The following is a 115,343-nucleotide window of genomic DNA, read 5'->3' as shown; positions in this document are numbered from 1 at the left end:
ACGATATTATCTACTCATTGTCACAACGATTTAGGATTGGCTACAGCTAATTCATTAGCTGGAATAATGAATGGAGCGGAACAAGTAGAGTGTACTATTAATGGAATTGGAGAAAGAGCAGGAAATACTTCACTCGAAGAAATTGTAATGATTATTAAACAAAATTCCCATTTAAATTTATTTACTAACATTAATACAAAATTAATTTCTTCTATAAGTAATTTGGTATCTGAAAGTACAGGAATGAAAATACAAGCGAATAAGGCTATAGTAGGAACTAACGCTTTTTCTCATTCTTCTGGAATCCATCAGGATGGGATTATAAAAAAAAGAGAGACTTATGAAAGTATTAATCCAGAAGATGTTGGTATAAATGAATCTTCAATCATTCTTACAGCTAGAAGTGGAAGAGCAGCTTTAGCTTATCGTTATAAAAAATTAGGCTATTTGCTAAACAAAAATTCTTTAGATTTGGTTTATTCTGTTTTTTTAGAGTATGCAGACAAGAAAAAAGAAATTACCGATACAGAATTAAAAATAATATTAAAACAAGCTAATTTAAATGAAAAAAATAATCAAATGTTGCATACTACTAATACAACGAATAGTATAAGAATAAATGTTGTATAAAAAAATGCAAAAATCATTATTTGATAAAATTTGGGAAGTGCATATTGTTAAAAAATTGGAAAATGAAATATATGTTCTTTATATAGATAGACATTATATACATGAAGTAACAAGTCCTCAAGCTTTTTTAGAGTTAAAAAAAAGAAATCTTCCTGTTTTTAGACCAAATCAAATTATAGCAACTGCAGATCATAATATTCCTACAATTAATCAACATTTACCTATTTCTGATCCTTTATCTAGAAAACAAGTAAGCTTATTAACAGATAATTGTAATCAATTTGGAATTACATTATATGGACTAGGAGATGAAAATAATGGAATAGTTCATGTTATTGGACCTGAATTAGGTTATACCTTACCAGGTATGACAATAGTTTGTGGTGATAGTCACACTTCCACTCATGGAGCTTTTGGTTGTATTGCTTTTGGAATTGGAACTAGTCAAGTTACTATGGTAATGGCTAGTCAATGTTTATTGTTGTCAAAACCGAAACAAATGAGAATCCAATTAAATGGAGAGTTAAGGAAAGGAGTTACTCCAAAAGATGTGATTTTATATATCATATCAAAATTAGGAGTAGATGCTGGAATTGGATATTTTATAGAATATACGGGTTCTGTTATTAAAAAAATGAGCATGGAAGGGAGAATGACTATTTGTAATATGAGCATTGAAATGGGAGCAAAAGGTGGATTAATAGCTCCAGACAAAATTACATTTGATTATGTAAAAAAATGTCAGTATTTCCAAAAATTTAGAAAAAAAGAAAAAAAAGTTATAGAATATTGGGAATCTTTAATAACAGATAAAAATACAATTTTTGATAAAGAACATATATTAAATGCGGAAGATATTGAACCTATGATCACTTATGGAACGAATCCTGGAATGTCAATCAAAATATCTGAAAAAATACCGAAATCAAATGTAGATTCTAAATCTTTAGAGTATATGGGATTTGCATTAAATGAATCTTTGTTAGGAAAAAGGATTAATTATATTTTCATAGGAAGTTGCACAAATTCTAGAATAGAAGATCTAAGATTAGTAGCTTCTGTGATAAAAGGTAAAAAAAAAGCGAATCATGTACAAGCAATGATTGTTCCTGGATCAAATCAGGTTATCAAACAAGTGAAAAAAGAAGGATTGGATAAAATTTTTCAAGAATCTGGATTTGATTTTCGTCAGTCTGGATGTTCTGCTTGTTTAGGAATGAATGAAGATAAGATTCCTTCAGGAGAATATTGTATTTCTACATCTAATAGAAATTTTGAAGGAAGACAAGGACCAGGATCTCGTACTTTACTTGCAAGTCCTTTAACTGCAGCTATTATAGCTATCGAAGGTGAAATTGTAGATATTAATAAATATATTCATGGAAAAATTAACGATGTTTATTAGTCAAGCTGTTCCATTATTTATAGAAGATGTAGATACGGATCAAATTATTCCTGCTCGTTTTTTAAAAGAAATTAAACGTGAAAAATGCGTAAAAAATATTTTTATGGATTGGCGCTATAAAAAAAATGGATCTTTAAATAAGGATTTCATATTAAATAATTCTAATTTTCATGGAAAAATTCTTCTTTCAGGAAGAAATTTTGGATGTGGATCTAGCCGTGAACATGCTGTATGGGCTATTTTTGATTATGGATTTAGGGTTATCATTTCTAGTTTTTTTGCTGATATTTTTAAAGAAAATGCATTAAATAATGGATTATTACCTGTAGAAGTTTCTGAATATTTTTTAAAAAAGTTATTTTATACAGTTGAAAAAAATCCAAAAACTAAGATAAAAATTGATTTAATCAATCAAAAGATTACAATAATAGAAACAGGAGAATTTCATAAATTCTATATACATCCATACAAAAAAAATTGTTTTATAAATGGATATGACGATATAGATTTTTTGATCTCTATTAAAAATGATGTAGAAACTTTCGAAAAAAATAGAAAATTTTTTTAACATGATTAAAAATATTTCTGTAATAGAAGGAGATGGAATTGGTCCAGAAATTATTCAACAAACCATAAAAGTTTTAAATTCCGTAGCTATAAAATATGATCACGATTTTCGTTATCAAAATGTTTTAGCTGGATCTAAAGCTATAGATCAATTAGGAAATCCTATGCCAGAAGAAACTATAAATAATTGTTTAAAATCTGACGCTATTTTGTTTTCTTGTGTAGGAGATCCAAAACATGATCATAACCCGAGAGGGATGAGGCCTGAAGATGGATTATTAAAACTAAGAAAAAAAATGGATTTATATTGTAATATTCGTCCTATAATAGTTTTTCCAAAACTAAATAAATCTCCTATAAAAAAAAAATTACTAAAAAAAGTTGATTTTATTATATACCGTGAATTAACAAGTGGAATTTATTTTGGTAAAAAAGGTCGTTCAGAAAATGGAGAAATAGCTTATGATTATTGTATTTATTCTAAAAAAGAAATTGAGAGGATTGGAGAAATGGCTTTTCAAGCTGCTATGAATCGTAAAAAAAAAGTAACATTGGTGGATAAAGCTAACGTATTAGAAACATCTCGATTATGGAGAGAAATCATTCAAAAAATATCGTTAGATTATCCAAATGTCAATCTAGATTTTTTATATATAGATAATGCAGCTGTCCAAATTATTATGAATCCTGAAAAATTTGATATAATTTTAACGGATAATATGTTTGGAGATATCCTTTCAGACGAATCCTGTGTTTTAACGAGTTCTTTAGGGTTATTGCCTTCTGCCTCTATAGGAAAATATCAAGCAATGTTTGAACCGATACATGGTTCTTATCCTCAAGCAAAGGGGAAAAATATAGCAAATCCTTTAGGATGTATACTTTCAGCATCTATGATGTTAGAATATTTTGGAATGCATAAAGAAAAAAATATTTTAGAAGCGGCTGTTAAAAATTCTATTGAAAACAAAGTATGTACACAAGATATTGTGAATATAGAATCATCTTATACCACTGAAGAGGTAGGTAATTACATAGAAAAATATATTCTAAATCAATAAATTTTTTCTATAATTGGAATATTAGGATTTAAAATGTCATAAATTCTTTGAATCAAAAATGGGAGAATCTTTATTTGATAATCTGCATATGTTATATTTGTATTTTCATTTTGAAAACGAAAAATATTTACAGGAATTTGCAATATATTTCCATTCATTTCAGGAGAAACAATTCCAATGACAGGAGTTTTTTTTTGAGATTCTTTGAATCTAGAAGATTTGAACCATAAATAAACATAAATTAACAATTGCATGGTATTCGTGTAATTTGTATCATAAAAAATATTTTTTATATTTTTTGAAGAAATATTAATCTTTTTAATTTTTGAAAATCCTATTTTATAATCAAGAATACGAGTAATCCCGTCGTATTCGTCTATACGATCAATAATCCCATGTAAGTTTACTTTTTTTGATCCGATTTTTAATATCGCAGATGCTTTTCGTTCTATTTCTTTGATAACGATTTTATGTCCATTTTTAATAAATTTTTCATCCCATGAAATAAAATTTTTTATGTAATTTTTGATAATGTGATAAAAAAACATATTATTTCCTTCAATTTCAAAAATTTCATCTTTTCCTATCATGATTTTTTTTATAATAGATTTATAATTTTTTTTCATATTATAAATACAATCGAGAGTCATCGAATTTTCTTTTACAGGATCATATAAAATTTTTAATATCTGATGAATGATTTTCCCTATTTTTTTTTTGTGAGATGTTTTTTCTGTATCATTCAATTTAAGTATCTTCTTATAATAAAATAAAAGAGGATTGTCATTATATAAATGAATAGAAGAAGGGGATAATCCTTTATTGATTAATTTATCTAAACATTGAATGATAGATTTTGTTTTATTAATAATAATAGGTTGTCTTTTTAAGTTGATAGGAAAGAATGGTTTTTTTATTCTTTCTTCTGAAATTTTTGAATTTATTTCCATTCTATGAATAAAACGACTTTTCTCTCCAGAATTAATTTCATCCTGTTGATTTTTATATATTGCATATATTTTTTTTGAGAATTTCATAATTCTCGTGAAATGATGAAAATAAAAATTTTCATTAAAATTATTATTGATTTGTAATTTTTTACATATACTAAAGGGAATAAAAGAATTCTTATGATTTGGAGGGATGACTCCTTCATTAAAGGAAGTAATGATCACATAATCAAAATTTTTAAAAAAAACGTCTATAAAACCTGTTATGTACAATCCTCTTTTATATTTATTATATATATATCGTATATTTTCTGTATGAGTAAACTCTTCATATATGTTATATATATCATTGATTCCTATAAATAGGTTTTTGTTTTTCCTAACTATTATCCTTAATTTTTTTATATAAATTTCTAGTTTATAAATAAATTTTAATTCTAAAAAGTGTTTTTTTTTATTTGAAAAAAGAAATTTTTTAAATTTTTTAATAAAACTAATGATACTTACAATAATTATTTTTATATCATGAGTTTGAATTTGAAAAATCATCCATAGATCATTTCTGTATAAATATTTTTTTATTACATTTTCGCAAACAAAATCTGAATCATTTTCCTGATTCAATTTTTTTAATATTGAATTTTTTTTTAAGAAAAATTTTTGAATATATCCATTGGACAACACTTTTATCACATCTCTTTTTAAAAATTTTTTAAGTTGATTTTTTTTGATTAATAGTTGAAATATAGAATAAAAAGTGTAATAAATAGGAATATTATTTAATGAATAATTTATATTTAAAGATATGTTAACACCTAATTTTTTTATGGCATCTGCTAATGGAAAAGTCAAATTTTTTTCTCCTGGTATTAGTAATATTTTTTCAGGATTTTTATTTTTTTTGATTAATTTGTCTATAATATTTTTTACAATTCTTATTTGCTCTATTTCTTTTGAAACAGAAACAATTTTGAAACAATTTTTTTGTAAAAATGTTTTTGAATTAAAAATTTGATTCTCATTTAAAGATTTTAAAGATGAAATTGGAATATTTTTTTCATATAAATCATATACTAATCCTTTTTGAATAATTTTTTGAATAAAAATTTTTTCACATTCATTAAATACTACATGATCAATAATAAGTAATATAATTTTAAAATTTATCTTTTTATGTAAAAAGGAATCTAAACGATAGATTGCCGTTTTAAAAAGCATTCCGTAATAAGCAATTTCTTTTTTTAAAAGTTGAGATCGTAAAATATAATAGTATTTATGAATTTTTTCCCAAAAAAAAAATTTTTTTGTTTTAAAAGATCAAGATCCCATTTATTTATTTTTTCTGTAGAAATCATGTAAGAAAAAAAATGTTCAATATCAACTAGATTTAAATCTAAATTTTGAAAATCATTTAATATTCTAGGGCCCCAATTAAAAAAATCATGAAATTTTTTTTCTGTAAAATCATCTTTTTTTAAAATAGAAAAAAAGTAAAGTAATATTGAATGATGATCTATAATTTTTAGTCCAGAAATTTCTTCAATCAATTCTTTGATTGTAAAAAATTTTGTTTCTGAACTAAATTTTGAACTGTATTTATTTTTTATATATTCTATAATAATAGAATCTTTTGATATAAAAAAAATTTTACTTTTAAAATTTTTGAAAATATATTCAGTAATTTTATCGATTCTTTTTTTCACAAGAAAAAAATTTTTTTATGTTTATTTTGTCTATATATATTTGTTTTCTTAGTTCTTGAATAGTGTTAAATTTTTTTTCTTCACGTATTATACTGATCATCAAAATATCTATTTTTTTTCCATATATATTTTCAAAAAAATCGAATATATGCACTTCTATCTTAATTTTTTTATTTTTTTTCTCTATAGTTGGGTTAATTCCTATATTTAACATGCCCAAATATATGTTATTTAAATAATTAATTTTTACAGCATAGACACCCTTTTTTGGAATCAATTTTTTTGAATCCACTTGTAAATTTGCAGTGGGGAAGTTGATCAACTTTCCGATTCCTTTTCCTTGTATGACATTACCGGATAACGTATAAAAATAACCCAAAGCTTGGTTAGCCCATTGCATATTGCCTAATAAAAGAGACTCACGTATGTGAGTCGAACTTACTATTTTTTTTTTAAAATCATAGGGTTTGACTTGATAGACCTTAACTTTATAAATATGAGAAAATTTTTTTAATTCTTCATAAGAATTATCTCTATTTTTTCCTATATGTGAATCATATCCAATAATGATTTGTTCAATTTTACATTTAGGATGTAAAATTTTTCTTAAAAAATCTTTCGTCTTTAATCTTGAAAAATTTTTTGTAAAAGGATGAATAATCAAATGTTCAATTCCTGTTTTTTTTAAATGGGATATTCTTTCAGAAAGAGTATTTAAATACAAGAACTTTTTATCAGTATTTAATATTTCTTGTGGATGTGGATGAAAAGTTAGTAATACTGAACAATATTTTTTTTCTGATTTTAAAATTAAATCTTTAATAATTTTTTGATGACCAATATGAACACCATCAAAAACACCAAATGTAAATACACATGGATATAAAGAAGAAAATTCATCAATCAATGAATAAATTTTCAAAATTTTTATCTTTTTTCTCTTACATTTACAACTGCAAATATAACTGTATAAATATTCAAACAAAAAGGGATTACATAATGCATAAAAAAAAAATCAAGGGAATTATTACTCAAATTGTAGGGGCTGTTATTGATGTTTCTTTTAAAGAAACATCCTATATACCTAAAATATATGATGCTTTAGAAATCAATTTATCTAAAAAAAATAAAATTGTATTGGAAGTTCAACAACATATGGGAGATAACAATGTTCGTTGCATATCTATGGATTCAACTGATGGATTGCAAAGAGGTCAAGAAGTTTATGCATTAGATCAACCTATTTGTGTTCCTATAGGAGAATCTATTAATGGTAGAGTTTTTAATGTTTTAGGAGATTGTATAGATGGATTAGGAGATATAGATAGATCTCAAAAAAAACCTATTCACAATGAACCTCCTGAATTTGTAGATTTATCAACTGATACAGAAATTTTGTATACAGGTATTAAGGTTATAGATTTAATAGAACCTTATCCTAAAGGAGGTAAAATTGGATTATTTGGTGGAGCAGGAGTTGGAAAAACTGTATTGATACAGGAATTAATTAATAATATAGCAAAAGTACATGGAGGACGATCTGTTTTTGCAGGAGTAGGAGAAAGATCTAGAGAAGGAAACGATTTATTGAGAGAAATGTTGGAATCTGGAATTATAAAATATGGAAAGTCTTTTATGGAATCTATGAAAAAAGGATATTGGGATATTTCTAAAGTAGATAGAGAATCTTTGAAGGAATCTAAAGCAGCTTTTATTTTTGGACAAATGAATGAACCTCCTGGTGCTAGAGCTAGAGTCGCTTTATCAGGATTAACTTTAGCTGAATATTATAGGGATCAGTGTTCGAAAGGAAAAGAAGGACAAGATGTATTATTTTTTATAGACAATATATTTCGTTTTACTCAAGCTGGATCAGAAGTTTCAGCATTATTAGGAAGAATTCCTTCATCAGTAGGATATCAACCTACTTTATCTTCTGAAATGGGTTCTATGCAGGAAAGAATAACTTCAACAAAAAAAGGGTCCATCACTTCAGTACAAGCAGTTTATGTTCCTGCAGATGATTTAACAGATCCTGCTCCTGCTATTACATTTTCGCATTTGGATGCAACTACTGTTTTGTCCAGAAAAATAGCATCTTTAGGAATTTATCCTGCAGTAGATCCTTTAGATTCGACTTCACGTATTTTATCTCCAGATATAATAGATGAAGATCATTATAATTGTGCACAAAAAGTCAAAAAAATTCTTCAAAAATATAATTCTTTACAAGATATCATAGCAATATTGGGAATAGAAGAATTAAGTGAAGAAGATCAATTAATAGTATCTCGAGCTAGACGTGTTCAACGTTTTTTATCTCAACCATTTCATGTTGCAAAACAATTTACTGGAATAGAAGGAGAATTTGTAAAAATTGAAGATACTATAAAAGGATTTAATATGATAATAGATGGAAAATTAGATGAAATTCCAGAAGCTGCTTTTAATTTAAAAGGAACTATTGAACAAGTTATAGAGAGTGGAAAGAAAATGACATAAATAAATTTATGAAAATTATAATTATCAGTTATCAGAAAATTTTGTTTCAAGGGAATATAATTTCTATTATAGCTCCTGGTTATTGTGGATATTTTCAGATATTGAAAAATCATGCTCCATTGATTTCTATATTAAAAAATGGTTTTTTAAAATTGGAATTAGAATCAGAAAAAAAGAAGATTAAAATAAAAGGAGGATTTTTACAAGTAAAAAAAAACATGGTTATTATAATTTTATGATAAGTTAGATGAACTTAACTTCATGTATTCTTTTCTATTTTTGAATATTTTTATAGCACGAAAAATAGCTTCTTCGAATGAATTTTCATTCGCAATTCCTTTTTTAGCTATATCATAGGCAACTCCATGATCAGGAGATGTTCGTATGTGAGATAATCCTGCTGTGAAATTTACTCCCTGATTAAAAGTTAAAGTTTTAAAGGGAATCAATCCTTGGTCATGATACATAGCTAAAGTCGCGTCAAAATTTCGATAGCTTTGATTACCAAAAAAACTATCTGAAGGATAAGGTCCAAAAATTAACCATCCTTTTTTTTGAAATAGGCTATCAATAGCCGGTTTGATTTTTGTTTTTTCTTCATTCCCTATTAATCCATTATCACTTGAATGTGGATTACATCCTAGAACTGCAATTTTAGGTTTTTCTATACAAAAATCAATAATCAGAGATTGATGTAAAATCTTAATTGATTTTATTATTTTTTTTGTATTTAATTCTGAACTAATCTTTTTTAAAGGTAAATGATTGGTTACTAAAGCTATTTTTAAAATGTCGTGAATCATAAACATTAAGGATTCTCCTTCTAAAATATTTTGCAAATACTCAGTATGACCTAAAAATGAAAAATTTTTTAGGTTCATAAACTTTTTGTTAACTGGAGCTGTTACAAGTACATCTATTTTTCCTTCTTTTAAGGCTTTTACAGCTTTTTTTAAAGATAAAATTGGATATTTGACTGATTCGGGTTGATTGATTTTGATAGATTCAAATTTAATAATGTCATCTTTGCATATGTTGAATACATTGATTTTATAATCCGAGACGTCTTTGAATTTTTTTACTTCTTGTATATTATGAATTTCCATGTTCAAAATTTTCTTATAATAAAAACATAATTTTGTTGATCCAAACAATACTGGGGTAAAAAAATCTAAAAGTTGTTTCTTATAACATACTTTCAAAAAAATCTCTATTCCTATTCCATTAATATCACCTGTGGTAAATCCAACTTTAATTTTTTTTTTTTTATAATTCATAATAATATAATAGATTAATTTGTATAAAATTACAAATCATTATGTTTACTGGAATTATAGAATGCACTGCAAAAGTACATCGATTAAATCGTAATAGAAATAATCTATATATCACTTTAAATAATCCATTTTTAGATAAAGAAATTAAAATAAATCAAAGTATTTGCCATAATGGAGTATGTTTAAGTGTGATGAATATTAATCAAAAAACTTATACAGTCATAGCTTCTGAAGAAACTTTATTATGTACTAATTTAAATTTTTTAAAAATTAAAGATGAAATCAATTTAGAAAGAGGAATAACCTTGCATGAAAGATTAAATGGACATATAGTACAAGGACATGTAGATACGATAGCTACGATTATAAAAATTGAAAATAAAAGTGGAAGTTGGATATTTTCTTTTAAATCTAAAAAAAAATTGGATGATGTAGTTGTAAAAAAAGGATCTATTGCAATTAATGGAATAAGTCTTACTATAATAACATGTGATCAACACACATTTAACGTGTCTATTCTTTCTTATACTTATGAAAAAACCAACCTTCATGTAATGAAGATTGGTGATATTGTAAATGTAGAATTTGATATTTTAGGAAAGTATATTAATAAAACTATACAAAAAATGTATAATAAATAATATGCTGATTATTCTAAAATAGGTTCTCCTGATGAAATATTTTTGTCTATATATTGTTGATATATACCGAAATGTTTAATAAATTTTTCGGCAAGTATTTTGACTTGATTTTTAAACATTTTTTCATTTTTCCATGAATTTTTTGGATTTAATATGTTAGAAGATACTCCAGGACAATATTTTGGTATTTTAAAATTAAAAATGGGATATTTTTCATAAGGAACTTTTGACAAAAAACCATCCAAAACATTTTTGACAATTTTACGTGTATCATCTAATTTAATACGATATCCAGATGAATATCCTCCCGATATTAATCCAGTATTAATCATCCAAACATTGATTTTAGGATTATCTAATTTTTTCATCAACATTTTTGTATATTGAACAGGATGTAGAGGCATAAATGGAGCTCCAAAACAAGAAGAAAAAGTTGCTTGTGGTTTTTGAATATTTAATTCAGTTCCGGCTACTTTAGATGTATATCCTAATAAAAAATAATAAGAAGACTGTGCTTTATTAAGTTTTGCTATAGGAGGAAACACTCCAAAAGCGTCATATGTTAGGAAAAAAATATTTTTTATATTGGAAGACAATAGTTTTTTTTCAATGTTATTTATAAAATGAATAGGATAACTAATTCTCATATTTTGAGTAATAGTATCATCCAAAAAATCAACTTCCCCAGTTGATTTTTTGAAAATTACATTTTCCAACATAGCTCCTTTTTTTATAGCATGATAAATCATTGGTTCATTTTCTCTAGAAATACCCAATATTTTTGCATAACATCCTCCTTCAAAGTTAAAAATAATGTTATCATAAGTCCATCCATGTTCATCATCTCCAACTAAGTTTCTATTTGTATCATTAGAAATTGTAGTTTTTCCTGTTCCAGATAACCCGAAAAATAAAGCTGTATCTTTTTTATATTTTCCTACATTCGCGGCACAATGCATAGGAAAAACATTTTTATATATAGGAAGGATAAAATTGAGAACAGAAAATATAGATTTTTTAATTTCTCCTGTATATCCTGATCCTCCAATCAAAATCACTTTTTTAGAAAAATTTAATATAGAAAAATTTTTGTTTCTTGTTCCATCTTTGGTTGGATTAGCCTGAAATCCTGGAGCACATAATAATAACCAATCGGGAAAAAATTTATTTAAATTCGAAAATCTTAAGAAAAGATTGTGAATAAATAGATCAGACCATGGATATTCACTGATACAGCGAACATTCAATTGATAACGTTTATCAGAACAAAGATATCCATCTCGGATATATAATGTTTTTCCAGATAAATATTTTGCCATTTTTTTATATAAAAAGTCAAATTTTTCTGAATTAAAGGATTGATTAAATTTTTCATCCCACCAAACTTTTTTTTCTGTAATATTATCTTTCACAATAAATCGATCTTTAGGAGATCTTCCAGTAAAAAAACCTGTATTTATAGCTAAAACACCTGATTTTGTTTCCAATCCCATTTTTTTTTGAATAATAATTTTTTGTAATTCATCAGGAGTCAATTGCCAATTATATAAAGAATTGAAAATTCCATAACTTTCTAGAGAAAAAGAGATCATATATCATATACCATTTATACGTAAAGCAAATTTATATATGATTTATAAAAGTTTACTAATTTTGTATCATAAAAAAAATTCTGAATTTATGTCTGATATCGCATCTAAAGTCAATGCTATAATTGTAGAAAAATTAGGAGTAGAAAAGAGTGAGATTACTTCTACTGCTAGTTTTTCTAATGATTTAGGGGCTGATTCCTTAGATATAGTGGAGCTCATTATGGAGTTTGAGAAAGAGTTTGATATTAGTATTTCTGATGAAAAAGCTGAGAAAATAACAACAGTAGGGGAAGCCATCCAAGCTATAGAAAATCTTTTGATAGAAAAAAAATGATTATAAGGCTTTTTCTTTGAATAAATATGGAGAAATTAAGGAAAGTAGTAATTACTGGTATTGGTTCTATTACTCCTATAGGTAATACCATAGAAGAATATTGGAATTCTCTTATTAACGGTAAAAACGGTTGTGCCCCTATTACTTATTTTGATACTAAAAAATATAAAACTAAATTTGCTTGTGAATTAAAAAATTATGATCCAAGTATTTTTTTTAATAAAAAAGAAATCCGAAAATTGGATCCTTGTGCACAATACGGACTTGTTGCTTCTGAAGAAGCGATAAGAAATAGTGGAATTAATTTTTCGAAAGAAAAAAGAGAAAGAATAGGAGTTATTTGGGCATCTGGAATAGGAGGGCTTTTAAATTTAGAAGAATCTATTTCTGATTATATATATGGAAAAAAATATCCTAGATTTAGTCCATTTTTTATTCCTAAAATGTTAATAGATATAACTGCTGGTGTTATTTCTATAAATTATGGTCTTCATGGTCCGAATTATGCTACAGTATCTTCTTGCGCTTCATCTTCTAATGCAATTGTAGATGCTTATCATTTAATATGTTTAGGTAAAGCTGATATTATGATTACTGGCGGATCTGAAGCTGCTATCACGCAAAGTGGAGTAGGAGGTTTTAATGCTTTACATGCTTTGTCCACTAGAAATGAAGATTATAAAACAGCATCACGTCCTTTTGACGAAAACAGAGATGGATTTGTTTTGGGAGAAGGAGCAGGATGTCTTATTCTTGAAGAATATAAACATGCTAAAGAAAGGGGAGCTAATATATATGCGGAAATAGGAGGAGTAGGAATGTCTGGTGATGCTTATCATATTACGGCGCCTCATCCAGAAGGAAAAGGAATCGTTTTAGCGATGAGATCAGCAATACAAGATGCTGGTATTGAATGTCAAAAAGTTGATCACATTAATTCCCATGGAACATCCACTAAATTAGGAGATATTGCAGAAATCAAAGCAATTCAAAAAGTATTTCATAAAAATATTTCTAACGTAGATATTAATTCTACAAAATCTATGACTGGACATTTATTAGGTGCAGCAGGAGCAATAGAAGCCATTGCTTCTATTCTTCCTTTAACAAAAGGAATTATTCCTCCAACTATAAATTTATTTCATATAGACAAAAATATAGATCCAAAAATAAATTTAACTCCAAATCAAGCGATCAAAAAAGAAGTTCAAATTAGTATATGCAATACTTTTGGTTTTGGAGGACATAATGTTTGTCTTTTATTTAAAAAAATAAATGTTATCTGAAAACGGTACTATTTTTGAAAAATTCGAAAAAAACGATTATTCTATCTTAGTTAGTAGGTTGATTAAAATATTAGGTTTTTGTCCAAAAAATACAAGATTTTTAAAAGAAGTATTTATATATAGTTTTTATAAAAAAAAAGGAAATTTAAATCAAAATTATTTTATTAATTTTCAGAGACTAGAATTTCTGGGAGACGCTATATTGAATTCTATAATATCACATTTTTTGTGTAAAAAATTTCCTGATAAAAAAGAAGGAGAATTAACTATCATACGATCAAAAATCGTATGTAGAAGAAATTTAAATGAAATTTCTAAAAAATTAACGATTGCAGATATTTTTTTAGATAAACCTATAATATCTGATAATATATTGGGGAACACACTCGAAGCGTTAATAGGATTTATTGATTTTGAAATAGGATATCAAGGCTGTGAAGATTTCGTACATAAAAAAATTTTACATACTCATGTGAACATTGAAAAATTGCAAAATGAAATTTTCAGTTATAAAGTATGGATTATAGAATGGTCCCAAAAAAAGAAATTTTTTATAAATTTTAAAACTTTTAGAGAAAATAAAAATCAAAATAAAATTATTTACTTATCTGAATTCACAATATCAGAATGTGGAATTAAAACTAAAGGAAGAGGTTTTTCTAAAAAAAAATCAGAAGAAATGGCGGCTAAAGAAGCTTACTTAATTGTTCAGAGGACAATGCAAAAAAAAAATAAAAAAATCGTATGATTTTATGTTTAAAAAAAGAAAATTTCCTTATATAAAAAAAGGAGAAGGTCATCCTTTAATTTTACTTCATGGATTAATGGGGAGTCTGAGCAATTTCAAAGCTCTCTTAGACTTTTTTCCAAAAAAAGGTTATCAAGTTATTATTCCTTCATTACCTCTTTATAATATGCCATTATTTTTAACTAATATTTCTAATATTTCTAAATATATTATACAATTTATAATTGAAATAGGTGTCAAAAAAGCTACTTTAATAGGAAATTCTCTTGGAGGACATATTGCTTTAATTATAGCGAAAGAGAGAATGGATTTAGTCCACTCTATAGTTTTAACAGGTAGTTCTGGATTATTCGAAAAAGCTTTTGGGGATGCATTTCCTAGAAGAGAAAATTATGAATATATTAGAAAAAAATCACAAGAAGTATTTTATGATCCTAATATAGCTACTAAAGAATTAGTGGATGAAGTTTTTCATATTGTAAATGATAAAAAAAAAGGAATTAAAACTCTATATATTGCAAAAAGTGCTATGAAATATAACATGTCTAAAGATCTATCTGTTATTCAAAAACCTATTTGCTTAATTTGGGGAAGACAAGACCATGTAACTCCTCCAGAAGTCGCAAAAGAATTCCATAGATTATTACCTTATTCGGAATTATATTGGATAGATAAATGTGGTCATGCTCCTATGATGGAGCATCCAAAAATGTTTATAAAAATATTAGAGAAGTGGCTTTCTAAATTTAATTTTAATCATGAAAATTACTTCTGTAAAATTTAAAGTAAGTTTAAAAAATGTTAATCATTTATTTGTTCATCATAGTCCTGAATATGCTTTTATAGGACGTTCTAATGTTGGAAAATCTAGTTTGATAAATAGTATAGTTAAAAAAAAAATAGCAAAGGTTTCTTCTTATCCTGGAAGAACACAATGCATAAATTATTTTTTAATCAACAATAAATGGTATCTGACCGATTTACCAGGTTATGGGTTTTTTTCTATAAAAAAGAGTAAAGAAGAAACACAATCTTTAATAAAAGATTATATTTTTTATAAAAAAAATACGATTTTTTTATTTCTTTTAATAGATTGTAGATTAATTATACAAAAAATAGATTTAGATTTTATACAAAAATTAAATGAAATGAAGATACATTTTGATATTGTTTTCACTAAAATTGATAAATTAAAAAATCATAGATTGATTAATAAAAATATTTCTTTATGTCTTAAAAAGATAAAAGAAAATATGTTTCACATTCCCATATGGTTCAAGGTCTCCGTAAAAAATAAATATGGAATCAAAAATTTGATTCAACATATCAAAAAATTAAATAATTTTTATCAGTCTCAGTCAAGTAAACAAAAACTTATTATTCCTAATTCATAAGATTTTAATCCGAATCCAAAAATAGTTCCTTTACAAACAGGAGAAATAAATGATTTTTTTCTAAAAGATTCTCTAGAATAAATATTCGATATATGAACTTCTACAACGGGTGAATTTATAGATTTAATTGCATCAGCAATTCCTACAGAAGTATGAGTATAAGCTCCTGCGTTTAATATAATTCCATCAGAATTAAATCCGACATCTTGTAGGATATCTATGATTTTACCTTCACTATTATTTTGGTAATATAGAATTTTTATGTTAGAAAATAATTTTTTTTTTTTAATTTTTTAAGATATTCTGAGAATTTTTCATTTCCATATAATTCAGGTTCTCTTATTCCTAAAAGATTTAAATTAGGTCCATTAATAATGATTATTTTTTTCATGTAAAATTTAAAATTAATATTTAGTAATATTTTCTATTTCTCTTTTATTTAAGAAACACCAATTTCCTATTGGAAGATTTTTTTTTGAAAGTCCAGCAAAATTAACTCGATCTAATCGAATAACTTGATAATTTAATTTCTTAAACATTCGTTTGATGACTCTATTCCATCCGATAAATAATCCTATTTCTACTTGATTTTCAGAATTTTTTTTATTAACAAACATGACTTTTACCTTTCCTTCTTTTAAATGAATTTTTTCTGTTCTGATTTTATGTAAATCTTCATTTTTAATTTTCTTATTTAATGATACATGATATATTTTTTTCACATGATATTTAGGATGAGTCAGTTTTTCTGCTATATAACCATCATTTGTGAGAAGCATAATACCTGTAGTAGAATAATCCAATCTTCCTACAGGGAAGATTCTATATTTAGAAAAGGAAGGAATTAAATTCATTACTGTTTTTCTATTAAATTGATCTCGTGTAGAGCTAATAAAACCTTTAGGTTTATTGAGCAATATATAAATTTTATTTTTCAACTTAACTTTTGATCCATGAAATTTAACAACATCATTTAAATGAATAACTGTTCCCAGTTTGCAAACAGGTTTTCCATTTACTTCTATTGCCCCTGACTGAATAAGTTGATCTGCTTTTCTTCTAGAAGAAATACCTGCATTGGATAAGTAATGATTTAATCTAATTTTATGATGCATATTAAAAACGAAAAAGTACTTTCATCGTATATTTATTTAATTCTTTTTTTGATAAATCATAATTATGTGTAAAACCTAAAATAAAACCTCCTCCTCCAGAACCACATAATTTTAAATAATAAATATTATTGGATATTCCATTCTTCCATATTTCAAAAAAATCTTTTAAAATCATAGAACGAAAATGATTTAGAACCAAAATAGATAATAGTTTAACATTTTTTAATAAAATATTAAAATTTTTTTTTAAAAATGCTTCAATACATTTTTCATTATATCTCATAAATTTTGAAAAAATAATTTTAAAACTATCATGTTTTAATTTTTTTAAAAATAATTTTATCATAAAATTAGTTTTACTAGGAATTCCGGAGTTTAATAAAAAAATAGCTCCTTTTCCTGTATTATTTTTTGAAATCTTTATTATAGAAATATCTGTTTTTGATCGAATGAGTAAAGGTTTATTGAAATAACAAATTAAAGGATCTATACCAGAACTTTTTCCATGAAAAAAAGATTCCATATGACTGAATGTTTTTTTTAATGTGATCATATTTTTTTGTAGATGATCTTTTAATTTATTTTTTGCGTACTTATGATAAATAGCAGCAACTAGTGCACCAGAGCTTCCGATTCCATATCCTTGAGGGATATTTGAATGAAAATATATTCCTTTTTGCACATCTTCATGTAATTTATCTAAATTTAATTTTTTTAAAATGCATTTTTTTTTTCTAAAAAATTATGAAATTTTTTAATCTCATAATTAGAATGTAAAATGTTTTTATTAAATTTAGAATCAATTTTTAAGGTTCCTTTATAAATGTTAAGAGGAATAGAAAGTCCACTAGAGTTTTTCAAAATTCCGTATTCTCCAAACAGCAATATTTTTGCAGGGAACAAAGATTTTTTCATCAGTGTTTAAGTTATTGATTTATTTTAATTTAAAATATAATACATAATTTCGTAATTTTTATAATTTATTATGAAAGTAGCCGTATATGGACAAAAATTTTGTGAAAAAAATATACCATATTTGAATCAGTTCATAGGCTATGTATCGAGTCACTCGATAGAAATTTATATTGAAAAATCATTTTTGAATATTTTATCTTCTTTTAAAGAATTCAAAAATTTAGATTTTCCTGTATTTTCTCATCATAAAGAATTAACTAAAGATTTTAGTTTAATGTTTACTTTCGGAGGAGATGGAACTATTTTATCCGCTATAACATTAATCAGAGATTCCGGAATTCCTATAGTGGGAGTTAATACGGGTAATTTAGGTTTTTTAGCTTCTTTTAATAAAGATGTTTTTATTGAAAAAATTGATCAAATTTTCAATAAAAAACTTCATATAATGCCTAGAAGTTTGTTATCATTAAAAACTTCTGTTACAGATCATCATAAATTTTATAATTTTGCATTAAATGAAATCGTTATTCTGAGAAAAGAAACGGTTTCCATGATTACTATAGATGCTTATATAGATAATGAATTTTTGACTTCTTATTGGGCTGATGGATTAATTGTTTCTACGCCTACTGGTTCTACCGGATATTCTCTTAGTTGTGGAGGTCCTATTATCAGTCCTGAGAATAAGAATTTTGTTCTAACACCTATATCTCCACATAATTTATTTTCACGTCCATTAATTATATCAGATCATCAAAAAATTTTGTTAAAAATACATAGTCGTGTAAAATCTTATTCTTTATCTATGGATACAAGATTAACTTATTTGAATCAGGATGATAAATTATACATTCAGAAGGCTCCTTTTTACATATATTTAATTCAAGAAGAAAAAAATACATATTATAAAACATTGAGAGAAAAACTCTTATGGGGAATGGATCAACGAAATTAAATATTATATTTGTAAAATATGTGTTTATAATTTTTTTATGAAAAAATTATTAGAAAAAATAGATTATAATAATATTCCTCATCATGTAGCTATTATTATGGATGGAAATGGACGTTGGGCTGAAAAAAGGGGAGAAATGAGAACATTCGGTCATAAAAAAGCAATACAATCTGTAAGAGATACCATAAATGGATGTAAAGAGTTGGGGATTCCTTATATAACTCTATATGTATTTTCTTCTGAAAATTGGAAAAGACCTAAACAAGAAATAGATAATTTGATGTACTTATTTCATACCAATCTAAAAGTTTATTTGGAAGAAATTCATGAAAAAAATGTCAAAATTATTACTATAGGAGAAATAGAAAGATTTTCTGAAATGATTCAGAGAGAGTTGTCTTTTTTCATGAAAAAAACAAAAAACAATACATCTTGTACTTTGGTTTTAGCATTGAGTTATAGTGCTAGAGAAGAAATTTTAAGAGCAACAAAAAAAATCGCAAAAAAAGTATGCGATGGTTTTTTGTCAATAAAAGACATTGACTACTCTGTTTTTAGAAGTCATTTATACACTGAAAAATTACCAGATGTAGACCTAATTATTAGAACAAGTGGAGAACAACGTATCAGTAATTTTTTACTTTTTCAATCAGCTTATGCAGAGTTATATTTTACGAATATTTTGTGGCCTGATTTTAGAAAAGAAGATTTTTTTGAAGCTATTATAAATTATCAGAAAAGAAAACGTCGTTTTGGAAACGTGGAATAATTCTTTTGCATTTTTATGAAAAAAAATATTTTAACAGGTATCGTTTTTTTATTAGTTGTAACAATCATACAAATCCAACAAGGATATTTATTCTCTTTTGATGTTAAGATGAATAATGAAATTCTAAATAAAAAATTTTCTTTCATTGTAAGAGAAATACATATCATAGGAAAAACTAAATATAATAGTCATTTTATTTCTGAATTATCAGGAATTTATCCTGGAGAATCAATTGATTCTGATGGAATTAAAACGGATAGTATTATAAAAAAATTGTGGAAAAGTAATCTTTTTAAAAATATATCTATTTATAAAAAAAATATATATAACAATGAAATTGATTTATTTTTTAATTTGGAAGATTTAGAGGAAATTCATGAAATAAAAGTAAATGGAATTCAAAAAAATCAGTTCCCTAACATAAAAAAAATAAAAATCGGAGATAAAATTTCTGGTGACTTAATTCAAAATATTAAAAATGATATACAAGAATATTATACAAAAAAAGGATATCATGAAATTCATATAAAAAGTGAAATCAATAAGAGTCATAAGAAAAATATATTATGTTTATATGTCAATAAAGGGAAAAAAATTGAAATAGAAGAAATATTATTTAATGGAAATCAAGCTATTCAAGATAAAGAATTACTGGATTTAATGAATCAAACTAAAAGGCATCTTTATCCTATAATTTCTAAGATTCAAAAACCTCTTTTTGTTCAAGATAACATAAAAGAAGATTTAAAAAATATCAAGAAAAAATATCAATCTATAGGATTTATAGATATTCAAGTACTTTTAGATTCTGTATGGAAAAAAAAATCTGGTAATTATGGAATAAAAATCAAAATTATAGAAGGAAAAAAATATTATTTAGGAAATGTAAATATTTTAGGAAATAAAAGCTTAAAAAAAAATTTTTTAAATCAAATTTTTTTTTATAAGAAAGGAGATGTCTATAACAAAATTGGGATTAATAGAAATATTTCAAATATTTCATATCCTAACAGTATTTTATATACTTATTTAAACTTAGGTTATTTATTTGTTAACGTTTCTTTTATAGAAAAAAAAATTTTGAATAATCAAATAGATATAGAAATTCAAATAAGAGAAAATGAACCTGTATATATAAATAAAGTTATTATATTAGGAAACTCAATAACTAAAGATCACGTTATTAGAAGAGAATTGGAAACTTATCCGGGGGATCTTTTTTCTATTGCAAAAATTCAACAGAGTTTACTACATTTAGAAAATTTAAATCTATTTGAAAAAGTTTATCATAAAATTAAACCAAACGAAAAAAATGGATCAATAGATATCGAGTGGCATGTTGTGGAAAAAAATACTAATGAATTGCAATTTTATGGAGGTTTTGGGGGAAAAAATTTTAGAAAAATTATTGGAAATTTTAAATTAAATATCAAAAATTTTTCTTTTATAAATATTTTCAATTGGAAATTATGGAATCCCATTCCTCAAGGTGATGGACAAAAATTAGTTATTTATAGTCAGTTAGGAAAAGACTTTACATCTTATGGATTTTCTTTTACGGAACCTTGGATAGAAAAAGAAAATCCTACTTCTTTGACTTTGAAAAGTCAATACTCCATAAAAAAAGTAAAAAACGAAGATGATTTAGATTTTTTATCTGAAAAATATAAAAATTCTCAAACGTTACATGACAAAAAACAATTTTTAGAAAAAAAAATTATTTCTATTGATTTAAATAAATCTTTGTTTTTTTTGGATCCTTATTCAAAAATTTTGACGTCTATAGATTACGAAAAATTCCTTTACAAGAAAGAAATTTCCTCAGACTCATATCAAGAACGTAAATTTAATAATCTTAGCTATTTAATTTCCTTACAAAGAATTTCAACAGAACCAGATATAATTTTTCCTTTTAAAGGATCTAAAATTCAGTTTAATGGCGTATTTACTCTTCCATATTCAGTATTTTTTAAAAGTTATAAAGATCAAGAATGGATGGAATATTTTAAACTGAAAACAGTTTTATATTGGTATCATGAAATAATAAATAATATGATATTGAAAATAGGAGGAGAATTGGGTTATTTAGGACAATATGATCATTCAAAAGAATTATTTTCATTTCAAAAGTTTTATATGGGAGGAGTTCACAATAGTTTATTAGGATCAAAATCATATGAAAAAGATCATATTCCATTGAGAGGATATTCTTTTAAAAATCAAATATTAAATAATGGAGGAATAATTTATAATAAAATTATTTTTGAAATGCGTTATTTAATTAAAAATTTACCCAATTTAAAAATTTGGTCGAATTGTTTTATAGAAGGAGGTAATATTGGTGATTCTTACAAAAAATTTAATCCATTTGTTATGCATAAATCTTTTGGATTTGGTATTCGTTTTTTTTGGGGTCCAATCGGTTTTTTAGGGATAGATTTCGGATATCCTATAGACAATGATATATTTCATGGTTTCAATAAATCAAAATGGAAAACACACTTGATAATAGGAAAGGATTTGTAACATAATACGAAATAAAAATATCAAAAATCATATGAAAAAAAATACAATTCTTTATTTTTTATTATTTTTATTCTTATTTGAATATTCATATTCTAAGAATCAAGAATGTCATAAAAAAATAGTTTGTCTAAATAGTATGGCATTGATAGAAAAAATTCCTGAATTTTCTACTGCTCAAAAAGAATTGGATAGAATTAGTAAAATTCATGAAAATATATTAGATAAGTTAGCAAAGGAATTTCACAAAAAAGCAGAAAAATTTAAAAAAAATAAAAACCCAATTCTTAAAAAAGAACTAGAAATTTTACAAGCAAGAGCTCACGCTTATCAAAAAATGGCGGCAGATGATTTAACTAAAAATCAAAATAAATTATTGAATCCTATATATAAAAAAATTGAGAATGCTATACATAAAGTAATAAATAAAGATAAAAATATTATGAGAGTAGATGATTGTAGTCCTGGAAAAGGAGTATTAGTTAATAAAGGAGAAGATATAACTGAAGAAGTAAAAAAAGAATTAGGAGTAAAATAAATGTGGTATCTCCCGGAATCGAACCGGGGACACAAGGATTTTCAGTCCTTTGCTCTACCAACTGAGCTAAGATACCTTAAGAACAAAAGTAAATAAAATAATTAGGATAACTAAGAATCAATTTCGTTATTATATTTTTTTATTATTTTTTTTTCTTTTTTCTTGTGTTCAAGTAGACAAAGAATATTTAAAAAAAAATAATGTAAAAAATGAAAAAAAAGCATATAAAAGTATCTTTATTAAAACAAACATTTTTTATAAAGAACAAGGAATATTAAAATTTATAATTTATACTCCCGTAATTTACGAATACCCTTTTTACACTTTATTTCCGAATGGTTTAAATTTATTTATTTATGATAAAAATAAATATACTTATATTAGTGCAAATTGGGTTAAATCAGTTGAAAAGATATTCTATCATATTAAAGGGAATATAAAAATAATGAGTCCTGATGGATATTTTTTAAGAACTGATGAAATTTTTTGGGATAGAAAAAATAAAAAAATATTTAATAAAAAATATACAATTATATCTAATTCATATGGAATTGTGTTGCATGCAAAAAATGGGATTGAAGCTTCTGAAGATTTAAAAAAAATTAGATTAAAAAATATTAGTGGAACTTTGCCTGTTAAATAATATAATTTTTCATTTTAGTATAGTTTTCATCACTATATTCGTATCTGCTTTCTTTTCTGGAATGGAAATGGCTTTTATTTCTTCTAGTTTATTTAAAATAGAATTGGAAAAAGAAAAGAAAAAAGGATCTTTTCATTCTGAACTTCTTTCAAAAAGTATTAGTAATTCTAAAAAATTTATCACAACAATGTTAATTGGTAATACTATATCTTTAGTTATATATGGTATTTATATGGGGAAATTATTTTTTCTCTTTTTTCCGAAAGAATTTTTCAATAACTCTTTATGGATAATTTTTTTAGAAACAGTTTTTTCTGCTACTGTTATTTTAATTATTGGAGAATTTATTCCTAAAATAATATTTAGTATATATTCAAATGAATTGTTAAGTTTATTCATTGTTCCTGTATATGTTGTATATAAGATATTTTCTCCTATTACAAATTCTATTATTTGGATTTCTAATGTCTTTTTAAAAATTTTAGGAGAAAAAGAAAATGATCAAAAAAAAATTTTTGACAAAGAAGATTTAATTTATTTTATATCAGAAAATATAGAAAAAAATATAAAAGAAAAAGAGATTGTCGAATCTGAAATTGAAATTTTTCATAAAGCTTTAGATTTCTCTGAAAAAAAAGCACGAGAATGTATGATTCCTAGAAAAGAAATAGTTTCATCTAATATATCATCTATAGATAGTGTTCGAAATATTTTTACTGAAAGTGGATTATCTAAAATCGTAATTTATAAAAATAATATAGATAATATTATAGGTTATATTCATTATTTAGAATTACTAAAGAAACCAAAAAATCTCGAATCTGTAATTAGATCAGTAGAACTAGTTTATGTAACTACTCCTATTAGAGAAATAATGGATCTTTTAATTAAAAAAAAAAGAAGTATTGCTATAGTTTTGGATGAATATGGAGGAACAGCAGGAATGATAACTATAGAAGATATTTTGGAAGAATTTATTGGAGATATAAAGGATGAACATGATGAAAATTTATTATTAGATAATAAATTAAATGATCATGAATTTTTATTTTCCGCACGATTAGAAATCGATTTTATTAATGCTAAATATAATTTAGATCTACCGAAATCTGATAAATATGAAACTTTAGGAGGTTTAATTGTTAACTATACAGAAAATATTCCAATAAATGGAGATAAAATTGTGATCAACAACAATTTTTATATTGAAATTAAAAAAGTATCTAAAAATAAAATAGAAGAAGTGATTTTAAAAAAAGAAATTGTAAAATGAGTTTTTTAGAAAAAATAAGAAAAAATACATGGTTGATTTTCTTTTTTATAAGTATATCTTTAATATTTTTTATATTGGATCCTAATATTTTACTAAAACTTTTTACTAATAATTCTAATATTATTGGAAAAGTAAATGGAGAGAATATTCTTCTTAAAGAATATCTTGATTGTTTTCAATTCTTAAAACGATTTCGTGAAAATGAACCTGATTTTTATTTAAAAAATGATGCTTGGAAATTATTAGTTTATGAAAAAGTATTGAATCAACAAGCTAAAAAATTAGGAATACAAAGCTCAGAAAAAGATTTTTGGAAAGCAATAGAAAAACAATCAATATATAGTAAAATTATTGATTTTCAAGATCAAAAAGGAAAAATGAATATGAAAAAATTTCAATTTTACTTAAAAAATTTAGAAAAATTACCTTCATATTTAAATCCTCAGATAGAAATAGAAAAAGATATTTGGTATTATGAAAAAAATAATATTCCAAAAAGAATCATTGCAAAAAAATATGTAGAAATGTTAATGTATGGATTGAATACTTCTTTTATAGAAGCTCAACTAAACTATGAAGATAAAAATTTATTTTCTATAATTGATTATATATTTATTCCTTATTCAGAAATAGAAAAAAAATATAGAAAAATAAAAAGTTATGAAATCTATGACTACATAAAAAAAAATAAGTTTCTTTATAAAAAAGAAAATTTAAGAAATCTCAGTTTTGTAATTTTTCGTTCTCATCCATCATTAAATGATGAAAAAAATATGAATATTAAAATCAAAAAATTATTTAATAAATTTAAATTTTCTGATCATAATTTTACAATTGTTTCTAATCAATCTGAAAAACCCTTTGATTCAAATTTCTATTTGAAAAAAAATCTTCCTATTGTTTTACAAAATTTTGTTGAGAAAAATAATCAAATTGGGAGCATGTTCGGTCCTATTAAAGATAACAATATCTATATTATGGCTAAACTAACTGGAAAAAAAATGATATATAATTCTGTTTTATCAAGTCATATATTAATTTCTCATAAGGAAGCTATACGTTTTTCTAATAATAGAACTAAAAAAGAGGCTAAAAAGACAGCGGAAAAAATATATAATTTTATTGTAAAAAATCCTACTAAATTTAATTCTCTAGTTATAGAAAAATCGGATGATGTTATGAATGCAAAAAAAAATAAAGGTAGTTTAGGATGGATCAAATATGAAGAACCAAATGAATCATTTAAAAAATCAAGATCATTTGATTTTTTTTCTGTAAAAAATAAAAAAGGAACAATAGGTTTAATTGAAACTAAATTTGGTTATCATATTATCAGAATTGACGGAATCAAAGATGTAAAAGACACTTATCAACTTGCTATAATAATCAAAACACTGAATCCATCAAAGAAAACTGAAGGGGGTCTTTATCAAGAAGTTATAGATTTTATAAAAAAAAATAAGAATTCAAATGTAAATACATTTATTAATAATGCAAGAAAGAAAAGGTATGAAACTCTTTTTTTAAAAGAAATAAAAGATTATCAATGGAATATTCAAGATTTAAATACGGAATTGGATAAAGAAATTATAAATTGGTCTTATGAAAAAAATAGAAAAGAAGGAGACATCAAGATTTTTTATACTTCAAACAAAGATTATATTGTAGTTTTTTTATCTAAAATTCAGAAAAAAGGATATCCTATTGAAGAAATAAAAAATAATATAATTCCTTTCCTCATTCAGAAAAAAATAAATTATTATTTATCTAATGTGATAAAAGATCTAAGTTTAGAACAAATTGCTTCTCGTTTCTCTAAAGAAATAAATAAATCCCATAAAATCAATTTTCATAAATCTATGGTTGGAAATTATAAAGAACCTAAAGTTATTGGATCCGCTTTTTCTTCAAAATTATATAAAACTTCTAAACCAATATTAGGAGAAAGAGGAATTTTTTTTATAAGACCATTGAAACGTTTTAATACATATAAAAAACTTTCTTATTTTTCTTCTGAAATAGAATCTTTAAATGAAAATTTAAGAAAAAACATTTTAGAAAAAATAGGAGATATGTTAGTTGAAAAATCTAATATTGAAGATTTTAGAAAAAATATATAATTATTTGTTTCGTTTCACAGAATAAGGAGGCATATGTTTATTTTTCCCATTGGGGAATTCCTTTTTTTTATGATCAATATTATTTTGAATAATTTCATTTTTAATTCTTTTTTTAGCATTTTTTAAATATCTAATTCCTTCCCCTAATCCACGCGCAATCTCTGGTATTTTTTTTGGTCCAAAAACGAGTATAGCTATAAAAACAATAAATAAACTTTCTTCTATGCTGATAAATAAAATATTTTTCATTTTTCTATATTTTTTTTACAAAAATCATATACTATAGATGGAGCTATAAATATAGAAGAATAAGTTCCTATACTCATTCCAATAAATAAAGCTAACATAAAATTATGAAGAACTTTTCCTCCAAATAAAAAAATAATTAAAATTACTAATAAAGTAATAAAAGAAGTATTTATAGTTCTAGTGAGAGAATTACAAATTCCTTGATTTATCGTTTTTTTTATCATAAATATTAATGATGTTTTATTTGAAATTTGTCTAATTCTATCATAAACTATTACGGTATCATTAATAGAATAACCTATTATTGTTAACAAGGCTGCTATAAAATTTTGATTTATTTCTAAAATAGAAAATTTGTCATGGAAAAAAGAAAATATTCCAAGTACGATGACTGAATCATGAATTAAAGAGATTATTGCTCCTAATCCAAATTGCCATTTTTTGAATCTTACAAAGATATATATAAAAATTCCTATTAAAGAAATTATTACAGAAATAAAAGCTTTATAAGTCATTTCTCTAGCTACTAAAGGACCAACTTTCTCAATAGATTGAATACCTAATGATTTATGTTTTTTTATATTTTTAAAATCTTCAAAATTAATAGGAAAAAAACCTTTCAAAGCTGTAAACATTTTTTTTAAAATAATCTCATCTAATTGTTTATTTTCTTCCCATATTTTATATTTAGTGACTATTTTAAGTTGATTTTCATCTCCGAATGTTTGGACCCTAGGAAAAGAAGGTTTTCCATTTTCTATAAATATTTTTGATAAAATTTTAGAAATTTCTTCAGGATGTATCTGACGATTAAAAAGAATAACATAAGAACGTCCTCCAACAAAATCTAATCCTAGATTAAATCCTTTTAAAAAAAAAGAAAATACACTAATAATTATGAAAAAACTAGAAATCATATAAATCCATTTTCTTCTTGATAAAAAATCATATTGCATATTTTGAATTTTGTTCAAAATAAAAATTAATTCTTTTCTAGAAAAAAAAATCTTTCTATATTTTTTTAAATGCCATTCTAAAAATAATCTTCCTAAACAAATGGAGGTAAACATAGAAACTATAATACCAATAATTAACGTAGTAGAAAATCCTCGTATAGGTCCTATTCCAAAATAAAATAAAATGACTCCACATAATAAAGTGGTAATTTGTCCATCTATAATAGAAGATAAAGCTCCATATATTGTGTAACTATTATTAATAGATGTCAATATGGAAACTTTATTTCTTATATTTTCTTTAATTTTTTCATAAATAATGATATTAGCATCCATAGACATTGCTAATGTTAATATAATTCCTGCGATACCGGGAAAAGTTAATATTGCATTCATAGAAATGAGAATACCAAAAATAAATATGACATTAAAAAATAAAACAATATTGGCATACAATCCTGGAATTGAATAACAAAAAAACATCCAAATAAATACAAAAAATAAAGCTATTAAAAAAGATATAATTCCTTTTTGAATAGATTTTTTTCCTAAATAAGGGCCCATTATATCAGTTTGAATTACCTTTACAGAGGTAGGCAATTCTCCTGTGCTTAATATGTTTATTAGATCATTAGCTTCCTGTGTTGAAAAATGTCCATATATTTGAGACATTCCATTTGAAATGACGGATTTTACTACAGGAACTGTATATACTAAATTATCAAGTACTATTGCTATGCTTCTCCCCATATTTTTTTCCGTAAAAATTTTCCATTTTTTAGTTCCTTCTTCATTCATTTTAATATTTATAGATATTTCATTTAAAGGACCAAAAGATTTATAAGCATGGGTTAACACATCTCCATTTAAATGATTAGATATTTCTCTATTATTAATTTTTACAGCGAACAACTGAAAAAAATTATTTAAATTTTTATATCCCCATAAAAATTTGACATCATGTAAATGATACGGTAAATAATTTCGAGTTTGATCAGAGTTTAAAAAATCTGAAATGATTTTTTTATGTTTTGCATGAACTAATCCTACGACATTTTTTGATTGAATAAGAGAAAAATTTAAAAGATCTATGAAAGATCTTTTTTTATCATGTTTTTTTTTGTACAACTTATTTATTGTATGAAAATATGAATTAACTTCTTGAGAGTTGTAAGTTTCCAAAAAATGTAATTCTGCTTTTTTCTCTAAAATATTTTTGATTCTATCTATATTTTGTATTCCAGATAATTCTATTAAAATTCGATTAGAATTTTTTATTCTTTGAATATTGGGTTGAATAATTCCGAATCGATCGATTCTGGATCTCAAAATATTTTGAATAGAAATTATAGAAGATTCTATTTTTTTTCTCAGAAATTTTTCTATTTTTAAATCAGAACTATTAGAATTAATTTCAATATTAGATTTATTTCCAAATAAATTTGGAGAAGACAAATTAATATTTAGTTTTCTGTTTTTTATTTCTTGATTAAAAGAATTGATAAAAGATAACAAATAATCTGTATTTGTATTTTCTTTTTTTTTCTGATCCGCATTTTTCAACGCTTTTATAAAAATAGAGTTTTGAGAATTTTTAGAAAATTTTTTGAGTAAATCTTTTTCTGATATATCTAAAACCATGCTAATCCCACCTTTTAAATCCAATCCTAGATTTAGGGTTTTTTTATCATTTTTTTCTGAATATATACTGTATAATATATAATACAGACAAATAGAGGTCAATATTATGGTTACAAATATCGTAAAAAAGTTTCTAACACGCATTTTATTTTATCGAAAAAATTTATATAAAATTATATATGAAATTTATGTGAAATTGTTATTCGATCAATAGATTAAAGAATTTTTATAATTATATTTATTTAAATGAATGCACTTGAAAAAATTTTATCTTATTCAAAACCTTACAAATATCATTATATTATTAACATATCATGTAATTTTTTATATTCTTTATTTTCAGTTATTTCCATTATATCCATTTCACCTGTATTAAGTATTTTATTTGAATCTCCTGAATACAAAAATAAAACAACATTTTTTAATTCTTTTAATGTTTATTTTGATTTGATTATACATAATTACATAAAAATATTATCAGACAGATACGGTAAAATAAACACTTTAGCTGTATTTTGTGTTTTTATTATTTTACTTTTTTTAATTCGGAATATTTTTCGATATTTGTCAGAATATTTTTTAATAGGAATCAAAACTTCTGTAGTCAGAAATATTCGGAATGATTTTCACAAAAAAATACTTTCTTTACCTATAATTTTTTTTTCAAATAAGAGGAATGGAGACTTAATGTCTAGATTATCTAATGATGTTAATGAAATAGAAATATCCATTGTTAGTTCTTTAGCTAATTTGATTAGTTCTCCCATAATGGTTTTTTTTCATCTGTTAACTTTATTTTTCATGAGTTATCAATTAACATTATTCGCTTTTTTGTTACTCCCATTAATGGGTGCTTTCTTATCTATTATAGGAAATAGTTTGAAAAAAGATGCGGTAGGGGCTCAAAATCAGTTAGGAAAATTATTTTCTGTCATAGAAGAAACTTTAAATTCTACTAAAATTATAAATATTTTCAACGCTGAAAATCAAATGCAAAAACGTTTTGAACAAGTATCTGAACGTCAAAAAATACTTTCTGCTCGTGTGAATAGAAAAAAAGAATTAGCTTCTCCTATGATTGAATTTTTGGGGGCTATTACAATGATTTTAATTATTTGGTATGGAGGAAAACTTTTTTTAGAAAAAAAAGAAATGGCTCCAGAAATCCTTTTTCCTTTTATAGGACTATTTTTTCAAATTATTAGTCCTGCGAAAAGTTTAGTCAATTCTATATCTAATATTCAAAAAGGAAGAGCAGCTGCAGAACGTATTGTTGAAATATTGAATACTAAATGTACATCAAAGAATAAAAAAATTAGATATAAATCTATTTTTCATTTTGAAAATGAAATTTTATTTCGTAATGTATCATTTTCTCATACTCATAATAAATCAATTTTAATTCAAAATTTAAATTTTTCTTTAAAAAAAGGAAAAACCATAGTTCTAGTAGGAAGATCTGGAAGTGGAAAATCTACTATTGCCAATTTATTGGTTAATTTCTATAATGTGACATCTGGAGAAATTACTGTAGATGGAACAAATATTAAATATTTAAAAATTAAAGATTATAGAAAACTATTAGGAATTGTGACTCAAGAACCGGTTCTTTTTAACGATTCTGTTTTTAATAATATAGTATTAGGATCAGAAAAAAAAATATCTATCAATTCTGTTATAAAAGCAGCTAAAATAGCTCATGCTCATTGTTTTATAGAAAAGTTACCAAAAGGATATGATACAGTTATTGGTTATAACGGAAATAAATTATCCTTAGGTCAAAAAAAAAGAATTAGTATAGCTAGAGCTGTATTTAAAGATCCTCCTATTATGATTTTAGATGAAGCGACTTCTTCTTTAGATCCAGAATCTGAAATTACAGTTCAAAAAGCCTTGAATAAAATGATGAAAAATAGAACATCTCTTGTGATAGCACATAAATTATCTTCTCCTATTATACAAAATGCAGATCATATTATTGTATTAGAAAAAGGAAAAATTATAGAACAAGGAAAACATAACATTTTAATTTCAAAAAAAGGGATTTATAGTAAGTTAATAGCTCTACAAAGCTTTTCAAATGAATATTGAAAAATATATTACAGAAATTATTCATAATCCTTTTTTATCTATTTCTATAATAGGAAATTTAATTCTAATAGAAAGCATTTTATCTATAGATAATGCAGCTGTGTTAGCTTCTATGATTATAGACCTTAAAAAAAAAGATAGAATAAAAGCTATAAAATATGGAATTATTGGGGCTTATTGTTTCAGAGGATTGTGTCTTTTATTTGCTTCCATATTAATAAAAATATGGTGGTTAAAACCATTAGGTGGATTATATCTAATTTTTTTAGGATTAAATCATTTTTTAAAAAAAAATTATACGCCATACGATTTAAAAAAAAATGATCCAAAAAAAAATTCTTTTTGGAAAATAATTTTTATTATAGAGATGACAGATCTAGCTTTTTCTATTGATAATATTTTTGCTTCTGTTGCTTTATCAAACAATTTGATATTAATTTTTTTAGGCGTATGTATAGGGATTTTTTCAATGAGATTAATTGCACAATTTTTTATAAAATTCATGGAAAAATTTCCAGAATTAAAACATTCTGCTTTTTTCATTATCATCATTCTTGGAATAAAACTTGTTTTTTATTCAAATAAATATATATCTGATTTATTTTTATTTTTTTTTTCTGAAAAGATATTTTCTTTTTTAACTTTTTCAGTCTTTATATTTTCCATTTTTTTATTATGGATAAAAAAGGTTATAAATAAAAATTAAAATAATATAGTGATAGGATCTTCTAAAAAATTTTTAATGGAATGAATATATTCACTTCCTTTGGCTCCATCTATAATTCTATGATCACAAGATAATGTCATTTTCATTACATTTCCTATTTCAATTTTATTATTTTTCACAATTGGACGGACCACAATAGATCCTACAGATAATATAGAAGTATTAGGTGTATTAATAATAGAAGTAAATGATTCAATTCCATACATTCCCAAATTTGAAACTGTGAAAGTGCTATTTTCTATTTCTTCTGGTTGTATCTTTTTTGATTTTGAACGTAATGCTTTATCTTTAATTTCTTTAGAAATTTGTAGTAATGATTTTTTATCTGCATTTTTTATAACTGGAACTATTAATCCATCTTTTATCGCTACAGCTACTCCAATATGAATATTGGGATGTATTATAATTTTTTCATCGTCCCATGATACATTCATGTCAGGATGTTTTATTAAAGATTGAGCCACTGCTTTTATAATAATGTCATTAAACGATATTTTTTCTTCTAAAGAAAGTTTTTCATTTAAATTTTTCCTAAAATTCATTAACTTATCCGCATTTATTTCACTAAATAAATAATAATGTGGAGCTGAAAATTTTGAATAAGTTAAATGTTTTGCTATTTTTTTTCTAATGGAAGAATGAAGAATATTTTTATTTAATTCAGTTTTTTCATAAAATTCTATATCTTTTTTGGTAATTCTTCCATATTCTCCACTTCCCTTAATTTTATCTATAGAAACTCCTATTTTCTTTGCCATTTTTTTTGCTACAGGAGAAATAAATATCTTCTTATTTTTTTCTAAATTTTTTTGATTAAAATTAACTTCATTTTTTTCTTTTTTAGAAGATTGTAATTTTGAAATCATATGACTGATATCTTCTCCTTCTTTCCCTATAATTGCTAGTACGTCATTGACACGTGTAGTTTCACCCTCTTTTACTCCAATAAAAAGTAAAATACCATTTGTATCTATCTCAAAATCTTGAGTCGCTTTGTCAGTTTCTATTTCAGCTAAAATATCACCTTCGGAAACTTGATCTCCTATTTTTTTATTCCATTTAATTACAGTACCCTCTTTCATTGTATCACTTAATTGGGGCATGGATATTATTTCTGCCATTTTTTTATAAAATTTTTATTTTTTTCATGTTTATGAAGGTAAAACTTTATCTAAAAAAGGATAATTTTTTTCATAATAAACAATATTATACATTTCTTCTAAAGAAGGATAATCTGAATTTTCTGCAAATTCAACACAATATTCCACTTTTTTTCTAATTTTATTTTCTATTATATTCAGATTTTCTATTGTTTCCCATTTATTTTGTATAATAATATTTTTCAACTTTAAAATAGGATCTCGTTTTTTATACAAATCAATTTCTTCTTTACTACGATATAACTCAGAATCAGACATAGAATGACCTCTATATCGATATGTTTTCATCTCTAAAAAAGTAGGACCTTTTCCTTTTCTAGCTTTTTCTATAGCTGTATAAGCTGCCTTTGCTATTTTTTCTGGATTCATTCCATCCACAGGATAAGAGGGCATCCCATATGACTCTCCTATTTTATAAATTTCTTCTATATTACTACTTCTTTTTACGGAAGTCCCCATAGCATATTTATTATTTTCACATATAAATACAACAGGAAGTTTCCATATCATAGCCATATTAAATGTTTCATGTAAAGATCCTTGCCTAATAGCTCCATCACCCATCACAGTTATAGTTACAGAATCTTTATTAAAATATTTGTCAGCAAAAGCAATTCCAGCTCCTAAAGGAATTTGCCCCCCTACAATTCCATGTCCACCATAAAAACGATATTTTTTGCTAAATATATGCATAGATCCTCCCATTCCATGAGAAGTACCTGTTTTTTTACCTAATAGTTCCGCCATGACTTTTTTTGGGTCTACTCCCATAGAAATAGGTAAAATATGACATCTGTAAGCAGTTATGATTCTATCTTTGGATAAATTCATAGCGTATGTCAATCCAGCAGGAACCGCTTCTTGTCCATTATATAAATGAAGAAACCCTCTTATTTTTTGTTTTAAGTATAAAGAACGACATTTATCTTCAAACTTTCTCCAAAAAAACATATCTTTAAACCACTTTAAATAGGTTTCTGTGGTAATTTTTTTCATTTGGAAGAATTTTATGAAATCATTGCATATAATACAAATTTAATCTTTAACATTTAATATGCAAAGATTAAATGAAACAAATAAGACTTTCTAATGCAATTTCTCTAGATCCTTTGATAAGGATATAATCCGTTTTTGGAATAGAATATTTTTGAATCCATTCAACAAAACTTTTTTTATTGATAAATTTTATAATCTTGTCAGAGGTTTTCTTAGTATTACAAAAAATATCTCCAATTAAAAAGGCAATATTAATATTGCTTTTTATTATAAAAGAAATAATATTTTCGTGTTCTTGATTAGAAAAGAATCCTAATTCTAACATATCTCCCAATATCACTATTTTATCTCCTTTAATATGATTAAAAAAATCAAGAGATTTTATCATACTAGTTGGATTTGCATTATAACAATCTATAATAATTTTTACATTATTCTTTATCAAAATTTGAGAACGATAATTGTTAGGCACATATTCTTCTATTGCTTCCTTTATTCTTTTTAAAGAAACTTGAAAATATGTTCCAATTGTTATAGCAGAAGCTATGTTAAATAAATTATAGTTCCCTATTAAAGGAGAAACGATTTTTATATTTTTGATATATAAAATTGATTTGATACAATTTTTATCCCATAAATATTTAATATATACATTTACATTAGATTTTTTTCTTTCTGAAAAAATATATCTTTTCATTCCAATACTATTGGATAATTGTATAGGATCATCTCCATTAATAAATACTAACTTTTTATTTTTTTTTAAAAAATTGTATAATTCTAATTTACTGCGTATAATTCCTTTTATATTTTTGAATCCTTCTAAATGAGCTTTTCCGAAATTTGTAATATATCCATAATCTGGATTAATAATATAACACATTTTTTCTATCTCTTTTTCATGGTTTGCTCCAATTTCTATTACAGATATTTGTGTATTTTCAGACATAGAAAGTATGGTTAGTGGAATTCCTATATGATTATTGAAATTATTTATAGTATAATGAACTTTTTTATATTTTTTAGCTAAAATAGCTGCAACAAGCTCTTTTGTTGTAGTTTTTCCATTACTTCCAGTAATGACTATAATAGGAATATGATGTAATCTATATCTGTGATATTTTGCTAATTCATGAAGAAAGTATAATGTATTATATACATAAATAGTTTTTTCTTTACAAACAGCATATTTTTGATCATCGACTATAGCAAGCATTGCTCCATTTGAAATTGCTTCATCTGCAAATTGATTTCCATCAAAATTTTTACCTTTTAAAGCTATAAAAATAGATTTTTTTTTAACTTTTTTACTATTTATCTCTATACCAGAAGAAATAGAATATAATTGATATATATTTTGAATATTCATAAATCAAATCATGTAATACTTTTTTTAAAGCAAATCTTCTTCAAGTTTCATTTTTAAATTATTAATGTTAGTGATCACAGTTCTTTTTTGATCTTTTATATAAGAAATATAACCTGTTTCTTCTGAAATTACAAGACAGATTGCATCTGTTTTTTCAGATAAACCAATAGCAGCTCTATGTCGCAATCCCAAACGGGATGGAATTTCTTTATTGTAAGAAACAGGAAGAATTGCTCTTGTTTTAATTATTTTATTTTCTATAATGACTACAGCTCCGTCATGTAATGGGCTATTTTTATAGAAAATGCTTTCCAAGATAGGAATATTGACTTTGGCATCCATTTTATCTCCATTTTGTATAAATTCTTTTAAATCTTGATGTAATTGAATTACTATTAAAACTCCTGTTTTATCTCCAGAAAAAATAGCACAAGCATTTACAATACTATCTATAGTTTCAGTTTTAATTGATACACCTGATTTTTTAAAAATAGAAAATATAAATTTTTTGAAAAATATTTTGCTTCCTACAATAAGAAGAAATTTTCTTATTTCTGGTTGAAAAACAATAATTAACGCTAAAAAACCTCCTTTAAAAAAAGCACTTATAACTATGCTAAGAAGTTTCATTTGATAAATTTCTACTATTTTCCAGAAAATAAAAGTTGCAATGATTCCATTAAAGATATTTAAAGCAGGAGTTTTGTAAACCAATCTGTATACTTGAAATAAAATAATGGCTACTAAAAAAATATCTAAAATATCGATGAAAGAAATTTTCAATAAATGTAATAATGAAAAAAAGCCTCATGCAAAAATAATACAAGTATTAGTGAATTATAAAATTTTTCTATAATATTGTATTAATTTAATGCATTCAACAGCTTCTTTAACATCATGTACACGTAAAAAATTAGATCCATTTAAAAGTGCTATGGTATGAATGATAGAAGTAGCATTCAATAATTTTTCATAAGAAGTATTTAAAATAAATTTAATCATAGATTTTCTTGAAATACCAACTAAAATTGGATAATCTTGATATCCTAATAAAGATAAATGTTTTAATAATTTAAAATTTTGTTTTAATGTTTTTCCAAAACCAAATCCAGGATCAAGGATAATATCACGAATTCCATGTTTTTTTAAATAGTAAATTTTTTTTGAAAAAAAATTATTTATTTCTATTATTATATTTTCGTTGTAATATGGATTATTTTGCATATTTTCAGGAATTCCTTTCATATGATTTAATATATATGGAATTTTAAGTTTTCCTAACAAAGGGAACATATTTTTATCAAGTTGCCCACCTGATACATCATTGATCATTACAGCTCCTTCTTCGACTGCTATTTGAGCTACTTTACTACGAAAAGTATCTATAGATATTCTAATATTTGGAAAATTTTTTATGATAGTACGAATAGGTTTTATGACTCTTTGTATTTCTTCTTTTTCTGTTATCAATTTAGACCCAGGTCTAGTGGAACAACCTCCAATATCTATAAAATCGGAACCTTCATTCAATAAAGTTTCTATATGTTGTAGTATTTGATATTCAGAACACAATTTTCCACCATCATAAAATGAATCAGGAGTTAAATTCACTATTCCCATTATTTTTGGTTCTTTTAAATGTAATAAAGAGCCTGCACAATTAATTATCATTGATAAATTATTTGTTGTATTTTGTTATAAAATTAAATAACATGAATCTTTCTTCTATTAATTTTATTATTAAAGAATGCAGAAAACTTTTTTTAGGAAAATTAAAAGATTATGGGTTATCATGGAAATTCTTTCATAATTCTTCTATCATAGATCAAATATTAATTAAAGTAATTCGTATAAAAAATATTCAATCTAAAGGATATCAAATAATTAAAGAAGAAAAAATAACAGATACTTATATAGATATTATTAACTATTTAATAATAATATTAATTAAATTAGATATATCTTTTATATCAAATTTTCATAAAATATCACATCATGATGTGATATTTATTTATCATAATAAATTAAAAAAAATAAAAAGTTATACAAATAGAATTTATATACAAAAAACTGAAAATCAATTTTCAATAAATCATATATTGGAAAATATTTTATATTTGAAAAAAAATAAAGAGAAAATTATATTTGAAGATCTGGAAAAATTTTGTTTTGAAATTTTAGTAAAAATCATTTTTTTATTGAGAAAAAATTTATAAAAAAAAATAATGAGGAAAAGAATTCTTGTTGCAAATTGGAAAATGAATTATGATTTTCATGAAACAACTTCTTTTATTAGAAATTTGTTAAAAGTTTTTTTTGATAGAAAAATAAATCATGATAAAGAAATTATTTTGTCCCCCTCTTTTCCTTTTTTGCATATTTCTAATCAAATTTTGCAAGGGTCGAGTTTAAATATTGCTGCTCAAAATATTCATCAAAAAAATAAAGGTCCTTACACAGGAGAAATATCTGCTTCTATGTTAAAATCTATAGGAATTCAAAAAGTGATATTGGGACATAGTGAACGTAGGGAATTATTTTTTGAAAATAATCAAATTTTATTAGAAAAAATAAAAATAGCATTAAAATATGATTTCAATATTATTTTTTGTGTTGGAGAATCTTTAGTTGAAAGAAAGAATAATAAGCAATTTGAAATCATTAAAAAACAATTAGAAAAAACGGTTTTTTATTGTTCTTCAGATGATATCAAATTTTTTTATATAGCATACGAACCAATATGGGCAATTGGTACAGGAAAAACTGCGACGTTTGAACAAGTTCAGGTGATGCATGAATTTATTCGTTCTTTATTTTTAGAAAAATATGGGAAAAATATTTCGGATAACATCCCTATTTTATACGGAGGAAGTATTAATGATATTAATGCAAAAAATTTTTTTTCTCAGAAAGATGTAGATGGAGGACTTATAGGGAATGCATCTCTTCAATTTGAAAAGTTTTTAAAAATTATTCAATCATAAAATATATATTTGTACTAATGATCATAGTATCATATGAATAGAGGCCTCGTAGCTTAATTGGATGGAGCATCTGACTACGGATCAGAAGGTTATGGGTTCGAATCCCTTCGAGGTCGCGTTGTGTTTTATCCTAAATAAGGTTTGAGAATTTTGCTTCTAGAAGAATGCTTTAATCTTTTTAAAGCTATACTTTCAATTTGTCTTACTCGTTCTCTTGTTAAATCACAAGATTGTCCTACTTCTTCTAAAGTCATTGGTGGCGATCCATTTAATCCGAAATGTAAAATAATTACACGACGTTCTCTTTCGCTTAAAGTTTCTAAAATTCTTTTTATATCTTTTCGTAAAGATTCTTTTTCTAAATGTTCATCTGGACGAGGAGATTCATCAGATCGAACTAAATCATATAAATTAGAATCTTCTCCTTCTATTAATGGAGCATCCATAGAAACATGTCTTCCTGAATTTTTTATGGACTCTTCAACATCTTTCTCATTCATATTTAAATATTCTGCTATTTCTTGTACAGAAGGAGTTCTTTGTAATTCTTGTTCTAGTTGAGCAAGAGTTTTTAGTATTTTATTTAATAAGGCTAATTTGTTTGTAGGTTGTCTAATAGAACGTGATTGTTCGGCGATAGCTTGCAAAATAGCTTGTCTAATCCACCAAACAACATAAGAAATACATTTGAAACCTCTTGTTTCATCAAAACGTAGTATTCCTTTTATTAAACCTAAATTTCCTTCATTAATTAAATCACATAAACTTAATCCTTGATTTTGATATTGTTTAGCTACAGATACAACAAAACGTAAGTTAGCATTGACAAGTTTATTTATAGCAGTTTCATCCCCTTTTCTTGCTCTACGAGCGTATTCTACTTCTTCTTCTGGAGTTAATAATGGAATTTTTCCTATTTCATGAAGATATTTATCTAATGATTCTGATTCACGATTTGTTACTTGTTTAGTAATTTTAAGTTGTCTCATATATTTTTTTGATTCATTATTTTTTTTCTGTACCAGGACGAGGACGAGGTAAAAGTACTTTTCTAGAAAGTTTCATTTTTTTATTTTTTTCATCCATTCCCATAAATTTGACATGAATAATGTCTCCTATATGCAACTCTTCTTCTATATTATTTAATCTTTTCCATCCTATTTCAGAAATATGTAGTAGTCCTTCTACTCCTTTAGAAATTTCTACAAAAGCACCAAAATCTTTTATGGATTTGACTTTTGCTTTATATACTTTTCCTAGTTCAGGAACAAAAGCAATTTGTTTGATTTTTTTTATCGCCTTTTCTATTTTTTCATTATCTTTCCCTATGATTTCAATGTAACCTAAATTTCCTTTTTCTTCAATTAATATATTTGTATTTGTACATGATTGGATTTCTTGAATTACTTTTCCACCGGGACCTATAACTGAACCTATAAAATCTTTTGGAATATTAAAAGTATATATTTTTGGAGCATGAGGTTTCATTTTTTTTCTACATTCAGGAAAAATTTCCAACATTTTCTTTAAAATAAAAGTACGACCTTCTAATGCTTGCATTAAAATTTGATTTAAAAGATCATATGTTACTCCTTCCATCTTTTTCACATCCATTTGACAAGCCGTTATTCCATATTTCGTCCCTGTTATTTTAAAATCTAAATCACCAAAGTGGTCTTCTTCCCCCATTATATCTGATATAATAACTTTTTTTTCGTTTTCCATAAACAATCCCATAGCAATTCCGGATACAGGATTTTTTATGGGAATTCCTGCATCCATTAGTGCTAAACTAGCAGCACAAACTGTTGCCATAGAAGAAGATCCATTAGACTCTAAAATATCTGAAACAACACGAATGGTATATGGATTATTTGGAATAATATTTTTTAATGCGCGTTGGGCTAAATTTCCATGACCTATTTCACGTCTGGAAACTCCTCTTATAGAACGTATTTCTCCTGTAGAAAAAGGGGGGAAATTATAATGTAGATAGAATTTTTCTTGATTCTCCATAATCACATTATCAATTCTGTTAGCATCTAAAGATGATCCTAATGTAACTGTAGTTAAAGACTGAGTTTCTCCTCTTGAAAATAAAGCAGAACCGTGTACTCCAGGTAAATAATCAACGGAACCAGATATTGAACGTATTTGTTTATTAGTTCTTCCATCTAATCGAATTCCTTTTTCTAAAATTAAATTTCTAGTTATTTTTTTTTTAATTTCTTCAAAATATTGGTCGACAATAATTTCTTTATTTTCTGCATTTTCTTCTTTTTCTGTTAGAAACTTTTTTTTAAAATCGTTTAATACAATTTTCTCTTGAATAAATCTATTCTTCTTATCTAAAAAATTTTGATAAATTTTTTTAATTTTTTCATACGAAAACAAAAAAAGTTCTTTTTCTAACATTTCTTTTTCTTGATTTTTTAAATCTTCAAAGAAGAAAATACGATTTTTTGATAGTCTATTGACTAGACGAATTTGAGCTTCTATTTGTAGTTTTATAGCTTGATGAGCTTCAATTATAGTTTCTAAAAATTCATTCTCTTTTATTTCTTTCATTTCTCCTTCTATCATAATAATAGAATTATTTGAAGCTCCCACTATCAAATCTATATCTGCTCCTCTTAACTGATCTAAACTAGGATTAATAATGAATTTTCCATTTAAACGGATAATACGTATTTCTGATATAGGTCCATTAAAAGGAATTCCTGCTACCGATAATGCTGCCGATGCGGCTAATCCAGCTAATCCGTCTGGTAAAACTGTTTGATCATATGATAGCAACGAAATCATAATTTGTATTTCGTTTTTAAACGAATCTGAAAATGTAGGTCTTAAAACACGATCTACTAATCTCATTGTTAATATTTCCTCATCAGAAGGCCTCCCTTCTCTTTTGAGAAAACCTCCAGGTATTTTACCTCCAGCAGAGTATTTTTCTCTATAATCTACAGTTAAAGGCAAAAAATTGACTTCATTTTTTTTTTCGTTGGAAACTACTACAGTTGCTAAAAGCATTGTATTTTTTACACGTACTATAACTGATCCATCTGCTTGTTTTGCCAATCTACCTGTTTCTATAATAATAGTACGACCATTTTTCATCGATATGGTTTCTTTGACTATATCTGACATATTCTCTTTTTTTCTGCTATATAATTAACTCTAGATATTAGAAATATTTTATTAATTTTATTTTCTTAATCCTAAATGTTTTATGATAGTTTTATAACTTTCTGGATCATGTTTCTCTATGTATTTTAGTAATTTTTTTCTTTTTCCCACCATTTTTACCAAAGCTCTTTCTGTGTTAAAATCTTTTTGATTTTTTTTTAGATGATTGTTTAAATGATTAATCCGATAAGTAAATAAAGCAACTTGCACTTTTGAAGAACCTGTATCATAAACAGATGTTCCATAAGTTTCAAATATTTCTTTTTTTTTTTCTACTGTCATATATTGAAGTTGTAAAGTTATAAATATTTTTTTGAATTTATTTTCTATTTTTTTCCATTTCTAAAATAGAATTGATATATTTTCTATCGTTAGATAAGCGGGGAATTTTATTTTGTCCTCCTAATTTTTTATTTTTTTTTAACCAGTCATAAAATAAACCATTTCTAGCGACATATATAATAGGAGGACCTAAAACCATGTTTTTATATCGTTTAATTTCGTAATCTGAATTCAAAGATTTTAATTCATTATCCAAAACAATACTAAAATCAGATAAATTATCAGGATGTTTTTTAAATTCTATAATCCATTCATGAGCTCCAGAATTTTTTTTATTCATGTATACAGGACCTGCAGTATATTCATGAATAATGGAATTTGTTTTTAGGCAAGCTTGATTTAAAGCTTTTTCTGCATTTTCTACAATTAATTCTTCTCCAAAAGAATTTATGTAATGAGTTGTTCTTCCTGAAATGGAGATCCGGTATGGAGATAAACTAGTAAATTTAACAGTATCTCCAACTATGTATCTCCATAATCCTGCATTTGTAGAAATAACAAGTGCATAATTTTTGTTTAGTTCTACTTTATCAATGGGGAATATTTTAGGATATGCATTATTTATTTCTTCTATGGGAATGAATTCATAAAATATACCATGATTTAATAACAATAAAAGATCTTCTACATTTTTTTGATCCTGTATAGCAAAAAAACCTTCTGATGCACTGTATACATCGTAATAATTTATAGATTTATCAAATAATTTTTTATATTGAAAAATATAAGGTTTCAAGCTTACTCCTCCATGAAATATGACTTCTATGTTAGGCCATATTTCGTTTATTATTTTTTTGTTAAATTTTTTTAATAATTTATTCAAAAAAACTAACAGCCAAGAACAAACGCCTAATAAAATTCTAACATCTTTATTATTAGTTTCTTTTATTATGTTGTCTAATTTTTTTTCCCACTCGCTCATTAAGGCTATTTTTTTTCTAGGTACACAAATACTTTCGACCCAAAAAGGCATATTTTTAATTAAAATAGAAGATAAATCTCCGTAAAAAGTATTATATTTTCTATGTAATTCGTAACTTCCTCCTAAACGAACCGCTTTTCCAAAAAAAATTTTTGTTTTTGGATGATTATGAATATAAATAGATAACATATCTTTTCCTGCTTTGTAATGACATGTATTCATAGATGATTTTGTGACAGGAATATATTTACTTCTCTCATTAGTAGTACCAGAAGATCTGGCAAACCATTTAACCTCTCCAGGCCATAATACATTTTTTTCACCTTTACGAATTCTTGTAATCAAATATTGTATATCAGAATATTTAGATACTGGAATTCTTTCAGAAAATTGCTGATATTTTTTGATTTCACAAAATCTATATTTTTTTCCGAATTCTGTATTTTTTGCATACAAAATTAATTTATTGATTAATTGATTTTGTATTTCTATTGGATGACGCATAAAAAATTCTATGTTTTTTATTCTCTTTTTAAGAAAATAAGATGTAAAATATCCAGATAAATATTTGATCATTATTATGATTTACTTTCTTTTTTTTACTATATAAACAGAAACAATTCCAAAAGTTAATTTTTGTGTATGTATTGTATCAAACCCATGATATTTTAAAAATTTATTCATTCTTTTATCGCGATATGGAAAAGATAATATAGATTTTTTCAAGTGATTGTAAGCGAAATGATTTTTCGATATAAAATTTCCTATTCTCTTCATGAAAAAAAAATAAAAATAATAAATTTTTTTTATCCAATAATTGGAAGGTTCAGAAAATTCTAAAATTGCTAAAATTCCTGAAGGTTTTAATATTCTATATATTTCTTTAACAGAATGATGAATATATTGAAAATTTCTTATTCCAAAAGCAATAGTTACGACATCAAAAGTTTTATTTTTAAATGGAATATTTTGCGAATATCCTAAAATAGTTTGAATTTTTTTTTCAAAAAAATTGTTTTTTATTTTTTTTTTGGCTACTTCTAACATTTTTTCAGATGAATCTAATCCTATAATATGAGCATATTTAAATTGATGAGCTAATAATATAGCTAAGTCTCCAGTTCCAGTAGCTATATCTAATATTTTTTGAATGTTTCTTTCACTAAATTTGTATAATAAATGAATTGTTTTTTTTCTCCATATTATATCTATTCCAAACGATAATATATGGTTAATTAAATCATACTTCATAGCAATATGATCAAACATATTTTTCAATTTTTTTTCTTTATAAGAGAGGGAACTTTTATCCATAATATTTATTTTGGTTATGAGAAGAAATCGTTTTTTAATTTTTAAAACTAAATTTTCTTAAATTTATAAGAAATGATTCGATCAATCATTACAGGAACCGGACATTATTTACCAAATCAAATCATAAAAAGAGATCATTTTCTGAAAAAAGTTTTTTACGATAAAAGAGGATTAAAAATTGAAAAATCTAATGAAGAGATCATTAACAAGTTTCAAAAAATTACAGAAATAGAAGAGAGAAGATATGTAAATGAAAGATTACTCAATTCTGATATCGCTGCTTTTGCAGCAAAAAAAGCTTTAATAAATTCTAAAATTTACAAAGAAAAAATAGATTATATTATATCAGCACACAATTATGGGGATATTCATCCTATTTCTTATCAATCTGATTTTATGCCTTCTATAGCTGCTAAAGTAAAAAATAAACTGAAAATAAAGAATCAAAAATGTAAACCATATGATATGATTTTTGGTTGTACAGGATGGATAGAAGGAATGATTCTTGCTCATCAACTTTTACGATCCAAACATGCTAAAAATATATTGATTACTAGTTCTGAAACTTTATCTCAAGTTATAGATCCACATGATAGAAATGCAATGATTTTTTCAGATGGAGCAGGAGCTGCTGTTCTATCTGCTATAGAGTATTTAGAAAACGAAAAATATGGAATTCTTCATTATGATACTCAATGTAATAATAATGAAGAATTATATTATTTAACAAATGGTCCTTCTTTAAATCCAAACTATAAAAAATCTTTAGTAAACATTAGAATGAATGGAAGAAGAATTTATGAATATGCATTAACAGAAGTTCCAAATATGCTGAAAAATATACTTGATCATGCTAATTTGCATATTAAGAATATCAGTAAAATTCTTATTCATCAAGCTAATGCAAAAATGGATTATGCAATTTTAAAAAGATTGTTGAAATTATATAATTATGCATCCTTAAATAAAAATTTCATGTCACAAATTATGCCTATGACTATCCAAAAATTTGGAAATTCTTCTGTCGCTACTGTTCCAACTTTATTAGATTTAATTCTTAAAGAAAAAATGCCCCCTCATAAAATCAAACCTGGAGATACAATTCTCATGGCCTCCTTGGGTGCTGGTATGAATATTAATGGAATGATTTACCGTTTTCCAAAAAAAAATAAATTATGAAAAAAAAAATACATCCAGAAAATTACAGACCTGTTGTTTTTAAAGACATTAATAATGAAAAAATGATCATTTGTAAATCAACAGTTATCACCAAAGATACTATTCACATAAATGGAAGTAATTATCCATTATATAAAATGGAAATATCTAGTTATTCCCATCCGTTTTTTACTGGGGAAAAAAGATTTTTAGGAAAAACAGGTCCAGCTGAAAAGTTTAAGAAAAAATATGAAAAATATAAAAAAATATAGAAATATATTCATATCATATGAATTTTGTATTATATGATGGAGTCGAATGGAAAAAATTATTTCCTATAACACTTACTAGGCCTGTATCGGAAATTCGATTAGGATTATTTACAATAAGAGAAAGATGGGAAAAATATCTTGGAAAAGATGTATATGATGTTATAACACAACCATTTCTTTCTGAAAAATTTTCAAAGAAAGAATCTTCATATTTTGAGAATATATTGTTAATTAATTCTTCATTTCTTCCTAATGAAGAGTTAATTCAAATTATTTTTTCTTTAGAAGAAAATGAAACTATTTTTTTTGAGGAAAAAATGATTGCTATAAAAAAGAATATTTTTTTGAAAAAAGAAAATATTATTTCTATAAATGTAAAGAAGTGTAAAAAAATATATCGTGTAAAACAAGTGATTCATATTCAACATCCATGGGATATATTTATAAATAATGAAATAGTCCTAAGAAAAGATTTTATGTTTTTTACAAAAGGTAAAAAATCTTTTTCTTTATTAGGGAATAATCACATTATTTATAAGGAAAGAATTTTTTTGGAAGAAAATATAAAAGCAAATAATATTGTGTTAAATGCTCAATATGGACCTATATATATTGATAAAGGAGTTGAAATTATGGAAGGATCGGTAATCATAGGACCAGTAGCAATCGGAAAAAACTCTAAATTGAGTATAGGAACAAAAATATATGGAGGAACAACTGTTGCTACTTTTTGTAAAGTAGGAGGAGAAATTTTTAATTCCGTAATTTTTTCTTATTCTAACAAAGTTCATGATGGATTCTTAGGTAATTCTATTTTGGGAGAGTGGTGTAATTTGGGTGCTGGTACTAATATTTCGAATTTAAGAAATGATTATCAAAAAGTGACAGTTTGGGATTATGAAAAAAAAATTTTTTATCCAACAAATTTACAATTTTTGGGTCTAATTATGGGAGATCATTCAAAATCCGCAATAAATACTCAATTTAATACGGCTACGATAGTGGGTGTTAGTGATAGTATTTTTGGATATGGATTTCCTCCTAGATATATTCCGTCTTTTTATTTAGGAGGAATTCAAAATAAAAAAAAGATTCCTTTCAATAAAGTTTGTGAAACTGCTGAAATTATGATGAACAGAAGAAATCAAAAATTTTCTTTTTTAGACAAAAAAATTTTAGAATATTTATATCAATTATTGGATATTTAATTAACTTTCCTTTATGATTTCATGTATGAAACTCATGCTAACTCATGCATAGATATCATATCAAATGAATATAATAAAAGTTGTTTTATGCTGAAACATAATTTAGGTTATCCTCGCATAGGAAAACAGAGAGAGTTAAAAAAAGCTTGTGAAGCTTATTGGTCAAATAGAATTGATTCTCCTACTTTGTTTGAAGTAGGAATGAAAATAAGAAAGGAAAATTGGGAAACGCAAGAAAAAGCTAATTTGGATTTAATTCCATGCAATGATTTTAGTTTTTATGATCATGTTCTAGATATGTCGTTATTATTAGGAGTTATTCCAGAATCTTATCTATCTATTCCAATAAATAATAATCTTGATTTATATTTTGCTATGGCTAGAGGATTTCAAAAAGATGTATGGGATATTCAAGCAATGGAGATGACAAAATGGTTTAATACTAATTATCATTATATAGTACCAGAATTTGATAAAAATCAAAAGTTTTCTATTTTTTCTCATAAAATTTTTGATGAAATAGAGGAATCTAAGAAAATATTGAAATCAATAGAAAAAATTAAACCTGTATTAATTGGACCAATATCTTATTTATTTTTAGGAAAAGAAAAAGAAAAATCCTTCCATAGAATGGATTTGGTGGAAAACATTGTTCCTGTTTATATAAATATTATAAAGAAATTAAAAAATCAAGGTATTAATTGGATACAACTAGATGAACCCATTTTAGTTTTAGATATGTCTGAAAAAGAAAAAGATGTTTTTCAATATGCTTATAATGAAATATCTAGACTTTGTTCTGAAATGAATGTTTTGTTAACTTCTTATTTTGATGGAATATCAGAAAATATGTCTATTTTTCAAAAAGTATCTGTTCAAGCTTTGCATATAGATTTAGTGGAAAATCCGTATCAATTAAAAAAAATACTTTCTTTTTTTTCAGAAGAATCAAAAATAATTTTGTCTTTAGGACTTGTTGATGGAAGAAATATATGGAAAAATAATTATTTTAATTCTGTTAAAAAAATAGAAAAAGCAATAGAATCTCTAGGAGAATCTAGAATTATGATAGCTCCTAACTGTTCTCTTTTACACGTTCCGATAGATGTAGATAATGAACATTTCATTCATATAGATATTAAAAATAGAATGTCTTTTGCAAGACAAAAAATTGATGAATTGAACGATTTAGAAAAAATTGTCAAAGGAGATACAAATATCTTGAGAAATAATTCTTCCTTGATAGAAGAATCGTCTTCTATTTTTTCTGATCCAAAAATAAAAGAAAGAGCAAAGAATATAAAGAATCAAGATATACAAAGAAATAATCATTTTCATATTAGACAAAAAAAACAGAGAGAAAAATTTCGTCTTCCTCTGTTCCCTACCACTACTATAGGATCCTTTCCTCAAACAAAAGAAATCCGAAATTTGCGAAATCAATTTAGAAAACAAGAAATAAGCAAAAAAAAATATGATGAAAAAATAAAAAATTTTATTACAGATGCAATTAAAAAACAAGAAGAAATAGGTTTAGATGTATTAGTTCATGGTGAATTTGAAAGAACTGACATGGTCGAATATTTTTCCGATAAATTAAAAGGAATGCTTTCTACCGAGAATGGATGGGTTCAAAGTTATGGGAGTCGCTGTGTAAAACCTCCTGTTATTTATGGAGATGTTAGTCGTGTTAATGATATGACTGTCGAATGGATACGTTTTGCTCAATCTCAAACAAATAAATTAATAAAAGGGATGTTAACTGGACCTGTTACAATATTACAATGGTCTTTTGTTAGAGATGATCAACCTATTTTTCACACTGCTTATCAAATAGCTTGGGCTATTAGAGAAGAAGTTTTAGACTTAGAAAAATCTGGAATTCAAATTATTCAAATTGATGAACCTGCTATAAGGGAAGGATTACCTTTAAAGAAGAAGGATTGGAAATGTTATTTTGATTGGTCTATTAAAGCTTTTCGTATTTCTTCTAGTGGAGTAAAAGATGAAACTCAAATACATACACATATGTGTTATAGCGAATTTAATGATATATTTAAATATATAGCAGATATGGATGCTGATGTCATTACGATAGAGAGCTCTCGATCAAAAATGGAGTTATTAAATGCTATTTTTTCTTATCCTAACGAAATAGGTCCAGGAATATACGATATTCATTCTCCAAGAATACCTACCGTAGTAGAAATGTTCGATTTAATCAAAAAAGCTTCAAAAAAATTACCTATAAAAAATATTTGGGTTAATCCAGATTGTGGATTAAAAACTAGAAAATGGAAAGAAGCATTAATGTCGCTTCATAATATGACGAAAGCAGCGAAAATGGCTAGAATCAAATTAATTGATATATCTTAAAAGAAGAAAAGATTATATATTCAATTCATATCATAATAAAATCTATAAATGACTTTACATAAGAAAGAAAAAATAATAAAAAATGAATTTAATATTCTTAAAAATTGGGAAGAAAAATATGAATATTTGATAGATTTAGGTAAAAAATTATCTAATAAATCACTTGAATTTAGATCTGAAGATAAGTTAATTCATGGTTGTCAATCTAGAGTTTGGTTAGATGCTCAATTGAATGGATCACGCATTTTTTTTGAAGCAGATAGTGATGCTTTATTACCAAAAGGAATGGCTGCTCTTATGATTCGAGTATATTCAGGACTTTTTCCTTTTGAAATTATTTCTTCTAATACTAATTTTATTTATGAAATCGGATTTCAAACTTTTTTATCTCCTATTAGAGCTAATGGTATGTTTTTATTTTATAAAAAAATAAAATTTTATGCCATAGCTTTTAATGCTAAAATTTCTGTTAGTTTGAATGGAAGAATTTAAAAAAAATGAGATGTTTCGTACAATTAATCCTGTAAATGATAATATATTAAAAACTTATTATTTTTTATCTGATAAAAATATCAATATTAAATTATCTGAAGCTAGTAATGCATATAATGAATGGAAAAATTATCCTTTCAATTATAGAATTGAATGTTTAAAAACATTTTGTTCTTTTATGCAAAAATCTATGGATATCATAGCTTACTCAATTACCCAAGAAATGGGAAAACCAATAAAGCAATCTTATGCAGAAGTAAATAAAAGTATAACTTTATGCAAGTATTACTGTAAATTAAAAGAATCTATTTTTATTCAAAAAATTCATACTGAATATGAGTATTCTTATGTTAAATTTGAGTCTATAGGTGCTATATTAGGAATTATGCCTTGGAATTATCCTATTTGGCAAACAATAAGATCTACTATTCCTAATATATTATTAGGTAATGTAATTATTATTAAACCAGCACTGAATACAACAGGGTCTTCTCTTTTACTAGAAAAAATTTTTTTAAAATCAGGTTTCCCAAAAGGGATTTTTCAGATTTTACTAATAGATATTAATCGAACAGAATCTGTTATAGCGGATTCTGTAATACAAGGAGTCACTTTTACAGGAAGTACTTTATCTGGCAGTATTATAGGATCATTATCTGGAAAATATATTAAAAAATCTATTTTAGAATTAGGAGGAAATGATGCTTTTGTAGTGATGAAAGATGTAGAAAACATAGAAAAAATAGCAAAATTAGCTACAGAATCTAGATTAAATAATACAGGACAAACATGTATTTCTGCAAAAAGATTTATTGTAGATCAAATTATAATAGATGATTTTATAGATGCAGTTATACAAGAAATGAAAACATATCATAGAGGAAATTTATATGATGAATCAACTAAGATAGGCTATATTTCCCGTTGTGATTTATCTGAAAGATTATTTCAACAATATACAAATATTATATCAAATGGAGGAAAGATATGTTTAGAAATAACAAAAGATGGTAATTTTTTTTCTCCTTCTTTATTAAGAGTAGAAAATAAAAATTGTACAGTTAATACAGAAGAAATATTTGGACCAATAGGAATTGTTTCTTCTTTTTATAAAGAAGAAACAATTCCTGATATTATCAATAATACTCCATACGGACTTGGAACTTCTATTTGGACGAAAGATTTAGAAAAGGCGGAAAAAATTGCAAGAAAAATAAATACTGGAATGGTTTTTATTAATGAAACTGTAAAATCTGATCCACGTTTTCCTTTTGGAGGAGTTAAAAAATCAGGATACGGTAGAGAATTGTCATTTTTATCTATAAAAGAATTTTCTAATTGGAAAACTATAATTATAAAAAAATCATAAGTTTTTTCGCATTCTTGCAACAGGAATATGCATTTGATCTCTATATTTTGCAATAGTTCTTCTAGCAATTAAATAACCTTGTTTTCTAAGTATTTTGGATAATTTTTCATCAGTAAGAGGTTTTTTTTTATTTTCTTTAGCAATTGATTCTCCTAAAATTTTTTTTATTTCAATAGAAGATATTTCTTCTCCTTCTTGATTGATCATTTTTTCAGAAAAAAAACTTTTTATTAAAAAAGTTCCATATGGAGTATTAACATATTTACTGTTAGCTACACGAGAAACAGTAGAAATACCTACTCCAATTTTTTGAGAAATATTTTTTAGAATCATAGGTTTGATTTTAGCAGGATCTCCTGTTAAAAAATATTCTTTTTGATAATCCATAATAGCATTCATTGTCAACATTAATGTATTTTGACGTTGTTTAATTGCATCCACAAACCATCTTGCAGAATCTATTTTTTGTTTTAAAAAAATAATTGTTTTTTCATTTTTCTTTATATTTATTTTATAAGATTTTAACATGTCTAAATATAAAGATGATACTTTTAATTCTGGAATATTTCTTTGATTCAGAGAAAGTTCTAACTTTTCATCTTTAATGTGAATATTAAAGTCCGGAATAATATGATCTAAATTTTTAGCATTGTCAGAATAAATTTCACCTGGTTTTGGATTTAATTTTTTTATTTGGTCAATAGCTTTTCGTAAATTTTTTTTTGTTATTCCTAATTTTTTTTGCAGTTTTGGATAATGTTTTTTTATAAAAAATTCAAAATTGTATTGTATAATTTTTCTTGCAAGAAAAATTTCTTGGTTCATTTTTTTTTGATCTAATTGAATCAATAAACATTCTTTCAAATTCCTAGATCCTACACCTATAGGATCTAATTTTTGTATATAATTGACGAGTAATTTTTCTATTTTTTCTGTAGAGACAGATATTCCGAGCATTAAAAAAATATCATCCGATATAGATGAAATTTTTCTTCTAATATAGCCGTCATCATCTATATATCCCAATATGAAATCAGCAATTAATAAATCTTTTTTATTTAAACGAAATGTATGTAATTGATTTTTTAAATATTCTTGAAAAGAAATTCCAGAAATAATAGGAATACACTTTTTGATACTATAATTTTGATTATTGATTTGAAAATCATCGATTTCATCATCACTTAAATATTCATCTATTTCAGATGATAGATCTGATGCTTGATCTTGATTTTCTACGATATCAATTTCATTGAAATCTGAAGATTCTTCTTCTAAATCCAAATCCAAACAATCTTCTTCTTCTAAAGCTGGATTTTCTTCTAATTCTTGTTGAACTTTTTGTTCAAAATCTAGAGTAGATAATTGAACCAATTTCATTAATTTTATTTGTTGCGGAGAAAGTTTGTGTTGTCCTTTTTGTAATAACTGTTGCTTTAACATATTCTAAAATTCTGCATTATTTGGAGTTCTTGGAAAAGGAATCACATCACGAATATTATTCATGCCTGTGATGAATTGAACTAAACGATCAAAACCTAAACCAAATCCACTATGAGGAACAGAACCAAAACGACGTGTATCTAAATACCACCAAAGTTTATTTACGTCAGTATTTGTATCTTTCATACGTTTTAATAATATATCATAACGTTCTTCTCTTTGAGATCCTCCAATAATTTCTCCTATTTCAGGTAGTAAAATATCCATAGCTCTAACAGTTTTTTCATCATCATTCATACGCATATAAAAAGCTTTAATATTACAAGGATAATCAAATATGATTACAGGAATTTTAAAATATTTATCAACTAAATATTGTTCATGCTCCGATTGTAAATCCATACCCCAAACAATTGGATGTAAAAATTTTATATTTTTTTCTTTTTTTTCTTGATCAAGAATTTTTACCGCTTCTGTATAACTAATTTTTTTAAATGGAAATTTTAAGGTAAGTTCTAGTTTTTCTAGAAGAAAGTTTTTTTTCTTTCGATCCCATTTTTCTAAATACTGATTTAAAAAAATCAAATCTTCCATATTATTATCAATAATATATTTGATAATAAACTTTAAAAAACTTTCAGCTAAATTCATATTCTCCTCTAGATGATAAAAAGAAATTTCCGGTTCTACCATCCAAAATTCAGATAGATGTCGTGAAGTATTGGAATTCTCTGCTCTAAATACAGGACCAAAAGTATATACTTTTCCTAGTCCTAAAGACGCGCTTTCTGCTTCTAATTGTCCAGAAACACTAAGAAAAGTTTCACATTTAAAAAAATCTTTTTTATAATCTATTGGGTTATTTTTTAAATCCATAGTTGTAATTTGAAACATTTTTCCAGTTCCTTCACTATTTGAAGTAGTAATAATTGGAGAGTGCAAATAAAAGAAACCGTGTTCATGAAAATATTTATGTATGCCAAAAGCTATATGATGACGAATTCGCATTATACAACTAAAAATATTTGTTTGAAAACGTAAATGAGCTTGTTCACGAAGTTTTTCTAAACTATGTTTTTTAGGTTGTAAAATAGATTTTTGAATAATTTTTGAATCTACTGATTGATAGATAGTTAAATCCAGAGTTTTGAGTTCAATATGTTGTTTTATTCCAATACTTTTTTTTACTATTCCTATAACACTAATAGAACTTCCAATTGTTATTTTTTTTTGAATTTTTTGATCCAATTTTCTGGATAAAATAATTTGCAAATTATTGATTGTAGATCCATCATTTAAATCAATGAAAATAGAATATCGAAAAGAACGAATCCATCCTTCAACTAATACTTTTTTGTTTATGAAAAATTTTCCTTTATTGAGTAATTTTTTAACTGAATATTTTTTTAACATTTTATATTTTTAATATTTCTTCTTCTTTATGAAGAAAGAAATTTTCTATTTTTTGTATATATTCATTTGTCATTTTTTGTATGCGATTCTCTCCTATATTAGATAGATCTTCTGATATTTTTAATCTTTTTATATTTTGTTTATTTTTTTTTCGAATTTTTCTTACAAGAATTTTTGCATGTTCTGTTTGTAATTTTATTTTCTTTACTAAATTTATCCTGCTTTCTTCTGTAATTATAGGTAAACGGATATGAATAGAATCTCCTTTATTTGTAGGCATAAAACCCAAGTTTGCATCAATAATAGCTTTTTCTATAACTGAATTAATAGAACGGTCCCAAGGATTGATAGAAATATTCATATTATCTATAATAGAAATATTAGCCACTTCTATAAGTGGCAAAAAAGTTCCATAACATTTTATTTTTATTCTTTCTAAGAAAGAAGAGACAGACTTGCTTCCCAATCGAACACGATGAATTTCTGTTTTTAATTGTTTCAAAATTTTATCCATATCGTTTTTACAATGGAAAAAAATATTATTTAATTCATCCATAATTTTATTTTTTTTTTGAAACCATGGTTCCTATTTTTTCTCCAGAAATGACTTTCTTAAAATTTCCTTTTTTATTAATATCAAAAATAATAATCGGTAAATTATTTTCATTTCCTAAAATAAAAGCTGTTTGATCCATTACTTTGATTCCCATTTGATATGCCATATCAAAAGATATATTTTGAAGTTTCTTAGCATATTTATCTTTTTCTGGATCAGTTGTATAAATTCCATCTACTCTAGTCCCTTTTAACAATACATCTGCTTTGATTTCTATAGCACGTAAAACAGCCGCTGTATCTGTAGTAAAATAAGGGTTTCCTAACCCAGCAACAAATATTACAACTCTTCCTTTTTCCAGATGATGAATAGCCCTATCTTTACCAAAAGGTTCCGCTATTTCATCCATTCGAATAGCTGTTTGGATATAGGCACAAATTCCTACATTTTCTAAATATGATTGAAAAGCTATACCGTTAATTACGGTTGCTAGCATTCCCATATAATCTCCTTCAATACGATTTATAGCTTTTTCCTTTATTCTAGAAAATCCTCTAAATATATTTCCCCCTCCAATAACTATGGCTACTTGAGCTCCCATATCTACTACTTTTTTAACTTCTTCAGCATACTGTTGAAGACGAGTAGAATGAAGTCCAAATTCGTTCTCTCCCATAAGAGCTTCTCCACTTAATTTCAATAGTGATCTTTTGTACTTCATGAAGAATATATTTTTATCGTTTTTTCCTAAGAATAAAAGAATATTATGGAAAAATTCCTAATTTTTCATAAGAATCTATAATTTTATTTATGGCTAAAACAAATGCTGCGGTACGTAAATTTCCTATTTTTGATGATTTTTTTAAATCACGGATTTTGTGAAATCCGTTGATCATTGTATCTTCCAATCCACTACGGATTAAATCTATTTCTCTTGGTCCTCTTAAAATAATTTTCTTTTCTTCAGATAAAATCTTTTTTTTACAAACTGTTTCTATAACTTGCAACAATTCTGCATTCATATTTTCATTAAATTTTTTTTCCATACGTCCATAACGGACATGACTTAAATTTTTTAGCCATTCAAAATAAGAAACAGTAACTCCTCCTGCATTCAAATAAATATCAGGAATGATAATTACTCCTTTTTTTTCCAATATTTCATCAGCTTCAGGAGTGATAGGCCCATTTGCGGCTTCTCCAATGATTTTAGCCTTGATACGATTTGCATTATTTTTATGAATTACATTTTCTAATGCTGCTGGAATTAAAATATCACATTCTAATTCTAAAGCTTTTTCTGTATTTTCTATATTTTTTGCTTCTGGAAAATTTAATATAGATCCAGTATTTTTTAAATGTAAAAAAACTTTGGATACATTTAATCCCTTTTCGTTATAAATAGCACCTTCTCTCTCTGCTAAAGCTATTATAATAGCTCCCGCTTTATGAAAAAAATAGGCAGCATGATATCCTACATTTCCTAATCCTTGTATGATAATTTTTTTTCCTACTAATCCTATATCAAGATGAACAGAAGACATTTCTTCTTTGATATGACATAATTCTCTGATGCCATAAAAAACACCTAATCCTGTTGCTTCTTTTCTTCCTCTTACTCCTCCTTGAGAAATAGGTTTTCCTGTCACACAAGCTAATGCATCTACTTCTCCAGAACGAAGAGATAAAAAAGTATCAAAAATCCAACTCATTTCTCTTTCTCCAGTTCCATAATCAGGAGCAGGGACATCTATTCCCGGTCCAATAAAATTTTTTTTAATCAACTCAGAAGTATAACGTCGAGTTATTTTTTCTATATCTTCTACTGATATAGTTTGTGGATCTATTTTAATACCGCCTTTAGCTCCACCAAAAGGAACGTCAACTATAGCACATTTGTAAGTCATTAAAGCAGCTAAAGTCATTACTTCATCTTGATTAACTTTAATACTATATCGAATTCCTCCTTTACAAGGAAGTTTGTGATGTGAGTGTTGAACTCTATATGCTTCAATTACTTTGATTTCTTTTCCTATTTTTACAGGAAAATGAATTCGATATACAGCATTACAAGCTTTAATTTGTTCTAAAAGACCTTTTTCAATAGAAAGAAATCGTGCAGCTTTATCAAAATTTTTTTCTATACAATTAAAAAAACTATATGCATTAGTTTTATTTTGGTTTTTTGACATAAAAAAAGTTTTACACATTTCTATAAAATGAAAATGAAAAAAAATAAATGCTACATTATCGAATACAAATCTACATTTTATGTATAAATTTTAATTTAATATTAAAAAATGAATAAAATATTTTATTTAAATAAAATATTTATTATTTTTTTAGGTATCAAAATGAATTTTGTTAAAATTTTTTTCTTTAAAAGAAATTTTGTTTTAGGATGATTTAATATTTTATTTTTTATTTTTTCTTTTGAAATATTAGAATCAAATTTTTCTAAAAATTTTAATTTTCCATTAAACATAATAGGATATGTTATTTCCTTTTTAACTATATATTTTTGATCAAAAACTGGCATGTTATAAAACATAATTGATTTATTTTTTCCTAATTTAAACCATAATTCTTCGGATATATGAGGAGCAAATGGAGCAATTAATTGCACGAGAGGTTCTAATATTTTTCTTTTATTGCATTTTAATGCAGTCAATTGATTAGTAATTATCATCAATAAACTAATAGATGTATTATAAGAAAAAGATTCCATTTTATTTTGGATATTTTTTATAGTACGATGTAAAATTTGAAATTCTTGTAATGATGGATTCATTTCACTCACTTTAAAATTTTTATTTTTATGAAATAAACGCCAAAATTTATTTATAAAATTTTTGATTCCATTTATTTTTTTTTCATCCCAAGGTTTAGATTGATGAATAGGGCCTAAAAACATTTCATAAATACGAAATATGTCTGATCCATATTTTTCATAAATATTATCAGGATTGACTATATTATACTTTGATTTTGACATTTTTTCCAATTTTCTTTTACAGAGAAAAACTCCTCTTTCAAAAATAAAAACAGATGCATAAAATTCAGGTCTACATTTTTTAAATTTATGAATATCTAATTCATCGTTTTTTTTAATTAAAGAGAGATCCACATATATTTCTTGAAAAGATAAATATGCGTGTTTTTTTTCTTTTAGTCCATAAGATATGAATGTATTTTCCCCTATTACTTTTAGAATGATAGCAGAATAACTTAAAATCATTCCTTGATTTAATATTCTTTTAAAAGGTTCTTCAGTTGTAACCCATCCTCTATCTAACAAAAATTTATGCCAAAACCTAGCATAAATCAAATGACCTGTACTATGTTCAGATCCTCCAACATATAAATCTACATTTCTCCAATAATTTTCTTTTTTTTTATCAACAAAAAATTGATTATTATGAACGTCCATATATCTCAAGAAATACCAACTAGATCCAGCCCAACTAGGCATCGTACTAGTTTCTATTGGAAATACATGTTTATGATCAATAAGAGTATTAGATACGATTTTCATATTTTTTTCATTCCAAGCCCAATTTTTTACTCTTTCTAATGGAGATTTTCCATTTTCAGGATCAAAATTTTTTATTTTGGGTAAAATAATAGGCAATTTATCTAAAGGAATTATTTTTGGAATTTTTTTTTTAAAAAAAATAGGAATTGGTTCTCCCCAATATCTTTGTCTCGAAAAAATAGCATCATGAATTTTATAACTAATTTTTAGTTTTCCTATTTTATTATTTATTAAAATTTTTATTATTTTTTCTTTTGCTTGTTTCCGGTTTAATCCATTTAAAAAATTAGAATTAATACATATTTCATTAAAATCTAAAACATTTATAATTTCTATACCGAATTTGGTAGCAAATTTTTTACTTTTTTCATCATGTCCAGGTATTCCTATCATAGATTTCGTTTGATCATTGATAGTAAAAAAATTACTGATATAAATGGGGATTTTTTTATTTCTAATAAAAGGATGCAATACATAATTTCCTGTAAAAATTCCAGAAATATTTTTCATATTTTCGTCTATGGAAAATTCTTTAGTTAGATATGTTAAAACATTTTTATGGTATAAAGAAAAAGTACTTATTTTATCTGCAAGTGGATGATCAGTAGATAGTATGATAAAAGTGATTCCAAATATCATTTCTGGATGAGAAGTAAACAATTCAATTTGATTAAATTCTCCAATAGGATGAAGAATTTTTAACACTAAAGAAATCCCTTTTGATTTTCCTATCCAATTTGATTGTAATCTTTTTAAAGATTGAGAACAATCAATTTTACTCAATTCTCTTATAAGTCTTTCTGCATATGCAGAAATTCTTATATGCCATTGTAACATTTTTTTTTTATATACAGGGTATCCTCCTCTTTCACTTTTTCCATTTCTGATTTCATCATTAGCTAATACTGTTCCTAAATATGGACACCAATTCACTGTATTTTGACATAAAAAAGCTAATCTGTAATCTAAAAGAATAGATTCTTTTTCGTATGAATTTAATTTTTTCCATGTTTTTGAATTGAATTTATAGTTGTTTGATATTGTGCTTGCATCAATGAAGTCATTTCCGTTTCTATTAAATTCTTCAATTAAAAAATTTATAGGTTTAGCTCTTTCACTATTTTTATCGTACCAAGAATTAAAAATTTGAATAAACATCCATTGGGTCCATCGATAATAATTAGGATCACTAGTATATAATTTTCGATTCCAATCGAAAGAAAGTCCTATTTTATCCATTTGTTTTTTATATCTACGTGAATTTTCCTGAATTGTTTTTTCAGGATGTTTTCCTGTTTGTATAGCATATTGTTCTGCAGGGAGTCCAAAAGAATCGAATCCTATGGGATTTAAAATATTGTATCCTTTTGCTCGTTTATATCTAGCATAAATATCTGATGCTATATAACCTAAACAATGCCCTACATGAAGTCCTGTTCCAGAAGGATAAGGAAACATATTTAATATGTAGTATTTCTTTATTTTTTCATTTTCTTTCGTGTGAAAAATTTTATTTTTTTTCCAGTATGTTTGCCAACGTTTTTCTATTTTACGAAAATTATATTCCATTTTTATTTTTTTAAACTGAAACTATACGTAAATATTACAACAATTTTATTATGTAATTTTAATTTGTTCATGCATAACACATAACAATATAGAAATTATTTTAATTTTATAAACATATTAATATATTATGAATACTCATAAAAACTTATAAAAAATGTTAAATGAGGATCAAGATTATTTAAATAACGATAAATTTATCAATAGTCAAACTGTTAGTAGATTAATACAAATTATTCATAATAATCCTAATCATGCTGTCAAAATATTTAGTTTGTTAGAATTATGTAAAGCAATTTCTATTTTTAACATATTAGACTTTTCTATAAAAAAAAAAATTATAACAGGTTTATCTTCTATAAAAAAAATAGATTTACTAAATAATCTGTCTGAATATGATCGTCTTTATCTATTAAAAAATCTTCCAAAAGATCTTTTAAAAGATTTAATTAAATATTTAAATATAGAAGAAAAATGTAAAATTTTAGCATCATTAGGTTATCCTAGAAATAGTGTCAGTCGTTTTATGATTCCATATTATCTTGCAGTTCAAAAAACTTGGAGTGTTCAAGAAGTTTTGGATCATATTCGTAAAGAGGTAAAAAATAGTGATTTTATAGAAATTATCTACATAATAGATGAAAAAGGAAAATTAATAGATGATATAAAAATACGAGAATTTTTATTAGTAGATCCAAACACAAAAATTTACGATTTAATCGATGAAAAATATAAATATACTGAAGTTTTAAATGTAACAGATACAGAAGAAGACGCTAATAAAATATTTACTATGAGTAATAGAATTACTCTTCCAGTCATAGATGATCAAAATATTTTATTGGGAATAGTAACTATAGATGATATTTTATGGGTTTTAAATGAAAATTATAGAGAAGATATTCAAAAAATAGGAGGAATGGAAGTTTTAAATCAATCTTATTTAAACGTTCCTTTATATAAACTTATCAAAAAAAGAGCTGGATGGCTAATTTTATTGTTTATAGGAGAAATGTTAACAACAACAGTTATGCAAAAATTTTCAAGTTTCATAGAACAAGCCATAGTTCTTGCTTTATTTATTCCTTTAGTTGTTTCAAGTGGAGGAAATAGCGGTTCTCAAGCTGCTAGTTTAATTATACAAGCAATGTCTTTAGGAGAAGTGAAGATAAAAGATTGGTGGATTGTTATGCGAAGAGAAATTATTTGCGGTTTTTTTTTAGGTGGTATTTTAGGATTGACAGGTTTTATACGTGTAATTGCTTGGCACAAAATCAATTTATTTAATTATGGAAATCATTGGTTATTAGTAGGTTTTTCTGTTTTTTTTTCTTTAATTGGAGTAGTTTTATGGGGAACATTAAGTGGGTCAATGTTACCTTTTATAATCAAAAAATTCAGAGGAGATCCTGCTAGTTCTTCAGCTCCTTTTGTTGCAACATTAGTGGATGTTTTTGGATTAATGATATATTTTTCTATATCCTATCTCCTTTTACATGGGACTTTATTGTAAAAATATTTTTCTGCATTTTTGCAAAACCATTTGAAAATCTTCAGGAATAGGAGAGTGAAAGTAGCATTTTTTATTTTTTGGGTGTATAAAAGAAATAGATATAGCGTGTAAAGCTTGTCTTGGTAGTATTTTTAAAAAAGTTTTCAAAAATTCTATATTTTTATTTGAATATTTTTTTCTCATAAAAATTTGATTTCCACCATAAATTGAATCGTTAAATAATGGATGACCTAAATATTTGAAATGAGTTCTTATTTGATGTGTTTTTCCTGTTTTTATATTGCAAGAAATATATGTTAGATATTGAAATCTTTCTAATACTTTATAATATGTTATAGAATATTTTCCTTTATGATATTCATCATTTCTGAAAATAGTCATTCTTTTTCTATTTTTAGGATCCCTTCCAATAAATCCAGTGATAATTCCTTTTTCTTTTAGTATATTTCCCCATATTAATGCTCTATATTCTCGTTGAATAGTTCTGTAATAAAATTGTTGAGATAAACATTGTTTTGAATATTCATTTTTAGCTAAAACTAATAACCCTGATGTATCTTTATCTAATCTATGAACTAATCCACTTCTATATAAATGAAAATTTTTCATATTTGAATTTTGAAAGTGATATTTGATTCCATGAATTAGTGTTCCTTGATAATTTCCAAAACCAGGATGTACTACCATTCCTGCAGGTTTATTAACTACAATAATATCTTCATCTTCATGTATGATATCAAGATTAATTTTTTCCGCAATGATATTATTATATTCTAAATGATCTCTTATAGTAGGAATATTAGAAATTTCTATTTCTACAAAATCTAAGGGTTTTATTTTATAATTTTTTTTTACAATATGTTGATTTACTAGTATTTTTCCAGAAATAGTTAGTTTTTGAATTTGATTTCTGCTAATATTTTGTCGTATATTATCTTTTATAAATTTGTCAATGCGAATTTCTTTTTGATTTTTTTTTGCAATAATTTTTATTTTATTCACTTAAATCTGATTCAATTTTTTCTTCTTTATTTTTAGAATTTTTTTCTTCTATTTGAATTTTTTCTATTTGTTTTTTAGAATCTTTTTCTTCTACTTGAATTTTTTCTATTTGTTTTTTAGAATCTTTTTCTTCTACTTGAATTAAATTATCTAACAATTCTTTTGATGTTAACCATAGTTCAATAGATTTATTTTTATCATAAATCTCTCCTGGATCAGGTTTTTGACGATATACTTGTGCATTTTGATAAGGATTTATTATTCCATGATCATAGTAAAAATTAATCACATGAAATAATTGATTTTTTAAAGTATCAATGGCTGAATGTAATGACATTCCAACAACGTTAGGAACTACTAAATTATTTCTTTCATATCCTTTTCCAATGATTAAAGTAATTCCATCTTGATTAGTAGGTAATTTGTACCCAAATCGAATAGATTGATTTTTATATAAGACTTTTAATACGGTATCTTTACTCATGTTATGAACATATCTAATTTCTTTAACAAAGATATGATTAGCATGAAGCAATTTTATTGCTATTCGTTTATCTTTATTGATGATATCCGGTAAAAAAGATTGATATGACTGAGAATTTACTTGTATATATATGTGTCTTCCTTCTTTTACATGATTCCCAGGTTCAGGAGAAGAAGAAATAATTTGATTAATTTTAAAACTAGGATTATAATGCGATGTATCTACATCATATTTTAAACCTAATTTTTTTAAAATAGATATAGACTCGGGTAACGTCAGACCTCTTAAGTCAGGAACTACAACGGAATAACCATGTTTGGTATAAATATCGACCCATCTCAATGCTACTTGAGTGAGTTTACATAAAATTAATATGGCAACCAAAAAATTTATAATAAATATGAAAAAATATTTTGGATAGTTCATAAAAAAAATAAATATTTATTTAAATAAAATTTTTTCATATAAAAATAAAAATCAATAAAATTAAAAATAAATAATGAAAAAAATTGCTGTTGTTATGGGGGGATATTCAAAAGAATATACTATTTCGATCAAAAGTGGAAAAGTTGTCTATGAAAATTTAGACAGAAAAGAATTTGATCCTTATAGAATCTATCTTTTAGAAGATAGATGGTTTATGAAAGATAATAAAAATAAAGAGTATTCTATAAATAAACAAGATTTTACTATTTTCGGTATGAAATATTTAAAATTTGATTGTGTATTCAATGCTATACATGGAACTCCAGGAGAAGATGGAATCTTACAAGCTTATTTCGAATTATTAAGGATCCCTTATACAGGATGTACTTTTCATCATGCTAATGTGACCTTTAATAAAAAATATTGTTTGACTTTATTGAAATATTTTGGAATTAACACAGCAAAATCTTTTTTTTTAAATCAAAATCAAGATTTTTGTCTAAAAAAAATCCTAAATAAAGTAGGGCTTCCTTGTTTTGTAAAACCTAATAGATCTGGATCAAGTTTAGGTATAAGTAAAGTTTATGAAGAAAAAAATTTGTTAGATGCAGTACAAAAAGCTTTTATAGAAGATGAAGAAATTATTATAGAATCCTTTCTTAAAGGAAGAGAGGTTTCAGTTGGTGTTTTTTCATTAAAAAATAAAATTATTGTTTTACCAATAACAGAAATAATTAGTCAAAACGATTTTTTTGATTTTGAATCAAAATACTCTGGAAAATCTAAAGAAATCACTCCTGCAAAATTACTACCAAATATTGAGAATAAAATACGAAAAACAGCAAAAAAAGTATATAAATTTTTAAATTTATCAGGAATATCTAGAGCTGAATATATTCTTGTTAATGAAGAACCTTTTTTTTTAGAAATCAATACAGTTCCAGGTCTTTCAGAAGAAAGTATTTTTCCAAAACAATTGAAACAAGTAGGAATTTCTTTATCCGATATTTTTAAAAATTGTATATATTCTGCCATTGAAAAAATGAAATTATAATTTACAATTGCATTTTTTTTGACAAAAATTTTTTTTAAAAAAAAAGTTCAAAAACTTTCTAAATAAACAAATAATTGAATATAAAAAAAATAAACCTATTATAATGTATTGCCACATTTTGTTAATGTTTGATATGTTAATAATGAAGCTATATAAGATAATAAGGTCATAAAAACAAATTGTAGGATAGGCCATTTCCAAGATTTTGTTTCTTTTTTTAGTATAGATAAAGTACTCATACATTGCATAGAAAATGCATAAAAAAATAGTAGAGAAATTCCTGTCGCTAAATTATAAATAGGTTTTTTAGTTTTGGGATACATTTCTTTTTTCATTTTATTTTCCAGAGAATTTTCTTTTTCTTCTATACTATATACAGAAGCCATGGTACTAACAAAAACCTCTCTTGCTACAAGAGATGATAGTAAACCTATTCCAATTTTCCAATCATATCCCAATGGATGAATTATTGGTTCCATTTTTTTTCCTAATAGTCCTAAATAAGAATAAGATAATTTTCTTTTTTCAATATTCATGATCGAATTTTTATTCGATATATTTTCTGAAGGACCAAAAGTACCTAAAACCCAAATTAATACATTAATTAATAAAATCATTTTTCCTGCATTGATAACAAACGATTTCAAATTGATCCATAAAGTAATTAATATATTTTTAAACATAGGTATTTTATAAGTAGGAATTTCCATTATAAGATGACTTTGATAATTTTTTTTTAAAAATTGATGTAAAATTATTGCGACACTCAAAGCAGACATTATACCCAAAATATACATAAACATGAGGACTACTCCTCTTAATTGGATAAAATACCATTTTTTATCCGGTATGATTAGGGATATAATTAATGTATAAACAGGCAATCTTGCGGAGCAGGTCATAAAAGGTGTAGCTAAAATGGTAATTAAACGATCTCTAGGATTTTCTATATGTCTAGCTGACATAATTGCAGGAATAGCGCAAGCCATACTAGAAATAAGTGGAACAACGCTTTTTCCATTTAATCCAAAAGGTCGCATAATTTTGTCCATTAGAAATATAACTCTACTTATATAACCACTTTCTTCCATAAGAAGAAGAAAAAATAATAGAATAGAAATTTGTGGAACAAAAGAAATAATAGTACTAATTGCAGGTAATATTCCTTGTAAAAAAAAATTATTTAAAGGACCAGGACAAAAAGAATATAATTTATTCTGTACAAATAAAAAAATAAATTCTATAAATTTTTTAGGAATTTTTGAACAAAAAAAAATACATTGAAAAATAAAAAATAAAAAAAATAAAAAAATAAAATAACCCCAAAAAGGATGTAAAATTAAATGATTATCTATTTTTTTTGAAAATTTAAGATAGTTTTTTTCTTTATTTGAAGTTAATTTATAAACTGTTTTCGATAAAATTTTTTCTATTTCTTCATATCTATCTAATATTTCTTTTATTTGTAATCTTTTTGGTATTATATTATGTTTTCTTTTAATCTCATTTAATAAATAGTCTTCTTTTAAAAATTTTCTATTATGAGCTAAATAAAACCAAGCTTGATAAGTACTAACTTTATAAGTATTTTTTACATCATCAATAGCAAGCGAATAATGTAATCCTGGATGAAAAAAATAGTTTTTTCTTTTTTTTTGATTCAAATTTCTTATTTTTATTTTGATTTCATTTAATCCTATTCCTTTTCTTGCGTTTATTAGCACTATTTCTGTTATAAGAAATTTTCTCAATTTTTCTATGTTAATAAATATTCCTTTTTTTTTTGCTTCATCAAACATATTTAATACAAAAAGAACAGGAAATCCTAAATCTTGTACTTGTCTAAGTAAAAGAATACTTTTTTTTATATTTGAAGAATCTGCTACTACTATAATTTTATCTGGATAATCATTTGTATTGTTAATCAGGAGTTTGCTGACTACTTCTTCATCCTCAGAAGAAGGATATATACTATAAACTCCAGGAAGATCTATAATTTGATAGCATCTATTTTCATGATGAAAATATCCGATTTTTTTATCTACTGTAACTCCTATATAATTTCCAACTTTTTGATTCAGTCCAGTCAATTGATTGAATAAAGAACTTTTTCCTACATTAGGATTACCAACAAGCGCTAATTTCATTTGTTTCATTAAATAATAGGTTCTATTATGATATTTTCAGCCTCTTTTTTTCGTAAAACTAAACAAGATTGATCGTAACTTATGCATAGTGGATCATAAAAAATAGAAACAAAAAGTATTTCAAATTTTACACCAGGTAAAACTCCTAATTCTAACAATTTTATGGGGAAATTATCATTCTTATATCCTTTAATAATTCCTTTTTCTCCTTTTTTAAGATTAGATAAATTCAAAATATATTTTTATTTTTGAATAAAGGTTTAAATTTATCTTTTTTATTGAAATGTCATCAACTTTAATTAGGTCTGTACAATTGCTATTTAGCATCTCTATATTAGTTCTTATTCATGAATTGGGCCACTTTGTTATGGCTCAGATATTTAAAGTAAGGGTTGAAAGATTTTTTTTATTTTTTGATCCTTGGTTTTCTATTTTTAAAAAGAAAATAGGAGATACCGTTTATGGAATTGGTTGGTTGCCTTTGGGTGGATATGTGAAAATATCAGGAATGATGATGGGCAATAAAGGTCAAAATGTTTTATCAAAAAATCAAAATAGTCATTGGGAATTTTGTTCTAAATCAGCAATAAAAAGACTATTGATTATTTCTGGAGGTATTATTTTCAATGTATTATTATCCATTTTAATTTTTACTTTTCTATTGTTTAAATACGGAGAAACTTATCTACCTACAAAAAATGTTAAATATGGAATAGAAGTTGATTCTTTAGGAGAAAAAATAGGATTAAAAAATGGAGATAAAATTTTATTTGTAAATGAAAAATATGTCCCATATTTTAATGATATTCCTAAAGCAATCATTTTAGGAAATTCTATTACTATAGATCGTATGGGGAATATTATAAAATTGTCGTTAAATAATGACAAAAAAAGATTTATTTTTGATAGAAAAAAACTTAATTTTTTTATTAAACCTCGTGTTCCTCCTATAATTAATTATGTCATCAGAAATTCTGAAGCAGAAAAACATGGATTCAAAAATAATGATGAAATATTAGCTATTAATTCTGAATTTATTCTCTTTTCTGATCAGTTAAAAGATTTATTATCAAAATATAAAAATAAAAGTGTATTAATATCTATTAATAGAAATGGAAAACTTGTTCAAAAAGAAGTATTTCTAGATTCAAAAGGAATTTTGGGTATTTATTTAAAAAATTTTACGGATTTAGATCAAATTTTTTTATTTGAAAAAAAGCATTATTCTTTTTTTGAGAGTATCCCTCATGGGATAAAAAAAGTTTGGGATGTATTAAAAAATCAAATCTTTTTTTTGAAAAATGTTTTTCATATAGAAACTAAAGCTTATAAACAAATAGGGAGTTTTTTTTCCATAGCTAAAGAATTTCCATCTAAATGGAACTGGGATATTTTTTGGACTTTAACTGCTACTTTATCTATTTGGTTAGCTTTTTTAAATTTATTTCCTATTCCATCATTAGATGGTGGTTATATATTATTTATTATGATAGAAATGATAACAGGGAAAAAAATAAATGAAGAAATTGTTGAACGTTGTACTATTTACGGATTTTTGATCATTAGTTTCATCATGATGTTTATTATTATTTGGGATATTTTCAAAGTTTTTCTTTAAATGAGGAAAATATAATCAGGAGTGATTCCTATATCTATTAATAAGTCATATTTATGTATGTTTTGAATTTCCTTTATGGGACTAAAAAAACTTAAACCTATTTTGATAACATTTTTTTTGCATAAAGGAATAAATCTATCATAAAACCCTTTTCCATAACCGATTCTATGTCCTTTTAAATCAAATATTAATAAGGGAATAAATATAATTTCAATAAGAGAGATTGGAACAATATATTTATGCATAGAAATTGGTTCTAAAATACCATGTTTATTTTTTATTAAAATAATATCTTCATGATATAAACAATTTTCTATGGATAATTTTTCAAAATCAGAGCAGGGAATAGTTACACATTTTCCCATTTTTAATAAAAAATTAATAATGATAAATGTATTGATTTCTTGATGTTCACGTATAGGTAAAAAAATGTGATAATATGTTTTTTCCCATATAAAAAATATTTTTTTTAACTGAAAAAAAATTTTATAACTCATTTTTATAATTTCTACATGAGAAATATATTTTCTCATATAGAAGTATTTTTTACGTAATTTTTTTTTATTCATGAAATTTTTCATTTTTCAATTATGGAGAAATCTATAAAATTTTCTAATATTCTTACTATTTCTTTAGGTTTTTCGATATGGCCCATATGACCTGCAGGTATTGAAACAAAATAAGTGTTATTTGCATTTTTAGTTTCTTCATAAATTTTTTTAATATCAAGAATTAAATCGTATAAACCAGCTATATATAATTTTGGAAATTGAGTTTTTTTTAGCAGAAATTTTCTATTTTTTCTAATTGACATTCCTTTTAAAAAAGAAGTAATACTTATAATAGAAGTCTGTGAAGCAATTTTCTTCACGAAGGATATCTCATTTTGTAAAAAATGCAATTTTTTATCATGAAATAATTTTTTTATACTTGTAGATATAAATAATGGATGATTATCAATTGCTAATTGAATAGACTGAATCCGATTTTTCTTTTTTTCAGGTGTATCTGATTCTGTTGTAGAATGGAGTAAACATAAACCTAAAAACATTTCTGGATATTTTTCTGCGATAGCTAAAGCTACATATCCTCCCATAGAATGTCCAACAAAAATAGCTTCTTGTATATTTTCTTTTTCTATAATTTTTTTTACAATTTCTGCAGTTTTTTCCATAGTGAGAACAGTATCTTTTTCTTTTAAAAAAAGACTTTTTCCATGACCTGGAAAATCAATTGAAATAACTTTATATTTATTATGAATATTATAATATATATAATTCCATATTTCTAAACTTTCCATAAATCCATGTAACAATACTATAGGGACTCCTTTTCCTTTGATTTGAAAATTTATTTTATAAATATCCATCATATGATATATATTAATGCTGTTATCTGTTCTTGCAAAAAAAAATAATTATTTGATTCAAAATACGTTTTTAACATTGAAAAATGAAATGAATCATGTTATTAACAATAAATATTGGAAATTCTAGTCTTCGTTTTGGACTATTTGATAATAATTCCAATTTGGAATGTAATTGTTCATGGATTATTAATAGTAATCCACATAAATCCTCAGATGAATATATTTTATTATTTAGAAATATATATCAACAATATGGAATCATTTACAAATTTATACAAAATATTGTCATTGGCTCCGTTGTTCCACCTCTTACTAATATTGTAGAACAATCTTTATATGAAATACATAAAATTAAACCTATTGTAGTCGATAGAAATTCTATTTCTCCTATCAAACATTATTCTCATGAATTAGGCACAGATTTATATGCTAACGCTATAGCTGCTTATACATTATACAATAACCAAAATACTACTTTAGTTGTAGATTTTGGAACAGCATTAAGTTTTACCTGTATAGATCAATATGGAAACCTTCAAGGTGTTATTATTGCTCCTGGTGTAAATAGTTCTTTGACCGCATTAATTGGAAATACTGCACAACTATCACAAATTGAATTAAAAAAACCTCCTAGCATATTAGGACAATATACAGAAACATGTATTCAAAGTGGAATCATTTATGGATATTTAAGTATGGTTGAAGGCTTAATAAATAGGATAAATCAAGAATTGAAAACCAATTGTTTTGTGATTGCGACTGGAGGTTTATCTCATATATATACACCTTTAACAAAAAAAATTCATATAAAAGATAAATTACACACAATCAAAGGATTAAAAATATTATTTCACTGGAATCATTAGGAATTATAAATCAACAGACTTTTTTATTTTTTCTGATAAAATTTGAAAATTTTTTGAAGATAAAACTATTCTTTTTCTAGAAAAATCTACATCCTTTTCTTGATCCATAGGAATTAAATGAATATGTATATGAGGAATTTCAAAACCCATAACAAATAGACCGACACGATTACAAGGAATAATTTTTTCTATTCCTATAGCCACTTTCCTTGTAAAAGACATAATAGAGATAAAATCTTTTTCTGATAAAGAAAAAATTTTATCTCTATTATGTCTTTTCGGTATGATTAAAGTATGTCCTATTTTTATAGGATGAATATCTAAAAAAGCTAAATAATCATAATTTTCTGCCACTTTATAAGATAAAATTTCATTATTAATTATTTTTTTAAAAATATTATGATTCATCAAACGCGATTTCTAAAATTTCATAATCAAGTATCATTTTATTAGGTAATTTAATGTGAGCTATTTGTCCTACTTGTTTTCCGAGTAATCCTGTTGATATAGGAGTGTTAATGGATATTTTACCTAATTTTAAATCTGCTTCTCCTTCTGGAACTAAAGTATATATTTGTTCACCTCCATAAGTCAGATTTTTTACTCTTACAGTAGAAAGAATAGAAACTCGAGTTCTATTAATTTGAGATCCATCTATGATACGTGCATTAGATAATTTTTTTTTTAACTTAGCTATATTCATTTCTAAAAAACCTTGAGCTTCTTTTATTGCATCATATTCTGCATTTTCTGATAAATCACCTTTATCTCTAGCTTCTGCTATTTGCATGGATATTTTTGGACGTTCTATATTTTCTAATCTTTCTATTTCTTTTTGTAATTTTTCTAATCCTTCTTTAGTTATATATTCAAATTTTTCCATAATTTTTCATTATTTTCTTATTTTTTTTCATTTAATTAATAAATATAAAGTTATATGATTTTGAAATAACACATGTGTTTATTTCAACAATAAAAATATATCACTTTTATAATTACATGATTAAAATCATATTTTTTCATTCTATTCTTAGAATATCTGCACCAAGAATACGTAATCTTTGATCTATATTTTCGTAACCTCTATCTATTTGTTCTATATTTTTAATAATACTAGTCCCTTTAGCAGAAAGAGCTGCTATAAGAAGGGATATTCCTGCTCTTATGTCCGGAGAATTTAATATAGATCCTCTCAGATAAGATTGATGATTAAGTCCTATCACAGTAGCCCTATGAGGGTCACATAATATGATTTGAGCTCCCATTTCAATAAGTTTATCTACAAAAAATAATCTACTTTCAAACATTTTCTGATGAATTAAAACACTTCCTTTAGCTTGAGTTGCAACTACAGTTAAAATACTTAATAAATCCGGAGTTAATCCAGGCCATGGAGAATCAGATATTGTTAATATTGCATTATTTAATGATTTTTTAATTTGATAAGATTTTTGTGATGGAATATAAATGTTATCTTTTTCTTTTTCTAATTTTATACCCATTTTTTGAAATATTCTAGGAATGATTCCCAAATTTTTCCAACTTACATTTTTAATTTTAATTTCAGAACAAGTAATAGCAGATAATCCGATCCAACTTCCTATTTCTACCATATCTGGTAATATAGTGTGTTCACATCCACCTAAGTCTTTTACTCCAATTATATGAATTAAATTAGATCCTATCCCTTTAATTTTTGCTCCCATTCTATTTAATAACTTGCATAATTGTTGAACATAAGGTTCACAAGCTGCATTATAAATAGTTGTTTTTCCTTTAGCTAAAGTGGATGCCATAATGATATTAGCTGTACCAGTAATAGAAGCTTCTTCCATTAAAATATATTCTCCAATTAAACCTTTTTTATTGATATGTAAATCAAAATATTTGTATTCATTATTATAATGGATGTTGCTTCCTAATAATTTTAGTCCTTTTAAATGGACATCTAAACGTCGTCTACCGATCCTATCTCCTCCAGGAACGGGAATACTAACTTTTCCAAATCTAGCAAGTAAAGGGCCTGCTATCATAATTGATCCTCTTATAGATCTTCCATACTCACGAAATTTTTCTGTATTAAAATATTCAGTATTTATATCTTTTGCTTGAAAAGTGTAATCTCCAACCCCATTTTTTTTTACTGAAACTCCTATAGAGTTTAAAATTTTTACTAAACATTTTACATCTCCAATTTCAGGAATGTTTTTAATTCTTAATTTTTCTGAAGTTAATAATACGGCACATAATACTTGTAAAGATTCATTTTTTGCTCCTTGTGGTTGTATTTCTCCTTTTAAGGGAAAACCTCCTTTTATTTTGAAAATACCCATTAATAATGATTTTATAGAAATTTTACACCTGAACTTTACTTGACTTAATACTAATTAATAATATTTTTTTTTACATCTTAAAATATGAGAACATTGTAATAATGAATCTGTATTTTTCATTAAACATATTTTTCCTTTTGAAAGTTCTTTTAAATCTTTAAATATGACATCATCCTCCACTATACTTTTATTCCATCTTAAATAGTTTTTTTTCATTGTATTAGCAATTGCATAAAATAATCCTTCTTTTTTTTTCGTGTTTTTACAACGTATTGCTACATGTATCATATCTCTAATTATTTTTCCATAATATCTAAAATTAGTTAAATATTCAGGATAAGCTACCTTCTTAGGATGATAAGAATTTTTTTTGTAGATTTCTTTTGAGTTAGGTTTAGGAAAAGGTGGATCAATATCTAATTGATATTTAGACATAATAAATAATTGATTCCATAGTTTATGTTGAAAATGTTGAAAATGAGGAATTGATTTTTTAAATTTAGTCTGAACAGAACCTGTCATTAATTTGATAATCCCCCATGCACAACGATTTCTTTCTTTTCTATTTTTTATTTGTATGGCGTAATCTATCATTTTATGAATATTTCTCCCATATTCTGGGATCACCAATTTGAAACGATTAGTGTTGTATTCCATAATATGTATTTAAAATTTTTTATTTAATAAGATGTTTTATCTAAAGTCCAAAGAATTTTTTTTTGAAAAATGTTTTTCCTTACTTTACAAGAATGATGAAAACAAAGTATACAATGATGATTAGAACAAGCTTCAACGTGTACCGATAATTCTACTTTAGATCCAAATTCATTTTTTGTTAATTGAGTTAACTTTTTGATTTCCTGATTAGCTTCTTTTATATTAAAAAACCAAGGAACAGTTAGATGACAATCTATGTGTAATGCACTTCCATATTTAATAATTTTTAAATGATGAAGATCAATCCAATGAATATCTCTTTTTTCGTTTAGATAAAATGAAAGTTTTTTTAAAAGTTTTTTATCAGATTCGTCCATAATTCCAGCTGTAGCATTTCTCAATAATTTAAATCCTGTATATAAAATCACAGATGAAAAAATAATGGAAATAATAGGATCTATCCATGTACATTTAGTAATATTCAATAAAATTAATCCTACAACTATTCCAAAAGTAGAATAGGTATCTATTTGTAGATGTTTTCCACTAGCTACTAACGTTAAGGCTCCATTTTTATGTCCTATTTTACAAGCTATAAATCCTAATAAATAATTAATAATTCCAGTCAATGACATTAAAAGTATACCATAATCTAATCTAGATAAAATGATTTCATGTTCATGCATATTATATTTGATACGTATAAAAGTATTTATAAAAATAGTAATTCCTACTATAGAAATTAAAACACCTTCTATTGCCGTTGATATAAATTCTATTTTTCCATGTCCATATGGATGATTCTGATCTTTAGGTAAAGATGATATATAAAGACTACATAATCCAATAAAACCACTAATGACATTAATTAAACTTTCCATAGCGTCACTGAATATAGAAAGTGAAGAAGTAATATGCCAAGTAATTAATTTTATGAAAAAAAAAATAATTGCTACACAACAAATTATTTTTTGCAGATAAAAATTTAATTTAATTTTTTTTGAATTTTTCATAAATTACTATCTATTGAGTAAATAATAAGTTTATTTAATTTTAGCAAAATTCTTTTTTCTCCTGATTTTTTAAATTTTATTAAAGCTATTTGATTATGATTTTGTAATTCTATAATACTTCCCAATCCAAATTTTTTGTGAAAAACTTTTATTCCTTTTTGAATTTTTGAATATTGATAATTTTGATTTTCCTGACTAAAAGAAAAAATTTCTTTTTTTTTTGATATACATTTTTGATTTTCTATATCAATAAAATTTTTATTTATTTCGTTAATAAAACGACTCGGAATATTTTTTTTTTTTTCTCCCCATATAAATCTATACTTCGCATAAGTAAGAACTGCTTTTTTTTGAGCTCTAGTTAAAGCAACGTAAAATAAACGACGTTCTTCCTCTATTTGAAATAAATTTTTAAAATCCGATTTTAATGGAAATAAATTTTCTTCTAATCCTACAATAAAAACAATGGAAAATTCCAATCCTTTGGATAAGTGAACAGTCATTAACGAAACTTTATTTTTTTCATTTTCTACAAAATTGATATTATCGTCGATTTCTAAATAAAAACATTGCAAAAAACTATGTAAACTTGTATCTCCATTATTTTTCAATTTTTTTTGTTCTTTAATATATTGGAATATACTATGAAGTATATATTGAAAATTTTCATAATTATAATTTTTAGGGTTTTCTTTTAACAAGAAATTTATTACATTTTTTGCTATTATATATGCATTATCATGTTCTATATTCGTACGAAATTTTTTGATCGTAAAAAATAAACTTTTAAGTCTATTTTTTGTTTTATTATTTATTTTTAATAATAATTGATATTTCTCAATGTTCTCTATTATTTTATGAATTGTAATTTCTTCTTTTTTAGATAAACTTAATAGATTTTTGACTATATTTTGATTTTTTGTTTTTAATATACGTAATAAAGATTCTTCATCATTTGGATTGACAATGACTCTAAGATAAGCTAAAAAATCTCGAATTTCCTTTCGTTTTTCAAACGAAATCGATCCATATATATGATATGGAATATTTTTTTTTTTAAGTGAATATTCAATAATATGAGATTGTCTATTTGCTCTGTAAAGAATAGCAAAATCTTCATATCGTAAATTCATTTTTTTCTTTATTGACATAATAGAAGAAGCAATATATTGTGCTTCTTCTAGGTCAGAAAAAGCGCTATATATTCTTATTTTTTCTCCTTTTTCATTATTTGTCCATATTTTTTTAACAATTTGATTTTTGTTAAAAGAAATAATACTGTTAGAGGCTTGTACTATATAGTAAGTAGAACGATAATTTTGTTCAAGACGAAAAACTTTGGCATTTTTGTAATCAATATGAAAATTTAAAATATTTGAAATATTTGCTCCACGAAAAGCATAAATACTTTGAGCGTCATCTCCCACTACAAAAAGATTTTGATGGACGGAAACCAGATGTTTTATAATTGTATATTGAGATAAATTGGTATCTTGATATTCATCAATTAATACATATTTAAATTTTTTTTGATATTTTTCAAGAACATTTGGAAAATAAGAAAATAAATGATTAGTATAAAGTAATATATCATCAAAATCTAATGCATTTGCTTGAAAACAACGTTTTGTATAAGATTCATATATTTCAGAAAAATAATCAGATTTTTGATCTTTTGATTTATTTTTAATAGAAAACAAATTATTTTTTTGTACGGAAATTTTTTTTACTATTTCTTTAAAATTTAAAAATGTGTCTATTTTTATATTTTTTAATATTTTTTTAATAACATTTTTAGAATCTTGATAATCATAAATAGTATAATTATGTTTGAATCCTAACCAGTGAGATTCTTTTCTTAAAATGCTTGAAAATATGGAATGAAAAGTTCCTAATGTTATTTGATGAAAATTTATTGGATCCATCATCATATTAAAAATACGATTTTTCATTTCCTTTGCGGCTTTCTTAGTAAAAGTCAAAACTAATATACTAGAAGGAGATATTCCTACATTTTGAATCATGTGAACAATGCGATGTGTAATAACATGAGTTTTACCTGATCCGGCTCCAGCAAGAACTAATATGGGCCCATTAATAGTTTCTATTATCTTACGTTGATAATTATTTAGAGAATTTATATTATTCATTTACATATTTTCCATTTATTTTTATAATATTCATAAAAAATATTTTTTGTTAAAAAATTAGGGTTCTCTTGAAAAAAACTTTGAGCAATTGGAAAAACTTCTTTTATTAATTTATAATCTTTAATTAGATTTATAATGCGAAAATAATTTTTTCCACTTTGTTTAGTTCCTATTAAATCTCCTCCACCACGTAATTTAAGATCTTCTTTAGCTATTTCTAATCCTTTATTTGTTTCACACATTTTTTTAATTCTAAAAAAACCTTCTTTACTAATTTGATTATCAGTAATAAGAATACAGTAACTTTGATGAATTCCTCTTCCGACTCTTCCTCTCAATTGATGTAATTGTGATAATCCAAAAAAGTTTGCATTCTCTATTATAATGACCGACGCATTAGGGGCATTTACACCAACTTCTATAACTGTAGTTGCTATTAAAATTTTAATCTTTCCACGTAAAAATCGATTAATTTGTATATTTTTTTCTTGGAAATTCATTTTTCCATGTAAAACTCCAATTTCGTTTTTCAAATTTTGAAATTTTTCTTTTATTTCCTGATATCCTTTCATTAAATTTCTATACTTCAAAGAATCATTGATGGTGGGATATATAATATAAATTTGTCTTCCTATTGAAATTTGATCCTCCACTATTTGAAAAGCTTGATCTCGATTTTTTTTACAAAAATGAATAGTTTTAATAGGTTTTCTACCTAAAGGGAGTTTTTTTATAATCGAAATATTTAAATCATGATAAATGATTTTAGCTAAAGTTCTCGGAATAGGGGTCGCAGTCATAATTAAAATATGAGGATGTTTATCATCTTTTTTCCAAATTTTTTTTCTTTGTTCTACTCCAAAACGTTGTTCTTCATCTATTATTGCCAATCCAAGATTTTTAAATTGAACCTTCTCTTGAATTAAAGAATGTGTTCCTATTACAATAGATATTTGACCTTCTAATATTTTATGATAAAGAGATTTACGTATAGAATCAGAAATAGAACTTGTTAATAATGCAATTTGAATTCCAATTTTTGAAAACATTTTTTTTATAGAATAATAATGTTGTATAGCTAATACTTCAGTCGGAGCCATCAAACAAGACTGAAATCCATTGTCTAAAGCTACCAACATAGATAACATTGCTATAATAGTTTTTCCGCATCCAACTTCTCCTTGTAATAATCTATTCATTTGAATGGGTTTTTTTAAATCATTCCATATTTCCTTAAATACTTTCTTTTGTTCTTCTGTTAGAGTAAAAGGTAGAAAATTTTGGTAGAAATTATGAAAATTCTTACCTAACTTTGTAAAAGCGAAACTGTGTGCTGCTTTTTTTCTATATAAAAAGAACAATTTTAATAAAAATAATTCTTCAAATTTTAAAGAATATTGTGCTTTTAATAAAGAATCTAAAGATTCTGGAAAATGAATTTGAATTAAAGCTTTTTTTCTTGACATTAATTTTTTATCAAGAAAATCTTGAAAAAAAAATTCATCGATGTTGTTTTTTAATTCTTTTATAAGATTTTGTAATAAATTGATCATAAAAGAATTATTTATTCCTTTTTTCTGTAAATTACTGGGAATAGAATATATGGGAAATATAGAATGATTTTTTACTGAAGATAAAGAACGAAATTCTTGAATATTTGGATGAATAATTTGAATTTTTTTTTGAAAATAGCTTATTTTTCCACAAACTATGACTGTCATATTTTTTTTTATGCTTTTTAAAAAATTATTTTTTTGAAACCAAATTAACTCAATCAAACCAGTTTGGTCTTCTAAATATGCTACTGACATTTTTCCTTTTTTATTTTTGAAGTTGATTTCTTCAATCTTAGTAATTTTTCCGATTATTTGGATAAAATCACGATTATTATTTGATAATTCTGATATATTCTTTAATGTACATATATGTATATATTCTTTAGGATAAAAAAAAAGTAAATCTTCATATGTATAAATATTTAATTCCGAATTAACTAGATAAGTTTTTTTCAAACTTAATCCCTTTAAATATTTTATAGATTTTTTTAAAATATTGTAGGACATATAATTATAATCCGTTTTATATATTTAAAAAATACTTAATTTTGTTGATTTCATTATAGGACATTTAGCTCAGTAGGTTTAGAGCACTACTTTGACAGAGTAGAGGTCATCGGTTCAAATCCGATAATGTCCACAATAATTATTTATTTTTATGATTTTAATTACTATTGTTAGAGAAGGGGAATCAATCGATAAAGCTTTAAAAAAAAGTAAAAAAAAATTTGATAAAACTCGTATTTTAAAAGAATTTAGAGAAAAACAACAATATATAAAACCTTCTGAAGATAGAAGAAATGAAATATTAAGAGCAAAATATAGAGAACGTATGAAATTGAAAAAAGAAGAATAGATTTTTATTCATATTTTATTTTTTGAATATGGAACATGAAAATAAAAAAATTTATGGATTGATAGGAAAAAATATTCAATATTCTTTTTCTAGAAAATTTTTTTTAGAAAAATTTAATAAAGAATCTATCATCAACACAGATTACAAAATTTTTGATATTCCAAAAATAGAAAATGTATCATTGATATTTCAAAAACCATATTTAAAAGGATGTAATGTGACAATACCTTACAAGACAAGTATTATGTCTTTTTTAACTCATATTACACCTGAAGCAAAATCTATAGGATCTGTAAATGTTGTGAAAATTCATAATCAATGTACAACAGGATTTAATACAGATATTTTAGGTTTTGAATATTCTTTTAAAAAAAATTTAAATCACATCAATCAAAAAAATTTAAAAGCATTAATTTTAGGAACAGGTGGAGTTTCCAAAACAATTTCATTTGTTTTAAACAAATTAAAAATTTCATATCAATATGTTTCTAGAAAAAAGAACAAAAATTTTTTATCTTATGAAGATATCAATCAAAATTTATTGAAAGAATACAGAATTATCATTAATTGTACTCCTGTCGGAACGTATCCAAACATAAATTCATGTCCATCTTTACCTTATCAATATATTTCTCATGATCATTATTTTTATGACTTAGTCTACAATCCAAATCAAACTTTATTTTTAAAAAAAGCAGAAGAAAAAGGAGCTATCACAAAAAATGGATTAGAAATGTTATATATTCAAGCAGAGGAGTCTTGGAAAATATGGAAAATGTAAAGAAAATGAAATATCAAGAAATTTTTATGGGAAGAGCAATACAGATAGCTAAGAATGGATTAGGACTTACTTCTCCCAATCCTATGGTTGGATGTGTAATAGAAAGAAATGGAGTAGTAATATCGGAAGGATGGCATTATAAATATGGAATGGATCATGCTGAATCTTTAGCTATTAATAATATAAAAGATCAATATCTATTTTTAGATTCTACTTTATATGTTACACTGGAACCATGTGTTCATTTTGGAGAAACTCCTCCTTGTGTCGATTTAATAATTCAAAAAAATATTCCAAGAGTAATAGTGGGAATAGAAGACCCTTGTGATAAAGTCAAGGGTTTAGGTATTAAAAAATTAAAAAAATATGGAATAGAAGTGATAGAGAATGTCTTAAAAGATCAATGTCGAATCTTAAATAAACGTTTTTTTACTTTTTATGAAAAAAAACGTCCTTATATCATATTAAAATGGGCAGAAAGTGATGATGGTTTTATATATTCAAAAAATAAAAAAGATAATTTGATTAGTGGGATATATGCTAGACAACTCAATCATAAATGGAGATCTGAAGAAGATGGAATTTTAGTAGGAAGAAAAACTGTATTGAATGACAATCCAAAATTAAATGTTAGAAAATGGTTTTGTAATAAAAATCCTGTTAGAATTTTTATTGATCAAAAACTAAGTATTTCCAATTCTCATTTTATTTTAGACGGATCACAAAATACTATTGTATTTACAGAAATATATAAAAAGAACAAAAAAAACATAGAGTATATTCAAATTTCTTTTGAAAAAAAAATAATAAATCAAATATTGAATTTTTTATATAAAAAAAAAATATTATCGCTAATAGTAGAAGGAGGAAAGAAAACTTTAGAAAGCTTTATCAAAGAAAATATTTGGGATGAGTGTCGTATTTTTATATGCGAAGTTATATTAGATAATGGACTAAAAGCACCAAGAATAGAAGGTATCATATCGAAAAAAATGAATCTTGGAAAAGATCGGCTTTTTATTAAATTATCGATTTAAAAATTGAATCGTATCAATTCCATCTGTATAATCTTCTAATTTTGGATATTGTGTTTTTCCGAAAAATATCTCTTTATAAAAAAAATTTTTAGATACTATACATTGTATAGAATTTTGATTTTCTAAAATTTTTTTTCTTAAATGATTTAAATCATCATAAAATTCATAATAAATAACAGATATCGGACTATGATAATTTTTTTCTTCTTTAAAAAGAACAAAATGATTTCTTTGAAAAGAAGCTTTATTCATTTTGAATATGGATAAATAATATCTATAATTATCTATATACTTGTAATTTTTTGTAATATACTCGCATACAAATGATTTTTTTAAAATCAAATCAACATTATAATTACGAGGTATAAATATTTTTCCTACATTTCGACATCCCCTACCCGAATAAGTCAACATATCTTGATTGAGAGCTATTAACTCTTCTTTTTTTTCATTACCTTGCAATACTGCCACAGAAGTTCTACTCTTTCTAAATAAAGTAGGATATTTTCTGAAATAATATTCAAAATAACGCACTGTATTATTGTTTCCAGTAGCTATTACATAATCAAATTTTTCATGAAAAATATTTTTTGTAAATTTTATTTTATTTTTCAATATAGGTTTTTCATTTATTATTATTTCACATAAAAATGGAAGTAGCAAATTATCTTCTTCAGATAATTTAATTATGATTTTATGTCCTGATAAAAGAACGCATAAAAAATCATGAAATCCCACCATAGGGATATTTCCAGGCATAATAACAAGAATATTTTTAGATTTCTTCTTTGTAAAAGAATATTTATTTATCCAGGATTCTAACTTTTCTTTTTTTAAATTTTTTCCCCATTGATCAAAAGTTACTAACAAATCTTCTGTTCTAAACCAATTATTTTTAATAGTTATTTTATTAATAATTCTTTGAAAAGAAGGAATAAATTTTTTAGAATCTTTGGAATGATATTTGTTATGTGTATAAAATTTTTTAACTTCTCTAAATAGTAATCCTAACTTATCAAAAACTTGAACCATTTTTATTCAAATTATTAAAACATTAAATTGAAATGTCCATAAAAATTACAGAAAAATGTATCAACTGTGGTGCTTGTGAACCAGAATGTCCTAATAAAGCAATTTATGAGGGAGGAAAAAAGTGGAGAATGTCAGATGGCACTTCTTTGATAAAAAACAAAACATTAGATCCAACTATATTTCAAAAACCAAAAAAAAAAGATATATATTTTATTGTTTCGGAAAAATGTACAGAATGCGTGGGATTTTATAACGAACCACAATGTGTTATCATATGTCCAGTTCAATGTTGTGTTCCAGGTAATTATGAAAAAAAAGAATCTCTTATTGTGAAAAAAAATTTTTTGCACAGAAATCGTTAATAATAATGCTAAAAAAAAAATTAAATTGGAATTATTTTTTGCAAGAAGAATATAATAAACCTTATTTTATAAAATTATTGAAAATTATTAGAATTGAATATAATCGTTTTATTTGCTTTCCTAAAATAGGAGATATTTTTTCTTGTATGAAACATTGTTCTTTTCAAAAATTAAAAGTAGTTATTATAGGACAAGATCCTTATCATAAGGAAAATCAAGCAGATGGACTTTGTTTTTCTGTTCCTGATGGAATCCCTTTTCCTCCTTCTTTAAGAAATATCTTTACAGAAGTCAATAATTGTTTTAATCAACAAAATTTATATCCTAATAGTGGTTCTTTAATTCATTGGGCCAAACAAGGAGTATTATTGCTAAATTCAATTTTAACGGTAAGAAAAGGATCTCCTTTATCTCATAAAAATATAGGATGGGAGTTTTTTACTGATCAAATCATAAAAATTATTTCTAATAGAAAAAAAAATGTTGTTTTTCTTTTTTGGGGAAAATGGGCTCAAGAAAAAATATATTTAATTAATTCTTTTCATAATCATTACATTTTAAAAACATCACATCCTTCTCCTTTTTCTGCTCATATGGGTTTTTTCGGATCTAGACATTTTGAAAAAACTAATGATTTCTTAAAAAGAATAGGAAAAAAAACTATTTTTTGGTAATCAAAAAAATATTTACATATGTATAGAACGATTTTCAAAATTTAGTAGAGCAGCTTCTTTGAATGCTTCACTGAGAGTAGGATGAGGATGACATATTCTATATATATCTTCTGAAGATGACCGAAATTCCATAGCAACAGAAGCTTCCATAATCATATCTGACGCATGATCTCCAATAATATGAACTCCTAAAATTTCATCTGTGTTTTTATGAGAAATCATTTTTAAAAAACCATCTGTACAACCACTTGTACGAGCTTTTCCTAAAATTTTCATTGGAAAAATTCCTACATTATATTCTATTTTATTTTTTTTAACTTCATTTTCTGAATACCCAATACTGGCTACTTCTGGATAAGTATAAATTATTGAAGGAATTAAATTATCATTTAATTTATTTGGTTTTTCTCCTACTATATGTTCAACGGCATGTAATCCTTCTTCTTCAGCTTTATGTGCTAACATTTTACCACCCACAACATCTCCAATAGCATATATATTCCGAATGGAAGTTTGTAAATTATCATTTACAAGTATAAATCCTTTTTCATTCGTTTTGATTTTTATATTTTCTAAACCTAAATTTTTAGTGTATGGAGTTCTTCCTATTGATAATAAACAATAATTTCCTACAAATTTTATTTCTTTTTCATTATTATGATATTTTGCTATAACAGATATTTCTTCATGATTTTCTTGAAATATATTGGAAATAGATAAAGAAGTTTCTATTTGAATGGAAGATCTTTCTAATATATTTTGTATTTCTTTACTTAAAGAATCATCCATATTTGATATAATTTTATCCATAGTTTCTATGATAATAATTTTACTTCCCAATCTATTAAAAATAGAACCTAATTCTAATCCAATTATCCCTCCTCCAATTATGATTAATTTTTTTGGTATTTCGTTTAAATTCATAGCTTCTGTGGAAGAAATAATTCTGTTTTTTATATCAAAATCTAAATTAAATAAACCTGAAGGTTTAGATCCTGTAGATATTATACAATATTGAAATTGGATTTCTTTTTTTTCTTGTAAGGATTTTTTCTCTCTCAATGAAAGAACATTTTCAGATTTAAATGAACCGATTCCTTGATATAAATCAATTTGATTTTTTTTCATTAAATATTTGATTCCATTATTTATGTTTCTTACTATTTCATTTTTTCTATTCATCATTTTTTTGAAATCAAAAAATAATTTTTCAAAAAAAATTCCATGTGAAGAATAATTTTTCTTAGCTAATGAAAAATATTTAGAAGAATCTAAAAGAGATTTAGAAGGAATACATCCTACATTTAAACATGTTCCGCCTAATTCTTGATATTTTTCTATAACAGCAGTACGAAGTCCCAACTGACTTGCTCTAATTGCAGATATATAACCACCTGGACCAGATCCAATTACAACAAGATCGTATAAATTTTTCATTAAAAAAAGTTTTATTTTATTTTCATGTAAAGTTACATACATAAATCATATAAAATTACAATATCAAATTCATTTATGGTAATAACATTACATATTCAATATGTATGCAAAAATTAGTGGAGCAACTATAGTTGCATCTGATTCGATAATAAATTTTGGAGTATCTTTATCAAGTTTTCCCCAAGTAATTTTTTCATTAGGAATAGCTCCAGAATAAGATCCATAACTGGTCGTTGAATCAGAAATTTGACAAAAATAAGACCAAAAAGGAGTAGGATGAAATCCTATATCTTGAGATAACATAGGAACTACACAAATAGGAAAATCTCCTGATATTCCACCTCCAATTTGGAAGAATCCAATTTTATGTTTAACAGATTCTATTTGATACCATTTTGCCAAATATATCATATATTCAATTCCATTTTTGATAAGGAATGGGTTCAATAGTTTTTGCATACAATATGAAGCAAAGATATTTCCAATTGTACTATCTTCCCACCCTGGAACTATAATAGGGAGATTTTTTTCTGCTGCAGCTAATACCCAACTATTTTTTGCATCTATATTGTAATAAGGTTCTAAAATATCTTCTAATAATAATTGATAAATGTATTCATGAGGAAAATAACGTTCTGATTTCTTTTGAGCTCTCATCCATATTTTTAATATATATTTTTGTAATTTTTTAAAAGCTTGTTCTTCAGGAATACAAGTATCTGTTACTCTATAATATCCTTTTTTTAAAAAATTTTTTTCATCATTAGGAGTTAAATCTCGATAATTAGGTATTTTTTTATAATAGGAATGAGCTATTAAATTTAATATATCTTCTTCTAAGTTAGCTCCTGTACAAGAAATGATATGAACTAGATCTTTTCGTATCATTTTAGATAATATTTTTCCTAATTCAGCAGTGCTCATTGCTCCTGCTAGTGTGATCATCATTTTTCCATTATTTTGAATATGATATTTATATGCTTCTGCAGCTTCTGACAAAGTTAAAGCATTAAAATGAAGAAAATATTTTTTAATAAAAGAAGTAATAGGAGAGTCTTTCATAATTTTATTATTATTTTATCTAGCTATTTGTACAGCTCTAGTTTCTCTAATAACTGTCACTTTAATTTGACCAGGATAAGTCATTTCATTTTTTATTTTTTCTGTTATATCACAAGATAATTGAAAAGCTTTTTTATCATCAATTTTATCACTTTCAACTAATACACGCAATTCTCTTCCTGCTTGTATAGCAAAAGCTTTATTTACTCCATCAAAACTGAAGGCTATATTTTCTAAATTTTTTAGTCTTTTTGAATAAGATTCAAAAGAATTCCTTCTTACTCCAGGACGAGCTCCGCTAATAGAATCTGCAACTTGGACTATAGGAGAGATTAACACTTTCATTTCTATTTCATCATGATGTGATCCTACAGCATTACAAACTTCCATATTTTCTCCATATTTTTCTGACCATTGCATTCCTAAAATAGCATGAGGAAGTTCTGATTCGTTTTCAGATACTTTTCCTATATCATGTAATAATCCAGCTCGTTTTGCAAATTTTGAATTTAATCCTAATTCAGAAGCTAATATTCCTGATAAATGAGCGACTTCTCGAGAATGCTGTAGAAGATTTTGTCCATAAGAAGAGCGATATTTCATTCTTCCTATCATTCGAATTAATTCCGGATGTATTCCATGAATTCCTAAATCAATAATATTTTTTTTTCCTATTTCTATTATTTCTTCTTCAATTTGTTTTTCTGTTTTTGCTACGATTTCTTCAATTCTAGCTGGATGTATGCGTCCATCTACAACTAATTTATGAAGAGATAATCGGGCGATTTCCCTTCGAATAGGATTAAAACAAGATAATAAAATTGCTTCTGGAGTATCATCTACAATAATTTCTACTCCTGTTGCTTTTTCTAAAGCTCTTATATTTCTTCCTTCTCTTCCAATTATACGACCTTTTACATCATCAGATTCTATATTAAAAACGGATACTGCATTTTCAACTGCTTGTTCTGTTCCTATTCTTTGAATTGCTTGAATAACAATTTTTTTTGCCTCCATTTTTGCAGTTAGCTGTGATTCTTCTATAATATTTTGTATGTAAGTTTGTGCTTTGGCTTTTGCTTCTTCTTTTAGAATTTCAATTAATTCGTTTTTAGCTTCTTCAGAAGAATAATTAGATATTTTTTCGAGTAATTCTATTTGTTGAATATGCATATTTTTAAATTCTTCTTGTTTATTTTTCAGAATTTTATATTTTTTTTCGTAATCATGTATTTGTGCTTCTAAACGATTATTTTTTTTAAAATAAATATCTATTTCTTTGGATAATCTATTTTCTTTTTCTCTTGTTTTTTTTTCTATATCAATTATTTTTCTCTCTCTTAAATGAACGTTTCTTTCATGTTTAGATTTAAGTTCTATAAATTTTTCTTTTGCTTGAAGCATTTTATTTTTTTTTATGGATTCTCCTTCTTTTTCTGCATTATTTATAATTTTTTTTGCTTGAAAATTAGCTTTCTCTAATAATTGAATATATTTTTTTAATATAGTTTTTTTACCGAAAAAATAACATGTAACAATTCCAATCACAAACCCCATTAGGACCGAAAATCCAACATTTATTTTCATATTCACTCAATTTAAATAAAAATAAAATAGACATTTTAATCACATTATTAAAACAACAAATATTTAAAAAAAACTATAAAGCTTTTTTTAATGAATACTTGAACTTGAATCCCCCCTATAATTAAATATACAAAATTAAAGATGAGATTTTTTATTAAAATATGTTTTTAAAAAACGGGATTTGAATACATTATATATTTGTATGTATGTATAAAAATCTATCGAAAATAAATGAAACGAGCATATTTGGACAACGCCGCATCTACTCCTATAAGAAACGAAGTTTTGAAAGTCATGATCGACACATTTAAATACTCATTAGGAAATCCTTCTTCTGTGCAACATAGTTATGGAAGAGAAGCTCGTTCCATATTAGAGGAATCTAGAATATCTATAGCTAAAAGGATTAAAGCATCACCTTCTGAAATTATTTTTACTTCAGGAGGAACTGAAGCAAATAATTTGATATTAAAATCTTCAATATTAGATTTAGGAATTAAACATATTTTAACTTCAAAAATAGAACATTTATCTGTTTTACAAACAGTTTTAGACCTATCCATTAGATATAAGATATCTGTAAATTTTGTTTCAATTAATGATAAAGGAACATTAGATTTTAATAATATGGAAGAAATATTGAAAAAAAATATGCATAAAAAAACGCTTGTGAGTTTAATGTATGCTAATAATGAAATTGGAAATTTATTAGATATAGATAAAGCAATTTTTTTGTGTAAAAAATATAATGCTTATTTTCATTCAGATACAATCCAAATTATTGGAAATTATCCGATTGAAATGGATAAATTTTCTTTTGATTTTGCTACTGCAAGTGCACATAAATTTTATGGACCAAAAGGAATAGGTTTTGCTTTTATAAGAAAAAATATTTTAAAAAAAATAAAACCTTTTATTTCTGGTGGAATTCAGGAATACGGAATTCGTTCGGGTACAGAAAATATACATGGAATAGCTGGTCTATCAGAAGCTTTACGTTTATCTTATTGCCATTCTTCGAATTATATAAAAAAATTAAAAAATTTAAAATTTTATTGTATTTCAGAATTGAAAAAAATAATTCCCGATATCGTTTTTAATGGATTATCTTATCATCTTGACAAAAGTATTCCCTCCATATTAAATTTTTTATATCCAACAAAAAAAGATCATTTATTATATTTTCATTTAGATTTAATGGGAGTTTCTGTATCTAAAGGTAGTTCTTGCAATAGTAGCATAAAAAAAGTATCTCATGTTATTCAATCTATTACATATGACAAATATTTATTAAATCAAACGATGCCTATTCGAGTTTCTTTTGGTATTTTTAATGAAAAACAAGATATAGATTTACTCATCAAAGCTTTGCAAGAAATCAGAAGATAAGGAATTTATTGTAAAATATTTCGAATATCTTATTTATATTTACAAAAATATGAACATGTGAATAACCAGTTAGTGAATCATTGCAATTTTTTTCGATATTCTGTTGGTAGAAAAATACTTATGTCTGTTACAGGAGTTTTTTTGATGGTATTTCTTCTGTTACATTTGAGTGTAAATTTGTTTCTTTTTTCAGGAGAAAAAGCTTTTAATGATGCTGTCCTTTTTATGAGAAGAAATATATTTATTCGTGTAATGGAGTATATACTCGCTATAGGTTTTATTATTCATATTTTGTTAGGAATTAAATTGCATTTAGTAAATAGAAAAACAAAAGGAGAAATAGATTACGCTACAAATTCGTATTTGACCACTTCGTTTAGTAGTCGAACAATGGTGTATTCAGGAGTTTTAATTTTTTGTTTTTTAGTTTTACATCTTATTAATTTTATGATTCCTATGAAATATTCAAATTATAGTCATATAACTTCTGATTATAATATAGTTGTATCTTTATTCAAGAATCCTTTTTATACATTGATATATGTGTTTTCATTTTTTATTTTAGCTGTTCATTTAAATCATGGATTTAAATCTTCTTTTCAATCTTTAGGATTATCTAATAAAAAAAGATTAATATGGATAGAGAAATTTGGTTATTTATATCTATGGTTTATATGTTCTGGATTTTCTATTATTGCTATTTGGTTTTTTTTTAACTAACTAATATTTTTAATTTCTTAATGAAGAATACCTATAATTTCAATTCTAAAATTCCAGGAGGGCCGTTAACTCATAAGTGGAAAAATCATAAATCTGTTTTAAAATTGGTATCTCCCAACAATAGATCCAATATTGAAATTATTGTTGTTGGAACAGGACTTGCCGGAAGTTCAGCTGCTGCATCTTTATCAGAATTGGGGTATAAAGTTAAAGCTTTTTGTTATCAAGACTCTCCAAGAAGAGCACATTCTGTAGCTGCGCAAGGAGGAATTAATGCTTCTAAAAATTATAAAGGTGATAATGATTCAATTTATCAACTTTTTTATGATACAATTAAAGGTGGGGATTATAGATCTAGAGAGGCAAATGTATATCGTTTAGCAGAAATTTCTTCCAATATTATAGATCAATGTGTAGCACAAGGAGTGCCATTTGCTCGTGATTATGCTGGATATTTGGAAACCAGATCTTTTGGAGGAACAAAAGTTTCTAGAACTTTTTATGCAAAGGGCCAAACAGGACAACAACTTTTATTAGCATGTTATTCTTCTATGTCTAGACAAATAGGAATGGGAAGAATTAAAATGTATAATCGACATGAAATGTTGGATTTAGTTATTATAGATGGAGTTACTAGAGGAATTATAGCTAGAAATTTAGTTTCAGGAGAAATAGAATGTCATGCAGCACATGCTGTAGTCATAGCGTCAGGAGGTTATGGAAATGTATTTTTTTTATCTACTAATGCAATGGGATCTAATGTGAGTGCCATATGGAAAGTTCATAAAAAAGGAGGATTATTTGCTAATCCTTGTTACACTCAAATACACCCTACTTGTATTCCAGTGCATGGAAATTATCAATCTAAATTAACATTAATGTCTGAATCATTGAGGAATGATGGAAGAATATGGGTACCAAAAAAATTAGAAGATGCTATTTCCATACGGAATGGGGAAAAAAGACCTGAGGATCTTAGTGAAGATGATAGGGATTATTATCTTGAAAGACGATATCCTTCTTTTGGAAATCTCGTTCCAAGAGATGTGGCTTCTAGAGCAACTAAAGAACGTTGTGATAAAGGATTTGGAATCGAAAATAATGATACTCAAGAAGGCGTTTTTTTAGATTTTAGTTTTTCGATAGAAAAATACGGACGAGAAAAAGCTAAAGAGCTTGGAATTGATCAATGCAGTTTCAAAAATAAAAAAAAATTAGGAATAAAAATAATGGAATCCAAATATGGAAATTTATTTCATATGTATGAAAAAATTACCAATCATAACCCTTATCAAACTCCTATGAAAATTTATCCAGCAGTACATTATACTATGGGAGGATTATGGGTTGATTATAATTTAATGTCCAGTATTCCTGGATGTTATATTATAGGAGAAGCTAATTTTTCTGATCATGGAGCAAACAGACTTGGAGCTTCTGCATTAATGCAGGGATTAGCTGATGGATATTTTATTTTACCATATACTATAGCAGATTATTTATCTGAATGCATAAAAGAAAAAATAACGACCAAACATATAGCTTTTCAATTAGCAGAAAAAAAAGTAAAAAATAGAATTCAAAAACTTATTAATAACAATGGAAGGATGCCTGTTGATTTTTTTCACAAAAAACTTGGAAACATCATGTGGAAATATGTAGGAATGAGTAGAAATCATATCGGATTACACCAAGCTATAAAAAATATACAAGAACTTCGTAATGAATTTTGGAAAAATGTTTTTATTCCTGGAAATATTTATGATGGATTAAATTCTGAATTAGAAAAAGCTGAACGTGTAGCGGATTTTTTAGAATTAGGAGAGTTAATGGCGATGGATGCTTTAAACAGAAAAGAATCTTGTGGAAGTCATTTTCGTGAAGAATATCAAACAAAAGAAGGAGAAGCTCTTCGTGATGACGTTCATTACAAATATGTTTCTTTATGGGAATATCAGGAAAAGGAAAATCATTCTATAAGTGATGAAATTATGCATAAAGAAAATTTAAATTTTACTTTTGTAAAAGTACAATCGCGTTCTTATAAATAAAATGTTATCAAAGGTTTGATTTTATAAAAAAAAACTTATGAATTTTAAGTTAAAAATATGGAGACAAAAAAATCGTAGTGAAAAAGGTTATTTTAAAACTTATAATGTTTCTAATATATCACCTAATAGTTCTTTTTTAGAAATGTTAGACGTTTTGAATAATCAGATCATATTTAGTCATACGAAAGATTCTTATCCTATATCATTTGATCATGATTGTCGTGAAGGAATTTGTGGAATGTGTTCTTTATACATTAATGGAAGAGCTCATGGCCCTGATAATTTTATTACTACTTGTCAACTTCATATGCGTAATTTTTATGATGAAGAAACTATATATGTAGAACCTTGGAGGGCTAAACCTTTTCCTATAATTAAAGATCTTATTGTAGATCGATCTTCTTTTGATAGAATTATTATGTCAGGTGGTTATATTTCTGTTAATACATTTGGAAAAACAGTAGATGGTAATATGATTCCAATTCCAAAAGATCAAGCAGATAAAGCTTTTGATGCAGCTACGTGTATTGGTTGTGGGGCATGTGTAGCTGCATGCAAAAATAGATCAGCTATGTTATTTGTTGCAGCAAAAGTTTCACAATTCGCTTTGTTACCTCAAGGTAAAATAGAAAGAAAGAAAAGAGTTATGAATATGATCAAAAAAATGGATGAAGAAGGATTCGGGAGTTGTACTAATACCAGAGCATGTGAAGTGGAATGTCCAAAAGGAATATCTACAGAATATATTTCCTTTATGAATCGTGAGTATATTCAATCGTTTATCACTTAATTCTGTTTTTTTTGAATATGGAGTATTTAGATTTTGAAAAGCCAATACAAGAAATTCATGACCAGTATGTGAATTGTGTATTAATAGAAAAAAAAAGTGGGATAAACATGAAAGAAGTTTGCAATCAATTGCAATTCAAATTAGAAAGAACTATTAAAAAATTACACAGTAATTTAACTCCTTGGCAAAGAGTTCAATTATCTAGACATCCAAATAGACCATACACTTTGGATTATATACATTCCATAACAAAAAAAGATTCTTTTATAGAATTGCATGGAGATCGTCATTTTGGTGATGATAAAGCTATAGTAGGAGGTTTTGCTAAAATAGAAGATAATGTTTTTATGTTAATTGGAACTCAAAAAGGAAAAAATACCAAGGATAGACAATATAGAAGATTTGGGATGCCTAATCCAGAAGGATATAGAAAAGCTTTACGTTTTATGAAGTTGGCTGAAAAGTTTGAAAAACCTATTGTTACTTTTATTGATACACCAGGAGCTTCCCCTGGAATTGAAGCGGAAGAAAGAGGACAAGGAGAAGCTATTGGTAGAAATATTTATGAAATGATGTGTTTAAAAGTTCCTATTATTGTTTTGATTATAGGAGAGGGAGCTAGTGGAGGTGCTTTGGGTATTGGGATAGGAGACAAGATATTAATGATGGAAAATTCTTGGTTTTCTGTTATTTCTCCTGAAAGTTGTTCTACAATTCTTTGGGGAAACCGTGATAATAAAGAAAAATCAGCAGAATCATTGAAATTAACAGCGGAAAATATGCATCAATTAAATTTGATAGACGATGTAATTAAAGAACCTTTAGGAGGCGCTCATTTTTATCCTGAAAAAGCTTATAAACTTGTAAAAAAACAAATTATTAAACATTACAAAGAATTATCTAAAATTAATATAGAATCTCTTATTAAAAAAAGAAAAAATAAATATATTTCCATTGGTGTTTTTGATGAATAAATTTTCATTATATTTCTTGTATTAAGGATATTTTTTAAAATGATTTTATGAATATACAGGAAAAAACGAATCAATTTAGTTTTAATTCAATAAAAGGAAGAATCCCTCCTCAAGCATTAGATTTAGAAGAAGCTATTATAGGAGCTATTATGATCGATAAAAAAGGTTTAGATGAAGTTATTGATATACTTTTTCCTGAAATTTTTTATAAAAAAGAACATCAGGAAATATTTTTTGCAATACAAAAATTATATTTTAATTCTAAACCTATAGATCTATACACTGTTTCTGATGAACTTCGTAGAATTGGTAAATTGAAATCAGTAGGAGGAGAATTATATTTAATTGGATTAACACAAAGAGTTATTTCTTCTGCACATATAGAATATCATAGTCGCATAGTACTGCAAAAATTTATTTTGAGGAGATTAATCAGTATATCTTCTAATATAATTGAAAAATGTTATGAAGAAACTACGGATGTTTTCGATCTTTTAGATCATGCTGAGTCAAAACTTTTTGAGATTAACCAAAAATATTTAATAGCAAAAAAATATGAAACAACTCAATGTCTTATACAAAAAGCTATTGAAAAAATTAAAAAAACGGAAAAAGAAGGATTGAGCGGAATTTCTTCTGGATTTCATAAATTAGATGATATTACTTCTGGTTGGCAAAATTCTGATTTAATTATACTAGCTTCCAGACCAGGTATGGGAAAAACGACTTTTATGTTATCTATGGTCAAAAATATAGTAGTAAATCAAAAAAAACCAATTATTGTTTTTTCATTAGAAATGTCTTCAATTCAATTAATTACTAAATTAATTTCTTCAGAGACTGGTATTTCATTAGAAAAAATTAAAAAAGCAAATTTGTCTAAATCAGATTGGAAATGTTTGTCTTATAAAACAAAAAATTTAAATAATGTTCCTTTATTTTTAGATGATACTCCTTCTTTATCTATATTTAGTTTACGTGCAAAGTGTCGTCGTTTAATATCTCAATATGGAATTAAATTAATATTTATAGATTATATGCAATTAATGGGAACTAATGATCATGGTTTTAAACTACAAAATAGAGAGCAGGAAATATCAGTAATTTCTAGAAGTCTGAAATCTATAGCTAAAGAACTTGATATTCCAATAATAGCTTTATCTCAACTTTCTAGAGCAGTAGAAGTAAGAGGAGGGAGTAAGCGTCCTGTATTGTCTGATTTACGAGAATCTGGAGCTATAGAGCAAGATGCAGATATAGTTATATTTATTTACAGACCTGAATATTATGGATTTAAAATATGGGATTCTGAAGAAGAAAATGATTCTTGCATAGGTCAATCAGAAATTATAATTGCTAAACATAGAAATGGAGGATTAGATAAATTCCGTTTAAAATTTATAAGTGATCTAGCTAAATTTGAAAATTTAGAAGAAAAAAAATATACTTCTTCAATTTGGGAAGAAGATTACAAAAAAAATGTTCTTGAAAAAGAAGAAAAAAATTTTTTTATGTCATCTTCTTATGAAAAAAAAAATTATGAAAATTATTTAGATGATGACCTTGATAAAAGATAACATTGAATTTTGAATGGTTTTTTTCTAAAAAAACGGTTTGGGAGGATTCAAGAAAAAATAAAACTCTTCAAAAAATAGTTGTAATAACGGAAATAACAATAATTTTTGGTTTAATTATAACTTTTCTAACTTTTTCCATAGGATTTGGATTGAAAAAAACCATAAAAGATAAATTATTAAATATTAGAGGACAAATTCTGATTACAAAATATAATTCTTTTCTTTCTGTAAAAGAAAAGAAATTTTTTAAAACTAACTTAGTCAAACAAATTCATGGAATTTCTGAAAATAATGTGATTATTTCTAGAAATAAAAAAACAGATCGATACATATTTAAAGGATTGTATGAAGATTATAATCCGATTTTTTTTCAATATTTCTTAATTACGAAACATAAAAAAAAATTATTATCTAATAATGATATTTTTTTGTCTAAAAAAATAATCTTATCTCTGGGATTAGATATTGGATCAAACATTAAAATTGATTTTTTATTTTTTGATAAAAAAGGAAACCCTATTATTCTTTCTAAGAAATTTATAATTTCTGGTTTATATGAAACTGGAATACCAGAATTTGATGACGTATATATTATTGGAAATATAAAATCAATTCCAAAAATTTATGGATGTAAAAAAGATTTAATAAAAAAATTTGAAATTTTTATTTCTTATGAAAATATAGGAAAAAATTTATTTAAAAAAATTCCTAAAGAATTTGTAGTTCAAAATGTTCAAAATAATCATGATGTTATAAATTGGATTCACATATTTGATTCAAATATTATTGTAATTAGTTTTATTGTTTTTGCATCCGTTATCATTAATATGATTGTATTTATTTTAATACTTCTTTTAGAAAGAATGAAAACCATAGCTATTTTAAAAATTTTAGGTGCTAAAAATAAAATTATACATAAAATATTCTTATATTATATCATGCAAGTATTGATTCCTTCATTAATTATAGGAAATGTTGTCGGAATTACTTTATTAATTTTACAAAAAAAATTTCATTTAATATCATTAAATCGAACTCAGTATTTTGTTGATTTTGTTCCTGTTTATATTAACTTATATCATATTCTCATTATAAATTTTTCTGTTATTTTTGTTTGTTTTATAACAATATTTTTCCCTTCTTTCTTTTTTATTAAAAAAGTATCTGCTATAAAAGTTATGGAATTTGAATAAATCAAAAAATTTATTTTGTATTTTTGTTTTATAAGAAAATTCAATTAATTTTTGACACTTGTAAAATCTTCATCTGGAATAAGAGGGACACTAGGAGGAAAAAATGGTCTTTCTCCTATAGATATAGTCCAATTTGCTGCAGGGTATGTTTATTGGATGAAAAAAAAATATAAACATAAAAAAAAATTTTTTTTAATCTTAGGTAGAGATGGAAGAGTTTCTTCTGTTCTCTTTCAAAAATTTTTAATAATCACTTTCCAAACTCTTGGAGTAGATGTTATTAATATTGGTTTATCTACAACACCTAGTGTTGGAATTGCTGTTGTCAATGAAAAAGCTGATGGAGGAGTGATGTTAACAGCAAGTCATAATCCTAAAAATTGGAATGGCTTAAAAATGTTTAATTCTTATGGAGAATTTTTATATGAAGAGGATTTTCAAAAATTGTTATCCATAATCGAAAAAAAATATTTTAATTTTTCCTCATATAAAAAATTCGGAAAACTTTTTTACAAAAAAAATTATCTTCAAAAACATATAGAAAAAATTCTTGAGTTACCTATTATAGATAAAAATATTATTCAAAGATCGCAATTCAGTATTGTGGTAGATGGAATTAATTCTTCAGGAGGAATAGCTGTTCCTACTTTATTGAAATATTTAGGGGTTCATGTTATTAAAATGTATTGTGATCCTCATGGGGATTTTGTTCATAATCCTGAACCTATTAAGAAAAATTTAAAAGAAATATGTAAAAAAGTACCCGATTTAAGAGCAGATTTAGGAATTGCCGTAGATCCAGATGTGGACCGTGTGGTGTTTATTTGCGAAAACGGAGATTTTTTTGGAGAAGAATATACTTTAGTTTCTATAGCAGATTACATATTGGAAAATCAGTTAGGTCCTATTGTTTCTACCTTGTCATCTTCTCATGCATTAAAAGATCTTTCTATCAAAAAAGGAGTTCCCTATTATTCAACTCCTGTTGGAGAAATACATGTTGTAAAAAAAATGAAAGAAGTTCATGCAGTGATTGGAGGAGAAGGAAATGGTGGTATTATTTATCCTGATTTTCGTTATGGAAGAGATGCCTTGATTGGAATTGCATTATTTTTAACTCAAATAGCTAAACTTAAGAAGATTCCATTATCTAAATTAAAAAAGAGATATTCTAACTATTTTATGTCGAAAAAAAAAATTCGGTTTCTTTCTAATGAAAAAATTCAAATATTATTAAAAATAATAAAAAGAAAATATAAAGGAAAAAAAATGAATTTTAATGATGGAATTAAAATTTATTTTCAACACAATGAATGGGTGCATATTCGAAAATCGAACACTGAAAATTTCGTTAGAATACATGCAGAAAGTATTTCAAAGAAAAGAGCTAATTTTTTATCATCAGAAATTATATATGAAATAAAAAAAATTATGATTAATTAAATCATGGATATTATAAAATATACAGAAAATAAATTTTTGTTTAAAAAAGATTTTCCATTATTTCATTCAGGAGATACAATCACTGTTTTTTTTGAAATTAAAGAAGGAGAAAAAAAAAGGATTCAATCTTTCAAAGGAGTGATCATAAAAAAACAAGGAAAAGGATTAACTAAAACATTCACGATTCGAAAAATAAGTGCAGGTATAGGAATAGAACGCATATTTGTTTTCAATCAACCTAACATTCAAAAAATAGAAGTAAACAAAAAAGGAAAAGTCAGAAGATCAAAAATATATTATTTTAGAACCTTGAAAGGAAAAAAGGCTAAAGTAAAAAGCTAAAAAAAACGAAAAAAAAGTAAGTGCACTTTTTTTTCGTTTTTGTTACTGTTTTATTTACTATTTTTATCGTTTTCTTCAGTTGTTACTTTTTCAGATGCATTGTTGTTATTTTCCTCGTGATTATTTTTTGAGGATTCCTCACTAGTTGTAGGAGGTGTATTTGTGTTAGTATTAGTAGTAGAATCTGATTGATTTTCATTATTATTAGTTGTTTTTTCTTCTTCTGTTGTAGAAGAATTACTTTCATTCTTATTTTTATTATTACAACTAACAGTAAACAAAAATATTGCTAACAAAATCGTAGTGACTGTAATTCTTAATTTTTTCATCATAATCGATAGTATTTCAGTTATTACATATTCTGGACAAATTTATATAAAAATTTGGAATGAAAAAATATATCACAATTTGTATTTATTTAAAAAATAAGTACAATTAAATTTTAATTTTTCTTTTTAGTTTGAAAATAAGAATATTATGTATTTATTATAAACTATATAACAAACAATAAATAAAAATTATGTCTTTAAATAAAAAGATTTTAAAAGAGGCTCTTACTTTTGATGATGTTTTACTTGTTCCTTCTTACTCTTCAATTCTTCCATCAGAAGCTTCTTTGAAAACTTATCTTACACTTGATATTATTATGAATATTCCTATATTGAGTGCTGCAATGGATACAGTAACTGAATCTTCTTTAGCTATATCTATAGCTAGAGAAGGAGGAATAGGAATTATTCATAAAAATATGAATATAAAAAATCAGTCGGAAGAAGTTTATCGAGTAAAAAGAAGCGAAAGTGGAATGATAGATGATCCTATTACTCTTTATAGAAATTCTACATTAAGATATGCTCAATATCTTATGAAAAAATATAAAATATCTGGTTTTCCTGTTATAGAAAAAGATCATTCATTAGTCGGAATCATAACTAGAAGAGATATAAAATATCGTACAGATTTAGATTCTTTAGTAGAAAAAGTAATGACAAAAGAAAAATTAATTACATCTAAAAAAAATATTACGTTAGAAAAAGCAAAAAATATTTTACTAAAAGAAAGAATAGAGAAATTACCTATTGTAGATGATTATAATAAATTAGTAGGATTAATCACGATTCGTGATATTGATAATTTAATAGAATATCCTAATGCTTGTAAAGATTCTAGAGGAAGGTTACGTGTAGGTGCAGCTATTGGAATAGATAATAAGATTCTAGAAAGAGTAGAATCTCTATTAAGAGTAGGAGTAGATATTATAGCAATAGATTCAGCGCATGCTCATTCTTACAAAATATTAGAAACAATAAAATTAATACGAAATTCTTTTCCTAAAATTACATTGTTGACAGGAAATGTGGTCACTATGGAAGGAGCTAAAGATTTAATAGATGCAGGTTCCAATGTTTTAAAAGTTGGAATTGGATCTGGTTCAATTTGTACAACAAGAGTCATAGCTGGAGTAGGGATGCCTCAAATTACAGCTATTAATGATGTATATGAATATGCTAAAAAAAGAAATGTGAGTGTAATTTCTGATGGAGGTATTAGATATTCAGGAGATATAGTTAAAGCTATTGCTGCAGGAGCTAGTTCTGTTATGATTGGGAGTTTATTTGCTGGAACAGATGAAGCTCCAGGAGAAGAAGTAATTTTTCAAGGTAGAAAATTTAAAACTTATGTAGGAATGGGTTCATTAATAGCTATGAAAAGAGGGAGCAAAGATCGATATTTTCAGTTTAATGAAAAATCTGTTCCGGAAGGAATAGAAGCTATAGTTCCCTATAAAGGAAAAATCAAAGATGTCATTTATCAAATTTGTGGAGGATTACGTTCTGGAATGGGTTATTGTGGGGTTACCTCTATTGAAGAACTTATGCAAAAAGGAAAATTTGTTAGAATAACTAATTCAGGTTTAAAAGAAAATCATCCACACAGTGTAAATATTACTAAAGAATCACCTAATTATAGTAAATAAAAATACCCGGAACGGGATTTGAACCCGTACGATCAAAACGATCACAGGATTTTAAGTCCTGTGTGTCTACCAATTCCACCATCCGGGTGTTTTTTCGTAAAAAAAAGCGAGAAACGGGATTTGAACCCGTGGCCCCGACCTTGGCAAGGTCGTGCTCTGCCAGCTGAGCTATTCTCGCAAAATAACTAATTTAAAAATACAAAGTTGAGTGCAGATTTAACAATCTAATAAATTTTTAATCTTGTGAATTTTTTCAACTACATTTTGTAATGATAAGGAATCAATATTTTTTGTTTTTTTTAAAGATAAAATTATTCTTTTTAATAAAGAAAAAATTTTTTTTTTATTAAGATTCGTTTGGTTTTTTTTATTATTAAATTGAAATGTTTTCAATGTATTCTTTGCTTTTTCAATAATTTCTATAGGCATTCCCGATATTTTGGCTACATAAATACCAAAACTATGTTCACTTCCTCCAGCTATTAATTTTCGCATAAAAATAATATTCTCATTTATTTTTTTTACAGATACATGATAATTTTTTATTCTTTTGAAGAATTGACTCATTTCATTTAATTCATGATAATGTGTTGCAAATAAAGTTAAAGGACGTAATTCTTTTTCATGCAAAAATTCAACGATGGATTTTGCTATTGATATTCCATCATAAGTACTTGTTCCTCTTCCAATTTCATCTAAAATAAGAAAACTCCTTTTTGATAAATTGTTGAGTATATTTGCTGTTTCATTCATTTCTACCATAAAAGTAGATTCTCCTAAAGAAATGTTATCAGATGCTCCTACTCTACTGAATATTTTATCTACTAATCCTATTTCCGCATATTTGGCCGGAACAAAACTTCCAATATGAGCCATTAGTATAATAATAGCAGTTTGACGTAAGATCGCAGATTTTCCTGACATGTTTGGCCCAGTTATAATTAATATTTGTTGATTTGATTTATTTAAAATAATGTCATTAGGAATGTAAGAGGCTTTATCTATAAATTTTTTTTCAATAACTGGATGGCGTCCTTTTCTTATAGATATTTTTAAAGAATCATTAATTTTTGGTTTAACATAATTATTTTCTAATGCTAAACTCGAAAAAGAAGATAGTACATCTAATTTTGCAATTATTTTTGCATTTTTTTGTAAAGGTTCTATTTTTTCTGATATTTGATTGATAAGATTGTTAAATATCTCTTTCTCCAAAAAAAATATTTTTTGTTCTGCGTTTAAAATTTTCATTTCATAATTTTTTAATTCTTCAGTAATATATCGAATAGAATTTGTCAGAACTTGTTTTTGTATCCAATGGGATGGAACTTTTTTTTTCTTTGAAATTTTAACTTCAAAAAAATATCCAAAAATATTATTATATCCAATTTTTAAATTATTAATCCCCGTTTTCAATTGTTCTATTGAACAAAGTTTTTTTAAATATTCTTTTTGATTAAAATACAGAGTACGAATTTCATCTAATTCCTTGGAAAATCCTTTATTGATAACATTTTCTTTTCCTTTTTCGATTTGAGTTGGAGGGTTTTCTTGTATTGTATCAGCTATTTTTTTACATATAAAAGTACAATCTTGAAAAGAATTTCCAATATTTATAAATATTTTTGATTTTTGACGTAGACATTTCTTTTGTATCTCTGTTACGGAAATTAAAGATTTATACAACGCATACATTTCACGTGGAGAAATTCTTCCAATAGCTATTTTAGAAGTTATTCTTTCTACATCATAAATATTTTTTAGTTTTTCTTTTATAAAATTACGTATCATATTATTAGTGTATAATTCTTGTACTATTTGATGACGTTTTTTTATATGAAATAAATTTTTTAAAGGAAAAAGAATCCAATTTTTCAATAAACGTCCTCCCATAGGGGTAATCGTGTTGTCCAGTATGTTGATTAGAGAAATTCCTTCTTGATTCAGAGGATGAAATATTTCTAAATTACGAAAAGTAAAATCATCGATCCACATATATTCTTCCTTTTTTATTTTTCGTATGTTTGAAATATGTTTGATATTAAAATGTAATGTATTATATAAATAAGATAGAATAGCTCCACAAGAAATAATTCCTAGTTTTAAATCATTAATGCCAAATCCTTTCAAAGAATTAATTTTAAAATGAGATGTTAATTTTTCATATGCAAACGAGTAATCAAACATCCAATCTTCCATTAAAAAAGTGTAATATTTTCCTTTTAAAAATTGATCAAAAAAGTTCTTTTTCTTTTTTTGAAAAAGAATTTCACTAGGATGAAAATGTTTTAAATATTGTACAACATTATTTTTTGTTTCTTCTGTAACAAAAAATTCTCCAGTAGAAATATCTAAAAAACTCAAACCAAAATTGAGATTATTTTCTACATAAATAGAAGCTAAAAAATTATTTGATTTTGGATATATAATATTTTCATTTATAGTTATTCCTGGAGTTACAAGTTCTATTACTCCTCTTTTGACAATATTTTTTCCTTTTTTTGATTCTTCTAACTGATCACAAATAGCAACACGAAATCCTGAACGTATTAATTTTGGGAGATAAGTACTTAAAGAGTGATAAGGAAATCCCGCTAATGGGATATGGGATCGTTTGGTTAAAACGATATTTAATGTTCGTGAACATTTAATGGCATCTTCTCCAAAAATTTCATAAAAATCTCCAACTTGAAACAATAAAATTGTATCTGGATATTTAGTTTTTATATCATTATATTGCTTGATTAATGGAGTTTCTTCTTTAGTTTCGTTTTTATTCATATCAAATTGTTAAAAATAGAAGATTATTAATTTATTATTATATATGTCAAAAAAATTTAAAGAATACGAAAAATTGGATTTGATTCAGACAACTACAGAAATATCTCAATATTGGAAAAAACATAATATTTTTAAAAATAATTCTAATTTTTATAACAAAAAGAGTCCCTTTTCGTATATTTTATATGAAGGGCCTCCATCTTTAAATGGTAATCCAGGTATTCATCATATTTTAACTAGGACTATAAAGGATATTTTTTGTAGGTATCACACACTTAAAGGTAAAAAAGTATTTATAAAAGCTGGTTGGGATGCTCATGGCCTTCCTGTGGAACTAAATGTAGAAAAAAATATAGGAATTACTAAAGACGATATAGGAAAAAAAATTAGTGTAGAAAAATATAATAATCTTTGCAAAGATTTTGTTAATCAGTCGTTGAAGAAATGGAAAATTTTTACAGAAAAAATAGGATATTTTATAAATTTAAATAATTTTTTTATTACTTATAACGCAAAATATATAGAAAGTATATGGTGGTTAATCAAAAAATTATATGATAAGAATCTTCTTTATAAAGGTTATACAATACAACCTTATTCTCCTGCTGCAGGAACAGGATTAAGTCATCATGAATTAAATATGCCGGGAACTTATAAAAAAGTTGAACAGTTATCTCCATTTTTGAAATTTAAGGCAATCAAAAATACTTTACCTGAAAAATTTAAAAATATTTTAGATGACATATATTTTATATCATGGACTACAGCCCCTTGGACTATTCCTTCAAATACGGCATTAGCTTTTGGGTATGATATAGATTATGTATTAGTTAAAACTTATAATACATATACTTTTTTAAAAGAAAATATTGTTTTTTCTGAAAAATTAATTCATAAAATATTATCATCAAGTCAGTTTTATTCTGTTTCAAGTAATGATGAATTAAATTTATATAATACAAATGATTATAAAATTCCTTATTTAATAGTAGAAAAATTTAAAGGGAAAGAATTACTATTTGGTAAATATGAACAATTATTACCTTGGTTTAAACCTTATCATAACGAAAAAAATGCATTTCAAATTATATTAGGAGATTTTATTAATGTTAGTGAAGGGACGGGAATTGTCCATATTTCTCCCACATTTGGGGTTGATGATTTTATAGTAGCTAAAAAATATAATATTCCTCCAATGTTAGTTTTAAATGAAAAAAATGTTCCTGTCCCTCTAGTTGATTTTAAAGGAAAATTTATAAAAGATTTTCCTCATGAATTTTCTGAAAAATATGTTAAAAATGAATTTGATAAAAATCAAAAAAATTCTTTTTCAGTAGATGAAAAAATTATTTCTTTTTTGGAAAGAAAACAAAAAATATTTAAAACTGAGAAATATGTTCATTTTTATCCACATTGTTGGAGGACAGATAAGCCAGTACTTTATTATCTATTAAATTCATGGTTCATAAAAACTACAGAAGTCAAAGATAAAATGATTAGTTTGAATAAGAAAATCCGATGGTATCCTAATTTTATAGGAAAAAAACGTTTTGATTCTTGGTTAAAGAATACAAAAGATTGGAATCTTTCTCGTTCTAGATATTGGGGGACTCCTCTTCCTATTTGGAGAACAGAAAAAGAAGATGAGGAAATCGTGATAGGATCGATAAAAGAATTGTTTTTAGAAATTAATAAATCTGTTGATCATGGACTTATGTCACATAATATATTTCAAGATTTTGTATTAGATGATATGAGTGATGATAATTATGATAAAATAGATTTACATAAACATGTTCTGGATCAAATTATATTGGTTTCTTCTAAAGGGGAACCTATGAGAAGAGAATCTGATTTAATTGATGTATGGTTTGATTCTGGAGCAATGCCATATGCTCAATTTCATTATCCATTTGAAAATAAAGAATGTATAGATAAAAGTTTATTATTTCCTGCTGATTTAATTTCTGAGGGAGTAGATCAAACACGAGGATGGTTTTTTACTTTACATACTATTAGTAGTTTATTATTTAATTCTGTAGCATATCAGAATGTGATCTCTACAGGATTAGTTTTGGATCAAAATGGTCGTAAAATGTCAAAAAGTAAAGGAAATACCATAAATCCTTTTGATTTAATCAATGATTATGGTCCTGATGCTATACGTTGGTATATTATATTCAATTCTGAACCATGGGATAATTTAAAATTTAATATAAAAGAAGTACAAACCATTGTAAATAAATTTTTTGGAACATTATACAATGTTTATTCTTTTTTTGTTTTATATGCTAATATTGATAATTTTTCTTACAAAGAAAAAGAATGTTTTGATCATTATACAGAATTAGATTTTTGGATTCTTTCTGAGTTGAACACTCTTATTCAAAAGGCAGATAGTTATTATACTAACTATAATCCAACTGAAGTTGCACGTTTAATTTCATCTTTTGTTTTAGATCAGTTGAGCAATTGGTATATTAGATTATGTAGGAGAAGATTTTGGAAAAAAAAATATACAAAAAATAAAATATCTGCGTATCAAATTCTTTATAAATGTTTAATTGTTATAGCTAAATTAATTTCTCCTATTGTTCCATTTTTTTCTGAAAAATTATACATAGATTTAAATTCTATCACTAAAAAAGAAAATTTTAAAAGTATTCATTTAACAGATTTTCCTATGTATGACTCTAATTTCATGAATAAAAAGTTGGAAAATAAAATGCTTTATATTCAGAAAATTGTTGCTATGGTTTTTTCTATAAGGAAAAAAAATAAAATAAAAATTCGTCAACCTTTACGAAAATTGCTTGTTATCATTCCTGATAAGGATGAAAAAATGTATTTTCAATTGAAAGAATCATCTGAAATTATATCTCAAGAGGCTAATGTTAAAGAAATAGAATTTACTTTTTCTTACAAAAATCTAGAGTTAATTAAACATATTAAACCTAATTATCAATTTATGGGACCTAAATTTGGAAATAAAGTTCAAATAATTTCGGAATACATAAAAAAATTTACCCAAAAAGAAATTAGAAAAATAGAAGAAGAAAAAGAATACATTTTTTTTATAGGTAAAAACAAAATTCTTCTTACTCTAGAAGATGTAAAAATTAGTACTGAATATATTAAAGGTTGGTCTATTTTATTTGATCCAAAATTGACAATAGCATTAGATTTAAGAATTACACCTTTTCTTTGGGAAGAAGGTTTCGTCAGAGAATTCATTAGACACATACAAAAATTTAGAAAGGACCGAGAATATCATGTCACCGATAAAATATTTATATATGTAAGTGTAAAAGGAAATTTTTATTTCCGAAATAAAATACAAATTATTTTACAAAATAAAAAATCTTTTATTTGTAAAGAAACTCTTTCTAGAGATCTTTCATTACAAGAAAATATAGAAAAATATGATGAAAAAAAAGAAAAAATATATTTTAAGGAAAAATTCATATTATATATGCATATTCAAAAAGAATAAAATGTAAGAATCAAGCTATTTCAAGCTTTTGAAAAAGGATCAAAAACATTAATTAATTTAATTGATAAAAAAACGAAAAAATTTTGGAACATTTACAAAAATTTATTAATTGATTTAGAAAAAATGTTTTATGGCTGTTCTTCATATTACTTTCAGTATTTAAGGTAAAAAATTATATAGAATTAACAAATAAGTTTTTTTTGAAAAAATATTTTTTAATTATTTTTTCTTTTTTATTAATAGATCAAATTTTAAAAATCTATGTTAAAACTCATTTCGAATTAGGAGGTGGTATTTCTATTTTTCCTTTTTTTCAAATTTGTTTTGTAGAAAATCCAGGGATGGCTTATGGTATTCATTTTGGATTCGGATATCATGGAAAAATATTTTTGAGTTTATTACGTTTTTTTTTAATTTTTTTAATTTTTATTTTTCTTTATAAGAATATCAAAAAAGGATCTTCCAAATATTTAATGATTTCTATTAGTTTAATTTTATCTGGATCTATGGGGAATTTTTTAGATAGTGCTTTGTATGGTTTATTATTTGATAAAGGAACAGTTTATAGTCAGGAATATCATAAATGGATTTCTTATTTTGGAATATCTAAAATAAATTCTAATATTTTTTCTCTAAATTATACTAGGGGATATGCCCCTTTTATGGGAGGGTGTGTTGTAGATATGTTTTATTTCCCTATAATAGATATCTATTTTCCTTGTTGGATTCCATTTTTTGGAGGTTATAATTTCAAATTTTTTAAACCTGTTTTTAATTTATCTGATATTGTAATATCTATTGGTGTATTTTTATTATTCATATTTAAACATAAAATGAAAGATATAAAAATCTTATAACATTTATTATTTTTTTGAGAATTATAAAAATCTCTATAGATTTGTATTGTCTTGATTTTCATTATTACGAATAAAATTTGAATAGCCGGTGTAGCTCAGTTGGTCAGAGCACGTGATTTGTAATCTCGGGGTCGTGGGTTCGAATCCCTCCATCGGCTTGTTTTTTGGGGGAGATACTCAAGTCTGGTTAACGAGGACAGACTGTAAATCTGTTGGCTTTGCCTTCGCAGGTTCGAATCCTGCTCTCCCCACCCCTATATAGCGGAAGTAGCTCAGTTGGTAGAGCTTCAGCCTTCCAAGTTGAATGTCGCGGGTTCGAATCCCGTCTTCCGCTCTACAAAAAAATGAATGAGAAGAATAATATCATTATATGGCCAATGTAGCTCAGTGGAAGAGCACTTCCTTGGTAAGGAAGAGGTCACGGGTTCAATTCCCGCCGTTGGCTTTTTTTTAACTCAATATTTTTAATAATTCTATCATGGCAAAAGAAAAATTTAAACGAGACAAACCGCATATAAATATAGGAACTACAGGTCATGTAGATCATGGTAAAACGACTTTAACAGCTGCAATTACAAAAGTTTTATCAGAAATTGGTTTAGCAGAAGAAAAAAGTTTTGATGCGATTGATAACGCTCCTGAAGAAAAGGCTAGAGGAATTACTATTAATACGTCTCACGTAGAATACGAAACAGAAAAAAGACATTATGCTCATGTTGATTGTCCTGGACATGCAGATTATATAAAAAATATGATCACAGGAGCAGCTCAAATGGATGGGGCGATTTTAGTTGTAGCTGCAACAGATGGACCTATGCCTCAGACTAGAGAACACATATTACTATCTAGACAAGTAGGTGTTCCAAAAATTGTAGTATTTATGAATAAAGTGGATCAAGTAGATGATCCAGAATTATTGGAATTAGTAGAAATGGAAATAAGAGAATTACTTTCGAAATATGAATATGATGGAGAAAATATTCCCATTGTACAAGGATCAGCTTTAGGTGCTTTAAATGGAGAAAAAAAATGGATAGAAAAAATAAAAGATTTGATGAAAGTATTGGATGATTATATACCTGAACCTATTCGTGAAATAGATAAACCATTTTTAATGCCTGTAGAGGATGTTTTTACTATAACAGGAAGAGGAACTGTAGCAACAGGTCGTATTGAAAGTGGAACTGTTAATACGGGAGATTCAGTAGATATTATTGGAATGGTAGAAAATAAATTATCATCTACAGTAACAGGAGTTGAAATGTTTAGAAAAATTTTAGATAAAGGTCAGGCCGGAGATAATGTAGGTTTGTTATTACGTGGTATAGAAAAAAAAGATATTAAAAGAGGAATGGTTATTGGAAAACCAGGATCTGTGAAACCTCATAAAAAATTTAAAGCAGAAGTGTATATTCTTACAAAAGAAGAAGGAGGAAGACATACTCCTTTTCATAATAAGTATCGTCCTCAATTTTATTTGAGAACAACTGATGTAACGGGTGAAATTCATTTACCGAATGGAGTAGAAATGGTGATGCCTGGAGATAATGTATCAATGGAAGTTGAGTTACATCATTCTATAGCATTAAGTGAGAATTTACGTTTCGCTATTCGTGAAGGAGGGAGAACAGTAGGTGCTGGACAGGTTATTCATATAATAGATTGATTTTTATTTAATGATAAAACGGATGTAGCTTAGTTGGTAGAGCACCGGTCTCCAAAACCGAAGGTCGTAAGTTCGATTCTTACCATCCGTGCATTGGTTATTAAACTAAAAAAACAATATATGAAAAAAAATAATTTTTTTTTGGAAATTTATAACGAATTTTTTCATTGTATTACATGGCCTAAATTGGAAGATTTACAATACACAACAATAGTTGTATCTTTTTTTTCCATATTTATGTCCATATTTTTATATGGGATAGATGGCATTTTTATTTTTTTAATTAAAAAATTATTTTCTTTATAAAATTATATATTAATGAGTGATTTTGAGAGAAAGTGGTATGTAATTAAAACCATGAGTGGACAAGAAAACAAGGTGAAATCATATATTGAGAATGAAGTTAGAGATAATGGATTTCAAGAATATATAGGGAAAGTATTAGTTCCTATTGAAAAAGTTATACAAATGAGAAAAGGAAAAAAAATTCATAGAGAAAAAGTCCATTACCCTGGATATGTTATGGTTGAAGCAAATTTAGATGGAGAAGCTGTACATGCAATCAAGAATGTTCCAGGTGTTATAAATTTTTTAAGTGAAGGAAAGGGTGCTTCTGCAACTCCTATTCCTATGAGACAAGAAGAAGTAAATAAAATGTTAGGGAAAATAGATCAACTTTCTGAAAGTTATGAAAATATTACTATGCCTTTTATAGTAGGCGAAACGATTAAAGTTATAGATGGCCCTTTTACAGGATTTAATGGAACAATTGAAAAAATAAATGAAGAAAAAAGAAAATTGGAATTGGCTGTTTTAATTTTTGGAAGAAAAACTCCATTAGAATTAAATTTTACACAGATTGAAAAAATCTAACCATGGTTAAAAAAAAAGTAATAAAAAGAATTAAAATACAGAAAATAAATGGAGGGAAAGCTAGTCCAGCTCCTCCTATAGGACCTATTTTAGGTAGTTCTGGAGTCAATATTATGGAATTTTGCAAACAATATAATACTCTGACTCAAAACAAAATAGGAAAAGTATGTCCTGTTGTCATCACTGTGTATGAAGATAAATCATTTTCTTTTTTCATTAAGAAATCTCCAGTTTCTATTCAATTATTGAATATAATAAAAAAAGAAAAAGGATCTAAAGAATCTAATCGTTATAAAATAGGAAAAATAAGTTTAAATGAAGTGAAAACGATTGCTCAGAATAAAATGGAAGATTTGAATTGTTTTTCGATTAATTCAGCTATATCTATGATTTCTGGAACTGCTAGATCTATGGGAATAGAAATAGAAATTGAGGGATAAAAAAATTTCATTTATGATATGTCAAAAAAATTAACTAAAAATAGAAAGAAAATTTTAGAGAAAATTTCTAGTAAAAATAAAAAATATTCTTTAAAAGAAGCAATATCTATCATTAAAGAAATAAAATTTGTAAATTTTGATGCATCTGTCGATATTTCTGTTCATCTAGGTATAGATGTTCGTTCTCCTAATCAAATGGTCAGAGGGACGGTTTTGTTACCCTATGGAACAGGAAAAAATATTTGCGTTTTAGCTTTAGTTCCTGAAGAAAAAGAATTAGAAGTTCAAAAAGCAGGTGCTGATTTTGTTGGATTAAAATATATTGAAAAAATTAAATCTGGATGGACAAATGTTGATATAATTGTTGCTACTCCTTCTGTCATGAACCAATTAGGAAATATTGGAAAAATATTGGGTCCTAAAGGATTAATGCCAAATCCTCAAATGGGGACTGTTTCTATAAATCCAGAAATATCCGTTAAAGAAATTAAATCAGGAAAAATAAGATTTAAAGCTGATCGTTATGGAATTGTTCATGCTTCAATAGGAAGAATTTCTTTTTTACATGATTATTTATTAATAAATATTGAAGAATTTATGAAAATAATTATTCGTAATAAACCTTCTGCATCTAAGGGTTCTTATATTAAAAGTATTTATTTATCCAGTACTATGAGTTGTGGTATTCCATTAGATTTAAAAAGTTTTGTGAACAAATGAACAAAGAAAATAAAAAAAAAGCATTATCGGAATTAGTTTCTATATTATCTCATAATAGTACGACGATATATTTAATTGACATGTCCGAATTAAATTCTAACCAAATATCTTTTCTTAGGAAAAGTTTTTATAAATATAATATTAAAATGAGAATGATAAAAAATACTTTATTGAAAAGAGCCATAAATGAGATTGAAAACAAAAAATTTGATTCTTTTTTTCCTATTTTAAATGGAAATACAACAATATTATTTTCCAGTTGTAATGTTGCAAATGTTGCTGCAAAAATTATAAAAAATTTTCATATCAAAGAAAAAACTGATAAACCTTATTTAAAAGGTGCTTATGCCCAAGAATTTTTTTATTTTGGTGGAAATAAAGATTTAAATTTGTTGTTTCATCTTAAATCTAAGGAGGATTTTATCATTGAAATTTTCAAATTACTTCAATTTCCAATTAAAAATATTCTTTCATCTTTATTGAATTCAACAAAATTCAAAATATGTGAAATTTTAGAAACTTTGTCTTCTACTTCTATAGGTAAAAAAAATAAAAATTATCTATAAAATATTAAAAAATAAAATAAAATGATAGAAAAGTTAGCAGAACAATTAGTGAATTTAACTGTAAAACAAGTTAATGAATTAGCCACTCTTTTAAAAAAAGAATATGGAATAGAACCATCGACTTCAATACAAAAGAAAGAAACTTTACATCAAAAAGAAAAAGTTGATGAAAAAAAGGAGAAAAGTATTTTCAACATAATTTTGAAATCGTCTGGAAATTCTAAATTATCTGTAGTTAAATTGGTGAAAGAAATTACTGGAAAAGGATTGAAAGAATCTAAGAATTTAGTGGATAATATTCCAAGTATTCTCAAAGAATCTGTGAATAAAAAAGAAGCAGAAGATTTTAAAAATAAATTTGAGGAAATAGGAGCTGAAGTGGAATTAAAATAAACAATTTATATTTTTAAATTAAAATTGGTGAATACAGAAAAAGAAAGAATCACTTTTGCCTCAGTAGCAAAACAAGTAGAGTATCCGGATTTTTTGGATATTCAAATCAAATCATTTAAAGAATTTTTTCAATTAGATACAAAATCGGAAAATATAAAAAACGAAGGATTATTCAAAGCTTTTACAGAAAATTTTCCTATTTCTGATGCTAGAAATTCTTTTGTTTTAGAATTTAAAGGTTATTCTATAGATTCTCCTAGGTATTCAATAGAAGAATGTATAGAAAGAGGTTTAACCTATAGTGTTCCTTTAAAAGCTAAATTAAAACTATATTGTACTGATCCTGAACATGAAGATTTTGAAACTGTATATCAAGATGTTTATTTAGGAACATGTCCTTATATGACTCCTTCTGGTTCTTTTATTTTTAATGGATCTGAAAGAGTTATAGTTTCTCAATTACATCGTTCTCCTGGTGTATTTTTTGGTCAATCTCATCATGCTAATGGAACCAAACTTTATTCCGCAAGAATTATTCCATTTAAAGGGTCATGGATAGAGTTTGCTACAGATATCAATAATGTTATGTACGCTTATATTGACAGGAAAAAAAAATTACCAATGACAACTTTGTTACGTGCAATTGGATATGAAAGAGATAAAGATATATTAGAAATATTTGATTTAGCTGAAGAGATAAAAATAAAAGGAAACGAAAAAAATATTCTAAATAGAACTTTAGCCGCTAGGGTACTGAAAATTTGGAATGAGGATTTTGTAGATGAAGATACAGGAGAAGTTTTATCTGTAGAAAAAAATGAGGTTCTTATAGATAGAAATGTTTTTTTAAAAGATGAACACATTGATCTCATGATAAATTATGAAATTCAAACTGTTTTACTCCATAAAGAAGGAGGAAGAAAAAAAGATTATTCTATTATTTATAATACTTTACATAAGGATCCAACTAATTCTGAGAAAGAAGCAGTCGAATATATTTATAAACAACTTAGAAATACTGAGCCTCCAGATGAAGAAACGGCCAGAAGTGTTATAGATAAACTTTTTTTTTCTGATGCTAGATATAGTTTAGGACCTGTGGGGAGATATCGTTTGAATAAACGTCTTGGTCTCAAGATAGATTCTAATTATTTAGTTTTAACTAAAGAAGATATTATTGCAATAGTAGAACATTTGAATGCTTTGTTCAATTCTAAAAGAGAAGTAGATGATATTGATCATTTATCTAATAGACGAGTCAGAACAGTAGGAGAGCAACTTTATACTCAATTTAGTATTGGTTTAGCGAGAATGGCGAGAACTATAAGAGAAAGAATGAATGTTCGTGATAATGAAGTTTTTATGCCTATAGATCTTATTAATGCTAAAACTTTATCATCTGTAATTAATACTTTTTTTGGAACAAATCAATTATCTCAGTTTATGGATCAAACAAATCCTTTGTCAGAGATAACTCATAAAAGGAGACTTTCAGCATTAGGTCCTGGTGGATTATCTCGAGAAAGAGCTGGTTTTGAAGTTAGAGATGTGAATTATTCCCATTACGGAAGATTATGTCCTATAGAAACTCCAGAAGGTCCTAATATAGGATTGATATCTTCTCTTTCTGTATTTGCTAAAATAAATAAGATGGGATTCGTTGAAACTCCTTATAGAATTGTCTATGCTCAAAAAGTTGATTTAAAATCTAAAGTTAAATATTTAAGTGCAGAAGAAGAAGAGGGAAAAATTATCGCACAAGCTAATGCTATTGACAAAAACGGGAATTTTTTATCTCATCGAATTATAGCTCGTGAAGATGGGGATTTTCCTATAGTAGAACCTAATCAAATAGATTATGTAGATGTTGCGCCTAATCAAATAGCTTCTATATCTGCTTCTTTGATTCCTTTTTTAGAACATGATGATGCAAATAGAGCTTTGATGGGGTCTAATATGATGCGTCAAGCAGTTCCTTTATTAAAACCAGAAGCACCTATTGTAGGAACCGGATTAGAAAAACAAGTTGCAAGAGATTCTCGTATGTTGATTCATGCAAAAAAAAATGGATTTGTCAAATATGTTGACGCTAGAAAAATTATTATTTGTTATCATAAAACAAATAAAGATAAAGAAGATTTAATTAGTTTTGATTCTGAAGATCAAGTTTATGACTTAATTAAATTTAGAAAAACAAATCAAAATACATGTATCAATTTAAAACCTATTGTAAAAAAAGGAATGAGAGTAATTCGAGGGCAGATTTTATGTGAAGGATATGCTACAGAAAATGGAGAATTAGCTTTAGGAAGAAATTTAAAAGCAGCTTTTATTCCATGTAATGGTTATAATTTTGAAGATGCTGTTTTGATTTCAGAAAAAGTTGTAAGTGAAGATTGGTTTACTTCTATTCATATAGATGAATATTCTTTAGATGTTCGTGATACAAAATTGGGTATGGAAGAATTAACTAATGACATCCCCAATGTTAGTGAAGAAGCGACTAAAGATTTAGATGAAAATGGGATAATCAGGGTAGGAGCAGAAGTGAAACCTGGAGATATTCTTATTGGAAAAATAACTCCAAAAGGAGAATCTGATCCAACACCAGAAGAAAAATTATTAAGAGCAATTTTTGGAGATAAAGCAGGAAATGTGAAAGATGCTTCTTTAAGGGCTGAACCATCATTGTTTGGTGTTGTTATAGATACAAAACTTTTCACTAGAAGTATAAAAGATAAAACATCTAGAATTCAAGATAAAATTAAAATAACACGTTTAGAAAAAGAATATGAGAAAAAATTTTTAGATCTTAAAAATATTTTGGTTAAAAAGTTGCAATTTATTTTGGATGGAAAATTATGTGATCATTCTGTTTTGAATGAAAAAAAACAGGAAGTTTTCAAAAAAGGGATAAAGTTTACTATGAAAATACTTAACAATATAAACGATTATATAGGAATTTTTTCTAGTGATTGGACTGATGACATAGAAATTAACAATTTAATATCAGAAATTTTACATAATTATAAAATAGCGGTAAATGACTTAAATAGTTCTTTCAAACATAAAAAATTTTCTATTAGTGTTGGGGATGAATTACCTTCAGGTATTGTGAAAATGGCTAAAGTATATATTGCTAAAAAAAGAAAATTAAAAGTAGGAGATAAAATGGCAGGAAGACATGGAAATAAGGGAGTCGTAGCTAGAATATTAAGACAAGAAGATATGCCTTTTTTAGAAGATGGGAGTCCTGTTGATATTGTATTAAATCCTTTAGGAGTTCCATCAAGAATGAATATAGGACAAATATATGAAACTGTATTAGGATGGTCTGGATATAAATTAAATATAAAATTTTCTACACCTATATTTGATGGAGCAACTATAGAAGAAATTTGTAAACACACAGATAAAGCTAAAATTCCTCGTTTTGGAACCACTTATTTATTTGATGGAGGAACAGGAGAAAGGTTTGATCAGCCAGCTACTGTAGGAGTAATATATATGTTGAAATTAGGTCATATGGTAGATGATAAAATGCATGCACGTTCAATCGGCCCTTATTCTTTAATTACACAACAACCTTTAGGGGGGAAAGCTCAATTTGGGGGCCAACGTTTTGGAGAAATGGAAGTTTGGGCGTTAGAAGCTTTTGGTGCTTCCAATATTTTGCGTGAAATTTTAACTGTTAAATCAGATGATGTTCCTGGAAGAGCTAAGACCTATGAATCTATAGTAAAAGGAGAACCAATGCCTGAACCTAATAATCCAGAATCTTTTAACGTTCTTTGTTATGAATTAAAAGGGTTAGG

101 protein-coding genes, 10 tRNA genes and 2 pseudogenes (2 of these 113 running past the window's edge) are annotated in these 115,343 nt (G+C 25.3%); 65 read left to right on the top strand and 48 right to left on the bottom strand.

The window, feature by feature from the left end:
• The 4 genes in view from H0H55_RS02830 to leuB are tightly spaced (at most 4 nt apart) and all read left to right on the top strand, a layout consistent with a single transcriptional unit that may run on beyond the window.
• Positions 1–630, top strand: partial view of a 2-isopropylmalate synthase gene (locus H0H55_RS02830; protein ID WP_185861232.1) — the 3' portion only. The gene continues 591 nt to the left of window position 1, outside the view; only the last 630 of its 1,221 coding nucleotides appear in the window; its start codon lies off the left edge, out of view; it ends in the stop codon at positions 628–630.
• Positions 631–634: 4 nt separating this feature from the next.
• The gene (gene leuC / locus H0H55_RS02825) at positions 635–2,035 is read left to right on the top strand and encodes a 3-isopropylmalate dehydratase large subunit (protein ID WP_185861231.1); all 1,401 of its coding nucleotides are present in this window, start codon (positions 635–637) and stop codon (positions 2,033–2,035) included.
• Positions 2,010–2,603 (top strand): 3-isopropylmalate dehydratase small subunit, encoded by a 594-nt coding sequence (gene leuD, locus H0H55_RS02820; protein ID WP_185861230.1) that lies wholly within the window; start codon positions 2,010–2,012, stop codon positions 2,601–2,603. Before leuC ends, leuD begins: the two co-directional genes overlap by 26 nt.
• 1 nt (position 2,604) lies before the next feature.
• Entirely contained in the window at positions 2,605–3,663 is a 1,059-nt protein-coding gene (gene leuB, locus H0H55_RS02815) for a 3-isopropylmalate dehydrogenase (RefSeq protein WP_185861229.1), read from the top strand.
• On the opposite strand, the gene H0H55_RS02810 is transcribed toward leuB, so the two are convergent.
• Genes H0H55_RS02810 through H0H55_RS02805 form a run of 3 tightly spaced genes read right to left on the bottom strand, consistent with a single transcriptional unit; the run spans position 3,657 to position 7,238 of the window.
• A complete protein-coding gene (locus tag H0H55_RS02810; RefSeq protein WP_238784154.1) occupies positions 3,657–5,831 on the bottom strand; it encodes a PD-(D/E)XK nuclease family protein in 2,175 nt (724 codons plus the stop codon). The genes leuB and H0H55_RS02810 overlap by 7 nt on opposite strands.
• Before the next feature lie 23 nt (positions 5,832–5,854).
• Positions 5,855–6,316, bottom strand: coding sequence for a hypothetical protein (locus tag H0H55_RS03110; protein WP_238784153.1), 462 nt, complete (start codon positions 6,314–6,316; stop codon positions 5,855–5,857).
• On the bottom strand, positions 6,297–7,238 hold the full coding sequence (locus tag H0H55_RS02805; protein ID WP_185861228.1) for a bifunctional riboflavin kinase/FAD synthetase: 942 nt from the start codon (positions 7,236–7,238) through the stop codon (positions 6,297–6,299). Before H0H55_RS02805 ends, H0H55_RS03110 begins: the two co-directional genes overlap by 20 nt.
• Positions 7,239–7,315: 77 nt before the next feature.
• Here H0H55_RS02805 and atpD point away from each other — a divergent pair, with 77 nt between their 5' ends.
• Positions 7,316–8,818 (top strand): F0F1 ATP synthase subunit beta, encoded by a 1,503-nt coding sequence (gene atpD, locus H0H55_RS02800; protein WP_185861227.1) that lies wholly within the window; start codon positions 7,316–7,318, stop codon positions 8,816–8,818.
• Positions 8,819–8,826: 8 nt separating this feature from the next.
• Complete coding sequence (locus H0H55_RS02795; protein ID WP_185861226.1) at positions 8,827–9,057, top strand: F0F1 ATP synthase subunit epsilon; 231 nt, start codon at positions 8,827–8,829, stop codon at positions 9,055–9,057.
• Here H0H55_RS02795 and pdxA read toward each other — a convergent pair.
• A complete protein-coding gene (gene pdxA, locus H0H55_RS02790; RefSeq protein WP_185861225.1) occupies positions 9,052–10,095 on the bottom strand; it encodes a 4-hydroxythreonine-4-phosphate dehydrogenase PdxA in 1,044 nt (347 codons plus the stop codon). The genes H0H55_RS02795 and pdxA overlap by 6 nt on opposite strands.
• 41 nt (positions 10,096–10,136) lie before the next feature.
• Here pdxA and H0H55_RS02785 point away from each other — a divergent pair, with 41 nt between their 5' ends.
• A complete protein-coding gene (locus H0H55_RS02785; protein WP_185861224.1) occupies positions 10,137–10,736 on the top strand; it encodes a riboflavin synthase in 600 nt (199 codons plus the stop codon).
• Positions 10,737–10,744: 8 nt separating this feature from the next.
• On the opposite strand, the gene H0H55_RS02780 is transcribed toward H0H55_RS02785, so the two are convergent.
• Positions 10,745–12,328 (bottom strand): phosphoenolpyruvate carboxykinase (ATP), encoded by a 1,584-nt coding sequence (locus tag H0H55_RS02780; RefSeq protein ID WP_185861223.1) that lies wholly within the window; start codon positions 12,326–12,328, stop codon positions 10,745–10,747.
• An 88-nt stretch (positions 12,329–12,416) separates the two neighbouring features.
• On the opposite strand from H0H55_RS02780, the gene H0H55_RS02775 reads away from it, so the two are divergent.
• Genes H0H55_RS02775 through yihA form a run of 5 tightly spaced genes read left to right on the top strand, consistent with a single transcriptional unit; the run spans position 12,417 to position 16,090 of the window.
• A complete protein-coding gene (locus tag H0H55_RS02775) occupies positions 12,417–12,662 on the top strand; it encodes an acyl carrier protein (RefSeq protein WP_185861222.1) in 246 nt (81 codons plus the stop codon).
• Positions 12,663–12,688: 26 nt separating this feature from the next.
• Positions 12,689–13,948, top strand: a complete 1,260-nt coding sequence (gene fabF / locus H0H55_RS02770; RefSeq protein WP_185861221.1) for a beta-ketoacyl-ACP synthase II — start codon at positions 12,689–12,691, stop codon at positions 13,946–13,948.
• Entirely contained in the window at positions 13,938–14,696 is a 759-nt protein-coding gene (locus H0H55_RS02765) for a ribonuclease III family protein (protein WP_185861220.1), read from the top strand. Before fabF ends, H0H55_RS02765 begins: the two co-directional genes overlap by 11 nt.
• Before the next feature lie 4 nt (positions 14,697–14,700).
• On the top strand, positions 14,701–15,480 hold the full coding sequence (locus tag H0H55_RS02760) for an alpha/beta fold hydrolase (protein ID WP_185861219.1): 780 nt from the start codon (positions 14,701–14,703) through the stop codon (positions 15,478–15,480).
• A complete protein-coding gene (gene yihA / locus H0H55_RS02755; protein ID WP_185861218.1) occupies positions 15,455–16,090 on the top strand; it encodes a ribosome biogenesis GTP-binding protein YihA/YsxC in 636 nt (211 codons plus the stop codon). The genes H0H55_RS02760 and yihA overlap by 26 nt, the downstream gene beginning before the upstream one ends.
• Here the strand turns inward: yihA and aroQ are convergent.
• The 3 genes and pseudogenes from aroQ to H0H55_RS02740 all read right to left on the bottom strand — a co-directional run bounded on the left by aroQ (position 16,051) and on the right by H0H55_RS02740 (position 18,120).
• A pseudogene (gene aroQ / locus H0H55_RS02750) lies at positions 16,051–16,481 on the bottom strand (type II 3-dehydroquinate dehydratase). The gene yihA and the pseudogene aroQ overlap by 40 nt on opposite strands.
• Positions 16,482–16,494: 13 nt before the next feature.
• Complete coding sequence (locus H0H55_RS02745) at positions 16,495–17,205, bottom strand: pseudouridine synthase (RefSeq protein ID WP_185861217.1); 711 nt, start codon at positions 17,203–17,205, stop codon at positions 16,495–16,497.
• Position 17,206: 1 nt separating this feature from the next.
• Positions 17,207–18,120, bottom strand: a pseudogene (locus H0H55_RS02740) (mevalonate kinase family protein).
• A 70-nt stretch (positions 18,121–18,190) separates the two neighbouring features.
• On the opposite strand from H0H55_RS02740, the gene H0H55_RS02735 reads away from it, so the two are divergent.
• Genes H0H55_RS02735 through H0H55_RS02720 form a run of 4 tightly spaced genes read left to right on the top strand, consistent with a single transcriptional unit; the run spans position 18,191 to position 22,905 of the window.
• The gene (locus tag H0H55_RS02735; protein WP_185861216.1) at positions 18,191–19,075 is read left to right on the top strand and encodes an NAD kinase; all 885 of its coding nucleotides are present in this window, start codon (positions 18,191–18,193) and stop codon (positions 19,073–19,075) included.
• A 37-nt stretch (positions 19,076–19,112) separates the two neighbouring features.
• Entirely contained in the window at positions 19,113–19,844 is a 732-nt protein-coding gene (locus tag H0H55_RS02730; protein ID WP_185861215.1) for an isoprenyl transferase, read from the top strand.
• Between the two features lie 15 nt (positions 19,845–19,859).
• Entirely contained in the window at positions 19,860–22,370 is a 2,511-nt protein-coding gene (locus tag H0H55_RS02725; protein WP_185861214.1) for a BamA/OMP85 family outer membrane protein, read from the top strand.
• A 31-nt stretch (positions 22,371–22,401) separates the two neighbouring features.
• Positions 22,402–22,905 (top strand): OmpH family outer membrane protein, encoded by a 504-nt coding sequence (locus tag H0H55_RS02720; RefSeq protein WP_185861213.1) that lies wholly within the window; start codon positions 22,402–22,404, stop codon positions 22,903–22,905.
• A 3-nt stretch (positions 22,906–22,908) separates the two neighbouring features.
• On the opposite strand, the gene H0H55_RS02715 is transcribed toward H0H55_RS02720, so the two are convergent.
• Positions 22,909–22,981: transfer RNA gene (locus tag H0H55_RS02715), tRNA-Phe, on the bottom strand.
• Positions 22,982–23,350: 369 nt separating this feature from the next.
• Between H0H55_RS02715 and H0H55_RS03105 the strand changes: the two genes are divergently transcribed.
• The 3 genes from H0H55_RS03105 to H0H55_RS02700 are packed head-to-tail and all read left to right on the top strand — an operon-like array spanning position 23,351 to position 26,941.
• Positions 23,351–23,548, top strand: coding sequence for a hypothetical protein (locus H0H55_RS03105; RefSeq protein ID WP_238784152.1), 198 nt, complete (start codon positions 23,351–23,353; stop codon positions 23,546–23,548).
• A 1-nt stretch (position 23,549) separates the two neighbouring features.
• Complete coding sequence (locus H0H55_RS02705; RefSeq protein WP_185861580.1) at positions 23,550–24,821, top strand: hemolysin family protein; 1,272 nt, start codon at positions 23,550–23,552, stop codon at positions 24,819–24,821.
• Positions 24,818–26,941: a SurA N-terminal domain-containing protein gene (locus H0H55_RS02700; RefSeq protein ID WP_185861212.1), complete on the top strand. Its 2,124-nt coding sequence runs from the start codon at positions 24,818–24,820 to the stop codon at positions 26,939–26,941. The genes H0H55_RS02705 and H0H55_RS02700 overlap by 4 nt, the downstream gene beginning before the upstream one ends.
• On the opposite strand, the gene H0H55_RS02695 is transcribed toward H0H55_RS02700, so the two are convergent.
• A complete protein-coding gene (locus tag H0H55_RS02695) occupies positions 26,942–27,190 on the bottom strand; it encodes a Sec-independent protein translocase subunit TatA/TatB (RefSeq protein WP_185861211.1) in 249 nt (82 codons plus the stop codon).
• Complete coding sequence (gene secD / locus H0H55_RS02690) at positions 27,187–29,811, bottom strand: protein translocase subunit SecD (RefSeq protein ID WP_238784151.1); 2,625 nt, start codon at positions 29,809–29,811, stop codon at positions 27,187–27,189. Before secD ends, H0H55_RS02695 begins: the two co-directional genes overlap by 4 nt.
• Before the next feature lie 222 nt (positions 29,812–30,033).
• Between secD and H0H55_RS02685 the strand changes: the two genes are divergently transcribed.
• Together H0H55_RS02685 and H0H55_RS02680 are read left to right on the top strand one after the other, a co-directional pair.
• Complete coding sequence (locus H0H55_RS02685; RefSeq protein WP_185861209.1) at positions 30,034–31,878, top strand: ABC transporter ATP-binding protein; 1,845 nt, start codon at positions 30,034–30,036, stop codon at positions 31,876–31,878.
• Entirely contained in the window at positions 31,868–32,584 is a 717-nt protein-coding gene (locus H0H55_RS02680) for a DUF475 domain-containing protein (protein WP_185861208.1), read from the top strand. Before H0H55_RS02685 ends, H0H55_RS02680 begins: the two co-directional genes overlap by 11 nt.
• Here H0H55_RS02680 and H0H55_RS02675 read toward each other — a convergent pair.
• The 5 genes from H0H55_RS02675 to folP form a co-directional block, all read right to left on the bottom strand.
• Positions 32,581–33,726 carry a dihydrolipoamide acetyltransferase family protein gene (locus H0H55_RS02675; RefSeq protein ID WP_185861207.1) on the bottom strand — a complete coding sequence of 382 codons (1,146 nt, stop codon included), beginning with the start codon at positions 33,724–33,726 and terminating at the stop codon, positions 32,581–32,583. The genes H0H55_RS02680 and H0H55_RS02675 overlap by 4 nt on opposite strands.
• A 30-nt stretch (positions 33,727–33,756) precedes the next feature.
• On the bottom strand, positions 33,757–34,761 hold the full coding sequence (gene pdhA / locus H0H55_RS02670; protein WP_185861206.1) for a pyruvate dehydrogenase (acetyl-transferring) E1 component subunit alpha: 1,005 nt from the start codon (positions 34,759–34,761) through the stop codon (positions 33,757–33,759).
• Between the two features lie 67 nt (positions 34,762–34,828).
• A complete protein-coding gene (locus tag H0H55_RS02665) occupies positions 34,829–36,130 on the bottom strand; it encodes a UDP-N-acetylmuramoyl-tripeptide--D-alanyl-D-alanine ligase (RefSeq protein ID WP_185861205.1) in 1,302 nt (433 codons plus the stop codon).
• Between the two features lie 24 nt (positions 36,131–36,154).
• Positions 36,155–36,913, bottom strand: a complete 759-nt coding sequence (locus tag H0H55_RS02660) for a diadenylate cyclase (RefSeq protein ID WP_185861204.1) — start codon at positions 36,911–36,913, stop codon at positions 36,155–36,157.
• Positions 36,914–36,967: 54 nt separating this feature from the next.
• Positions 36,968–37,801 (bottom strand): dihydropteroate synthase, encoded by an 834-nt coding sequence (folP, locus tag H0H55_RS02655; protein ID WP_185861203.1) that lies wholly within the window; start codon positions 37,799–37,801, stop codon positions 36,968–36,970.
• A gap of 41 nt (positions 37,802–37,842) precedes the next feature.
• On the opposite strand from folP, the gene H0H55_RS02650 reads away from it, so the two are divergent.
• From H0H55_RS02650 to H0H55_RS02640, 3 genes are all read left to right on the top strand, one after another.
• Positions 37,843–38,346, top strand: a complete 504-nt coding sequence (locus tag H0H55_RS02650) for a nucleotide modification associated domain-containing protein (RefSeq protein WP_185861202.1) — start codon at positions 37,843–37,845, stop codon at positions 38,344–38,346.
• Between the two features lie 9 nt (positions 38,347–38,355).
• Positions 38,356–39,114, top strand: coding sequence for a triose-phosphate isomerase (tpiA, locus tag H0H55_RS02645; protein WP_185861201.1), 759 nt, complete (start codon positions 38,356–38,358; stop codon positions 39,112–39,114).
• A 42-nt stretch (positions 39,115–39,156) separates the two neighbouring features.
• Positions 39,157–39,230, top strand: a tRNA-Arg gene (locus tag H0H55_RS02640).
• Between the two features lie 9 nt (positions 39,231–39,239).
• Here the strand turns inward: H0H55_RS02640 and H0H55_RS02635 are convergent.
• The 5 genes from H0H55_RS02635 to ubiE are packed head-to-tail and all read right to left on the bottom strand — an operon-like array spanning position 39,240 to position 44,878.
• Entirely contained in the window at positions 39,240–40,103 is an 864-nt protein-coding gene (locus H0H55_RS02635) for a sigma-70 family RNA polymerase sigma factor (protein WP_185861200.1), read from the bottom strand.
• Positions 40,104–40,119: 16 nt separating this feature from the next.
• Positions 40,120–42,261 (bottom strand): polyribonucleotide nucleotidyltransferase, encoded by a 2,142-nt coding sequence (locus tag H0H55_RS02630; RefSeq protein WP_185861199.1) that lies wholly within the window; start codon positions 42,259–42,261, stop codon positions 40,120–40,122.
• 57 nt (positions 42,262–42,318) lie between these two features.
• Entirely contained in the window at positions 42,319–42,582 is a 264-nt protein-coding gene (gene rpsO, locus H0H55_RS02625; RefSeq protein ID WP_185861198.1) for a 30S ribosomal protein S15, read from the bottom strand.
• Between the two features lie 37 nt (positions 42,583–42,619).
• The gene (locus H0H55_RS02620) at positions 42,620–44,140 is read right to left on the bottom strand and encodes a GH3 auxin-responsive promoter family protein (RefSeq protein ID WP_185861197.1); all 1,521 of its coding nucleotides are present in this window, start codon (positions 44,138–44,140) and stop codon (positions 42,620–42,622) included.
• A 9-nt stretch (positions 44,141–44,149) separates the two neighbouring features.
• Positions 44,150–44,878, bottom strand: coding sequence for a bifunctional demethylmenaquinone methyltransferase/2-methoxy-6-polyprenyl-1,4-benzoquinol methylase UbiE (gene ubiE, locus H0H55_RS02615; protein WP_185861196.1), 729 nt, complete (start codon positions 44,876–44,878; stop codon positions 44,150–44,152).
• Positions 44,879–44,950: 72 nt separating this feature from the next.
• Between ubiE and H0H55_RS02610 the strand changes: the two genes are divergently transcribed.
• The 6 genes from H0H55_RS02610 (at position 44,951) to H0H55_RS02585 (ending at position 51,753) form a co-directional block, all read left to right on the top strand.
• Positions 44,951–46,057, top strand: coding sequence for a 3-oxoacyl-ACP synthase III family protein (locus H0H55_RS02610; protein WP_185861195.1), 1,107 nt, complete (start codon positions 44,951–44,953; stop codon positions 46,055–46,057).
• Positions 46,054–46,308, top strand: coding sequence for a type B 50S ribosomal protein L31 (locus tag H0H55_RS02605; RefSeq protein ID WP_185861194.1), 255 nt, complete (start codon positions 46,054–46,056; stop codon positions 46,306–46,308). The genes H0H55_RS02610 and H0H55_RS02605 overlap by 4 nt, the downstream gene beginning before the upstream one ends.
• 17 nt (positions 46,309–46,325) lie before the next feature.
• Positions 46,326–47,516 carry a putative sugar nucleotidyl transferase gene (locus H0H55_RS02600; protein ID WP_185861193.1) on the top strand — a complete coding sequence of 397 codons (1,191 nt, stop codon included), beginning with the start codon at positions 46,326–46,328 and terminating at the stop codon, positions 47,514–47,516.
• A gap of 87 nt (positions 47,517–47,603) precedes the next feature.
• A complete protein-coding gene (gene metE / locus H0H55_RS02595) occupies positions 47,604–49,892 on the top strand; it encodes a 5-methyltetrahydropteroyltriglutamate--homocysteine S-methyltransferase (RefSeq protein ID WP_185861192.1) in 2,289 nt (762 codons plus the stop codon).
• Between the two features lie 48 nt (positions 49,893–49,940).
• A complete protein-coding gene (locus H0H55_RS02590; RefSeq protein WP_185861191.1) occupies positions 49,941–50,384 on the top strand; it encodes a SufE family protein in 444 nt (147 codons plus the stop codon).
• Positions 50,371–51,753, top strand: a complete 1,383-nt coding sequence (locus tag H0H55_RS02585) for an aldehyde dehydrogenase family protein (protein ID WP_238784150.1) — start codon at positions 50,371–50,373, stop codon at positions 51,751–51,753. The genes H0H55_RS02590 and H0H55_RS02585 overlap by 14 nt, the downstream gene beginning before the upstream one ends.
• Here H0H55_RS02585 and rpoN read toward each other — a convergent pair.
• The 6 genes from rpoN to leuS all read right to left on the bottom strand — a co-directional run bounded on the left by rpoN (position 51,748) and on the right by leuS (position 60,269).
• Positions 51,748–53,196 (bottom strand): RNA polymerase factor sigma-54, encoded by a 1,449-nt coding sequence (rpoN, locus tag H0H55_RS02580; RefSeq protein WP_185861190.1) that lies wholly within the window; start codon positions 53,194–53,196, stop codon positions 51,748–51,750. The genes H0H55_RS02585 and rpoN overlap by 6 nt on opposite strands.
• A 3-nt stretch (positions 53,197–53,199) precedes the next feature.
• Complete coding sequence (gene asnS / locus H0H55_RS02575; protein ID WP_185861189.1) at positions 53,200–54,609, bottom strand: asparagine--tRNA ligase; 1,410 nt, start codon at positions 54,607–54,609, stop codon at positions 53,200–53,202.
• 1 nt (position 54,610) lies between these two features.
• On the bottom strand, positions 54,611–55,165 hold the full coding sequence (locus tag H0H55_RS02570; protein WP_185861188.1) for a ribosome-recycling factor: 555 nt from the start codon (positions 55,163–55,165) through the stop codon (positions 54,611–54,613).
• A gap of 4 nt (positions 55,166–55,169) precedes the next feature.
• Positions 55,170–55,886 (bottom strand): UMP kinase, encoded by a 717-nt coding sequence (pyrH, locus tag H0H55_RS02565; RefSeq protein ID WP_185861187.1) that lies wholly within the window; start codon positions 55,884–55,886, stop codon positions 55,170–55,172.
• Between the two features lie 43 nt (positions 55,887–55,929).
• Positions 55,930–57,357 (bottom strand): Glu/Leu/Phe/Val family dehydrogenase, encoded by a 1,428-nt coding sequence (locus H0H55_RS02560; RefSeq protein ID WP_185861186.1) that lies wholly within the window; start codon positions 57,355–57,357, stop codon positions 55,930–55,932.
• Positions 57,358–57,479: 122 nt separating this feature from the next.
• Positions 57,480–60,269: a leucine--tRNA ligase gene (gene leuS, locus H0H55_RS02555; RefSeq protein WP_185861185.1), complete on the bottom strand. Its 2,790-nt coding sequence runs from the start codon at positions 60,267–60,269 to the stop codon at positions 57,480–57,482.
• Positions 60,270–60,423: 154 nt separating this feature from the next.
• On the opposite strand from leuS, the gene mgtE reads away from it, so the two are divergent.
• Positions 60,424–61,779 carry a magnesium transporter gene (mgtE, locus tag H0H55_RS02550; RefSeq protein WP_185861184.1) on the top strand — a complete coding sequence of 452 codons (1,356 nt, stop codon included), beginning with the start codon at positions 60,424–60,426 and terminating at the stop codon, positions 61,777–61,779.
• Here the strand turns inward: mgtE and H0H55_RS02545 are convergent.
• Together H0H55_RS02545 and H0H55_RS02540 are read right to left on the bottom strand one after the other, a co-directional pair.
• Positions 61,771–62,781: an RluA family pseudouridine synthase gene (locus tag H0H55_RS02545; RefSeq protein WP_185861183.1), complete on the bottom strand. Its 1,011-nt coding sequence runs from the start codon at positions 62,779–62,781 to the stop codon at positions 61,771–61,773. The genes mgtE and H0H55_RS02545 overlap by 9 nt on opposite strands.
• On the bottom strand, positions 62,774–63,691 hold the full coding sequence (locus H0H55_RS02540) for a PASTA domain-containing protein (protein WP_185861182.1): 918 nt from the start codon (positions 63,689–63,691) through the stop codon (positions 62,774–62,776). The genes H0H55_RS02545 and H0H55_RS02540 overlap by 8 nt, the downstream gene beginning before the upstream one ends.
• 73 nt (positions 63,692–63,764) lie before the next feature.
• Between H0H55_RS02540 and H0H55_RS02535 the strand changes: the two genes are divergently transcribed.
• Positions 63,765–64,745, top strand: coding sequence for a D-alanine--D-alanine ligase (locus H0H55_RS02535; RefSeq protein WP_185861181.1), 981 nt, complete (start codon positions 63,765–63,767; stop codon positions 64,743–64,745).
• Between the two features lie 98 nt (positions 64,746–64,843).
• Here the strand turns inward: H0H55_RS02535 and feoB are convergent, their stop codons facing one another.
• Positions 64,844–66,901, bottom strand: coding sequence for a ferrous iron transport protein B (gene feoB, locus H0H55_RS02530; RefSeq protein WP_185861180.1), 2,058 nt, complete (start codon positions 66,899–66,901; stop codon positions 64,844–64,846).
• Positions 66,901–67,125, bottom strand: a complete 225-nt coding sequence (locus H0H55_RS02525) for a FeoA family protein (protein ID WP_185861179.1) — start codon at positions 67,123–67,125, stop codon at positions 66,901–66,903. Before H0H55_RS02525 ends, feoB begins: the two co-directional genes overlap by 1 nt.
• 50 nt (positions 67,126–67,175) lie before the next feature.
• Here H0H55_RS02525 and rseP point away from each other — a divergent pair, with 50 nt between their 5' ends.
• The gene (gene rseP / locus H0H55_RS02520; RefSeq protein WP_185861178.1) at positions 67,176–68,510 is read left to right on the top strand and encodes an RIP metalloprotease RseP; all 1,335 of its coding nucleotides are present in this window, start codon (positions 67,176–67,178) and stop codon (positions 68,508–68,510) included.
• On the opposite strand, the gene H0H55_RS02515 is transcribed toward rseP, so the two are convergent.
• Together H0H55_RS02515 and H0H55_RS02510 are read right to left on the bottom strand one after the other, a co-directional pair.
• Positions 68,507–69,079 (bottom strand): 5-formyltetrahydrofolate cyclo-ligase, encoded by a 573-nt coding sequence (locus H0H55_RS02515; protein ID WP_185861177.1) that lies wholly within the window; start codon positions 69,077–69,079, stop codon positions 68,507–68,509. The genes rseP and H0H55_RS02515 overlap by 4 nt on opposite strands.
• A gap of 8 nt (positions 69,080–69,087) precedes the next feature.
• Positions 69,088–69,882, bottom strand: coding sequence for an alpha/beta fold hydrolase (locus H0H55_RS02510; protein WP_185861176.1), 795 nt, complete (start codon positions 69,880–69,882; stop codon positions 69,088–69,090).
• 92 nt (positions 69,883–69,974) lie between these two features.
• On the opposite strand from H0H55_RS02510, the gene H0H55_RS02505 reads away from it, so the two are divergent.
• Positions 69,975–70,745 carry a type III pantothenate kinase gene (locus H0H55_RS02505; RefSeq protein ID WP_185861175.1) on the top strand — a complete coding sequence of 257 codons (771 nt, stop codon included), beginning with the start codon at positions 69,975–69,977 and terminating at the stop codon, positions 70,743–70,745.
• Between the two features lie 3 nt (positions 70,746–70,748).
• Here H0H55_RS02505 and H0H55_RS02500 read toward each other — a convergent pair whose 3' ends face one another.
• From H0H55_RS02500 to recG, 7 genes are all read right to left on the bottom strand, one after another.
• The gene (locus H0H55_RS02500; protein WP_185861174.1) at positions 70,749–71,153 is read right to left on the bottom strand and encodes an HIT family protein; all 405 of its coding nucleotides are present in this window, start codon (positions 71,151–71,153) and stop codon (positions 70,749–70,751) included.
• Positions 71,143–71,628, bottom strand: coding sequence for a transcription elongation factor GreA (gene greA / locus H0H55_RS02495; protein ID WP_185861173.1), 486 nt, complete (start codon positions 71,626–71,628; stop codon positions 71,143–71,145). Before greA ends, H0H55_RS02500 begins: the two co-directional genes overlap by 11 nt.
• Positions 71,629–71,764: 136 nt before the next feature.
• Complete coding sequence (gene murA / locus H0H55_RS02490; RefSeq protein WP_185861172.1) at positions 71,765–73,078, bottom strand: UDP-N-acetylglucosamine 1-carboxyvinyltransferase; 1,314 nt, start codon at positions 73,076–73,078, stop codon at positions 71,765–71,767.
• A 54-nt stretch (positions 73,079–73,132) separates the two neighbouring features.
• Entirely contained in the window at positions 73,133–73,735 is a 603-nt protein-coding gene (locus H0H55_RS02485; RefSeq protein WP_185861171.1) for a DUF4290 domain-containing protein, read from the bottom strand.
• Positions 73,736–73,758: 23 nt separating this feature from the next.
• The gene (locus H0H55_RS02480) at positions 73,759–74,748 is read right to left on the bottom strand and encodes a cation diffusion facilitator family transporter (RefSeq protein ID WP_185861170.1); all 990 of its coding nucleotides are present in this window, start codon (positions 74,746–74,748) and stop codon (positions 73,759–73,761) included.
• Positions 74,745–76,898: an ATP-dependent helicase gene (locus tag H0H55_RS02475; protein WP_185861169.1), complete on the bottom strand. Its 2,154-nt coding sequence runs from the start codon at positions 76,896–76,898 to the stop codon at positions 74,745–74,747. Before H0H55_RS02475 ends, H0H55_RS02480 begins: the two co-directional genes overlap by 4 nt.
• The gene (gene recG / locus H0H55_RS02470; protein ID WP_185861168.1) at positions 76,895–78,961 is read right to left on the bottom strand and encodes an ATP-dependent DNA helicase RecG; all 2,067 of its coding nucleotides are present in this window, start codon (positions 78,959–78,961) and stop codon (positions 76,895–76,897) included. The genes H0H55_RS02475 and recG overlap by 4 nt, the downstream gene beginning before the upstream one ends.
• 58 nt (positions 78,962–79,019) lie before the next feature.
• Here recG and H0H55_RS02465 point away from each other — a divergent pair.
• The 4 genes from H0H55_RS02465 to ribD all read left to right on the top strand — a co-directional run bounded on the left by H0H55_RS02465 (position 79,020) and on the right by ribD (position 81,128).
• Positions 79,020–79,094 (top strand) — tRNA-Val (locus H0H55_RS02465).
• An 18-nt stretch (positions 79,095–79,112) separates the two neighbouring features.
• Entirely contained in the window at positions 79,113–79,310 is a 198-nt protein-coding gene (gene rpsU, locus H0H55_RS02460; protein ID WP_185861167.1) for a 30S ribosomal protein S21, read from the top strand.
• A gap of 28 nt (positions 79,311–79,338) precedes the next feature.
• Positions 79,339–80,091 (top strand): shikimate dehydrogenase family protein, encoded by a 753-nt coding sequence (locus tag H0H55_RS02455; RefSeq protein WP_185861166.1) that lies wholly within the window; start codon positions 79,339–79,341, stop codon positions 80,089–80,091.
• Between the two features lie 5 nt (positions 80,092–80,096).
• Positions 80,097–81,128 (top strand): bifunctional diaminohydroxyphosphoribosylaminopyrimidine deaminase/5-amino-6-(5-phosphoribosylamino)uracil reductase RibD, encoded by a 1,032-nt coding sequence (ribD, locus tag H0H55_RS02450; protein WP_185861578.1) that lies wholly within the window; start codon positions 80,097–80,099, stop codon positions 81,126–81,128.
• Here the strand turns inward: ribD and H0H55_RS02445 are convergent.
• A complete protein-coding gene (locus H0H55_RS02445) occupies positions 81,117–82,160 on the bottom strand; it encodes an acyl-CoA reductase (protein ID WP_185861165.1) in 1,044 nt (347 codons plus the stop codon). The two genes, ribD and H0H55_RS02445, sit on opposite strands and share 12 nt — an antisense overlap.
• 32 nt (positions 82,161–82,192) lie before the next feature.
• On the opposite strand from H0H55_RS02445, the gene H0H55_RS02440 reads away from it, so the two are divergent.
• On the top strand, positions 82,193–82,522 hold the full coding sequence (locus tag H0H55_RS02440; protein ID WP_185861164.1) for a 4Fe-4S binding protein: 330 nt from the start codon (positions 82,193–82,195) through the stop codon (positions 82,520–82,522).
• 5 nt (positions 82,523–82,527) lie between these two features.
• Positions 82,528–83,196, top strand: a complete 669-nt coding sequence (locus H0H55_RS02435; protein WP_185861163.1) for a uracil-DNA glycosylase — start codon at positions 82,528–82,530, stop codon at positions 83,194–83,196.
• Positions 83,197–83,208: 12 nt separating this feature from the next.
• Here H0H55_RS02435 and lpdA read toward each other — a convergent pair whose 3' ends face one another.
• The 3 genes from lpdA to rny form a co-directional block, all read right to left on the bottom strand.
• The gene (gene lpdA / locus H0H55_RS02430) at positions 83,209–84,633 is read right to left on the bottom strand and encodes a dihydrolipoyl dehydrogenase (RefSeq protein ID WP_185861577.1); all 1,425 of its coding nucleotides are present in this window, start codon (positions 84,631–84,633) and stop codon (positions 83,209–83,211) included.
• A gap of 87 nt (positions 84,634–84,720) precedes the next feature.
• A complete protein-coding gene (locus tag H0H55_RS02425) occupies positions 84,721–85,695 on the bottom strand; it encodes a deoxyhypusine synthase family protein (RefSeq protein ID WP_185861162.1) in 975 nt (324 codons plus the stop codon).
• Positions 85,696–85,710: 15 nt separating this feature from the next.
• A complete protein-coding gene (gene rny / locus H0H55_RS02420; protein WP_185861161.1) occupies positions 85,711–87,282 on the bottom strand; it encodes a ribonuclease Y in 1,572 nt (523 codons plus the stop codon).
• Positions 87,283–87,513: 231 nt separating this feature from the next.
• On the opposite strand from rny, the gene H0H55_RS02415 reads away from it, so the two are divergent.
• The 9 genes from H0H55_RS02415 to rplS are packed head-to-tail and all read left to right on the top strand — an operon-like array spanning position 87,514 to position 97,761.
• Positions 87,514–88,671: a cysteine desulfurase family protein gene (locus H0H55_RS02415; protein WP_185861160.1), complete on the top strand. Its 1,158-nt coding sequence runs from the start codon at positions 87,514–87,516 to the stop codon at positions 88,669–88,671.
• 57 nt (positions 88,672–88,728) lie between these two features.
• Positions 88,729–89,391, top strand: coding sequence for a succinate dehydrogenase cytochrome b subunit (locus H0H55_RS02410; protein WP_238784149.1), 663 nt, complete (start codon positions 88,729–88,731; stop codon positions 89,389–89,391).
• A gap of 20 nt (positions 89,392–89,411) precedes the next feature.
• Entirely contained in the window at positions 89,412–91,442 is a 2,031-nt protein-coding gene (locus H0H55_RS02405) for a fumarate reductase/succinate dehydrogenase flavoprotein subunit (protein ID WP_185861159.1), read from the top strand.
• Positions 91,443–91,479: 37 nt separating this feature from the next.
• Positions 91,480–92,232, top strand: a complete 753-nt coding sequence (locus H0H55_RS02400) for a succinate dehydrogenase/fumarate reductase iron-sulfur subunit (RefSeq protein ID WP_185861158.1) — start codon at positions 91,480–91,482, stop codon at positions 92,230–92,232.
• 17 nt (positions 92,233–92,249) lie between these two features.
• Complete coding sequence (locus H0H55_RS02395) at positions 92,250–93,206, top strand: acetyl-CoA carboxylase carboxyltransferase subunit alpha (RefSeq protein WP_185861157.1); 957 nt, start codon at positions 92,250–92,252, stop codon at positions 93,204–93,206.
• A 47-nt stretch (positions 93,207–93,253) separates the two neighbouring features.
• The gene (gene dnaB / locus H0H55_RS02390; protein ID WP_185861156.1) at positions 93,254–94,783 is read left to right on the top strand and encodes a replicative DNA helicase; all 1,530 of its coding nucleotides are present in this window, start codon (positions 93,254–93,256) and stop codon (positions 94,781–94,783) included.
• A gap of 2 nt (positions 94,784–94,785) precedes the next feature.
• Positions 94,786–95,976 (top strand): ABC transporter permease, encoded by a 1,191-nt coding sequence (locus H0H55_RS02385; protein ID WP_185861155.1) that lies wholly within the window; start codon positions 94,786–94,788, stop codon positions 95,974–95,976.
• A gap of 51 nt (positions 95,977–96,027) precedes the next feature.
• A complete protein-coding gene (glmM, locus tag H0H55_RS02380; RefSeq protein WP_185861154.1) occupies positions 96,028–97,419 on the top strand; it encodes a phosphoglucosamine mutase in 1,392 nt (463 codons plus the stop codon).
• Between the two features lie 3 nt (positions 97,420–97,422).
• Positions 97,423–97,761, top strand: a complete 339-nt coding sequence (rplS, locus tag H0H55_RS02375) for a 50S ribosomal protein L19 (protein ID WP_185861153.1) — start codon at positions 97,423–97,425, stop codon at positions 97,759–97,761.
• 50 nt (positions 97,762–97,811) lie between these two features.
• Here the strand turns inward: rplS and H0H55_RS02370 are convergent, their stop codons facing one another.
• The gene (locus H0H55_RS02370) at positions 97,812–98,093 is read right to left on the bottom strand and encodes a hypothetical protein (protein WP_185861152.1); all 282 of its coding nucleotides are present in this window, start codon (positions 98,091–98,093) and stop codon (positions 97,812–97,814) included.
• 188 nt (positions 98,094–98,281) lie between these two features.
• On the opposite strand from H0H55_RS02370, the gene guaB reads away from it, so the two are divergent.
• A complete protein-coding gene (guaB, locus tag H0H55_RS02365) occupies positions 98,282–99,739 on the top strand; it encodes an IMP dehydrogenase (protein ID WP_185861151.1) in 1,458 nt (485 codons plus the stop codon).
• Between the two features lie 3 nt (positions 99,740–99,742).
• Here the strand turns inward: guaB and H0H55_RS02360 are convergent.
• The 3 genes from H0H55_RS02360 to mutS form a co-directional block, all read right to left on the bottom strand.
• Positions 99,743–99,827, bottom strand: a tRNA-Leu gene (locus H0H55_RS02360).
• Between the two features lie 17 nt (positions 99,828–99,844).
• A tRNA-Gly gene (locus H0H55_RS02355) sits at positions 99,845–99,917 on the bottom strand.
• A gap of 38 nt (positions 99,918–99,955) precedes the next feature.
• Positions 99,956–102,520: a DNA mismatch repair protein MutS gene (gene mutS / locus H0H55_RS02350; RefSeq protein ID WP_185861150.1), complete on the bottom strand. Its 2,565-nt coding sequence runs from the start codon at positions 102,518–102,520 to the stop codon at positions 99,956–99,958.
• 43 nt (positions 102,521–102,563) lie between these two features.
• Between mutS and ileS the strand changes: the two genes are divergently transcribed.
• The 15 genes from ileS to rpoB all read left to right on the top strand — a co-directional run.
• Positions 102,564–106,013: an isoleucine--tRNA ligase gene (gene ileS, locus H0H55_RS02345; protein ID WP_185861149.1), complete on the top strand. Its 3,450-nt coding sequence runs from the start codon at positions 102,564–102,566 to the stop codon at positions 106,011–106,013.
• A 200-nt stretch (positions 106,014–106,213) separates the two neighbouring features.
• Positions 106,214–106,870: a lipoprotein signal peptidase gene (locus H0H55_RS02340; protein ID WP_185861148.1), complete on the top strand. Its 657-nt coding sequence runs from the start codon at positions 106,214–106,216 to the stop codon at positions 106,868–106,870.
• Between the two features lie 84 nt (positions 106,871–106,954).
• Positions 106,955–107,028: transfer RNA gene (locus tag H0H55_RS02335), tRNA-Thr, on the top strand.
• A gap of 9 nt (positions 107,029–107,037) precedes the next feature.
• Positions 107,038–107,121: transfer RNA gene (locus tag H0H55_RS02330), tRNA-Tyr, on the top strand.
• 10 nt (positions 107,122–107,131) lie between these two features.
• Positions 107,132–107,204, top strand: a tRNA-Gly gene (locus H0H55_RS02325).
• A gap of 39 nt (positions 107,205–107,243) precedes the next feature.
• Positions 107,244–107,315 (top strand) — tRNA-Thr (locus H0H55_RS02320).
• Between the two features lie 33 nt (positions 107,316–107,348).
• The gene (gene tuf / locus H0H55_RS02315) at positions 107,349–108,536 is read left to right on the top strand and encodes an elongation factor Tu (protein ID WP_185861147.1); all 1,188 of its coding nucleotides are present in this window, start codon (positions 107,349–107,351) and stop codon (positions 108,534–108,536) included.
• Between the two features lie 18 nt (positions 108,537–108,554).
• Positions 108,555–108,627: transfer RNA gene (locus H0H55_RS02310), tRNA-Trp, on the top strand.
• Positions 108,628–108,656: 29 nt separating this feature from the next.
• Entirely contained in the window at positions 108,657–108,842 is a 186-nt protein-coding gene (secE, locus tag H0H55_RS02305) for a preprotein translocase subunit SecE (RefSeq protein ID WP_185861146.1), read from the top strand.
• A gap of 12 nt (positions 108,843–108,854) precedes the next feature.
• A complete protein-coding gene (nusG, locus tag H0H55_RS02300; protein ID WP_185861145.1) occupies positions 108,855–109,409 on the top strand; it encodes a transcription termination/antitermination protein NusG in 555 nt (184 codons plus the stop codon).
• A 2-nt stretch (positions 109,410–109,411) separates the two neighbouring features.
• A complete protein-coding gene (rplK, locus tag H0H55_RS02295; protein WP_185861144.1) occupies positions 109,412–109,849 on the top strand; it encodes a 50S ribosomal protein L11 in 438 nt (145 codons plus the stop codon).
• Between the two features lie 18 nt (positions 109,850–109,867).
• Entirely contained in the window at positions 109,868–110,569 is a 702-nt protein-coding gene (rplA, locus tag H0H55_RS02290) for a 50S ribosomal protein L1 (protein ID WP_185861143.1), read from the top strand.
• On the top strand, positions 110,566–111,135 hold the full coding sequence (gene rplJ / locus H0H55_RS02285) for a 50S ribosomal protein L10 (RefSeq protein ID WP_185861142.1): 570 nt from the start codon (positions 110,566–110,568) through the stop codon (positions 111,133–111,135). The genes rplA and rplJ overlap by 4 nt, the downstream gene beginning before the upstream one ends.
• Positions 111,136–111,156: 21 nt before the next feature.
• Positions 111,157–111,528, top strand: a complete 372-nt coding sequence (gene rplL / locus H0H55_RS02280) for a 50S ribosomal protein L7/L12 (protein WP_185861141.1) — start codon at positions 111,157–111,159, stop codon at positions 111,526–111,528.
• 24 nt (positions 111,529–111,552) lie between these two features.
• Positions 111,553–115,343, top strand: the 5' portion of a protein-coding gene (gene rpoB, locus H0H55_RS02275; protein ID WP_185861140.1) for a DNA-directed RNA polymerase subunit beta. 25 nt of this gene lie beyond the right edge of the window; only the first 3,791 of its 3,816 coding nucleotides appear in the window; it begins with the start codon at positions 111,553–111,555; its stop codon lies beyond the right edge, outside the window.

The organism is Blattabacterium cuenoti, assembly GCF_014251795.1.
Lineage (GTDB): Bacteria > Bacteroidota > Bacteroidia > Flavobacteriales > Blattabacteriaceae > Blattabacterium > Blattabacterium cuenoti_AB.
Note: the sequence above shows the minus strand (reverse complement) of the source record. Positions and strands in the feature narration are given on the sequence as shown.

Coding starts and splice junctions, on each gene's coding strand:
- leuC (WP_185861231.1), top strand. CDS start 635: ATGCAAAAATCATTATTTGATAAAATTTGGGAAGTGCATATTGTTAAA.
- leuD (WP_185861230.1), top strand. CDS start 2,010: ATGGAAAAATTAACGATGTTTATTAGTCAAGCTGTTCCATTATTTATA.
- leuB (WP_185861229.1), top strand. CDS start 2,605: ATGATTAAAAATATTTCTGTAATAGAAGGAGATGGAATTGGTCCAGAA.
- H0H55_RS02810 (WP_238784154.1), bottom strand. CDS start 5,831: ATGCTTTTTAAAACGGCAATCTATCGTTTAGATTCCTTTTTACATAAA.
- atpD (WP_185861227.1), top strand. CDS start 7,316: ATGCATAAAAAAAAAATCAAGGGAATTATTACTCAAATTGTAGGGGCT.
- H0H55_RS02795 (WP_185861226.1), top strand. CDS start 8,827: ATGAAAATTATAATTATCAGTTATCAGAAAATTTTGTTTCAAGGGAAT.
- pdxA (WP_185861225.1), bottom strand. CDS start 10,095: ATGAATTATAAAAAAAAAAAAATTAAAGTTGGATTTACCACAGGTGAT.
- H0H55_RS02785 (WP_185861224.1), top strand. CDS start 10,137: ATGTTTACTGGAATTATAGAATGCACTGCAAAAGTACATCGATTAAAT.
- H0H55_RS02780 (WP_185861223.1), bottom strand. CDS start 12,328: ATGATCTCTTTTTCTCTAGAAAGTTATGGAATTTTCAATTCTTTATAT.
- H0H55_RS02775 (WP_185861222.1), top strand. CDS start 12,417: ATGTCTGATATCGCATCTAAAGTCAATGCTATAATTGTAGAAAAATTA.
- fabF (WP_185861221.1), top strand. CDS start 12,689: ATGGAGAAATTAAGGAAAGTAGTAATTACTGGTATTGGTTCTATTACT.
- H0H55_RS02765 (WP_185861220.1), top strand. CDS start 13,938: ATGTTATCTGAAAACGGTACTATTTTTGAAAAATTCGAAAAAAACGAT.
- H0H55_RS02760 (WP_185861219.1), top strand. CDS start 14,701: ATGTTTAAAAAAAGAAAATTTCCTTATATAAAAAAAGGAGAAGGTCAT.
- yihA (WP_185861218.1), top strand. CDS start 15,455: ATGAAAATTACTTCTGTAAAATTTAAAGTAAGTTTAAAAAATGTTAAT.
- H0H55_RS02745 (WP_185861217.1), bottom strand. CDS start 17,205: ATGCATCATAAAATTAGATTAAATCATTACTTATCCAATGCAGGTATT.
- H0H55_RS02735 (WP_185861216.1), top strand. CDS start 18,191: ATGAAAGTAGCCGTATATGGACAAAAATTTTGTGAAAAAAATATACCA.
- H0H55_RS02730 (WP_185861215.1), top strand. CDS start 19,113: ATGAAAAAATTATTAGAAAAAATAGATTATAATAATATTCCTCATCAT.
- H0H55_RS02725 (WP_185861214.1), top strand. CDS start 19,860: ATGAAAAAAAATATTTTAACAGGTATCGTTTTTTTATTAGTTGTAACA.
- H0H55_RS02720 (WP_185861213.1), top strand. CDS start 22,402: ATGAAAAAAAATACAATTCTTTATTTTTTATTATTTTTATTCTTATTT.
- H0H55_RS03105 (WP_238784152.1), top strand. CDS start 23,351: ATGAGTCCTGATGGATATTTTTTAAGAACTGATGAAATTTTTTGGGAT.
- H0H55_RS02700 (WP_185861212.1), top strand. CDS start 24,818: ATGAGTTTTTTAGAAAAAATAAGAAAAAATACATGGTTGATTTTCTTT.
- H0H55_RS02695 (WP_185861211.1), bottom strand. CDS start 27,190: ATGAAAAATATTTTATTTATCAGCATAGAAGAAAGTTTATTTATTGTT.
- H0H55_RS02685 (WP_185861209.1), top strand. CDS start 30,034: ATGAATGCACTTGAAAAAATTTTATCTTATTCAAAACCTTACAAATAT.
- H0H55_RS02680 (WP_185861208.1), top strand. CDS start 31,868: ATGAATATTGAAAAATATATTACAGAAATTATTCATAATCCTTTTTTA.
- H0H55_RS02675 (WP_185861207.1), bottom strand. CDS start 33,726: ATGGCAGAAATAATATCCATGCCCCAATTAAGTGATACAATGAAAGAG.
- pdhA (WP_185861206.1), bottom strand. CDS start 34,761: ATGAAAAAAATTACCACAGAAACCTATTTAAAGTGGTTTAAAGATATG.
- H0H55_RS02665 (WP_185861205.1), bottom strand. CDS start 36,130: ATGAATATTCAAAATATATATCAATTATATTCTATTTCTTCTGGTATA.
- folP (WP_185861203.1), bottom strand. CDS start 37,801: ATGATAATTAATTGTGCAGGCTCTTTATTACATTTAAAAGAACCAAAA.
- H0H55_RS02650 (WP_185861202.1), top strand. CDS start 37,843: ATGAATCTTTCTTCTATTAATTTTATTATTAAAGAATGCAGAAAACTT.
- tpiA (WP_185861201.1), top strand. CDS start 38,356: ATGAGGAAAAGAATTCTTGTTGCAAATTGGAAAATGAATTATGATTTT.
- H0H55_RS02635 (WP_185861200.1), bottom strand. CDS start 40,103: ATGAGACAACTTAAAATTACTAAACAAGTAACAAATCGTGAATCAGAA.
- H0H55_RS02630 (WP_185861199.1), bottom strand. CDS start 42,261: ATGTCAGATATAGTCAAAGAAACCATATCGATGAAAAATGGTCGTACT.
- rpsO (WP_185861198.1), bottom strand. CDS start 42,582: ATGACAGTAGAAAAAAAAAAAGAAATATTTGAAACTTATGGAACATCT.
- H0H55_RS02620 (WP_185861197.1), bottom strand. CDS start 44,140: ATGATCAAATATTTATCTGGATATTTTACATCTTATTTTCTTAAAAAG.
- ubiE (WP_185861196.1), bottom strand. CDS start 44,878: ATGGATAAAAGTTCCCTCTCTTATAAAGAAAAAAAATTGAAAAATATG.
- H0H55_RS02610 (WP_185861195.1), top strand. CDS start 44,951: ATGATTCGATCAATCATTACAGGAACCGGACATTATTTACCAAATCAA.
- H0H55_RS02605 (WP_185861194.1), top strand. CDS start 46,054: ATGAAAAAAAAAATACATCCAGAAAATTACAGACCTGTTGTTTTTAAA.
- H0H55_RS02600 (WP_185861193.1), top strand. CDS start 46,326: ATGAATTTTGTATTATATGATGGAGTCGAATGGAAAAAATTATTTCCT.
- metE (WP_185861192.1), top strand. CDS start 47,604: ATGCTGAAACATAATTTAGGTTATCCTCGCATAGGAAAACAGAGAGAG.
- H0H55_RS02590 (WP_185861191.1), top strand. CDS start 49,941: ATGACTTTACATAAGAAAGAAAAAATAATAAAAAATGAATTTAATATT.
- H0H55_RS02585 (WP_238784150.1), top strand. CDS start 50,371: ATGGAAGAATTTAAAAAAAATGAGATGTTTCGTACAATTAATCCTGTA.
- rpoN (WP_185861190.1), bottom strand. CDS start 53,196: ATGTTAAAGCAACAGTTATTACAAAAAGGACAACACAAACTTTCTCCG.
- asnS (WP_185861189.1), bottom strand. CDS start 54,609: ATGTTAAAAAAATATTCAGTTAAAAAATTACTCAATAAAGGAAAATTT.
- H0H55_RS02570 (WP_185861188.1), bottom strand. CDS start 55,165: ATGGATGAATTAAATAATATTTTTTTCCATTGTAAAAACGATATGGAT.
- pyrH (WP_185861187.1), bottom strand. CDS start 55,886: ATGAAGTACAAAAGATCACTATTGAAATTAAGTGGAGAAGCTCTTATG.
- H0H55_RS02560 (WP_185861186.1), bottom strand. CDS start 57,357: ATGTCAAAAAACCAAAATAAAACTAATGCATATAGTTTTTTTAATTGT.
- leuS (WP_185861185.1), bottom strand. CDS start 60,269: ATGGAATATAATTTTCGTAAAATAGAAAAACGTTGGCAAACATACTGG.
- mgtE (WP_185861184.1), top strand. CDS start 60,424: ATGTTAAATGAGGATCAAGATTATTTAAATAACGATAAATTTATCAAT.
- H0H55_RS02540 (WP_185861182.1), bottom strand. CDS start 63,691: ATGAACTATCCAAAATATTTTTTCATATTTATTATAAATTTTTTGGTT.
- H0H55_RS02535 (WP_185861181.1), top strand. CDS start 63,765: ATGAAAAAAATTGCTGTTGTTATGGGGGGATATTCAAAAGAATATACT.
- feoB (WP_185861180.1), bottom strand. CDS start 66,901: ATGAAACAAATGAAATTAGCGCTTGTTGGTAATCCTAATGTAGGAAAA.
- rseP (WP_185861178.1), top strand. CDS start 67,176: ATGTCATCAACTTTAATTAGGTCTGTACAATTGCTATTTAGCATCTCT.
- H0H55_RS02515 (WP_185861177.1), bottom strand. CDS start 69,079: ATGAATAAAAAAAAATTACGTAAAAAATACTTCTATATGAGAAAATAT.
- H0H55_RS02510 (WP_185861176.1), bottom strand. CDS start 69,882: ATGATGGATATTTATAAAATAAATTTTCAAATCAAAGGAAAAGGAGTC.
- H0H55_RS02505 (WP_185861175.1), top strand. CDS start 69,975: ATGTTATTAACAATAAATATTGGAAATTCTAGTCTTCGTTTTGGACTA.
- H0H55_RS02500 (WP_185861174.1), bottom strand. CDS start 71,153: ATGAATCATAATATTTTTAAAAAAATAATTAATAATGAAATTTTATCT.
- greA (WP_185861173.1), bottom strand. CDS start 71,628: ATGGAAAAATTTGAATATATAACTAAAGAAGGATTAGAAAAATTACAA.
- murA (WP_185861172.1), bottom strand. CDS start 73,078: ATGGGTATTTTCAAAATAAAAGGAGGTTTTCCCTTAAAAGGAGAAATA.
- H0H55_RS02485 (WP_185861171.1), bottom strand. CDS start 73,735: ATGGAATACAACACTAATCGTTTCAAATTGGTGATCCCAGAATATGGG.
- H0H55_RS02480 (WP_185861170.1), bottom strand. CDS start 74,748: ATGAAAAATTCAAAAAAAATTAAATTAAATTTTTATCTGCAAAAAATA.
- H0H55_RS02475 (WP_185861169.1), bottom strand. CDS start 76,898: ATGAATAATATAAATTCTCTAAATAATTATCAACGTAAGATAATAGAA.
- recG (WP_185861168.1), bottom strand. CDS start 78,961: ATGTCCTACAATATTTTAAAAAAATCTATAAAATATTTAAAGGGATTA.
- rpsU (WP_185861167.1), top strand. CDS start 79,113: ATGATTTTAATTACTATTGTTAGAGAAGGGGAATCAATCGATAAAGCT.
- H0H55_RS02455 (WP_185861166.1), top strand. CDS start 79,339: ATGGAACATGAAAATAAAAAAATTTATGGATTGATAGGAAAAAATATT.
- ribD (WP_185861578.1), top strand. CDS start 80,097: ATGAAATATCAAGAAATTTTTATGGGAAGAGCAATACAGATAGCTAAG.
- H0H55_RS02445 (WP_185861165.1), bottom strand. CDS start 82,160: ATGGTTCAAGTTTTTGATAAGTTAGGATTACTATTTAGAGAAGTTAAA.
- H0H55_RS02440 (WP_185861164.1), top strand. CDS start 82,193: ATGTCCATAAAAATTACAGAAAAATGTATCAACTGTGGTGCTTGTGAA.
- H0H55_RS02435 (WP_185861163.1), top strand. CDS start 82,528: ATGCTAAAAAAAAAATTAAATTGGAATTATTTTTTGCAAGAAGAATAT.
- lpdA (WP_185861577.1), bottom strand. CDS start 84,633: ATGAAAAATTTATACGATCTTGTTGTAATTGGATCTGGTCCAGGTGGT.
- H0H55_RS02425 (WP_185861162.1), bottom strand. CDS start 85,695: ATGAAAGACTCTCCTATTACTTCTTTTATTAAAAAATATTTTCTTCAT.
- rny (WP_185861161.1), bottom strand. CDS start 87,282: ATGAAAATAAATGTTGGATTTTCGGTCCTAATGGGGTTTGTGATTGGA.
- H0H55_RS02415 (WP_185861160.1), top strand. CDS start 87,514: ATGAAACGAGCATATTTGGACAACGCCGCATCTACTCCTATAAGAAAC.
- H0H55_RS02405 (WP_185861159.1), top strand. CDS start 89,412: ATGAAGAATACCTATAATTTCAATTCTAAAATTCCAGGAGGGCCGTTA.
- H0H55_RS02400 (WP_185861158.1), top strand. CDS start 91,480: ATGAATTTTAAGTTAAAAATATGGAGACAAAAAAATCGTAGTGAAAAA.
- H0H55_RS02395 (WP_185861157.1), top strand. CDS start 92,250: ATGGAGTATTTAGATTTTGAAAAGCCAATACAAGAAATTCATGACCAG.
- dnaB (WP_185861156.1), top strand. CDS start 93,254: ATGAATATACAGGAAAAAACGAATCAATTTAGTTTTAATTCAATAAAA.
- rplS (WP_185861153.1), top strand. CDS start 97,423: ATGGATATTATAAAATATACAGAAAATAAATTTTTGTTTAAAAAAGAT.
- H0H55_RS02370 (WP_185861152.1), bottom strand. CDS start 98,093: ATGATGAAAAAATTAAGAATTACAGTCACTACGATTTTGTTAGCAATA.
- guaB (WP_185861151.1), top strand. CDS start 98,282: ATGTCTTTAAATAAAAAGATTTTAAAAGAGGCTCTTACTTTTGATGAT.
- mutS (WP_185861150.1), bottom strand. CDS start 102,520: ATGAATAAAAACGAAACTAAAGAAGAAACTCCATTAATCAAGCAATAT.
- ileS (WP_185861149.1), top strand. CDS start 102,564: ATGTCAAAAAAATTTAAAGAATACGAAAAATTGGATTTGATTCAGACA.
- tuf (WP_185861147.1), top strand. CDS start 107,349: ATGGCAAAAGAAAAATTTAAACGAGACAAACCGCATATAAATATAGGA.
- secE (WP_185861146.1), top strand. CDS start 108,657: ATGAAAAAAAATAATTTTTTTTTGGAAATTTATAACGAATTTTTTCAT.
- nusG (WP_185861145.1), top strand. CDS start 108,855: ATGAGTGATTTTGAGAGAAAGTGGTATGTAATTAAAACCATGAGTGGA.
- rplK (WP_185861144.1), top strand. CDS start 109,412: ATGGTTAAAAAAAAAGTAATAAAAAGAATTAAAATACAGAAAATAAAT.
- rplA (WP_185861143.1), top strand. CDS start 109,868: ATGTCAAAAAAATTAACTAAAAATAGAAAGAAAATTTTAGAGAAAATT.
- rplJ (WP_185861142.1), top strand. CDS start 110,566: ATGAACAAAGAAAATAAAAAAAAAGCATTATCGGAATTAGTTTCTATA.
- rplL (WP_185861141.1), top strand. CDS start 111,157: ATGATAGAAAAGTTAGCAGAACAATTAGTGAATTTAACTGTAAAACAA.